Below are 115,343 nucleotides of genomic sequence, written 5' to 3'. Positions count from 1 at the left end.
CTTGCAACAAGAAGCGATACGCAAACTGGGATTCACCGCCCTGCGCGCGATGCGGGTCGCCCAACAGCTTTATGAAGGCATCGACACCGGTTCCGGTGCGGAAGGTCTGATCACCTACATGCGCACCGATTCGGTCACCCTCTCCCAAGATGCCTTGGAAGACATTCGCAATCTGATCAGCAGCCAGTACGGTGCCGACCAAATGCCCGCTGAGCCGCGCTTTTACAAGACCAAATCGAAAAATGCCCAAGAGGCTCATGAAGCGGTACGCCCCACCTCCGCTCAACGTCGTCCTGAAGATCTGAAAAGCCACCTTACCGACGAGCAATTCAAACTCTACAGCTTGATCTGGAAACGCACCGTCGCCTGTCAAATGGTGCAGGCGGTGTTTGACCAAGTGGCCATCGACTATGCTTGCGGCGACGGCAACACCTTCCGTTCCACCGGCTCCACCTTGCGCGAAGCCGGTTTTATGGCCGTCTATCAAGAAGGCATGGACGACAGTAAAAAAGAGGAAGACCGTCGTCTGCCACCGCTGGAAAAGGGTGACAAAGTGGATCTAAACGCCATTCGCCCCGAACAACACTTCACCGAGCCACCCCCACGCTACACTGAAGCCAGCTTGGTCAAAACCTTGGAAGAGTACGACATTGGCCGACCCTCCACCTACGCCAGCATCATCTCGACCCTGCAAGACCGTGGTTATGTGGAGCTGGAATCACGTCGCTTCACCCCTACCGATGTCGGTAAAGTAGTGAACACCTTTCTCTGCACTCATTTCACTCAGTATGTGGATTACGACTTCACCGCCAAACTGGAAGACGAGCTGGATGCCGTCGCCCGAGGTGAAAAAGAGTGGGTTCCACTACTACAAGAATTTTGGACCCCTTTCACCGCGCTGATCGCCGACAAAGAAGCCAACGTCAGCCGTGACGAAGCGGTACAAGCACGGGAGCTGGGAACCGACCCAAAAAGCGGCAAACCAATCTCGGTACGCATCGGCCGTTTTGGTCCTTTTGTGCAGATCGGTACCCGCGACGACGAAGAGAAACCCAAATTTGCCGGTCTGCGTCCTGGGCAGAAGATGGACAAAATCACCCTCGAAGAGGCCTTGATTCTGTTTCAGCTGCCGCGCAATTTGGGTGAGTCTGCTGAAGGTGAGAAGATCAGCACCAACATCGGTCGTTTTGGCCCCTACGTCAAATACGACAGCAAATACGTCTCGATCAAAGAGGACGATCCCCACACCATCACCCTAGAACGAGCACTGGAACTGGTGGCTGAGAAAAAATTGGCCGATGCCAACCGCATCATCAAAATCTTTGAGGACAGCGAAATTCAGGTGTTGAACGGTCGCTACGGCCCTTACATCACCGACGGCAATAAAAACGCCAAAATCCCCAAGGATATGGAACCCAAAGAGCTGGAGTTGGAGTTGTGTGAAAAGCTGATTGCCGAAGCGCCAGAGAAAAAACGCCGAGGCAAAAAGAAAGCAGCCGCGAAGAAAAAAGCGACCGCTAAAAAAACCGCTGCAAAAAAAACCAGCGCAAAAAAGACCGCCTCAAAAAAGACCGCCAGCAGTAAGAAAAAGGCCAGCAGCAAAAAGAAAGCCGTCGCCAAGAAAAAAACCAGTGCCAAAAAAGCCACTGCAAAAAAGAGTGCAGTGAAAAAGAAAGTGGCCAGTAAAAAAGCCGCCAGTGACAAAGAGTAAACCGCAACAACTCGATCAAGCCGCCAAGATCATTCAACGCGGCGGCCTGATCGCCTACCCCACCGAAGCGGTCTTTGGTCTGGGCTGTGATCCCAACAACCCACACGCCGTCGAACGCCTCCTCAAACTAAAACAGCGCAGCCCTGACAAAGGGCTGATTCTGATTGCCGCTGACTTTTCTCAACTGCACACCTACTTACAACCTTTGAGCAGAGAGGTCGCAAAACGCATTCATGCCCAGTGGCCAGGCCCATACACATGGTTGTTGCCCGCCGCTGCTGATACCCCCAGATGGCTCACCGGCCAGCACGACACCTTAGCGGTACGAGTCAGCGCCCATCCACCGGTGGTAGCCCTATGCAAGCAGGTCGGCGCACTTGTCTCCAGTAGCGCCAATCCCAGTGGCGCACCCGCCGCTCGCAGCGCCAACGAAGTTGCGGCCTATTTTAATCAACAATTGGATTTTATTTGGGATGCCCCACTGGGTAACGCCAAACAACCCAGCCGCATTCGGGATGCCCTCAGCGGCCGCGTGTTGCGCTCCTAAGAAAACCGTTAGATCACTTCACTCTGTTCCTGAATCTGTGGCCGAGGTTTGCCCACATAATACCCTTGCGCGTAATCCACATGAAACAAATGCAGTAGGCGAATGGTCTCTTCGCTGTCAACAAATTCCGCCACGGTTTTTTTACCAAACCCTCGCGCCACATCAGAGAGCGCTTTAACAAAAATTTGATTGTCTCTTTTTTCCGGAAGATCACGAATAAACGAGCCGTCAATTTTAACGTAATCCACCGGCAACTCTTTTAAATAGGTAAACGAGGCGAAACCCACCCCAAAATCATCCAGTGCAAATTGACAGCCCAGTTTTTTCAGCGCCCCCATCAACACCCGCGCCGACGCCATATCCGCTACCGCCTCTGTTTCGGTAATTTCGAAAATCAACCGCTTCGGATCCGCTCCCGAATCAAAAATCTGTTTTTTAATAAACGCCAGCAGCCCCGAATCTTCAAATGCTCGCCCTGAAAGGTTAATCGCTATGGTCACCTCTTCTCCTTCATCCGAAAGGGTCACCTGTTGACGAATGGCGCGCTCTAAAACATAACGATCAATCAATGAGATCAAACCGTTCTGTTCGGCAATGGGGATAAACGAAATCGGTGGAATGATTTCACCCTCATCACCGATCATGCGAATCAAAGCTTCATAATGGGAGATGGTATTGCTCTGAATGTTTAAAATAGGCTGATAATAGAGTACAAAACGTTCGTGTTTAATCGCCATCTCAATGCGTTCTTTCCAGAGAATGCGTTCGTGTAGATGTTCTCTGACCTGTTCATCGGCAGAAAAAATATGCCACGAACCACGCTCCGCCGATTTTGCTTGATACATGGCCAAATCCGCATTGGCCATCAACTCCTCCATGCTGTCGCCGTGCTGCGGAAACAGCGCCACGCCGATGCTGGTACTGATGGAATGCACCTGACCATTAACGCTGTGACGGATTTTTTTCATCTCCGCACGCATCCGCTCCACCACAGTAATGATGCCCGCTTGATCGGTATCTCGGAACACAATACCGAACTCATCTCCACCCAAACGCCCCATAATGCCTTTGCCAATAATATCCACTTCGCGGGTCACTTTAGAAAGTGTCGCCGAAACACTGCGCAACAGTGCATCGCCCGAATGATGGCCACCGGTATCGTTAATGTCTTTAAAATTATCCAAATCCAAATACAGCAACGCGCCGCTTTTTTCTGAGCGTCGTGACCACGCCAGAGCCCCTTCCAACTCATCTTGAAAACGGCGTCGATTAAACAACTCCGTTAATGGATCGTGATCGGCCAACCAAGCGATGCGCGATTCCACTCGTTTGATTTCGGTAATATCCAAGCCGATGGAGAGCATACTTTGGCCAGACTTTTGTTTTTCCAATTTAGAAAAACTCCACAAAATATGGCGAAGTGAACCATTTTCACAGACGATTCGACCTTCACCACGACTTTTATTCAGTTCACCATCAACCAACTTCATCAGCGTCTCTTTCAACGGCGCTCTAAGCTCATCATCATCGTGCAAATCTAAAAAATAACTGCTCTGAATTTTTTCAATATTATAACCACTTAAAGAAGCAGCATAACTGTTACACAAAATCACTTTACCTTTTGAATCTTGGGTTAAAATCAATGCTTCTGCGGTATCCAAAATACCTTTGACAAAATTACGTTCGACAATCAGCTCTTTATTATGCAATTTTAAATTTTGCTCACGCGCTTCCACCTCATTGGTTAAAAACTCCAATTGGTTGGATAAGCTCTGAGAGGTACTGGAAAGATGATCAATCTCGTCACAAAAATAACGATTCTGGATGGATTTCAAATCTTTACACACACGCTGAAACTCCCCTTGCGCCAACAGGGGCAATTTTTCAGAAACAACTTTAATCCGCCGAATGGGTCTCCACAAGACCAATAACAATGCCAGTTCAGATAATAAAAGACCAACAATTCCAGCATGTATGCTCTCTGTTGCCCATCGATTAATCTGGTTAATCTGCTGCGTTACATCGGCAATAATAAGAAAACAGTCGTGATTATGGGAGGCCTGATGATGATGCTGAGCTTGATCTTGGTTCTCCTGTTCAATAGGAATCAAGCTGACTTCATAGGTCTTCTCTTGCCATTCAAAGCGCACACCGTGGTGCAAGCCCTCATAACTTATACCTTGATTCTCCAGCTCTGCCAACAAGGCCAAACTGTGCTCTTTATTGGTCACACCATTGACTTTGATGCCCAATTTATGAAAAATACGCGGTGACTTAGAACGCTGTGTCTGCGCCAAGAACTCTCGGCTCACAATGCCAATATCACTGCTGGTTATTTTACTAAACTGTATGATTACTTCAGTCAAAGAGCGACCTAACAACAACTCGCCAACATGTTCTCCGCTGGAAATCATCGGCACCACAGAGTAATGCACACACTCCATCCCACAGCGAATAAAATCATTCGGTAGCTCACTGTTACGGGTTTTTTCCACCAACGTTAAAATAGCACCCCTCAGTTTTTCATTGTAAATATCCTGACCCCAAGCCGAACTTATTTCACCCGATGTGGAAAAAAACTCCGCTGCCACCAAACCCATATCAAGACTCAAGTAGGACCAATGATTTTCAAAGTTATCTTCAAACTCTTTTTTATTCTCAGTCAATAACTGTAGATTCACACCTGACAACGAAGGCACAAACACACCCAATTGCAACAAGCTGTTTCTGGATTGCTGAATCAAAGTAGAGATTTCATGCCGATGATTTTTATGCGAGTCTTGTCTTTCACGATCAAACAGACTCATCAAGTTTTTATAAGAAATGGCCGAAAAAGCAATGTTAATGACCAATAAGACCAGACTTAATACCAACAACACCTTCCACTTCAAACTAAGAAAGGCAGCCCACTCTCCCTTAAACACGCCTCTCTTAACCACCACAATTGACTCCCTGTTTTACTAGAAAAATGACCTTCCAGCTAAAAGCGATACGAAACGGCCAAAGTATACAAATCCCAAAATTGTTTTGTTGCCAAAGGATCTGGATTTTCGGTTAACGCCAACCAAGAGGTGCCATTGACACGATGGTACTCCGCCTGCAACACCCATTGTGGCGCAACATTCCAACGCAATCCAACGGTGCTGTCTTTACTAAAACGACTGTGTGCCAGCACCGCAGGCAAACCAAAACTCTGCAAGATAGGCGAGCTGCTGGCTAATTTTTCACCCGTTTTATCATCACGACCAAAATATTGCACATCGTAGCGCAACACCCACTCCCATTTTGGGGCAAAACGATATTGTGCTTGCACATAATATGACTCAGAAAACCGCGCCTCATCCGCGATTAAAAACCCCAAGCCTTCGGTCACCGTTTTTTGCTCCGTGTACTCCGCTGTTAAACTCCAAAACTCACTGTTGTATTGCAACGAAAAAATACGTGGCTCAATGCAAATAGAGCCAGAAGGAATTAAATCACCCGCACCCGTTTTAAAATCAATCTGTGCTTTAACCCATGTCAAGCCCACACGCACACGACCCTCTTGCCAATCATAAATTAAACGCCCCAAATATGAAGGTATTTCGGCCTGCAAATGCCCCGCCCAATCTTTATTCAGCATCAACACGCGCTCCAACTCAATCGAGTCCGCACGCGGATAACCCACCCCGACATTCAGCGTATAATCGCCATAGTCTGTACGCTCTTCACCGTAAAGATAAACGGCATCGGTAGAAAGATACATATCACGACTACGGTCCAAATAGGTCGATTGTGGCAACAAGATCGAAGGACGTGTGTGCGCCACATCGCGGGTCTCATTGTAAAACCCCATCGGGTTTTTCACTCGTCCCAAACGCACACCCCACAAGCCATCCATGTCTGAATTAATGCGGTAATCAACAAAACCGTAATCCAGCTGCGGGCTGCCATCACTCAATGCCCCTGCTCGCCGCGACAACAACTGTCCTGAAAACTGCCAATCTGGGGTCGGCTTAAATGAACCGTTAAGACCCATCTCAGTAAATTCAGCACTGAGCTTGTCACTCGGACCAAAAAAGTGATTGGCTGAGGTTTTGATCAACGCTTGATTAAAAAAACCATGCCATTGAAAACGCTTCAACGGTTCCGCCAACAGCGATTGCACCGCAAAAAGTAGGCATAACGCGGCGCTCAAGCGAACCACTGTCTTGCTATTAATTAATGCGTAAGACATGCACCCTCCCATCAACCTTATCCTTACTCAAATAACCAATCGCCCCTGGCGTATTCGCTACTCTCTGCAACATCTCAGCCTCAGATGACAAACGAATCGGAGCTTGCCCCGTGCCAGAAAAGACCAAACGATCCCATGCACGCCGTAATTGGTGTGGAAACACATTGAGGGTGGTTTTACAAAACTGAGCATGCACTGGATTGTCATCAGCCAAAACAAACACCGTGATTTCGTGATTGCTCTCAGGCCAACGCCCCAAACGCATGCCAAAAATAGCGCGCAAAGCACGCTTAGGCAGCGTATCAGCCACCGTTTCATTGACAATCACCTCCTCGGCTTGCAGCACACCACAACCCAGCAAAAATGCCAACAACAGCCCCCCCAGCCTTATCCTCATGACCCGACACTCTCCCAAAAACAACGCCATTGCAGCGTCATTTTTATGACCAAAATTTCACTCACTGGGAATAAAAGCATTCATCATGCCAAAAAAAAACGACCCGAAGGTCGTTTTGTACAACTTACCCTTTGCTTGATCAGAGTCTAAAAAAGGCTCTGAAAAAAATCATAATAAATCACAGACAAAAAGCTTGCCCAAGCCAAAGCAATAACACCCCATGTGATGATCATAGGCATATAAAAGTTAAACCACATAACAACCTCCTGCTGTATAAACAAACAATATTAAATCAATCCGATTAAGCCAATAACCCCATCAGAATTAATGAGAATAACAAATTTTTACTTCTGCGGCCCCTCTTCTTCTAAAGGCGGCTTTTCATTACCTGGAATCCTAGGATCGTCGTCATCCATCAAAATTCGATACGCGGGGCCTTCCAGATCATCAAACTGACCGTCTTTTACCGACCAGATAAAAATCCACACAAACAGCCCTAAAAACAGCAACCCTAAGGGAATCAAAAGATACAAAATGGCCATATTCACTCCAAGTTAAGTCGAAATTGCTTTTACTACACGCAAACGCAGCGCGTTCACCACCACCAATAACGAACTGGCCGACATGCCAATCGCCGCCATCCACGGTGCCACCAAACCCATCGCCGCCAATGGCAAAGCCACCAGGTTATACAACAGTGCCCAAGCCAAATTCTGCCGGATCACATTCAAGGTGCGCCGCGCCATTTTCACCCCTTCAGAAAGGTGCAACAAATTCTCCGACAGCAGCACCATATCGGCACTGGCATGAGCCAACTGCGTACCACCTCCCATCGCCAGAGAGACCTGTGCAGCAGCCAAGACCGGCGCATCATTAACCCCATCACCCACCATCGCCACCACCGCCCCTTGCTGCTGCAAAGCTTGGATGTGCGCCAATTTATCCTCCGGCAATAAACCACCGTGCGCCTCCATCACCCCCAGTTCATCCGCCACCTGACGCACCAATTTTGGCTCATCACCCGACAGCAAACTGACCTGCAGACCCAACTCACGCAGACGCTCAATGCTCTGTTTCGCCTCAGGACGCAGTTGATCTTGCAAAACAAACAACGCCAACAGACGCTCTTCGTTTGCCAGCAACACCGGCGTACCCAACAGGTTTTCTGGCATGGAAAAGTCGTGTTTCAAACCCTGCAAAACAAAACTCGCTCGGCCAATACGATAACGCCGCCCTTCAATCAGACCTTCAATGCCCTCACCAGGCACAGAACGCAGCTGCTGCACCTGCAACGAATGTTCAACAGAATGACACAAAATTTTCGCCAACGGATGTTCTGAACGTGCTTCCAAAGCCGCTGCAAGTTGCAAGCACTCTGTCTTATCCTGCTCGGCAAACAAACGCACCTCGTGCAACTGCAACTCGCCTCGGGTCAAGGTGCCGGTCTTATCAAAGACAATATGAGTCGCCTGCGCCAAGGTCTCCAAAGCATGACCTCGGGTGGTCAGCAAGCCTAATTGCGTTAACCCTCCCGTAGCCGCCGTCAACGCCGCCGGAGTCGCCAACGACAAAGCGCAAGGGCAACTGACCACCAAGACTGAAAAGGTGACCCAAAAAGCATCCGCAGGCGCGTGTTGCCACCACCAAAAAGCCACCATCGAAGCCAGCAACAACAGCACACTGACAAACCAAGCGGCCACTCGATCCGCCAGACGTGCCAACTGCGGTTTTTCTGCCTGAGCTCGATCCAGTAACCGAATCACAGAAGAGAGCATGGTCTCTTCACCGATCTTCTCTACCTGCATCAACAACGGACTTTCAATATTAAGCGTGCCACCGGTGAGTCGATCACCCACCCGACGGTCACGAGGCAAACTCTCACCGCTGAGCAGCGACTCATCGACGCTGCTGATGCCCTCCAACACCCGACCGTCGGCAGGCACCACCTCACCCGGTTTGATGATCACTCGATCATCAACACTCAAATCCACCACCGGAATGAGGCTTTCAACACCAGCAGCATCAAGGCGTACCGCCGTCGCCGGAGTCAAACGCACCAACGCTTCCGTAATGCGCCCCGCCTTGTGACGCGCCAACATCTCCAAAAAACGCCCCGCCAGCAAGAAGAAAGTGAACATCACCACCGAGTCGTAATAAACCTCGCCCTCACCGCTGACCGTGCTCCAGAGGCTGACCAAAAAAGCACCCCCAATGGCCAACGCCACCGGCACATCCATCCCCAACTGCCGCCGCTTCAGGTCTCGCCAAGCACCCGTGAAAAAAGGCAGCGCCGAATAAAACACCACCGGCAGCGTCATCACCAAACTGACCCAGCGCAGAAAATATTTCAGCTCAGCGTCCATGCCGTAATAATCGCCAGAATAAAGACCGACAGCGATCATCATCACCTGCATCATGGAAAAACCGGCCAGCGCCAAACGCCGTAAAAAAATCGAGCGCTCTTTTTTCTGCAACGCCTCTTGTCGCCCAGGATCAAACGGGTGCGCCTGATAACCAATGGCGGCAATGGCATTCAGGACATCACTGAGATGAATTTGACTGTCATCCCAACGCAAACGCGCTCGATGGTTGGAGTAGTTGATCTGAAACGAAATCACCCCAGACAAGCCGCTCACATGACGCTCATTAAGCCAAACACACGCCGCACAGACGATGCCCTCTAAAATCAGCGAGGCCTCTTTGATCTCACCCTCAGCCGAGACAAACGACTGCTGTAATTGAGCGTTATCGTAAATTTCCGTCTGCTGCAACGCACTGGGAATCAACTCCGTTGGAGTCGTACTCTCAGTTCGTTGCAGATAAAAAGACTCCAAGCCACCGGCCACAATGGCGTTAGCCACCGCCTCACAACCTGGGCAACACATAGAACGTGTCTCGCCCATGATTTTTACACCACACTCCAGCCCTTCTGGAACCGGCAAGCCACAGTGAAAACAATCGCTCTCAGAGTGGCTCAAATGAGATTCTGCTTACGCATCGTCAGCCGATTGCAGGCTGGTCATGGCACGAATTTCATGTACTTTATCACCCTGCTTAATATGCACCACCACCCGCCACGTACCTTGATGATCCAATTTAATTGCACCACGATAGATGCCTTTTTCTGTCTCGGGCAGGATGAATTTTTGATCCAAACGCTGATCGGAAGGGCGATAAAAACGCACAATCACTTCAGCTGCGGAAATAGCAACATTGTCTTTGTCGCTGATGCCCACCTGAAAACTGTTGGAGATACCCGCCATCGGCTCAAATAACCAGCCTTTTTTCACCTGCCAGCCCTGTTTTGTTTGCTGTTTATGCTCTTGCATATAGACGTTAAATTGCGACTCTTTCTCATGGAAGTCGTGACTCACCACACCAGGGAAAAAAGAGGTCACCGTATTGCCTTTCGATTCAGGCAGAAGCGCTTTGGCCACCGCACTCTCCAAACCGTGGTGCGCTAAGGTAACAAACACCGCATTCAGCGCCACCACGCCACCAAAAAAAGCAATGATCAACGCCGGCCCCCAGTGGAACCACTGCTTTTCTTGATCCTTACCAAAGGTCGCCAAGTATTTCTCACGCGAAGAGACAATAATGCCTGAACCGTAAGGCAGAGTGACAAACAGCGCCAGATGAATCGAAAAAACATCCCCCTCAGGCCAGTTGAAAATGGCGTAAGGGATGTAAGTCGCAAACACCAATAAAATCAGCAGCAGAGAAACTTGGCTCGCTCGCAGTGCCGTAAAACGGTACAAAATAAAATAAAGTACCCCAATCGCTGACAAACCTGTTGCCAGCGAGCCCACCAAATCATCTACCATGTTCTCACCTATTTACTCGGCCGATAAAACATCGCCGGTCTTATGTTTTGTAACTCGCCGCCCTCGGTTGAGATCAGCTTAAATTGAAAATTTTCTGATGTATTTCCTCGGGGCATCCGAATCCTCACCACAAAGCGCAAACTGCTGTCTGGCTCCAAAACCACCTCTTTCATCCGCCCCATATCCAACTCGGCACCTTCCAGCCCCAAGACCAACAGCTTAAAGTGCTGTTCCTGTGTCGTTTTATTATTGACCTTGACCTCGTAACTGTTCTGAATTCGCCCATCAGACAAGGTCACAAACAGCGGCTGGCGGATCTGACGAATGGCCAAATCCAACAATGCTTGACTGGAAACACTCCAAGACAGTAGGCCAATACAGAGCAGCAAAGCCAAGGCGTAAATAATGCTCTTCGGTTTGAAAAAACGGGTCTTTTTACCCGCTAAATCATTCTCAGAGGTATAACGAATCAAACCTTTGTCCCAACCGGTGGTGGCCATAATGGCATCACACGCATCCACACAAAGCGCACAATGAATGCACTCCGCCTGCGAACCATCACGAATATCAATACCCACCGGACAGACCTGCACACAGTAACCGCAATCAATGCAATCACCCAATTGTTGCTCATGGCGCTCTTGCTGGGTTTTTTTACCACGCCCTAATTTAGCCCGACCTTGTTCACCTTCACCACGATTAAAATCATACGAAACAATCAAGGTATCAGAATCAAACATCGCACTCTGAAAACGCGAATAAGGGCACATATGGAAACAGACGTTTTCACGAGTCAAACCCGCCATCAAATAGGTCATGATGGTTAAAAAAGCGGTGGTGGCGTACATGGCAAAGGATGCCTGAGTACTAAAAAAACGCACCACCATATCAGGGGCATTGCCCCAATAAAGAGTAAAGGTAATTCCCGTAACAAAGGCAATCAACAACCAAATAAGATGCGTCAGACCTTTTTTAGCTATTTTTTCCCCATTCCACGGCTGTTTATCCAACCGCAGACGCGCCGGACGTTCACCCTGAACCCAATGTTCAATACGCATGAAGGTATCGGTCCAAAGGGTTTGCACACAAAAATAACCACAAAACACCCGCCCAGCGACACTGGTAACAAAAAACAACAACAGCGCAGCGATCATTAAAATACCCACCAACCAGAACATATCTTGCGGGTGAACAATCAAATTAAACAGATAAAAACGCCGTCCATCAAGATCAAACAGGACTGCTTGATCGGGGCCAACCGTGCGCATCCAGCGCAACCACGGCAAAGCAAAATAGACTGCGAACGCAATAAAAAGCGCTCCGAATTTTAAATTTCTAAAATGCCCCTTAATAGAGCGCGGATGAATTGGCGCTGCAACCTCAACCTGCCCTGTTTGAGATCCCATGATTATTTCCTCTGACTAAAAACAAAATTGCCGTGAAAAAGCACAGGCTTCAACACGGCAATTTATACAACAATATCACTTACAGCCAAGCTGAGTCCTGACTATTGACCACCACCCAACTGATGCACATAAACGGCTAACAGTTTGATCTGGCTGTCACTCAAACGCTCAGCCCAAGGCGGCATTTGGCGCGTAACACCGTCATTGATCACCGCACGAATCACCGCACGTTTAGCCACACCGTCCGCAGCCCCTGGTACATCGGCAATCGTCCAGATACTGTCAGTCAAATTGGCTGAACCCATTGCCGTCATACCCGTTGCTTCTTTGGTATGACAATAATGACAGCCGCCAGTTTGCCCCTTAAAGATCTCTTCGCCTTGCGCAGCTTTTGCCGTATCCGCATCGGCTTGAGAAAGTGAGTAGACATATTCCACCACTTGATCTAGCTGCTTGGAGCTAAAGGTCTCATTAAACGCAGGCATAAAACCATCACGACCGTGCCGAATGGTCGCCTCAATGGTTTCAATCTTACCGCCCCACAGCCAATCATCATCAGCCAGATTCGGGAACAAGCCAATCACACCCACCCCACCACGACCGTGGCAAGAGGCGCAAATATCCCCAAAAATCCCTTTGGCTGCGGCATGAACAAACGCCAATTTCTTGGGATCATCCAGAATCTCATCGTAGCTGGCATTGGAAAGCTCATCCATATGCTTCTGCATTTTCAGAGACTCTTCACCGGTCTGAAGATCACTCAAAAACAGCGCACGGGTATTCCAATGCGAACTTTCTTGTTTCCCGTTAACGGTATATTCAATCGTTGAAATACCCTTGGTAAAGGTATTTCCCATTGGCCACACCGGATACAAAATCCAGTAACCAAAGCAGATCACAAAAGAGATGTAAAAACTCCACAACCACCACGTTGGAATCGGGTTATCAAATTCTTCGATAGCCCCACTTCCATCCATCTCTACGTCCCACTGATGACCCGTTGTTTGCGGATCATTCTGATTGTTTGTACTCATTTCTGTTCACCCTTATCGGTGCGGGGTGGTCTCAAGTCATCATCGTCATCCAAAAATGGCATATTTTTGTACGACTCCAACCGCTCACCCCGCTTTTTCCCCGTAAAAAGATAAATAATAACGCCGACAAAGCCAACAAAGAGCACAACCAACGCAAACGGCTTGCTGTTCTCCATATGGGTAAACCACTCCAGCCAATCAAACATTATTCTCTACCTCATTCAGATTGAAGATCGGTTAGCGATACTTAATGAAGTGGCCTTCATCAAACTTGCTAAAGTCAACCATGGTACCCAGTACTTGCAGGTAAGCCACCAACGCATCCATCTCTGAAATAGTATCGGCATTGCCGTCATAGTTGTTCTTGTTAGCCTGCGCTTCCAAATTTTTCACTGCATCCGCAATAACCAACGAAGGAGCCACATCCTCACCAAACTTCTCAACATTAGCCTGATATTCAGTTTCGTTGACCGAGTAAGGCACACCCACCGAACGCAGAGCAGACAAGTTATCTGCATAATCCGCGTAGTTCAGTTCGGTTTTTAACAACCAAGGGTAGTTGGGCATAATCGACTCGGGTACCACAGAACGCGGTGCATCCAGATGCGCCACATGCCAAGCGTTGGAGTACTTACCACCAACACGTGCCAGATCCGGCCCACGACGCATCGAACCCCATTGGAACGGATGATCGTATTGCGACTCCGCTGCCAATGAGTAATGGCCGTAACGCAGTGCTTCATCACGGAAGGGACGAATCTGCTGTGAATGGCACAAGTAACAGCCTTCGCGTGTGTAAATATCACGCCCCGCTTGTTCCAAAGGCGTGTAAGGCCGCACCATCTGTTTGCCGTTCTCATCCACCACCTTCTCGATGGTGTCGTTGATGTGAAACAGCGGCACAATCTCAACCAAGCCACCAATGCCAATCGCCACCAAGGTCAAAACCAGAAGGAGGCCTGAGTTTGTTTCAATCGTCTCATGCTTAATCATTGTTCTATATTCTCCTCAGAATTAAGCTTTGGCTGCTTCAGGCATTTTGGAAGGGATGTTGTTCACACCCGCTTGATCAACCTCTTTCGCCATGCGAATGGTTTTGTAGACGTTGTACGCCATAATGATCATACCGGTAACAAAGAACGCCCCACCCAATGCACGGGTTGCCAACGGCAGATGCATGAAACTGACAGACTCAATAAAGGTGTACGCCAAATTACCGTACTCATCGAAGGCACGCAGCATCAGGCCTTGGCCAATACCAGAGACCCACAAGGCGGTGATGTACACCACGGTACCAATGGTGGCCAAGAAGAAATGCACATAGATCAGTTTTTCGCTGTACATCTTCTTCATGCCGTAAAGGCGTGGAATCATATGGTAGAACGAACCAAAGCTGATCATGGCCACCCAACCCAACGCACCGGAATGAACGTGGCTCACGGTCCAATCGGTGTAGTGAGATAACGCATTGACACTTTTCAGCGCCATCATCGGCCCTTCAAAGGTAGACATACCGTAGAACGACAGAGCGGTAATCATAAACATCATAATCGGATCAGAACGCAACTTATCCCACGCACCAGAAAGGGTCATGATGCCATTGATCATGCCGCCCCAAGAAGGGATCAAAAGAATAATAGAGAAGGATGCCGCCAAGGAGGAGGTCCAATCCGGCAGTGATGTCCAATGCAAATGATGACCACCGACCCACATGTACATAAAGCTCAAAGCCCAGAAATGCAACACCGACAAACGATAGGAGTAAACGGGACGACCGGCTTGCTTAGGCACAAAGTAATACATCATGCCTAAGAAAGCCGCTGTCAGGAAGAAGCCCACGGCGTTATGCCCGTACCACCACTGCGTCATGGCGTCTTGCACACCGGCAAACAGACTGTACGATTTGGTCAAGCTGACCGGCATCGCTAAGTTATTGAAGATGTGCAGCAGTGCTGTAGCTAAAATGAAACCCAGATAGAACCAATTGGCCACATAGATGTGCGCCTGAGTTCGATTGCGCAGGGTCATGGTATAAATCCACAGATACGCCACCCAAACCACCGCGATCAACAGATCAATCGGCCATTCAAATTCCGCGTATTCACGAGACTGGGTAATTCCCATTGGGTAGGTCAGTGCGCCCGCCAGAATGGCAATGTTCCAACCAATCAGGGTAAACATGGCCAAACCATTCCCGCCTGCAAGGCGAGTTTGACACGTCCGTTGCACGACATAATACGAAGTCGCGAAAAGAGCGTTACCGCCAAAACCAAAAATCACCAAGGTGGTATGCACAGGGCGCAAACGACCGAACGTAATTTCAGCGGTATCAAAGTTTAAAAAAGGCCAAGCTAATTCGCTGGCAATGTAGACACCCGTTGACATCCCGAGCACGCCCCAAAAGACGGCCATAATCGAGAATTTCTTAATGATGTCGTAGTTGTACTGTTCCGTGGACAGTACCACACCTGTTTGCGCCATATTCCTCTACCTCATCCAATGCCGAAAACCTAATCCGCGAAACAAACGCGGTGGCGGCATAATATAGCAATTGAGCCTAGGATGACAAATCACACGGGTATTTTTTGAGGTTATTTGCGCTAGGACAACGTTTTTTCAGATATTAGGCTAAAAACCAGACAAAACCTGACGATTTTAGTTGGTTTTTAGCCCCATTATTTCCTCCAGATGAATGGGTAGTTCTCTGGAAACGGGCCATCCTGATAGTCAATTTCAGCACTGGGTCGCACCTCCTCACGCCGCAGCAATTGGCGCACCATCTCAGGAATCATCACCATACCGATGTATTTGCCCAAACACTCGTGAGAGCCAAAACCGAAATGAAAATAGTGATACCAGTTGCGCGTGGGCAAAAACTCATCGGGACGCTCAAAAATCAGAGGATCAAACATCGCTGATAACGTGGCCGCTAAGACCACCTTGCCCTTTGGAATGGTGGTCTCGCGCTCTGTACCCCGACCGACGGTGTAATCGCTGGCCGCCTTACGAAACAGAAACGGACCGATGGGCACATAACGCAACGTCTCCCAAACAATCGCATCAAACGCCGCCGGATCGGCTGCCCGAGCTGCCCGTTGCGCCTGTTGCAACACGTCAGGATGTTCATACATATACGCCACAATCTGCGACACCGCCTGTGAAGTCGTCTCAATAGAACCGATCAACAAACCACCGGCATTGATGCCCAAACGGACGATATTAAAATCGTACTCCTTAGGAAACTTCATCCGCAACATGCGCGTCACCATGTCGTCTTGCAGACCTTTTTTGGTCCGCCCCGTCAAGTGCCGCAACAAACGCCCTACCATCAACAGCGGCGCTAAAATCACATTGGTGACTTTTTCAATATTGACAAACAGCGCCCGACGCACCATCAATTTGGCAATGTAAGCACCCAACTCAGCAGACACTTTGTCGTGTTCATCGGTAATGTGCTGGGTTTTTTCCGCTGAATTCAGATTAAAAGGCTGGTTATGAAAGGCATCGTACTGATTCCAATACGACCAGCGAATCAGATCCTCGCGCTTGCTGCCGCGCAAACCAAAATAACGCTGCACCATCACCGCCGGTACTGCCCGCGAGTAACCGTACGCCAGCTCCAGTTTGCCATCCGCTTGATCGAGAATTTCATTGGCAATGTCCGCCACCAGTTGACGAATGTGCGGCAAATCGTCTCGATTCAATAACGACTGCATCAAGGATTTTTCTCGATAATGCAATGCATCATCGTCGTGCGCCATCAAGTAATCCGCCATCTTCGGTTTATAAAGATCAACGGTGAAGACCTTCGGCATTCCCAATACTTCCGTCACATCGTCAAAGCGGCTTAAAACGGTAAACTCGGGCGTATCCAAAATGGGGCGCTCTTCACGCAACTGCTTGAAAAAGGCCAATGGCTCTTCATCAATCCACTGTTTCACCAGCGGGTACTTCTCCGCCTCTGACGCTTGATCGTACAACTGCAAATAATTCGTGCTCATGATAAAGCCCTTACAAAGTTTTTAGGTATTCCACCAAATCCAAACGCTCTTCACCATCCAACTCATCAGTACCGTACTCATGCCCCGCATTGCTGTTACCTTTTTTATCGGTTTCAAACATCAAGGCTCGATCCGCAGAAGGGCGATTAACAAAGCCCACTTTACGCGGATCAAATTCACGGTACACCACGCTAAACCGTGTGGGTCGGATCTCTTCATCCCAATCATCCAACGCCTTAGCAGGCAACAACAGATCATACAAAGTGGGTACCGAGCCATTATGCAGATAAGGTCCCGTCGCCCAGATGCCGTTCAATGGCCGCCCTTTGTAAGCTTTCAGCGAGGCAAAAGGCTCAACCGTAGTATCAGGATTATAATCACCTCGTTTGATCGTGCTCTCCACATTGTTGCTCAACAAAGCGGTGATCAAAGTATAAGCCCACTCGGCAAACCGAGTGGGTGCCCACAGGTCTGGGTCAGGCGTCGCCACCACCCCCGTCGTCGCCAAAGTCAAAATAGAAACCACCGCAGCTTCATCTTGCAAATAGAGTTTGCCCACCGGCGTGGATTGAGTCAGACCACCAACGATGCCACTGCGACCGGTGTAGGTCGCGGCGTTGCTCGCCATTTGCGGATCAGTGCCAATCGTCTCCAGCTTGGTAAAGTTGGCAATCACGCGCCGATCTGGATCAGCACGATCAATCCTTGCGTGACAGCTAAGGCAATACTCATCATACAATTCAGAACCACGCACCGCCCGCTGTTGATCAATCTTGCCCAAAATCTTCTCTGGCCACTGCGGTGACTGCAACTGCGCCAATTGAGACTCGATCAAACGCAAATTGCGTTTATCCAAAGAGGAGCGATAACGGATATGAGAGCGATCTTTACCGTCACCCAAAATCAGCGAAGAGATGGAAAACCCCGGTTTTTTCTGCCAATCCAAGGTACCAAACACCCCTACCACTTCGCCGCTGTTGCGTCCCAATGGCCCCAGAGTGCCGTTATCGCCAATGCCGTTCCACTGTACATAATCGGATTGAGCGATGTCCCATAAAAACGGATAACTGACCGGCGCATTGGCTTTGATAAAGAGCAGATCACGCAGTTTTACAATGTCTGCTCGGCGGATTTTTTTTGCCTGCAACAGAACATCTAACTTAGCCAGCAGATGATCAAACTCACCGTTTTGCACCAAACCGGCATCCAGCTCGCCCAACACCGCTTTCACCTGCTCGTCATCCAGCACCTGTTGCAGGGCAAACGTAATGTCTTTGCGCATCAACACATGCTCCAAGACACGGTTGTAGATGCGCCCAAAGGCATCTAAGCGAGCGTAACCGTATTGGGTCGAACCGGGGTGGTTAATGGTGTTGTAACTGTTGATCCGCGAGATGTAAGTGAGCAGATCCGCTTCCACCTCTGTCGCTGAGCTGTAATCACGCCCCCACTGATGGTGCGGGTCACACCGTTACGCGCCAAAACTTGTCTGACAAAGCGGGCTTTTTTAACCTCATTCTGAGCAGTCACCTGCAGCGATTGAGCTAAATCCAGCATAAACTGGTTCATGTTCGCCATCGACGGCCCACCGTCAATGCGAATCGCTTCACCTTGATAATTAATCTGCGCGGTGTGGCACGCAGCACAGGTAAACCCCAAATACTCCCTGCCTTGATAAACGTCTTTTACAAACCCCACTGGCAACGCATCGGGGTTACTAAAACTCTTTTTCTGCGGTAAATAACGATACCGGTTCATATTGGCCGCATCTCGAAACCAACGCGGCGAATCGTGCTGCTCCAGTGCCATAAAGAAGTCATAGGGAATCATATCAGAGCCTTGCGTGGCGCTGTAAAACCACAGGCTCTGGCTGGCATCCCAACCTTGGGGCAAATACGTAGGAGTGGAGAAACTCTCTTCAAAGACATCTTCGCCCATTGCCAGCGCACCACGCTCAGGATCGTCATCCCAAAAGGCATAACGCTCGCGTATTTCACTGTTGAGGAACAGAAAAACGCTCAGCATGACAGCGACAGAGAGAACCACTTTCAATGATAATTTAAGCCAACTCATAACACTCCCCCAGCACAGGTTGCGAACTCAGAGTATCGGCCACGCTTCACGCATATTCAAGCCAAAAAATCCTAAATCCCCCCTCTCAACTAATCCACCCTAACGCTGATTTAACAACGAGCAATCGGTAGGGGCAGTCCCTTGTGGCTGCCCTCTCTGCTCGTCACAACAAATCCAGCGGATCAATATCCAACGACCAACGCACCTTGCGCCCCAGCCGATTCGCCTCCAACCACGGTCGCAACGCCGCCAACAACGGCTGCACGGTTTTATGCTGATCCGCTTTAATCAACAACTGCGCTCGATAACGCCCCAAACGACGCTCCATCGGCGCAGGCACTGGCCCCAACAACTGCACTTGCTCAAAAGGCCATGTTTGTAACTCATCGACCACCTGCTGCAAAAAGTCCAACGCCTGCGTCTCCGCCACCGCCTCGGCGCGCACAATGGCCAGACGGGCAAAAGGCGGAAAACCCACCAGCTGCCGCTCGGCCAACAAGGTTTTGGCCACCGCCGCATAGCCCTCTTTAATCAATTGCAACAGCAGCGGGTGATCCGGTTGATGGGTTTGGATCAACACCTCACCGGCTTTTTCTCCTCGCCCTGCGCGCCCCGCCACCTGCACCAGCAACTGCGCCAACTGCTCTTGAGCACGAAAATCAGCACTGAACAGCCCCTGATCAATGTCCAACAAACCCACCAAAGTAACGTTGGGGAAATGATGCCCTTTGGCCAGCATCTGGGTACCGATTAAAATATCCGCCTCCCCCTTTTTAACGCTGGCCAGCTTCTGCTCCAACTCGCCCTTGCGACGGGTGCTGTCACGATCAATGCGCACCACATGACGGTTGGGAAACCGCGCCAACAACACCTGTTCAATGCGTTCCGTGCCCTGCCCCAGCGCCACCAATTGATCCTCACCACACTGGCCGCACCGCTGCGGTTTAGGCCGTTCGTAACCGCAATGATGACAGCGCAAGCGACCACTGCGGTGGTGAACCGTGGTGTGGGCATCGCAGCGCGGGCAGTCGGCCATCCAACCACAGGCCTGACAAAACAGCACTGGCGCAAACCCGCGCCGATTCAGAAACAGCAACACCTGCCCCTGATTATCGAGGTGTTTTTCCATCTCATGCAGCATTCCTGCTGCCAATCCTTGCTGCGGTTTTTGTGCGCGCAGATCCAACATGCGAATGCGCGGCGAACGCGCAGCGGCGGCGCGCTGTTTTAAAAACAGATGCCGGTAATGACCCGACAGCGCATTTTTCAAACTCTCCAACGACGGCGTAGCACTGCCCAACAGAATCGGCACCTCGGTCTGTGAAGCCCGCACCACCGCCAGATCCCGAGCGTGATAACGACAGCCCTCTTGCTGTTTAAACGAGCCATCGTGCTCTTCATCGACAATAATCAGGCCGAGATTTTTTAACGGCGCAAACACCGCCGAGCGGGTGCCAATGACAATTTTTGCCTCACCCGTCGCGCTCATCTGCCACGCGCAGAGCCTCTGACCTTCGTTCAGACCCGAATGCATCACTGCAATTGGCACCGCAAAACGGCGCTCAAAACGGCTCACAATCTGCGGGGTCAAGCTGATCTCCGGCAGCAGCAGCAACACCTGCTGAGCCTGCTTTAAAACCGGTTCGATCAATTGCAAGTACACTTCCGTTTTACCGCTGCCAGTAATGCCCTCCAATAAAAAAGGCACAAAATGTCCCAATTTTTCAGCCACCACATCAATGGCGACCTGCTGTTCGGCGTTGGCTTTTTTAGCCTGCTCTTTTCCGGCGTTTTGCGAGACCGTCAAACAGGGCAGCTCCGTTTCCAGCACCAAGCCTTTTTCTCGCAACAACTTCATCGGCGTGCGCCACGACGACATGCGCTGATTCAGCTCCCCCGCCGACAGAGGCTGGCTTTGCAGTGCGGTTACGATCTGCTGCTGTTTTGGGGCGCGTTTTAAATCGGCTTCTTTACCTGTGTTGCTCAAAGACCAAACGGATTCACCACGGCTCTGCAAAGCCTCACCTGAACGCAGCGCCAGCGGCAACATCAACTGCACCACCTCACCAATAGGGTGTTGATAATAACGGCTTGTCCAACGTGCCAAACGCAATAATTCAGCGGATAAAATCGGTTTTATATCCAACTGTTTGTCAGCGACTTTTATTTTATTGGCAGGCAGATCACTCTCAGCAGCAAGCTGAATTAAAACGGCCATTTTTTTACTGCGACCAAAAGAGACCTGGAAACGCTGCCCAGGATGGCAGTTGACAATATCAACATCAGCAGGGGGGTAATAATCAAACAATTTCGACAGCGGTGTCGGCACCGCCAAACGTAAAATACGCAAGACACTCACACCGCCACACAGCGTGTTTCTGCACTCTCTGGATCAATCAACAACTGCAATTCACAGTAGGCGTTTTCGCTCATGGTCGGCTCATCACCGCAACAGCAACCGCTGACAATTTCGCTAAAAAAAGACCCCAACCACCACCAGCAAATGTTCCACCGTCTCGGAGTGACGCAACACGGTCACGGCGATGTTACTGTCGTCCACCAACCCCGCCGATTGAGTGCCGTGCTCCAGTGGCAGAGTACCCGCAGTCAAATTTTTCAATTCGGTTTTCAGCGTATGTTGAAAGGCCTCGGTTTGCCACGCGGCGCGTGACAAAGGCAAACAGATCACGAGGTCAACACTCAATTATTTTCCACAGAAGTTAAACCACTGATCTCCAGCATTTTTGTCTCAATCCAGGCCTCCGCCTCGGCGTTGATCTCATTGGCTGTCTTGCCCTCGGTGCTGATCGGCGCACCGATGCTCACGGTAATTTCTCCCGGCCATTTAATAAAACTGTGTTTCGGCCAAAACTCTCCAGCGTTGTGCGCCACCGGAATCACCGGCACGCCCATCTTTTCTGCCAGCACCGCACCGCCCATTTTATAACGCACCTTCTCCCCGGGCAGCACCCGTGTACCTTCAGGGAAAACCACAATCCAACGACCGCTGTCGAGCCGCTCACGGCCTTGACGAATCATCTGTACAATCGCACGACGACCGGCGCTGCGATCAATGGCAATCGGTTCTAAACTGTCCAACGCCCAACCAAAAAAAGGTATTTTCAGCAACTCTTTTTTTACCACCCAAACCTGCCGTGGCAATAAAATGGGCAGTTTAATCGTCTCCCAAGTGGATTGATGTTTGGCAAAGGCAATGCACGGTTGATCAGGAATGTTTTCCAACCCCTCAACCCGACAGGTCACGCCACAAATCAACTCTAACCAAAAAATATTAAAGCGGTTCCAAAGGGTCGCCCATGCGTAATGCGCCTTCGGCGGCAAAACTCGCCGCGTCATAAACAGGGTCGAATTATGCAGCACCGAAACAACGGCCACCCCCAACCAATAGATCAACGCGCGCAGATATAATCCCGACAACCAAATTTTATTTTCTTTTTTATTCATTAATTTTAAACCTGTTGGAATAAATCCCATAAAAAAATAGGATAACACCTTATATTCGTAGGAGCGGATTCCATACCCGCCCTTGGATAGAATATCGCTACAGGTGAGCAGGGCAGATATTGAATCTGCCCCTACCTCAACACATGATCAACAAATGCACTCAAGTCAGCATAAACAGGCACATCACCCAAACCACTTAAATTATGCTGCGTCCGCTGGCCTTTACCGGTCAACACCAAGATTGGCTTGGCACCCACGGCCAAGGCCGCTTGCAGATCACCCAAAGCGTCTCCCACAAAGGCTACCCCCTTTAGATCCACATCCAGCCGTTTGGCCACATCGTGCAACAAACCGGGTTTGGGTTTACGGCAAGCGCATTGCTCATCCGGTGCATGAGGGCAGAAAAACAGGCCTTCCAACTGTCCCCCCGCCTGTCGCAACAGCCGGTGCAACTTCTGATTCATGGCATAAAACTCATCCAGAGTAAAATAACCCCGCGCCAAACCCGATTGATTCGTCACCACCACCACCCGATAACCCGCTTGGTTCAAGCGAGCAATCGCCTCCAAGCTACCAGCAATGGGCCGCCACTCGTCAACGGATTTAATGTAGTCATCGGAATCGTGATTGATGACCCCATCACGATCCAAAATAACCAGCTTCATCGCCGTCGTCACGACTGCAACCGCGCCAAATTTGCAACACGCAAAAAGAGGCCGCTGACTTGGTTCAGCAGCGCAATGCGATTGGCGCGTACGGTCAGATCTTCATCCATCACCATCACCTGATCAAAAAACAGATCCACCGGCTCTTTCAAAGCCGCCAACGCGGTCAGTGCGGGGGCGTAATCTCGCGCCGCAAACAGCGCCTCAGTCTGCTGCGCCAAACCCGCAACCACCGCAAACAGATCCGCCTCTGCCGCCGCCACAAACAGACTCTGATCCAGCGCCACCGGCTCACCTTCGACCTTTTTCAAGATATTCTGAATGCGTTTATTCGCCGCCGCCAAACTCTCAGCTGCCTCCAACTTTTGGAACAGCGCCACCGCCCGCACCCGCTGATCAAAGTCCAACGGCTGGGTCGGGCGCAAACTCAACACCGCCTCCACCACACTGGCCTCGATACCGGCATCGGCGTAATAAGCTTTCAAACGCTCCAACATGTAGTCCAGCGTCACATCAATAGCCTTATTAGCATCGACCTTGTCAGACAAACCCTCCGCCGCCTGTTGCAACAACGCCCGCAGATCCAGCGGCAGACGACGTTCAATCATGATCCGCAACAGACCCAAGGCCGCGCGCCGCAGGGCAAAAGGATCTTTGGTGCCGGTGGGTTTTTGGCCGATGGCAAAAATCCCCAGCAAGGTATCCACTTTATCCGCAATGGCCAAAGCCTGTCCCACAGCACCGATCGGCAGATCGTCACCGGCATGACGCGGTTGATACTGCTCGCTCATCGCCGCCACCACCGCCGACGCTTCACCGTCGTTGTTGGCGTAATAACCGCCCATCACCCCTTGTAAAGAGGTGAACTCACACACCATATCGCTCATCAAATCACATTTGGCCAGCTCAGCGGCACGGCGCGCGTGCTTCACATCGGCACCGATCTGCTCCGCAACCCACGCGGCCAAATTAGCCACCCGTTCCGATTTATCAAACAAGGTTCCGAGCTGTTTTTGGAACAAGACACTCTTTAAGGAATCTCGCCGTGAGGCCAAGGTCTGCTTGCGATCTTGATCCCAAAAAAACATCGCATCGCTGAAACGTGGCCGAATCACGCGCTCATTGCCCTCGCGTACTTGCGCCGGATCTTTGCTCTCAATGTTGCTGATGGTAATAAAATAGGGCATCAATTTGCCCTCAGCGGAGAGCAGCGGGAAGTATTTTTGGTTGTCCTGCATGGTGGTGATCAACACCTCCTGCGGCACCTGTAAAAACTCGGCTTCAAAACCACCCAGCACCGCCACCGGCCACTCCACCAACGCCGTCACTTCATCCAACAGCGCCGCATCCATCACCGCCACACCGTTCTGTTCTGCGGCAGCGGCCTCCACTTGGCGCACAATCTCAGCTCGACGCTGCGGGTAATCCACCCGCACCTTGCCCTGCTCCTGCAAGGTGCTGACGTAATCCGCCGCCGTGGCGATTTCGATCTCCTGCGGAGCGTGGAAACGATGGCCGCGTGTGCAGCCCACGGTACGCAGACCCAGCACGGTGGTCTCAACCACCTCAGCGCCAAAGCGCAGCAATACCCAATGCACCGGACGGACAAACTCCTCTTCACCCGCGCCCCAACGCATCCGCTTTGGAATCGGCAACGCCGCCAACGCCGTCTCAATCATGGTCGCCAACAGCGCCGTGGTCTGCTGCCCCTGTTGCAGACTGCGAAACACCAGCCACGCGCCCTTTTTAGTTTCCATCTGTTCCAAGTCAGCCACATCAACACCACAAGAGCGGGCAAAACCGCTGGCGGCTTTGCTTGGCTTGCCCTCAGCATCAAAGGCCGCTTGCAGCGCAGGCCCGCGCCGTTCAACGGCTTTGTCTGCCTGTTTTTCTGCCAAACCGGTGACGATCAAGGCCAAACGCCGAGGACTGGCGTAGGCGCTGACCTGCTCAAAGTTAAGCTGATGTGATTTTAAGCTGGCACTAAAACCGTCCCGAAAGGCCTCTGATAATGTTTGCAGGGCTTTGGGTGGCAATTCTTCGGTGCCAATTTCAATCAACAGATCGTGCTGGCTCATGAGGCGGCCTCCGGTGTTTTGTTCAGCAGTGGAAAACCCAACTCTTCACGCGCCGCGTAGTAAGCCTCGGCCACCGCTCGCGAGAGCGCCCGAATGCGCAAAATATAACGCTGGCGTTCGGTAACTGAAATCGCGTGACGCGCATCCAACAGATTAAAATTATGCGAGGCTTGCAGAATCTGCTCATAAGCGGGCAGTGCCAAACCCACCTCGATCAGCCGTTGACTCTCGGTTTCACAGCGATCAAACGCGGCAAACAGCGCCTCCGTATTGGCGTGCTCGAAGTTATAGGTCGATTGCTCCACTTCATTTTGATGAAACACATCACCGTAACTGACCGTGCCATTTGATCCGTTCGACCAAACCAGGTCATAAACACTCTCCACTCCTTGCAGATACATGGCGATGCGCTCCAGCCCGTAAGTGATCTCACCCGTGACCGGACGACACTCCAGACCGCCCACTTGTTGGAAATAGGTAAATTGGCTCACTTCCATGCCGTTGAGCCACACTTCCCAACCCAGACCCCACGCACCCAAAGTAGGCGACTCCCAATTGTCTTCGACAAAACGGATGTCATGCACCAGCGGATCAACCCCCACGGTGCGCAAGGAGTCAAGATACAGCTCTTGAATGTTAATCGGCGAGGGTTTGAGCATCACCTGAAACTGATAGTAATGCTGCAAACGGTTGGGATTTTTGCCGTAACGCCCGTCGGTGGGGCGGCGAGAAGGCTGCACATAGGCCGCTGACCACGGCTCAGGGCCGATGGCACGCAAAAAGGTAGCGGGATGAAATGTCCCTGCCCCCATCTCCATATCGTAGGGTTGCAGCAGCACACAGCCCTGCTTCGCCCAGTAAGTTTGCAGAGCCAAAATCAGCCCCTGAAAAGTAGACACATCGTGCGCAGCGGCATCTGAAGTCACAGCCAAAACCCTTCTTTTGAGTCAAAACAGAAAGGCGGGGAGTATACCTTACGGCTTGGGGATCGGATACTGACGCTGTACAACACCACTCAACGCATGTAATGTCGAATAGTAATTAAGAGTTCATACCTACGTTAGAAGAGTTAACCAAAGAAAGGAAATCAATGGCCAATAGACCCATACACTTCAATAAAAGTTGTTTAAAAACTCTTACAGCAGTAGAAGCTAATTTAGCTAAGTCAAATCAGCACGAATTTCAAGGGGTTGCAGCTCTTCGTGAGCTATTTGGACTAAATACTTATACTTATCCTGCTACATTTTCAATTCGAGGTGATAATCAAAGCTATCAAACAGAGTTAACTTGGTACGACGCACGAGCAAGAAATCCTGAACGTTCTGCAGAATACCGGCTTTATTTTAAATCAAATAAAGTCATGCTTATTGCGAAAGAAGGAGACTCTATCGTAATAGGGAAAGATAAAAACAACAATATTCATTGTGAATTAATTCCAACCGGATCATTAGACCATAGATATTCAAAGTTTTGGACCGATTGCTAGATTACCTCCAAATCCTAACCTCACTTCAGCAAGAGAAACTCTTTACAGATGTTACCAAGTGCTTTAGCAAGTAATGGGGGCACTGCATTCCCAACCTGGGTATACTGAGGCACCTCAAACTGCCTCATCTTTCCTCCTGTTGTCACTTTAGATCTAAATTCAAATTTATCAGGAAATGATTGAAAACGCGCCATCTCTCTTACGGTTAAAGTACGAAGTTGTTTCTCATCATAATGACAGGCATCATCAGGAATTGACAGTGCAGCTGGTGCTGGCAGACAGGACTTTAATGCTCGTTGCGTTTGCTTCTTAGTTTTAATTAACACTAAAAAACTCTCCAACTCTTCTTTTGAAGAAAAAAAACATGGCTCACCACCCGAATCAATAAAACTGTATTTTTTTATAGAATCAAATACTAAATCAGAAATATCGGCAACCAAAGGATCCTTAATAAACAACTTCAGCTCCTTAATCACGCTTTTATCATCCATCTCATTAATAATTTGATACAATCTAAATCGCGCCTTAACCCGTAGACTATTCGACCTTAACTCATGATTAGGGGGAACTCCGCCCTTATGACTGGATAACGTATCTAGAGTTTTAGATAATTTATTAACAACCTTCACATAATGACTTTTTCTTCCAACTAAACCAGCCACCTTAATATCATCAATAGCATCATGCACAGTCGCAGCCTCATTTCCAAAAGGACTTTCTTTTAATATATTAAAAGGAAACTCATCAAAAATAGGATGCCCTTTATTTAGGTCATAGTAAAAATTAGAGTCATACTCACAATTACCCTTACCCTGAACTTCAGCTAAAAAATCAAGAGACCTGGAAAAAACTTTTCGCCCTGTTTCACCCAGCCTTCCACTTGACATTATTTTTTTGACCAAAGACACCTCAAAACACAACATAATAAATCGAGGTCTATTTTGTGCTGCCCCAACAAACTTAGCATTTATATGCAAACAGACTGGAACATAACCACAGCCCTTTAAAGCAAAGGATTTTGCCATCTCAAACCAAGCGTAATACAACTTACCCTCGGACTTAAATGCTCTCAATATGCCCGTTACATTTTCAAGCAACACCATTTTTGGCTTAATCTTACTGCAAAAGTCAGCAAAAGCCCAAGGGAGTTGATTTTTATCAGAATCACGATTACGCAAACCCGCCATACTAAAACTTTGACAAGGTGGCCCACCCGACACAAGGTCAACCTGACCATCACCAAATGAGTTGGAAATTTCTTTTCTAAGTTTGTTAGATCGAGCTATAAACCCATTTAAATCCCTTATATCTCCTATCAACATCCCACCCTTTAAATCCTTGAAATTCGCGGGCTTAGGAATGTCAGAAAAAACTTCTCTTTTTGGCAACTGAGAAGAAATACGGTAGTCCTCTCTCAACCGACGAGGATCATGCTTCTTGAATCTAGATTTAATCCAAAAACAATGGGATATATCTTTACTATTCAAATTTTCATTTAATAGATTATAAGCAAATGTTTCAGCCGCCATCGCCGAGACCTCATTGGCAAGCACTAATTTAAACCCAGAGGATTTCATGCCTATACTCAACCCACCACAGCCTGCAAACAATTCAATATATTTCATGCAATGACCAGCAACAGTGAAAAAAATTATGATATACAAATAAGCTTATAATGTCCAGGCCATTACAATAAAATAATTCAAGAGAACAACAACCATGTGGCTTGGATTCAAAAAGAGATAACCCAAAGCCTACCCGAAAGGCTTTCACCTCATGACTGCCGAGGTGCTGCAATACCTACCTGAAATCAAACCACTCTCTATCGGCCTGCTGAACCTGTTTATCAAACACACTTCCGCCTCACTGAGCATCAATGAAAACGCTGATCCTACGGTCAGAATGGATTTCGAGAACTATTTTCAACAAGCTGTGCCAGAAAATGAAACCTATTATCAGCACCTTGACGAAGGTAGTGATGATCTGCCTGCTCATATTAAAAGCAGCATTTTAGGCTCTAGCGTAAACATCCCCGTCTCAAAGGGGGCTTTGAACCTGGGCATCTGGCAAGGTATCTATCTTGGCGAACATCGCAATTACGGTGGCCATCGAACACTGGTGATCACACTACAAGGATCGTAGGGGAAAATCTTGTGTTTGCCCTTATTTTACGAGAATGCAGAACACACAAACATCAGCCAACCATTGCCAATGGTACTAAAAAACAGTACCATATAAAAATGAAACGCAAACACCAAAAAACCCTTCAACTGATCTTTTCCCGCCCTGTAAGCGGAAATATCAAATGGCACGATATTGAAGCACTGTTTGTCGAACTGGGCGCAGAAATCAGTGAACGCGAAGGTTCGCGTATTGGTGTGCGCCTATTCAATGATCGACGTGTATTTCACCGGCCACACCCAACACGGACAAAGGCGCTGTTGCCAGTATTCGGCAATGGCTAAAAGAGAATGAGGTAACACCATGATGAATGTAATGGAAATTGATGGTTTTCGCGCCATTATTAAATACGATCCTGAAATCGAACTGTTTCGAGGTGAGTTTATCGCCCTTAACGGCGGAGCAGATTTTTACGCCGAAGATATTAAAAGCCTCAAAAAAGAAGGCGCTCTCTCATTAAAAACCTTTCTCGATATGTGCAAAGAAGACGGCGTTGAACCCAGAAAAATCTACTCTGGAAAATTCAATGTGCGTGTACCCTCGACCCTTCATGAAGAGATCGCCAATGTCGCCGCTGCCAATGGCAAGAGCTTAAACCAATGGCTTATTGAAACACTTGACCACGCAACACACGCCGATCCAAAGTAAAACAAACCTCACCCCAAAGCCAAACGTTTTTCCAGCCGCTTAAAATCCAGCAAACAGCAGCGCCCCGAAGGGTTACGCGCTTCACAGGCACACAAGCCCGCTTTGGTCTGAGCCATCACAAACTGTTTTATCTTCGCCGCGCCCCCCTCTTGCAAAGCACTTTGATACTCAGTGGCCGTAATATCAAAACAGTAGCAGAGCCGCTTTTGCTCCGAACCTGTAAACGCCCGCAAATGAGATGTTGGAAAAAAGAGTTGCGCCGAAAAATAAGCCAAAGAACAGCTCGACTCAGCACAGAAAAAATAGTCCGAATCCGACAAGTCACGGTTATCTGGCGCAACCAACTGATGCAACAACGTCTGTTTTGAAACCGACAAGCCTGTTTGTCCACACTCAGGGCAATTCTGACGTACTGTTTTTGATTTTGAGCCACAACAGGACATTATGGCTCCTCCAAAGAGTTGAGAATGGGGCAGTGATCCTCAACCTCTTCTCCACACTGCTCGGTCAATCGCTGCAACACCGCTTGAATGCGGCGTAGTTTTGCAATTTGCGCGGCGATTTTGTCTGCTTTGCGTTGAGCAATCTCCTTGACCTGAGCACACTCACCTTGACCTGAGCGCAAAGCCAGCAGCTCCTTGATCTCCTGCAAGGTGAACCCCAAGCGTTTTGGCTTGCACAATAAAACGCAGCCGTTGCAGATCATCAGGAGAATAATCTCGATAACCTGCTTTGCTGCGCGCGGGTGGGTTCAACAGTTGACGCTGTTCGTAATAACGAATCGTCTCAACGCTTACTTGGGTCTGTTTTGCTAAAGCACCGATTTTCATGGCGCTTACTTTAAACCCTAAAGTAAACTTTAGGGTCAAATGGTTTTTAGTAACGTCCTAACATCACTGCATTAAAAATCAATCATGACCTTCACCATCCTCCTCACTTCGCCACCCTAAAACCTGATCCTCCACCACAGAGCGATTGCCACTGGCATCCACCGCCGAAACCCGCAGCATCATGCCTGCTGCCTCCACCTCCAGCAGCCCCTCTTCAAACTCCACTTCACTCTCATCGTCTTCGTACTCAAATTCAATCAATTGGCCATTGCTGACCATAATCGGCTTTTCATAACCCACAACCCACAGCTCAGCTTTCAGCACTGGATTCAGATCCACCAAATCTGAAGCATTAAACTGGACTCGAAACCGCTGTTTTTCATCGTCCTTCTCATCTTCATCGTGCTCATCCTCATGATTCTCACCTTCGTCTTCATCCTCGTCGTCATCAACAAAACGAACCCGTACCAAAGCCGCACTTAATAACGGCGGCGTTCTATCCACCACCGTTAAGAGCATCGAATCACGACCCAAATTATCAGCACAATCCAATGCCGTCGCCGTTAACCTGTGCTGACCCAGAGCGTACTGACCCAGTGGCGTTACCAAACTCACCTCACAACAACCATCCGTGGCACTGGCTTGACTGGCCAGATCAAACGCCGCTCCCGCAGGGCTGTTCGCCTCCAAAACCTGATCCAGACCGGCACTGACCACCGGAGCCACACTGTCCTGTACCGTTATCAAAGTCTGCTCGCTGGCGGTCAAGCCCTGACCGTCATCCACCAGCAAAGTCACCTCCGTTACCCCCAACGAAAAAATCGCGGTTGGTGATACACCCACCGCCTGACCGTCTAACCACGTCCAAAAATAAGCCAAAGAATCACCATCAGGATCACTGGAATTGCCGCCCTGCAACGTCACATCCGCACTGGAAGCCGCCGAACACTCCAATGGAGCCACCCCATCAGCCACCGCAATCGGTGGACTATTAAAAACCGCTGACAGACTATTCATCACCACCGTTCCAGCAACCCAGTGCGCCGCATCCACATAAAGTTGCTGCACATAGGCGTTGAGATGAGGAATATCGCCCGTGCATTCGGCGTAATTACCACTGTGATTAAACGCAACAATATGACCGCGCCCCAACTCACGCACCGCCACCGCAGCATCGCTCTGAATCCTCATTAATACCGTTGATGGGTTGGTTTCAAAAAGGTGCAGCGGCCCGACATTAAACCCACCAGAAAAAGAAAAAGACTGCGGAACATTCGCCAAAATAGGGTGTATCTCAGCGGACTCAAGACGATAATAAGGTCTCTCTTGATAACATTCACCCGTAATGCGATCAAACAAAATAAGATCGCGCATCAACTGTATCCCGCCAAAATAATATTCATACGCATTCCAAGCCGAATGAATATAACCGCCGCCATAACGCACATAATCCACCAGCGCCTGCTGTCCAGAGAGCGGCATATCTCGCCCGTGTGAGGTGCCATTCAAGTGAATAACGACATTAAAATCATCCAGTAATGGGTTCGCGCCATTAAATTCGCTTTCACTGTTCTCACTCAAAAACACCTCAAAACCAGCATTCAACAGAGCCGTTTGCAACGCTTGCGTTCCCACACTGGGATCATCCCAAAGAATTAACACACGGTTTGCTGAAAAAGAAGTACCTGAAAAAGCCAGTAAAAAAAGGGCTCCAATAAAACAAGGAATTAATTTATTGTTTTGCAGAAAAATATTTCTCATCCTAAAACCTCAACCTTTGCATTAACACAGCGGATAATTCCCTAGGAGCAAAAATGAGACCCGAAGTGTAAAATTAAAAAGAATGGGAGTTTTGAGAACTAAAAAACAAAAATAGAATTAAAAATCATCACTCGCCGAAGCAGACTCTTTCTCAACCTAGGGTTACACTCTCAAGCCGATTTTTAAGCCTTACAACAGCACCACAGGATGAAAATAACGCCATGAAAACCCTCGTCCTCGGCGGCACCCGCAGCGGCAAAAGTGCGCTGGCAGAACAGTTGGCCGCCCAAACCCAACAACCCGTCACCTACATCGCCACCGCCACCGTGCAAGACCACGAAATGCAGCAGCGCATCCAGCAGCACCAGCAACGTCGCCCCACTCACTGGCTCCTAATCGAAGCCCCGCTGCACCTCGCCAGCGCCCTGCAACAGGCCGATGCAGAAGGACACACTCTGCTGGTGGATTGCCTCAGTATCTGGATCAGCAATCTGCTCTGTGCCGAAAACCCAACGCAACTGCAAGCAGAAATCGACAACCTGCTCACGTCAGTACCTCAACTGCAAAGCCAACTGATTCTGGTCAGCAACGAAAGCAATATGGGCATCACCCCACTGGGCAAACTGAGCCGAGACTACTGCGATCACATCGGCCTGCTGCATCAACAGCTTGCCACACGCTGCGATTCCGTTATCCTCACCGTCGCCGGTTTACCCCACTACCTCAAAGGAGCCGCCTCTTTATGAACGCCAGTAAACAACTCAGCCAAGTCATCAGCGCGCCAGACTACACCAGCCAACAAGCCGCCTTAGAGCGCCAAGGCCAGCTCACAAAACCCCCGGGCTCCTTGGGCATGTTGGAGAACTTGGCCATTCGACTGGCGGCAATGCAGAACACCTCCAGCCCCGCAGTCGAGCGGATTCAGATCAGCATTTTTGCTGCCGACCACGGCATTGCTGCCCAAGGCACTTCCGCCTTTCCACAAGCGGTGACCGGTGAAATGGTGCGCAACTTTGCCAACGGCGGTGCGGCCATCTGCGTGCTCTCCGAGCAGATCGGAGCCAAACTGGAGGTAATCAACCTCGGCACGGTTAACGACCCCGGCGCTCTGGCTGGCGTGATTCACACGCCCATCGCCGCCAGCAGCAGCGATTTCAGCCAGCACGCGGCCATGACTGAAGAACAACTTGAGCTGGCACTGCAAGCAGGGTTTGCCGCCATCGAACGCGCCAAAGAAGCCAAGGTGCAGCTCTTTATCGGCGGTGAAATGGGCATCGGCAACACCGGCAGCGCCACCGCACTGGCCGCCGCACTGCTAAAACAGAACGCTCAGAGTTTGGTCGGCCCAGGCACCGGTCTGGACAACGCAGGGGTGCAGCACAAAAGTGAACTGATCCAACTCGCCCTAGAAAAACACGCCGCGCAACTCAGCACCCCTCTGGAGATTCTGCGCCATCTGGGCGGCTTTGAAATCGCCGCACTGGTGGCTGCTTATCTGGCCGCCGCTCAACAAAAACTGCCCATCTTAGTAGACGGTTTTATCAGCTCGGTGGCGGCGCTGTTGGCAACTCGAATCAATAACGACCTCCAGCCGTGGTTGATTTTCGCCCATCAATCTGCCGAACCGGGTCACAAAGCCGTGCTGACCGCCCTTGCCGCCAAGCCGCTGCTACAGCTCAATATGCGTCTCGGTGAAGGCAGCGGCGCGGCCAGCGCCGTGCCACTGCTGCAACAGGCGTGCGCTCTACACAACCAGATGGCCACCTTTGCCGAAGCCAGCGTCTCAGGCAAAAACGCATGAAACAAACCGTCACTCTGCTGCGTCACGGCGAGACCGTCGGTGCAGCCCGTTTTCGCGGTCGCATCGACGAACCTCTCAGTGACCTCGGCTGCCAGCAGATGCAGCAGGCCACCACAGAGGGTGCATGGGATCTGATCGTCAGCTCACCCCTCTGCCGCTGTCGTGATTTTGCTCAGCAATTAGCTCAGCAAAAAGATCTGCCATTGCAGATCAATGACGATTGGCAAGAGATGGACTTTGGGCAATGGGAGGGTAAAAGCCCCGCTGATTTGATCCAGAGCGACCCCGAGGCACTGGAACGGTTTTGGAGCGAACCGGATCTGTTCACCCCACCAGAAGCAGAACCTTTAGCGGACTTCTCTCAGCGGGTAAAAAACGGCTGGGCGGCGCTGCCAACAGAATACGAACGGATTTTGGTCGTCACTCACGGCGGCCCGATCAGGCTCTCTCTCTGCGCCGCCAGCGGCACACCGGACAAGCAATTGTTGCAATTTAACGCCCTGCACGCAGGCCTCACGCCCTTTTCGTTGCAACAGAGCGAAGCGGGTCCGATTCTAAAACGCTTAAAATCAGCCTAATGGCACAATGGCACGCCCTACTCATTGCGTTGCAATTTCTCACCCGCCTTCCCGTTCCCTTTCGCATCGACTATCAACCACGTCACATCGGCCATTCACTGCTCTACTACCCCTTGGTCGGGCTGCTGATCGGTGGGCTGCTCTGGCTCAGCGCGCTGCTTTTACAACAGAGTGCCCTCGACAACAGCATCAGTGCTGCCCTGATTTTAAGCCTTTGGGTGCTGCTTACGGGGGGTCTGCATCTTGATGGTTTGGCGGACAGCGCCGATGCTTGGGTTGGTGGTTTGAGAGATCGGCAGCGCACTCTGGAGATTATGAAAGACCCCAGTTGCGGCCCCATCGGCGTACTCAGTCTGCTGCTGGTGCTGCTGCTCAAGTTCGCCGCCCTGCAAAGTGTGCTTGCACAGAATCTTTGGCAAGCTCTACTGCTCGCGCCGCTGCTGGCACGCGCCGCTCTGCCCCTGCTGCTGCTCACCACCCCCTACGTTCGTGAGCAAGGTTTGGGCAGTGCGCTAAAAAGCCATCTGCCACGCCCTGCTCTAATCGTGATGCTGATTTTATTGGGCAGCGCGATGGTGATCTGGGTCAATGGTTGGCTATTACTGAGCTTGATTATGCTGTTTTATCTGCTGCGCCAAGTGATGCTAAAACGCCTCGGTGGCACCACAGGTGACACCGCTGGGGCGATGGTGGAGATTTTAGAGGTTGCGGTACTGCTGACGCTGTTAAGCTGAAATCAGCAAAGAATCAAGAAACACTTACGGCCTCCGCACCGGCTCTGAATCCAGATCCTGCGCCATCCGCACCAAGCCGACAAACTCAGCACGATAACCAAACAGATCCTCACCTCGCGCCCCTTGAGCCAGTTTTAAAATATCAGCATAAGAAAACGCACTGCTGTATTTTCCACCGCGCAATTGATCAGCAAAGGCAGCTACGGCAGCAGAAAAGCGAAAACGATCACTGCTTTTTTCCAACTCTGGAATGATCATTTCACTCAGCAAGGGCTGTTCAATCAGGATGCTTTTAGCACCCTCAGGCTGTTTATAACGCAGACGTAAAAAGGCCAACTCACTCTGTTTTTTTGCTCTGTTATCCGCCTTTTTTGTCGCGTAGCGCAACGGATCCATGCTGCCGCTGTTGCCCACCAAAGTGATTTCATACAGTGCTGTGACCGTATGCCCTGCGCCAATTTCACCCGCATCCACTTTGTCGTTATTAAAATCTTCCCTTTTTAGCAGTCGATTTTCATAACCGATCAGACGATACTCTTGCACCACTTCGGGATTAAACTCCAGCTGAATTTTTACGTCTTTCGCCACGGTCATCAGAGTCGAACTGACCTCATCCACCAGCACTTTACGCGCTTCGTTTAAGGTGTCGATGTAGGCGTAATTGCCGTTACCACGATCCGCCAACTGCTCCATTAAAGCGTCGTTATAATTACCCGTACCCAAACCCAGCGTAGTGAGGGAGATGCCGCTTTGACGTTTACGTTCCACCAGATCCAACAGCGCATTGAAATCCACCGTGCCAACATTAAAATCACCGTCGGTGGCTAAAATAATACGATTAATGCCACCTTCAATAAACGCCTGCTCTGCCATTTCGTAGGCCAATTGAATGCCCGCCCCACCGTTGGTGGAGCCGCCCGCTTGCAGCTGATTCAAGGCGGCACTGATCTCTCCTTGAGCACTGCCCGCCATCGGTGGCAACACCAAACCAGAAGCACCAGCATAAACCACAATGGAAACCCGATCTTTTTCGGTCAATTGACGACTCAGCAGTTTGAGGGAAGATTTAAGCAGCTCCATGCTGTCACGCATAGAACCGGAAACATCCAACAGAAAAACCAAATTAGAAGCAGGCAATTTCTCCACAGACAGATCGTACGCCTTTAAACCAACGTGCAGCAGATGATTGTTTTTATTCCACGGTGACGGCGCTATCTCTGTCGTTACGCTAAAAGGCCGCTGTTTGTCTGTCGGCAGAGGGTAATGATAGGAGAAATAATTAATCAGCTCCTCTGCCCGTACTGCATCTTTCGGCGGTAAACGACCGTGATTTAACATCCGCCGAACATTGCTGTAAGCGCCGCTGTCCACATCAATACTAAAGGTGGAAACCGGCTCAGCACGGCTTAATTTAATCGGGTTACTCTCGACATGAGCGTAATTTTCCCGATTGACCTCAACAGGAGGAACCAACATGGAATACGACTCAGCTTGCATCATAGGCGCACTGAGCATCATCGGCACAGCTCGCATTTTTTTTAGCCACCGAGGCATCGGCCTCGTGCTGCACCCGCTGCGCTGCGTCTTGTTGCGGCGTTGAACATGAAAGCAGCAATAAACCCAATAAAAGCGTCATGGCTGCGGTGATTACATTTTGTTTTATCTGCATATTAAAAACCCGCTCAATGATTATTTAATTCACCTGCAACCAAAACGTCACCGGCCCGTCGTTGCAAAGGCTCACCTGCATATTTGCACCAAATATTCCGCTGGCCAATTTAGTCTGTTTTTTTTCCGCTGCTTGCAGCAGAAAATGGAACAGTTTTTTTCCTACCTGCGGTGGCGCAGCAGCAGCAAAACTGGGGCGGCGGCCTTTATCGGTGTTGGCCGCCAAGGTGAACTGCGGCACCAACAACAGACCGCCCTCAATTTCTTGCAAGGAGAGGTTCATCCGATCCTCTTCGTCAGCAAACAGGCGATAGCTCAACATGCGCTCCAGTAAGCGCGTCGCCTCGGTCTCACCGTCCTCTTTTTCCACCCCGATCAACGCTAAAATACCGTGCTCAATCTGACCAACACACGCCCCATCCACCACCACCTGCGCGTGTGTCACTCGTTGCAACAACGCAATCATTTAAGCCGCCCGGCCATCTGATTGGTGGCGCGCACCAACGCATCCACAATGCCCGTTTCCAGAGCCGAGTGACCCGCATCAGCGATAATGTTCAGCTCCGCCTCTGGCCATGCTTGATGCAGCTCAATGGCCTGATCCACGGGGCAAACCATGTCGTAACGGCCATGCACAATCACCCCAGGAATACCCTTTAATTTAGCGGCGTTCTTCACCAATTGATTGGGCTTTAAATAACAGTCGTTCATAAAATAATCGCACTCAATACGCGCCAAACTGAGCGCCACATACGGATTGGAAAAATGCTGTACCACCGCCGGATTGGGGCGCAAATTGGAGCTGCATCCTTCCCACACCGACCACGCTTTAGCCGCCGCCATGCGCGCCACCTCATCCTTAGAAAAGAGCCGTTTATGGTACGCCGCCAACAGATCGCCACGCTCTTCTACAGGAATAGGCGCGATAAAATCCCGCCAAAACTCAGGAAATACGCGGCTCGCACCCTCTTGGTAAAACCAATGAATGTCTTTTTGGCGACAGAGAAAAATACCGCGCAGAATCAGACCCAGCACCCGCTCAGGATGCGTTTGCGCGTAGGCCAACGCCAAGGTTGACCCCCACGAACCACCAAACACCAGCCACGACTCAATTTTTAAGTGGCGGCGAATCTGTTCGATGTCTCCCACCAAATCCCACGTGGTGTTGGCGTGCAAGCTGGCGTGAGGCGCAGAAAGGCCACAACCGCGCTGATCAAACAAAATAATCCGATAGACATCGGGATCAAAAAAACGCGCATGAAACGCCTCACACCCCGCTCCTGGGCCACCGTGTAGAAACAGCACTGGAATGCCATCAGCACGACCGTACTCACGCAGGTGTAAAATATGATCACCGCCAACGGGCAGTGAATGTTTTACATACTCTTTAATCTCTGCAAACAAACTCAACATAAGGTCTTTCTCTCCTTCAAATAGTCCTACTGATCTTCACCCCAACGTCATGGACAAAGCAAGCTCCCAACCTCACTGAGCATAGACAAAACCCTACCAGCAACAGCACCAAACGAACCATCACCCCAAAGACACCCCAAAATGGATATAAAAAAACAGTATTTGTAGGAAAAATCCTACAAAACAAAACAACGTTCACCACACTAAAAGATCAACAATCTCTGTATCGCCATTTATAGCCGCATGCCACTATAACCACGTTGCTGGGGATCAGCGATAAGGACCCACACTGACAAGGAGTCACGAGTATCAAACCCCTCGGTTAATACTCACAAGGATGTACTAGGAATCCACGGATCTTACTCTTATTCACCTCCTGCCCTATGGCAGTGGCCTCGATCAAGGAATGACTGAGGTCTTTTTTTTGCCTGCTGTTTTTACCGCCACCACTTGCCAGCCTATTGTTGCAACGGTATCGTGCCGGAATGCACAGCCTTCCAAACCACCTCTTTCCCAAAAATGTGTTACGCCCTTTGGGTGAAGCGATTGCCGATTTTGATATGATTCGTGAGGGCGACCGCATTTTACTCGGCCTCTCTGGCGGCAAAGATTCACTCTCCCTGCTGCATCTGCTGCAACGACTGCAACAGCGCGCACCGGTTCGTTTTGAGTTGGCTGCCATCACCATCGACCCACAAACAGCGGACTTTGACCCCAGCCCCCTGATCCCTTATCTCAAAGCACAAAAAATTGATTATCATTATCAACCTTATGCTATCGAAACCTTAGCGCAAAAACATCTGGGCAAATCCTCCTACTGCGCCTTTTGCTCGCGTCTCAAACGGGGTAAAATCTATCAAATCGCACGAGAACAAGGCTACAATGTCATTGCCCTAGGACAACATCTGGATGATCTGGCCGAAAGTTTTTTAATGGCCGCCTTCTTTAATGGCCAACTGCAAACCATGAAAGCCCACTACCGCAACGACGACGGTGACCTGCGCATCATTCGACCGCTGGTCTATTGCCGTGAACAGCAATTGGCAGACTTTGCTCAAGCGGCTAAACTGCCGGTGATTGCCGAAAACTGCCCTGCGTGTTTTTCCAAACCTCAGCAGCGACAACAGATGAAACAGCTGCTGGCCAAACAAGCAGCACAACACCCGACGCTGTTTAAACATCTGCGCCACACTCTGCAACCGTTGATGAACCCCAGCGAGATCTCTTAGATGCACGCCTTTTTACTCAAGATCCTTTTAAAAAGTATCGCCCTGTTGCCGCTGCCCCTCAATCATCTTCTGGGGCGTCTGTTAGGAGAACTGCTTTGGTTGCTGCCCAGCCGCAATAAACGAGTGAGCTTAATCAATATTCGCCTCTGTTATCCCAACAAAGATTTACCGTGGCAGCAAAAATTGGCCAAACAGAGCCTGATTGAATCCAGTAAAATGCTGGCAGAAACCGCCGCGATTTGGAACTGGAGCAGCAAACGGCTGCTAAAACTGATCAAACAGACCTCGGGAGAAGAGCATCTACTCAAGGCTCAAGCCGCCAACAAGGGGTTGATTATTGTCGCGCCCCACATTGGCACTTGGGAGTTGATCGGTGTTTACCTCTGCGCCCAACAACCATTGACCATGATGTTTCGCCCTGCAAAAACCGCCGCCTTAACCCCCATTATGCTGCAAGCACGAGAACGTTTTGGCGGCAAAACGACCCCCACCGACACCAGCGGAGTCAGAACCCTGTTGCGTACCTTGGCTAAGGGTGAGTTCATTAGCCTTTTGCCCGACCAAGAACCCAGCCAAGGCGGGGGTGTTTTCAGCCCCTTTTTTAACATTCCCGCCAGCACCATGACCCTGCTCTCACGGCTGGCGCGGAAAAAAAAGACCCCCACCGTCTTCGTCTTTATGGAGCGCCTGCCCAGAGGGCAAGGCTACCATCTGCACTGGCTGCCCATTGATGAGCGACTCTATGATGCTGACCCTGTTGTCTCCGCCACTGCCGTCAACGCTGCTGTGGAACAATGCATCGCCATCAATCCGAGCCAATACCTCTGGAGCTACAAACGCTTTCGGCAGCGCCCTGAGGGCGAGGCCTCTCTCTACTAACACCCAAACCCCACAAGGTAATTTTGTGTGAACGCCATCATTGACTGGTTCGCCCGCAACACCGTCGCCGCCAATTTACTCATGTTGGTGATTGTGATTGCCGGAGCTTTGAGCCTACCGCAAACCCGCAAAGAGACCATCCCCACCGTCTCTCTGGACATGATCACCATCAACGTCTTCTACCCAGGCGCTTCTGCAGAAGAGGTCGAACGGGGTGTTTGTGTGCGCCTAGAAGAGGCGGTGCATGATCTGGAGGGAATCAAAAAAATGACCTCATCGGCCACCGAAGGGGTCTGCATGGTGCTGCTGGAAATGACGATCAATTACGACATTTCACGCCTGTTAGACGATGTTAAATCCCGTGTGGACAACCTCACCACACTGCCCAAAGAAGCAGAAACGCCCTCCATCCGTGAGATTGCGATCAAAAACCGCGCTCTGAGTGTGGCGGTCTCTGGAGCAACGGACGAGGCAAGCCTAAAACGCCTCGGCCAACGGATACGAGATCAACTGGCGGATCTGCCCAGCGTCACCCAAGTGGAACTCTCTGGGGTACGCGACTATGAAATCAGCATCGAAGTCAGTGAAGCGGCGCTGCAACAATACGGCCTCAGCCTCGACGAAATCGCCAACGCCATCCGCCAACGTTCACTGAGTCTGCCTGCGGGCAGCCTGAAAACCACCAGCGGTGAACGTCTGTTGCGCATCAAAGGCCAGCTCTACAACGGTGAACAGTTCGGCCAACTGGTGATCCGCAGCCACGCCGACGGCAGCCGCCTACTGCTGGGTGACGTGGCTGAGGTGCGTGACGGCTTTGAAGAAGACGCCAAACGCTCGTTTTTCAACGGTCAAAACAGCGTCCTATTGCAAGTCTATCGCGTCGGCAATCAGAGCATTTTGCAGATATCCAAAGAGGTTCACGACTTCGTCGAACAAACCACGCTGCCCGAAGGCATGACATTGACCATCTGGCGCGACAGTTCGGAGTACTTTAAAGGCCGAATGAATTTGCTGCTGCGCAACGCCGTCACAGGCCTGACCTTGGTCTTTTTTATTCTGGTGCTGTTTCTGCGTTTTCGCCTCGCCTTCTGGGTCAGTTTGGGTATTCCCATCTCTTTTATGGGCGCGTTTATGTTTCTGCCGGGGCTGGATGCTTCCATCAATATGATCTCCATGTTCGCCTTTATTTTGGTGCTGGGGATCGTGGTGGACGACGCCATCGTGGTGGGCGAACACATCCACATTCGGCAAAAAGAACTGGGAGACAATCTGCAAGGGGCGATTCAGGGCGCACAAGAGGTGGCCAAGCCGGTGATCTTTGCCGTGCTCACCAGCGTGGTGGCCTTTATGCCGATGCTGACGCTGCCAGGTGCCAACGGCAAACTGTGGGGGATCATTCCAACCATAGTCATTTTAACTCTGCTGTTCTCGCTGCTGGAGTCTTTGATTATTTTACCCGCTCATCTGGGCAAGATGAAAATGCAGCAGCCACCGCCAAAACAGGGCGGCGGCATCGGTGCGATGCTGGCGCGGCTGCAACGGCGTTTTTCTCAAGGTTTGGAAGGTTTAATCCGCCGCTTTTATCAACCCCTGCTGGAAGCGGCACTCAAATGGCGCTACCTGACTGTGGCAATTTTTATCAGCGGTCTGATGCTGATCGGCTCCGTGGTCGCCGGAGGTTATCTAAAGCTGGTGTTTTTCCCTGCCATCGAAGGCAACTACGCCATCGCCAGCCTGACCCTGCCGCAAGGCAGCACCTTGGAACAGACCGAAACCGCCCTCAATCGCATTGAAAAAGCCGCCTTAACACTGCAAACAGAGCTGCGTGATCCCAATGGCAACCAGACCATCGTCCATATTCTCACCAGCCTCGGTGAGCAGCCAATGACCGAACGCAGCGCGCGCATGGATCAGCGCGGCACCCATCTTGGCGAAGTCGCACTGGAACTGTCCCCTTCCGAAAACCGCAAACTGAGCACCGAGGAGATCGGCAAACGCTGGCGCACCTTGGCCGGTAAGATTGCCGATGCCAGCAAACTCAACTTCAGCGCCTCCATGCGCCACTCCGGCAAGGCGGTGGATGTGGAGCTGAGCGGCCCTGACCTCACCATTCTAAAACAGCTCAGTCAACAGGTTCGTCTTAAGCTGACCCACTATCCGGGGGTAGAGGAGATTGAAGACTCCTTTAAAACCGGCAAACAGGAGATCCAACTGCAACTGCGTCCCGGAGCCGAGCAGCTTGGCCTCACCCTGCAAGATCTGGCACGACAGGTTCGGCAAGGGTTTTACGGCGAAGAGGTGCAACGCATTCAACGAGGACGTGATGAAGTTCGGGTGATGCTGCGTTACCCCCTCGAACAGCGCCGCTCCATCAGCGATTTGGAAGCGATGCAGATCCGCCTCAAAGACGGTCGTGAACTGCCTTTTGTGGTGGTGGCCAGCGCCCAACTGCGCCAAGGGCCGCAGGAGATTCAGCGCCGTGATCGTCGCCGAATCGTTAACGTCACCGCTGATGTGGACAGTGAAACCGGCGACAGCAGCGCCATTCTCAAGGAATTAAAAGAGAGTGTGCTGCCCGAACTGCTGCAAAACCACCCCGAGGTGCGTTTTTCTCTGGAAGGCCAAGCCCGCGAGCAGCGCGAAACAATGGCGACCTTAGGGCGCGGTTTTCTGCTGGCGCTGCTGGCCATTTATGCGCTGATGGCAATTCCGTTTCGCTCCTACGCGCAACCGCTGATTATTATGTCGGCGATTCCTTTTGGGCTGGTGGGTGCGGTGGTGGGGCACCTGCTGCTGGGCAAAGCCCTGAGCGTTTTATCCTTGACCGGCATGGTCGCCGTAGCGGGGGTGGTGGTGAACGACAATCTGGTGCTGGTGGATCACATCAACCGCGCCCGTGAACGGGGGGAAGAGCTGTTTGCAGCGGTGCGAAATGCCGGTGTGGCACGTTTTCGCCCCATTATTCTCACTTCACTGACTACTTTTGCCGGTCTCACTCCCTTGATGTTGGAGCGCAGCGTGCAGGCGCAATTTTTGATCCCGATGGCGATTTCACTGGCCTTCGGGGTGCTGTTTGCCACCGTCATCAGCCTGCTGCTGGTACCGGCCAGTTATTATTTGATTGAGGATTTTAAACGGCTGTTTGCGGCTAAAAATCTCAATGATTCAGCGAAATAATTTAGCCTCATGCGGTAGGGGTAGAAAAATTTCTACCCCACAAAAAAAGCCCCATAAAGGGGCTTTTTTCAACAGCAATCAAAAACGCAGCTTAAGCAGCCAGCGCCTTGATATGACCGTTCAAACGGCTCTTATGACGAGCTGCCTTGTTTTTGTGAATCAAACCTTTGCCCACCAAACCGTCAATGACGGGAACCGCAGCCACATAAGCCGCAGCTGCTTCTTCTTTGTTACCCGACTCGATAGCCTGTACCACTTTTTTCATGTAGGTACGCATCTTCGAGCGCAGGCTGGTGTTATGCCGACGGTGCTTTTCCGCCTGACGGGCGCGTTTTTTTGCTTGCGCTGAATTAGCCACTATCGCATCTCCAAAATTTGTGTGAATAAGTGAATATTTTCGAACGCGCGATTATCCAAAAATCTTTGCAGTTTGTCAACAAAAGTCGAACATCTGCTGCTAAACTGCCCGTTTCATCCTCCACAATCTGAACATCGCCCCTTCGAGAGCCCTTCAGTGAGCACACCTTCCAATAAAAAACCCAGCTTGATGCGCTCTGGGCTGATCGTCAGTGTAATGACCCTGTTATCGCGCATCCTCGGTTTTGCCCGCGATGTGGTCTTTGCCCAGACCTTTGGGGCTGGTGGCACCACCGATGCCTTTTTTGTCGCCTTTAAGATCCCCAACTTTCTGCGCCGCCTGTTTGCCGAAGGCGCGTTTTCACAAGCCTTTGTGCCGGTTTTTACCGAATACAAAGAACAACGCACGCCAGAAGAGCTGAAACAGCTGGCCGATCATGTGGCCGGAACCCTTGCCACCCTGCTGCTCGTCATCAGCGTCATCGGCGTACTGGGCGCACCGCTGCTGATTCTGCTCTTCGCTCCCGGTTTCAGTGACGATCCCAGCCGCTCGGCACTGGCCAGCGAGATGCTGGCCATCACCTTCCCTTACATCTTCTTTATCTCCTTAACCGCGCTGTCAGGCGGTATTCTCAACAGTTTTAACCGCTTTGCTGTGCCTGCCATCACCCCCATTCTGCTGAATTTTTGCATGATCGCTGCGGCCATCTGGCTCTCGCCCCATTTTGAACAGCCGGTGGTGGCGCTGGCGTGGGGGGTCTTTTTGCTGGTCTGGCACAACTGCTGTTCCAACTGCCCTTTTTGGCTCGCCTCGGTCTGCTGCCACGGCCTCGCTGGGGCTGGCACAATTCCGGTGTGCAGCGCATTTTGAAATTGATGTTACCGGCCATTTTTGGCTCCTCGGTGGCGCAGATCAATCTGCTGCTGGACACGGTGATCGCCTCCTTTTTGGTTGCAGGCAGCATCAGTTGGCTCTACTACGCCGACCGCTTGGTGGAGTTTCCCTTGGGCATTTTTGGCATCGCCATCGCCACCGTTATTTTGCCCAATTTGTCTGCCAAACACGCGCAAAATTCCAACCAAGGCTTCAGCGAGATGCTCGACTGGGCGTTGCGATTGGTGATCGTGGTGGCAGTACCAGCCACCTTGGGGCTGCTGCTGCTGGCCGGGCCGATTTTGGCCAGCCTGTTCCAATACGGAGCTTTTGAGCTGCACGACACCCAGATGGCACGTTACAGCTTGATCGCCTACAGCCTAGGACTGCCTGCGTTTATCTTGATCAAGGTGCTCGCCCCCGGATTTTATGCCCGCCAAGACACTAAGACTCCGGTTAAAATCGGCATTATCGCCCTGATTACCAATATGATCTTTAACCTCGTGCTGGTCATTCCCATGGTCTACTGGGACTTTATCGCCCCGCACATGGGTTTGGCGCTGGCCACCGGCCTCTCGGCGTGGCTGCAAGCGTGGATGCTCTACCGTCGTCTGCGCCAACAGAAGGTCTACCGCCCCAACGACCAGTGGTGGAAACTGCTGCTGCAAGTGACTGCGGCGGGTCTGGCCATGGCGCTGAGTTTGCTCTTTTTCACTCCCGATCTGGCGCAGTGGGGTACGTTTTCTGTCTGGCAACGCATTGGCAACCTGTTGCTGCTGATCAGTGGCGGGGCGCTGGTCTACCTGCTCACTTTAGGACTGCTGGGGATGCGACCGGCGATGCTCAAACATCAGCATTAAGTCAGGCTGTTTTTCTTGTATAATCGTGCCTTTTTCTACTCTGGGAGCGTGTTCTGTTGCAATTGATTCGAGGTGCTTACAACCTCACGTCCGCTCACCACGGCTGCGTGGCCACCATTGGCAACTTCGATGGCCTGCATCGCGGTCATCAGCAGGTGCTGTCAGGGCTAAAACAGCAGAGCCAAAAACTGGGTCTGCCCAGCTGTTTGATCAGTTTTGAACCGCTGCCTCGGGAGTACTTTGCTCCCGACAACGCCCCCGCACGCCTGCTCACCTTGGCAGAAAAAATTGAACGCCTGCAACAGCTCAGCCTCGACCGCCTGCTGTTGCTGCCTTTCAATCAAAGCCTTTGCCAACAGAGCGCCGAAGCGTTTATTCAGCAGACTTTGGTCACGGGACTTGGGGTGCGTTATTTGGTCGTCGGCGATGATTTTCAATTTGGCTGTGATCGTAAAGGCAACTTTGAGCTGCTGCAAAACGCAGGCAGGCAGTTCGACTTCGAAGTGCAGGCCACCGAAACCTTTCAGCTGCACGGCCAGCGCGTCAGCAGCACCCAGATTCGTCAACAACTGGCAGCAGGAAAGCTGGAACAGGCCGCGCAACAGCTCGGCCACCCGTTTCAGATTTCTGGACGAGTAGCGCACGGTTTCGCCCGTGGCCGCACCATCGGCTTTCCTACCGCCAACATCAGCCTCAAACGTCAGCAACCGCCGTTAAAAGGGGTCTTTGTGGTCAGTGCCACGCTGCCCGATGGTCAGGTTCAACCGGCCATTGCCAATATCGGCAACCGCCCCACCGTCGGCGGTACTAAACCTCTGCTGGAAGTGCATCTGTTTGACTTTGGCGCTGATCTTTACGGCCAACGCTTAACCATTCGTTTTTTGCACAAACTGCGCGACGAACAGAAATTTGACTCTTTTGATTTGCTAAAAAAGCAAATCGAACACGATGCCAATGATGCCCGTGCTTTTTTTCAGCAGTCCGCTGCGATTCAACTTTAATCCGCCCCGCTTGGAGCTTTTTCTGTGACCGACTACAAACAGACCCTCAACCTTCCAAAAACCGCTTTCCCAATGAAAGCCAACTTGGCCAATCGTGAACCCAACACACTGAAAAAATGGCAACAAATGGGCTTGTATGAACAGATTCGCCAAATCAGCGCGGGGCGCAAAAAATTCATTCTGCACGACGGCCCACCCTACGCCAACGGCGACATTCACATCGGCCATGCGGTCAATAAAGTGCTCAAAGACATCATCATCAAAAGCAAACAGTTGGCGGGATTTGATGCCCCCTACGTGCCGGGTTGGGACTGCCACGGTCTGCCCATTGAGTTAATGGTGGAGAAAAAGGTCGGCAAAGTAGGTAAAAAAGTCGATGCCGCCACCTTTCGTGCAAAGTGCCGCGACTACGCCAGCAAACAGGTGGAAAAACAGAAAACCGACTTTGTCCGTCTCGGAATTTTTGCCGAATGGCAAAACCCCTATCTGACGATGGATTATGGTTTTGAAGCCAACATCATCCGCACCTTGGGCAAAATCATCAACAACGGCCATCTGCACAAAGGCGCAAAACCGGTACATTGGTGTCTCGATTGCGGTTCAGCACTGGCAGAGGCGGAAGTGGAGCATCAAGATAAAACGTCCTCTGCCATTGATGTCGCTTTTGCCGCCATCGACAGCCGTGCCATCGCACAAGCTTGTGGCGGCGACAGCGATAAAAACATCTCACTGGTCATCTGGACCACCACCCCGTGGACGCTGCCCGCCAATAAAGCCGTCTCGCTGCACCCCGACTTAACCTATCAACTGGTAGAGACAAACAAAGGCTGCCTGCTGCTGGCCGAGGCGCTGCTGGAGTCGACACTGGAACGCTACGGAATCAAGGAGCATCACATCCTTGGCCAGTGCCAGGGCGCGGCACTGGAACATCAGCAACTGCAACACCCCTTTTACAGCGAACAGGTGCCGGTGATTCTCGGCGATCACGTCACCGTCGAAGCCGGTACAGGCGCGGTGCATACCGCACCTGGTCACGGCCAAGACGATTTTATCGTCGGGCAAAAATACGGCTTAGAAACCTACAATCCCGTCGGAGCCAACGGGGTTTTTCTGCCCGACACCGCCCTGTTTGCCGGTCAGCACATCAATAAAGCCAATGCCGCTATTTTAGAGCTGTTGGAGCAAAACGGCGTGCTGCTCTGCCATAAAACCATCCAACACAGCTACCCCCACTGCTGGCGACACAAAACGCCGATCATCTTCCGCGCCACGCCGCAGTGGTTTATCAGCATGGAGCAAGAACAGCTGCGCAAAACGGCTCTGGAAACGATCAAAACCGTGCAGTGGCTGCCCGAATGGGGACAAGCACGAATCGAAAAAATGATCGAGAGTCGTCCCGATTGGTGCGTCTCTCGCCAACGCACTTGGGGCGTTCCAATCCCCTTACTGGTAAATAAAATCAGCTCTGAATTGCACCCCGACAACCTTGAGATCATCGAAAAAGTGGCTAAAAAGGTCGAACAAGATGGCATTCAAGCCTGGTCTGACCTGAGCTTAGAAGAGCTGATCGGCGATCAAGCAGACGACTACCTCAAAGTCAGCGACACGCTGGATGTCTGGTTTGACTCTGGGGTCAGTCACGCCTGTGTACTTGATCAACGCGAGCAACTCGGCTTCCCTGCCGATCTCTATTTAGAAGGCTCTGATCAACATCGTGGCTGGTTCCAATCTTCCTTGCTCAGCGCCATCGCTTCTCGTGGTGAAGCGCCGTATAAAAGCGTGCTGACCCACGGTTTCACCGTCGATGCACATGGCCGCAAGATGTCCAAGTCCGAAGGCAATGTGGTGCCACCGCAAAAAATCTTCAACAGCTTAGGCGCGGATATTTTGCGCCTCTGGGTGGCTTCCACCGACTACCGTAACGAAATGACCGTCTCTGATGAGATTCTCAAACGCACCGCCGATTCCTACCGCCGTATTCGTAACACGGCGCGCTTTTTATTGGCCAATCTGCACGGCTTTGACCCCAAAACCGATCTGGTTGCCGAAGAGCAGATGTTGTCTTTGGATCGTTGGGCGGTCAGTCAAGCCGCACGCCTACAAGTCGAGATTGAACAGGCCTACACCGACTACAATTTCCATCTGATCTACCAAAAACTGCACAACTTCTGCGCGCTGGACTTGGGTGGTTTTTATCTCGACATCATCAAGGATCGTCAATACACCACACAGGCAAACAGCTTAGCGCGGCGCTCGGCACAGACGGCGTTATTCCACATCGTCGAAGCCATGAGCCGCTGGCTGGCACCGATTTTAAGCTACACCGCTGAGGAGATCTGGGCGCAAATTCCAGGCGAACGCAGCGAGTCGGTTTTTTTAGAGACCCACTACGATGCGCTCTTCTCACTGGGTGAAAGCGATCTGCTCAGCCACCAGCAGTGGCAACAGGTGATTGATGTGCGTCTGGCGGTGAGTAAAAATTTGGAGCAACTGCGCCGCAGCGGTGAGATCGGCTCCTCACTGGATGCCCAGATCACCCTCTACTGCGACGACGAATTAAAAGTCGTACTGAACAAGCTGCAAGACGAACTGCGTTTTGTTTTGATCACCTCGTATGCCCAAGTTTTGTCCAGCGCTGAACGCCCCAACGAAGCCGAAAACTGCGAACAAACCGGTTTATGGATCGTCAGCCACGCCAGCAAAGAGACAAAATGTAGTCGCTGTTGGCATCACCGTCAGGATGTGGGACAAGACGAAACTCACCCCGAACTCTGTGGCCGCTGCGTGGAAAACGTTGATGGCGCTGGCGAACCGCGAGCCTTTGCCTAAACCATGAAAATCTCAACTCTGCTGCGCTGGTTCAGCCTGACTCTGCTGCTGATTTTACTCGATCAAGTCACTAAAATTTGGGCCGACAGCGCATTGCAACTCTATCGCCCCGTTGAAATAACGCCTTTTTTCAACCTGATGCTGGCCTACAACCCAGGTGCGGCGTTTAGCTTTTTGAGCGACGCGGGTGGCTGGCAACGCTGGTTTTTCAGTTTGCTCAGCATGGTGGTCAGCGTTGTATTGATCGTTTGGCTGACCCGCCTGAAAGAAAACGAAAAATGGATGGCAGCCTCTTTGAGTTTGATCTTGGCCGGAGCCATCGGCAATCTGATCGACCGCCTTGCCTACGGTCATGTGATCGATTTTCTCGATCTGTATTATAAAAGCCATCATTGGCCTGCCTTCAATATTGCTGATTCGGTCATCTGCATCGGCGCGGTTATTATGATTGCCTTAACCTTACGCGAAGGCAAAGACGAGAAAAAAAATGAGTCTGAATAAAATCAAATTTGGCGATCACGTCAGCCTGCACTACCGCCTGACTCTGTTTGATGGCACGGTGGCCGACAGCACCTTTGAAGAGGAGCCGATCCACTGCCACGCTGGTGACGAGAGCCTACCCGACTGCCTGCAACAACTGTTGATTGGCATGTACCAAGGCGAGGAACAAAACACCCTGTTGGACCCACTCAGCGGCTGGGGTGAACCGGATGAAGAAAAAATTCAAAACCTACCCTTGAGCGACTTTCCTGCCGAACTGCAACCAGAAGTCGGCCAAGTGCTGGCCTTTAACCTGCCCAACGGCGAAGAGCTGGCCGGTACCATTTTAGACGTTGATCAAAAACAGCAGCAAGTACGCATTGACTTTAACCACCCCCTTGCCGGTCGCCAAGTGCAGGTTGAGATCAAAATTATGCAGCACAGCCCTTGCAACTCAACCACGGAGTGTCACCACTGATGGAAATTTTACTCGCCAACCCACGGGGCTTTTGCGCCGGAGTGGATCGTGCCATTGAAATTGTTGAACGCGCTTTGGAGCTGTTTGGCGCGCCGATTTATGTGCGCCACGAGGTGGTTCACAATCGTTTTGTGGTCAATAACCTGCGTGAAAAAGGCGCTATTTTTGTCGATCATTTGAGCGAAATCCCTGATGACGCTACGGTCATCTTCAGTGCTCACGGGGTCTCTAAAACAGTGGAGGAAAATGCCAAACAGCGCGGTCTGAAAATTTTTGATGCCACCTGCCCACTGGTAACCAAAGTGCATTTGGAAGTGGCGCGCTACGCCAAAAACCATACGGAAGTGATTTTGATCGGCCATGCCGGTCACCCCGAAGTGGAAGGCACCATGGGACGCTTTGACAGCTCACTGGGCAGCAAAATTCATCTGGTGGAGACCGTTGAAGACGCTAAAAACCTACAGGTAGAGCACCCCGAAAAGCTGGCTTACGTTTCACAAACCACCCTCTCAGTGGACGACACCCACGCCATTATCCAGCAGCTCAGCGAACGCTTTCCTGCGATCACCGCACCACGGCGCAACGACATCTGCTACGCCACCCAAAACCGCCAAGATGCGGTCAAAACCTTAGCCAAAGAGAGCGATCTGGTCTTGGTGGTGGGGTCAGCCAACAGCTCCAACTCCAATCGACTGCGAGAAATTGCTGAAAAAAGCGGCATTCCAGCCTATTTGATTGACGGTCCTGATGACATTCGAGAAAGCTGGTTGGAAGGCAAAAAAGAAGTGGGGTTAACAGCCGGAGCCTCAGCTCCAGAGGTGTTGGTGCAGGCGGTGATCAACCGTCTGAAATCAATGGGCGCTAACGCCAAAGAGTTAGAGGGTCTAAACGAAGACGTCTCTTTCTCGCTGCCCAAAGCGCTGCGCTGACGTTACCAGCACGCGGCAGGCGCTTGTAGACCAGCGGAGTTTAAGCTGATGGTTGGGCAATCTGCATCACCCGCTTGCACACCCCCAGCGACGGGAACGGCTTGCAGAGCAAACGCATCACCATCAGCCGCTGTCACTGCCAACGTGTAATAACGCTCTTTACTCAAAAAAGGTGCGCTGCTTGCCGGATAGAGCAGCGCATACGTAGCCGCATAGGTGTTGTTTTGGATGTAATAACGCTCCTGCTGATCCGCCATCCCCAGTAGAGCCGCCGTCGCATCACTGCGCCGCGCATCATTCAAATAGCTCGAAAACTGCGGTACCGCAACCACCGCTAAAATACCGATAATCGCCACCACAATCATCAATTCAATCAGGGTAAAACCGGTTACCGCTTTATTGCTTTTATTCACAAATATTGCCTTCTATAAATTAAGAGTGGTTAGTTTTCATACCAGTAGGTTTTTTTCGCCTGATTGGAACCGGCACTGAAAAACTCATTGCCAATAATGCCCGTTGTGCCTTGGTCGGTAATCAATAAACCCGGTGCAGGCGGAATACCGCTGCGCAACAGACCTTTACGCCGATCCTCCAACGTCAAATCACCCGATAAATTTTGATCAATGGTGGGAGTACCATTGGCAATATCGAGAAAATAAGCGTAGCCCTGACCTTGGCTGGGCGAACACGCACTGCGCTCGCTGCCGATGCAATGGGCGCGTAGGTGGTGACCACCGCTTGACCCTCAACAATCAAGGGCGCTGCCAAACCTTTCTCCCCCACATACGCACCGTTACTCTCTTGCAGACGAATATACCACCCTTGTGCTGCGTTCATGGCAGGCCGTTGCCGTACTGCGTTGCGTCGCCGTTCCTTGACCAATTAAATTGGCGGTGGTGTCTATAATTTGAGTCGCTGGGGTTGCTGGATTTGCCCCACCTTCCGTTACTGCAAGGTAACTGGCAGGAGGAGAGTAGACGTATTTATCTTTAATCATATAAATACGATCTTGAATAATATTATTCAGTGGGTGCGCTCGATAACCAGAAGCGGTCAAAATCGCTAAATAGGGTGACTGCCCAGGAGAAGCGATCAAGGAAATATCTGGTGGGTAATAAAAACGCCGATTATCCACATCCGCTGCGCCTCCCAATTTAGCAATCACGCCACCGGTCATTAAATCAGCAGCAGAAGTATTATTAGGATTCAGGTCAAAACGCCACAACTGGGCACGGGTGTCTCCCACATAAAGACGATCTGTCAGGCCATCACCGTCTAAATCAATCGCATTGACTTTAGAGGGTATGCTGTTGGTCATATCGGTCAAACTCAAGTCTGCCCCCGAGCCACTGGGACCGGCCCACCAAATTCGCTGGCCTGTCTCTGCATTTACGATGTAAATTGCTCTGCCCTGAAGATCTGATGCAGGCAGCAGATTACTGTCTTGCGCTGGATCATACCCCCCAGCAAAAATAAGTACCTTGGTGGCCACACCGTTGTATTTAATGGTTTTAATTACTGGGTCAGACCACGTTTGGCCTAATTCAGCAAACACACCCGTCCCGCCTTTAATCGTCCACTTCAAGACGGGTGAGCTAGGATTGGTTACATCTAGAGCATAATAATTACGTCCTCCACGTCGCATCCCAAAATAAAGATAGGCTTTATCCGTAAGATTAACCACACCATCTCCACCGTCATCAACCCAGGTTTGTACTGAACCATCCAAACCATAAATACGATTACTGGCCGCGTTGTTAATATAAAGCGTCCGCAAATTGGGCAACAATTCTTGTGGCATAAAACCAAATATTTCAGCGCCGTTTGACTCATCCACCACATGCAAATAACCGCTGTTGGTGGTAAAAAAGAGCGCCGTTTGAGTTGGGTAAGTAATCACTGCTGGCTGTGAGTGCAGTGGGTCACTGATTTGCAAACGAGGCCCCGGTGCAGTCAATGTATTAAATTCATTTTTGATGTCCACCCCACGCGCCCACTGCAATAACTCCGCAGGCGTTGGATTTGCATCTGTAGCCAACATATTGAGATAAGGTAACAAACGAACTTGATTGCTTTCATTTAAAAAATGCTCGCCGGTAATGGCAGCCAAGCTGACGTTACTGGCGGCTGCCACACCCGAATAGGTGTACATTTTTCTCGGCAACGTGAGACGACTACTAGAACCGCCTTTCACCACATCCTTACCATCCACAACAGTGGACCAATAACTCTGTGCTGTATCCAACAACTCACCACCAATAGGATCAATGGCAGCGACGTTATTCCCATCCACAATCTTTGGATCACCGGTCACTGAATCAAACGCAAGACGATATTTTTTCAGATTACCATCCCAGCGAGGGCGCGAACTGGGTTTAAACATTGTCATGTACAATTCATTGCGATGTCTGGCGCGATTGGCAGCATTAATCGGCACTGTGGGTGCGGTAAAAGTACTGCCCGACGCTCGAATGTCGCTGATAATCGCGGCAAAAGCTGCGGTCAAGCCTTGCGTATCATCTGCTGAAAAATAAGCCCCACCGCCCTTTGTCGCCGTGTCTCGCAACAACTGCAATGCATCTTTATCTTGTTGAGACAATAAAGCCGGATCACCAAAGGCAAAACCAATGGTATAGGTTAATACATTCTGGTTGTCGGGCAGCGTTGATTGATCACCAAGATAGAGGTATTGAGCCAACTCATCCAAACAGTTGCCATTGCAAGCAGCTTGCCCTGTCACCGTTGCAAAACCAGGCAACGCTTGAATCGCACTGTCCGCCCCGCCGTCGCTGGTTGGCCGACCATCGGTCAGAAAGATTAAAGAACTTTTTTGACACTCAAATTTAATCGGCGAAACATAACTGTCTGTATTGGCTGTTTCGGTACCTGACAAACGAGACGCAGCCACGCTGGGCAACAACACATCGTTACCACTGACCCGAGCGTTTGAGTTAATGCCATAAACAACGCCCTCTCCCCGAAAATAGCGGGCTGCTTCATACAGTACCTCAGACAGCGGTGTTCCACCGCCCGGCTCCAACACCCCCAATTCGCCAATAAAACCCGCTCTCGATGCCACAATGTCTTGCATCGCCGAACGCACCATACCCCCTTCGGCACCGTTGCTGTCTGAATCAAAACGCATCAAGCCAATATTGATGTTACTGGCGCTGTTGACCAGATCAAACACCACTCGCTGTACAATACCCAAACGGGTACTGCGACCGGTCAACGGTTTGTTGGCCAAACTGTTCCAATTTAAATAATTACCGCTGTAAAGAGTTTGGTTCTGCCAAATCACTTGGCCACCCACCAATCCCCAAGGACCATTCACACCGTTCTCAGCAAACACATTCGGAGTCGGCGCCGTATTTGACCCATGCACCCCATCATCGCCCTGACACTCCAACTCAAGACCACTCAATGCTGGATCCAAACCCTGCCAAACACGGGTCACAGGATCCCACTCAGCAACAGCACCAAAATAACTGCCCGACTGATCAAAAGAAGACTGAGCGGCCTGACAATGAAAATTAGCCGCTGCAATCACATTGGCATTGGCTGGATCGGTAATCACCGCACCACTGAGAGACCAATAAACACTGCTGCTAACAAAACCACCGGAATAGGTCACGCTGGAGATGTAATCGTAAGAATCCACATCGGCTTTCATGCTGCCAGACGTATCAACAATAAATAGAATATTAGGCTGACCCAGCAAGTTAGCTACATTTCCGGTGCTTAAATTACCGACATAAATCTCAGTATCATCCGCCAGTGGTGCACCTGCAAAGACCCCCAAAAAGAAGCCAAAAATAACTCCCTTGGTCCACATTCGTTGTCTTTGCATGATGTTCTCCACTGCGGTTTTAGCGCTTAACTACCAAAAAATACGGGTTGCTTTTCGACTTTTCAAGTCATATAAAATCGTTCCAGAACGGCCATTTAAACGGCGTGACTCAGCGACACTCAGCAGACGTTCACCACGGTACATTTTGGTCTCTGCGTTGACGCTAAAACTCTTCACTTTGCACCTATCACATTCTCGCCCACTCACCTGACCACGTCCCTCTTTGGTCAGCAGCAACTCAATGGCCATCGCTTCCACCGCGCCTTCTACAGGTACCAGCGTTGCAAACGAAGGTGATAGAAACAACAAACCCAAACAGAGACAAACCCATTGATAGACTTTTTTATACACGGTGAAGCTCCTTTTTAAGCCAACCCAAAAACTACGACCCTGGCGCCAAGGTATAAACGCCTTGCACCTGTCTTGAAACCGCATTAGAGCCGTTATGACGACCCGTGGCTTGGATCTCAAAATGAATGCAATCAAAACGAAAACTGGTACCAGGACAACCACTGCCCGAAGTTCGCCCCTGATAGGTCACCACCGCATCGGCACTGCTGTCGGCACTGCCAGAACTGAAAACACCTATAAATGTCTCTGGCGCTAAGGGGTCAATATTAGCAGAGTTAAAATTCTCTAAAGCCGGAGCAATCGCCGAGGCCGCCGCTTGAAAGGCCTGATTGCGATTCTGCGTATTCGCCGACATTCTCAACTCCAAGGTGGTCATACGCATATTCGAGACCCCCAACAGAGTTAACACCAACAACATCACCAAACCCACCATCAAGGCAGCACCCTGTTGCTGCTGAGGTAAACGCATTTGAAACAGAGCCTGATTCATGGTTATTAATCCGTTGTATCAATTGCCGCGATTGCGAATTTGAATCACGCTGGAGAGCAGCAAACGCCGGAAGTTATCCACGCCAACAAACGCCAAGGTACGCCCACCTAAATTGAAACTGGCATTGGTATTGATGCTTTGCTCCTCTGTTTGACTGCGCAATAAAACCCATACTTTAACCGCAAAAATATTATTCACCGCCAATGGATCGGCCCAATTAATCGCATTGGCATTCACATACTGATTTACTGACTGATCCAAACCGCTGCACGGCGGCGTTTGGCAGGTCGAAATTCCGAATTGCACCTGAAAATCTTCGACCCCAGGCACCACCACCTGGTCGGTCAAACGAGGTCCTGGAGCCAGCGAAATACGATGCAACGACGGCATACCGTCCCCGACCGCATCGGTAAAATTAGCCACATAATAGGCATGGATTTCCAAACGATGATTTTGATCTGGCGCAAAGGTCGGTGTTGGGTCCGCACCGGCGGTAAACAACTGCGAACGCCCTAACGTACTCTGGGCGTAGGTCATACCCACTTGTAAAGCAGCGTCCGCAACCGCCGTGGCATTGGCGTAGCGCACCACCAAAACATCACTGCCCAAACGGTAACTGGCCGGAATACAACTGCCGCCATAAGGATTGGCATCATTAGAGGCCTCCACCTTACGATCCATATTGATGTACCAAAGCGGCTCACAATCTCCGGCTAACGGCACCAACGGCCCACCGTTCGGTGAACTGTCCAACGCCCGCCCCTGCACACCGCTCAACCAACTGTTTTGCCCAATACTGCCCGCCATGCGCAGATCCTGCCCCAGTAGATGCAGCGCATAACGGCCATCATCCAACAGATGCACCTGCGCCTCACTGCTGTGATAGGCAGTTCGGCTATTAAAAAAGACCGCCATCACCCCCACCAACAACACCAAACCGATGGCCATAGAAAGCATCAGCTCAATCAACGAAACGCCTCGCGATTGCTTAGGAGAGCCTAATGGCCTGTTATTGATTTGATAACTCATTATGGAATTTGCATCTGTGAGGTGTAATTCATATTGGTACCCCGCTCACGCCACGTAATGGTCACCGTCAATAAACGGCTGTTGGCCACGGAAGCGGGGGCCGTTGTCAGACCTCCCTCCACTCCAACAGGAAACAGAGCACCTAAAGTAGTGCGCCAGATAAAAACATCGTTCTGCGCCATCTGCGCTGGGGTACACATCACGGCCAATGCAGCACCCTGTTCACAGTTGTTTTGCTGACCCAAACCCGTACCCAAATTATAATCACCGGCCAACAACGCCACCTGATTGGCGCGTACCGCTTCGACAATCTCTTGGCTTTTAAACACCGCCATGGAACGCAACGTGGCACTGTGCCCCGCACGAATACCTTGCGCTTGCAACCCCGCCACCCCCAACAACCCTACCGATAAAATAAACAGCGCAGCCAGCACTTCAATCATGCTGTTGCCTGCATGAGAGGATCGAGATCGAGTGGTTAATGGCAGATGAGTTATGGACATTGGGCAATCACCTGTCGGTTACGGGTTGAACGAATACGCCCACCGGCAGAGAGCTCCACCCCACGCGCATCGCTTAACCCATTCGGCAACGTGGTCAGACCACGGCTGTCACAGATGCGAAACAGGCCCGATTGCATCGCCCCATTGAGTGCCTGAGAAAAACCAGAACTGATAAAAGAGATATTACCTACCACCCCCGCTGTAGGCACAAACCGTACGGTCATCCCCCCCCCAGGAGAACCGTTATGAACCCGCAAAACCGTTTCACCGGCATCGACCACATCATTGCCATTATCATCGGGGAAAATAATCCAACCGTCTTCCCAGCGAATCGTATTAGTGCAACTCTGTCGATCGCTGCTTTGGCACAGGGTAACCCGACTGCCGCGTGTCACAGCCGAACTGCGCGCCATCTGCAGGCTGGCCACCAGCTCATTGGTAAACGACACCATTCGATTCGAGTTGATCAAATCGTTGAAAGCAGGCACACCTAAACCGGCTAAAATACCAATTACGACCACCGTAACCAGTAATTCGATAAGCGTAAATCCCTGTTTTTTGCATTTCATATCAATGTATATATCACACCAATTATTTATAACGGTCAAAATTGGCTCTAAAAGGCTCTGATTATCTGACAAACGGCTGGGCAATTGAGCATTTCAAAAATAGACACGATTCATTAAGAAATAATCACCACATTTAGGTCAGACAACCTTCTTCTTAAGCGTGAGTAGAATAGCGATATACGGCAGCTACACGGTAAAATTCAGCACAAAAAAGCATCTACATTCAATATTCAATCAGATGGGGTGAAAAAAACACCTAATCAACCCGAATCCTACCCTATCCACGCCCTAAAGCGAACCACAATAAGCAGAGCAATAAGATTAGCATCGGCAGCAAAAACAGACTGAAAAGCCACATTGATCTGCTATTAAGACATCATAGGCAAAAAAAATTGAAAGAGAGTAACCGACATCACACATCACCACGGAAGAAGTAATGCAAAAATAGGACTCATAGTCATACGAAAATAGAAAAGGAGGTAAATTAAAAGCATCCCAGCAGTCCCACTGTAGTAATCGGGACGTTGAAAGGAACGGGTCAACCAACAGACTTAACGTCACCAATATTTCCAGAGGTGACTGTGGGTTTTGCTCTTTGAATAGTCAACTATGGTTAACATATTAAAAGCAGCATCTAATTTAAATGGGGCTGCGCCTGTTAGCCCCGTGGGTGTGAGGTGGCAGGCTCCCGCGTAACCATACTGGCTACCACTGCCAATTTACCCCCACCTTGATGGTGAGGTTTAGAACCGTCGGGGACAGGCACACCTTTAGCCATTGCGGGGAGATTTTGCCCTCACACCTTGAGCGGTAAGCCTATCACCTCACAACTCACCCACGCCACGCCTTTGCATTCCACCAGCAATATGGGGCAATTAGCTTACCCTCATAGCACCCAGCAACAGTTTGGAACAGGCAAAAAATCGGTTACGCTTCCAGTACGCTGAACGGCTCACAGCGGTGGTGCCGGTGGCCAGCGAATAGCAAGGAAAACATGCCATGCCCCATGAAGAGAGGGATTACTGCGACTGGGTTACGTTACCCAATCCACATAACCGTTTAAAACGCTGGCCACAGGTGTGCTTTTGGCAAGCCTTTGTCCTGCTTTCCGGTATCGACTGGACAGGGCAATATTATCGTGATGGTCTGGTTATGTTGGATGTACTGGAAGAATATGGACTATTAACCATCAAGCAAAAACGCTGCTTACAGCGGCAGCTCAGGCAAACAGGCGTTAACGACAGCTCTAATGGCATTATCTGGTGGGCAATGGATTTTCTTGTAGAGGTTTATGGTAATCAACCGCCACCGGTAAACCATTTCTGGTGGTATCACCCCGACTACTGGCAGCCACAACCGTGGGATGATTTTAGAACTTCACTCCAGCAGGAAGCAAAACTACCGGTGCAAGATAAAGCAGAATAAAGAGGGTACTCTACATTGCCTTTACATGGAAAAAGACGACAACAAGCAATAACGCCTAACCCATTGAAAATATTGGTGCCGATAGGGTGAATCGAACACCCGACCTACTGATTACGAATCAGTTGCTCTACCAACTGAGCTATATCGGCCTCACGAAAGGAAGGCGCATTATAAAGCAAACTGACCCAAGATAAAGAGAAAACCTGAACAACACGTCAACCCAGTCGATACGGAGCAGGATCAACCGGAGTCGCCTGCCCTGTCAACAGCGCCGCCAACAGCTCCGCAGAGGCCAAGCCCATCACAATACCGTTACGAAAATGACCTGCGCTCACAAACAGACCCGACACATTCGGATGCTCACCAATCAGTGGCACACCCTCAGCGTGAGCCGGACGCAGCCCCGACCAGTGATGCTCCACCTCGTACCGCGCCAACGCTGGAACCAATTCAGTGGCAAACGCCTTAAGCTCTTGCAAGGCCTCATCGGTGGTGGATTTATCAAACCCCACCTCTTCCAATGTACTGCCCACCACCACTCGACCGTCACGCCGAGGAATCAAATAACGCCGCCCCTGCAGCACAATCCGCCTCACCACCTCCGGCTCGGCTTTAAACAAAATCATCTGCCCGCGCACAGGGCGCACCTCAATCGGCGTACCCAGCTGCGCCAACAACTGCGCCGACCACGCCCCGCTCGCCACCACCACGTTGTCAGCCCTCAGCACTTCCTGCCCAGTACGCACACCCTGCACGACACCTTTTTCAACCTCAATGCCGGTAACGGGCTGCTGCTCCAAAAAGGTCACACCCTGCTGCTGCAAAAACGCCCTCAAGGCCTTTAGCAGACGCGGATTACGTACCTGTCCTACCTGAGGCAACCATGCTGCTTCTGCCTCCAGAACCATCAACGCCGGTTCGATGTTCGCTGCCTGTTGCGCCGACAACCACTCCACCGGTGTATCAAAGCGTTTACTCCACGCCAGAATCTCATCACGTTTGCCTGGCTGCAATACCAATAAACCAGAGTGCTGCCACTGCGGATCAATACCCGTAGCCTGATGCAGTTCTTCAATCAATTTCGGATAGCGTTGCTGACTCCAACAGGCCAGTTCATTCACCGCATCGGGATACGACCACGGATAGAGTGGTGAGAGAATACCGCCACCAGCCCACGACGCTTCACGCCCGACAAAACCGCGCTCCACAATCGTGCAGCGCACGCCTTTTTGCAGCAAAGCATAGGCGCTCAACATACCCGTGACACCCGCGCCGATAATGATGCAGTCGTTCATTTTCACCCCCAAAACAAGGCGCAGAAGGCTACCACAGCCACGAAACGAACAACAAGCGGCTCACTTGAGAGAGATCAATAGAAAGTAGAATCTAAAAGGAAAACGGAGAAAATGGAGCGGGTGAAGGGAATCGAACCCTCGTGATCAGCTTGGGAAGCTGAAGTTCTACCATTAAACTACACCCGCTTTGGGAGCACAGAGGATAAATCCCAGCTCCAACAAAAACAAGCCTAAAAATCCACAAACGCCTTCTATTGGGTTAGAATATCTGCCTTTTGGTGGCACTGAAATGATGAACATTAACCTAAACGGTGAAACACACCGTTGTGATGCCCACATCACAGCCGAGCAGTTAATCGAACAGTTGGGGTTTGCAGGCAAACGCCTCGCCATAGAGATCAACGAAGAGATCCTGCCCCGCAGTCAACACGCCAGCCACACCCTGCAAGAGAACGACAACGTCGAAATCGTCCACGCCATCGGCGGCGGTTAATCCCCCACTCACAGACAAGAAGTGACCATGACCTCAAACACAGACAAAGACCAACTGGTTGTTGGCAGCCGCACCTTCCACTCTCGCCTGCTGGTGGGCAGTGGCAAATACAAAGACTTGGAAGAGACCCGTCTCGCCAGCGAAGCCAGCGGTGCTGATGTGGTCACCGTGGCCATTCGCCGCAGCAACATCGGTCAAAACCCCGATGAACCCAATCTGCTTGATGCCATTCCGCCGGAAAAATACACCATTTTACCCAATACAGCGGGCTGTTTTACCTCCAAAGATGCCATTCGCACCTGTCGTTTAGCACGAGAGCTGTTGGACGGTCACGATCTGGTCAAACTGGAGGTACTGGGCGATCAAAAAACCCTCTACCCCGACATCACCGCCACTCTGGAAGCGGCTGAAGTGCTGGTCAAAGACGGTTTTCAAATCATGGTCTACACCAGCGACGACCCCTTGATTGCCAAACGTCTGGAAGAGATCGGCTGTGTGGCGGTAATGCCACTGGCCGCGCCCATCGGTTCCGGCTTGGGGATTCAAAACAAATACAACATCCTCAACATCATCGAAAACGCCACCGTCCCTATCATCATTGATGCCGGTGTCGGCACCGCCTCCGATGCCGCCGTGGCGATGGAGTTGGGCTGTGACGGCGTATTAATGAACAGTGCTATTTCCGCCGCACAAAACCCCATTCTGATGGCTTCAGCAATGAAACACGCCATCATTGCCGGACGTGAAGCCTTTCTCGCCGGACGGATGCCGCGCAAACGCTACGCCTCCGCCTCCTCGCCCATCGACGGCACCTTCTTTTAAGATATGAGCGAAAGCGAACCAAAACAACAGCCTTATCAACGCACCATTCGCAGCTTTGTGCGTCGCCAAGGCCGCCTTACTCACGGCCAAGAACATGCGCTGGCACGCCATTGGCCGACCTTTGGTATTGAATACCAAAAACAACCATTGGATCTCGGAGCGGTGTTTGGCAACGAAAACCCCGTCACGCTGGAAATCGGTTTTGGCAACGGCAATTCACTGGCAGAGATGGCGGCAGCCGCACCTGAACGCAATTTTCTCGGCATCGAGGTTCACACCCCAGGAGTCGGTCATCTGTTGCAACGCATCGGTGAGCTGGGGCTGAGCAACTTGCGTCTGATGCACCACGATGCCGTCGAGGTGCTCAAGGATCAGTTAAAGGATAATTCCTTAGATCGTTTCCAACTTTTTTTCCCCGATCCGTGGCACAAAAAAAAGCACCAGAAACGACGCATTGTGCAGTCTGACTTTATGGGTTTGATCGCCCGTAAATTAAAGCGCGGCGGCAACGTCCACATGGCCACCGATTGGCAGAACTACGCAGAACAGATGTCGGAAGTCTTAGAAGCGCACCCTCTGTTTGAGAACATTGCTAAAGAGGCTTTGTATGTGCCTCGTCCTGAGGAACGACCACTGACCAAATTTGAACAGCGCGGTCAGCGTTTGGGGCATGGTATTTGGGATCTTCTTTATCGACGAATGTAATAAAACCGATAAGAAATAACCGGCTGGATTTTCAACTCTGTAGGGCATAACAACCACAGGGCATTACGCCATTGCTGAAAAACAGGTGCAATGCCCGTTGGTTATTGCACCCTACTTTCAGCCCCTTATTCCTTCCGTATTACATCGGGTTTTTCCTTCGATAGGCCAACAGTAAAAACAGCACCCCAAGCGCAGCGGCAACATGTTTGAGAGAATGGCCACTGATCACACCCAACAGATCAAAGATAGCCTGATCGAAATACTCGCACAATTTGGCCACCACGTACCAGAACAACAGAACCCAATAACCGGCAAGGTAAACCGATTTTTCACAGCACAAAAGCAGCAGCAGAGGAATCAACACCATCGGTAAAAATTGCACCAAAATATAAAGGCGCAAATCCCCTGCGCCGTTCAACTCGGTGATGTGCCAATACACCACAGAGAAGACACCAAACGCCACCAACAAAATTAAACTGGATTTGGAAAATCGAGTCGAAACAAATTCACTCAATACGATGGAAAACAGCGCCATAAAGGCCACGGTCATGGGCAGTCGATCCCACAACAAGGTGCTGTTGTCTGGCCAAAGGTGATAATAACCCGAACCGATAGCAACCCATGCTACTGCGAAGAAAAACAGCACACCGGCTGTTTTCTGTTCATTCATCAGTTGGATTTTTTTAGAGTGTAGAATCTCATAAAGCCCCATGAGACCAACCAACAGAAAAAGAATATTTGAAAATACATTGTAGAAATTTGAAACACCCAAGAAGGTTCTCTGATCAGCAAACAGATGGTAATGAATCTCTTGTGCCATAGGCGGCAAGCTCCAAATGAAGGCGATGGAAGCCATTGAAACCAGTGTGATCACTAATTTTATTTTTAACATAACGTCCTCTGGTAGCTGCATATCGTGTTGCATGATTTTTTTCATAAACTCCATTCAATAAAAATGCGTAAAGCATTCGCCCCAAACAAGCAGTTGAATCAAGCACTCAATTCACGGTACTGTTTACCCATGAAAATTATAGCCGACGAAAACATCCCCTTTGCTCAAGCCGCTTTCTCCACCTTAGGCGAAGTCACCCTGCTGCCTGGACGCAATCTGAGCGCCGCCGACGTGGCCGATGCCGAGCTGCTGCTGGTGCGCTCCGTGAGCCGCGTCACCCCCAGCCTGCTTCGCGGCTCCAAAATCCGTTTTGTGGCCACCGCCACCATCGGCTTTGACCACATTGACCTCGACTACCTCCAGCAACACAACATCGGCTTCGCCCGTGCGCCAGGCAGCAACGCCATCTCCGCCGCCGAATACATCCTCAGCAGCCTGCTGGTTTTAGCCGAGCGCCAACGCTTCCAACTGCGCGACAAAACCGTCGCCATCATCGGCTGTGGCAACGTCGGTTCACGGGTACTGAAACGGCTGCAAGCCTTGGGTGTCACCTGTCTGGTCAACGACCCACCGCGTCAACAACAAGAACCAAACGGCGATTTTGTCAGCCTAGAGGACGCCCTCACAGCCGACATCATTACCCTACACACCCCCTTGAGCAAAGAGGGCGATTTCCCCACTCACCACCTGCTCAACGCCGAACGTTTGGCACACATTCCCTCAGGAACGACCCTCATCAACGCCGCCCGTGGGGCAGTGGTGGACAACAACGCCCTCTTAAAACGAATGCAGCAACAGAACGACTTGCACCTGATTTGGGACTGCTGGGAAGGCGAACCACAAATCAACACCGAGCTGCTCGACTACGTACAGATCGGCACCCCCCACATCGCCGGTTACAGCCTCGATGGCAAAGTGCGCGGCACCGAGATGATCTATCAAGCCGCTTGCCAATTTTTGGGCGTGGCTCCCAACTGGAGCGCCGAAGATGCCTTGCCCAAGCCCATTGTGAATGGATTTACTCTAACCCCCAGCGGCGATTGGCAAGCGGATCTGAGCGCAACGGTTCTCAGCGCCTACGATGTGCGCCGTGACGACGCCAATATGCGCCTGATCAAAGCCCAGAGCCACGACCAACAGCGACTCTTTTTTGACCAACTGCGCAAGCAGTACCCCGAGCGGCGCGAATTTGCTCAATACCAACTGCAACTGCCTGAGGCTCAAGGCGAATTGGCTGGTTTATTAAAGGCATTGGATTTTCGGGTTTAACACCACCTAAATTCTATTTCCCCGCGCAATTCTGTAGGGCGTAATAACCGCAGGGCATTACGCCATTATAAAAAATAAGCTGCAATGCCCACTGCTTATTGCACCCTACTTTCAAACAGTTAAAGCCGTTCATTATTGAGTCATACCGATCCAACAGAAAGCAGGTATAATCCGCCCCTTTTTTGCTTATTGTGTTGGAGTCTGTTGTGATTGAAAAGCTGCGAAATATCGCCATTATTGCCCATGTTGACCATGGAAAAACCACCTTGGTTGACAAACTGCTGGAGCAATCCGGCGTCTTGGGAGATCGCGCAGCGCCTGCTGAACGAGTCATGGACTCCAACGAGTTGGAAAAAGAGCGTGGCATCACCATCCTCGCAAAAAACACCGCGATCAAATGGAACGAGTACCACATCAACATCGTGGACACCCCCGGACATGCTGACTTCGGTGGCGAAGTGGAACGTGTTCTCTCAATGGTGGATTCGGTTCTACTGTTGGTGGATGCCGTTGACGGCCCCATGCCTCAGACCCGTTTCGTAACCCAAAAAGCCTTCGCTATGGGTTTCAAGCCCATCGTCGTCATCAATAAAATTGACCGCGATGGCGCACGGCCTGACTGGGTGTTGGATCAAACCTTTGATCTGTTTGACAACCTCGGTGCAACCGACGAGCAGCTCGACTTCCCCGTAGTCTACGCTTCCGCCATCAACGGCTACGCAGGCTTAGAAAGCGACGTATGCGACGGTGACATGACCCCGCTCTACGAAACCATCGTGAAGCATGTGCAAGCTCCCGATGTGGATCGTGAAGGCCCTTTCAAATGCAGGTTTCTTCGCTGGATTACGACAGCTACGTCGGTCTGATCGGCATTGGCCGTATCAATCGAGGCCGTGTCAAAACCAACACCCCTCTCAAAGTAGTCAACGACAAAGGCGAAGTGCGCACCGGTCGTATCTTGCAAATTTTAGGCTTCAACGGTCTGGAACGGGTCGAAGTCTCCGAAGCCGTTGCCGGTGACATCATCTGCTTTACCGGTATGGATGAGCTGTACATCTCCGACACTCTGTGTGATCCATTGAACATTGAAGGCATGGTACCGCTGAGCGTGGATGAACCCACCATCAGCATGAACTTCCAAGCCAACACCTCACCTTTCTCGGGTCAAGATGGCAAATACGTCACCAGCCGTAACATCTGGGATCGTTTGCAACAAGAGCTGAAATACAACGTTGCCCTGCGCGTTGAGTCTATTCCCAATTCCGAAAGCTACCGCGTCTCTGGTCGTGGTGAGCTGCACCTCAGTATCTTGATCGAAACCATGCGCCGAGAAGGTTTCGAAATGTCCGTTGGTCGTCCTGAAGTGATTTTGAAAGAAGTCGATGGCCAAACCCAAGAACCCTATGAGCAGCTCACCGTGGACATCGAAGAGCAGCATCAAGGTTCTGTTATCGAACAGCTCGGCATCCGTCGTGGTGAGCTAAAAAACATGCAACCCGATGGCAAAGGTCGCATGCGTTTGGATTACATCATCCCCGCTCGTGGCCTGATCGGCTTCCGTACCGAATTTCTCACCATGACCTCCGGTACCGGTCTGCTCTACAGCGTCTTCGATCACTACGGCCCTTATCAGAAAACCAACGTCGGTCAACGCAGCAATGGCGTGTTGATCTCCAACGGTCAAGGCAAAGCAGCGGGTTATGCCATCTTCAATCTGCAAGGCCGTGGCAGCATGTTCATCGGTCACGGTGAAGAGGTTTACGAAGGCATGTTGGTCGGCGTTCACCCTCGCACCAACGATCTGATCATCAACGTGCTTAAAGGCAAGCAGCTCACCAACGTGCGCGCCTCCGGTACCGATGAAAACATCGTCTTAACACCGCCCATCGTCTACACCTTGGAACAAGCCTTGGAATTCATCAACGACGACGAGCTGGTGGAAGTAACGCCAAACTTTATCCGCATTCGTAAAAAATTGCTGTTGGAAAACGACCGCAAACGCGCCGGTCGTGCTAAGAAATAACCTCTGTTCATCCATCCTGTAGGGGCGGAACATCTTCCGCCCCTACGCCCCCACATTTTTGAGCCGATAACAGAGACCCATCACTCTGTCAGGCTCATTTCTATGCCCCACTCCGCAACACCTCAAAACAAGCCACAACTGTTAATTGCCGACGACTCCGCCATGATGCGTTCTGCCCTGTGCAAAATGTTGACGAACGACTACGATCTACTCCAAGCAGAAGACGGTCTAGAAGCGTGGCAGATGCTGCACGACAACCCCATTCAACTGCTGGTTACCGATCTGGAAATGCCCAATCTCAATGGTTACGGCTTGCTAGAGCGGCTGCGCGCATCGCAAGATGTTCAGCTGCGCCAACTGCCTGCGTTGGTGGTCAGCGCCCACATCGACAGCGAAACCGTTCGCCAAGATCTGCTGCAAAGCGGAGCAACGGAAGTCATCAGCAAGCCGTTTAACTCCAACCTGCTGCGTCAATCGGTACAAAAGAGCCTCGAACAAGGCCATCCCGACAGCAACACCGACACAACCTTAGCCGAAGAGAGCGCGGTACTTGACCCCTTAACGGGTCTGGCCAACAGCCACTATTTCTCTCTGCGTGGCGAAAAAGATCTGGCTTTTTCCCAGCGCCACAATAAAGACCTGAGCCTGATTTTAGTCCACATGGATCACTACAAAAGCCTTGAAGAGCAGCACGGCAAAGCCGTTGGTGGTCAGCTGATCAAAAAGCTTGGCCATTTTTTGATTAATGAACTGCGCAAAGAGGACACCGTGGCACGTCTGAGCCATCATGACTTTGGCCTAATTGCCACCATGAGCGATGAGTTTGGCGGTAAAGAGCTGGCCACACGGATCTTAAACAAAGTCCGCAACGCGCACTTTCGCCACCAGCAAAAAGAAGTGCGTTTTAGCATTTCCATCAGCTTAGCTGCCCCTCATATTCACTCCGTAGAACGTTTTTCAGAGATTTTAGAACTGGCTAAAGAGCGCCTTTCCATTGCGATTAAAAACGACGGCAATCAATTGGAACTGGGTGAGCAGCAGATCAAAGAAATCAAAACAGAACCGGAAAAAATCAAAACAGCGCCGTTCATCAACACGGAAACGATGCCCCTTGAAGCGGCATTATGGCTGCTAAAACAGGGGCAACAAGAGACGATTCAACCGCACATAAAAACCTTAACGCAGCAGGTATTACCGCTGTTAAATTATATGGATCAGGTAGAAAAATGGGGCATGGAGAATCAACTGGCGCTGTTGCAGAAGAAATTGAGGCAATAAATATCCTGTATAGTAGCCCCACGCCCAAGCCAAGGATCTCTCATGCTCACCCTGAAAAAAATGCTCCGCCTCTGCAACACCACCCTACTGTTGGCCGCCAGCCTTTGCCTCTCAACCACCGCTGCCGCTGAAACCTTGACCGTCGGCTATTTCCTCGAATGGCCGACCCCAAGCCAATACGCCCAAGCAAAAAAGATTTACGACCAAGAGCTGGGCATTGAACTGAAATGGGTCGCCTTTGATGCCGGTACCGCAATGTCAGCAGCGATGGCTTCCGGTGATGTGCAGATCGCCTTCTCGCAAGGCATTCCGCCTTTTGTCGTCGCCACCTCTGCCGGACAAGATCTACACATTGTGGACATTGCCGTCTCCTATTCCGACAACGAAAACTGTGTGGTGCGTGACACGCTGGAAATCGACCAAGAGAACGCCAAAGAGCTGGAAGGCAAACAGGTGGGGGTTCCCTTCGGCACCGCCGCCCATTACGGTTTCCTCAAACAGATGCAGCACTTTGGTGTTGATACTCGTACGCTGAACATCGTCGATATGTCACCCGCCGACGGGGCCGCCGCCTTTGCCAACGGCAATCTCGATATGGTGTGCGGTTGGGGTGGCGCACTGCAACGGATGAAAGAGCACGGCAACGTGCTGTTAACGGGCGCAGAAAAAGAACAACTGGGCATTCAGGTCTTTGATGCCACAACGGTCTCTGCCGAATGGGCGCAAGAGAACCCCGAACTGCTGGCGCGCTTTCTAAAGGTCAGCGCCGACATGAACGCCCGCTACGTCACCCCAGAGGGGGAAAAAGAGATGTTGCCGATCATCGCCGCAGCCGCAGGCATGGATGAGAAAACCAGCCAACAGACCCTCAGCACCTTTGTTTTTCCCAGCATCAAAGAGCAGTTGAGCGACAAGTGGCTTGGCGGCGGCACACAAACCTTTCTCAAAGCCGTCGGCGATTTTTTTGTCGAACAAAAAACCATCCCCAAGGCGCTCGACAGTTACAAACGTGCCGTTGATTCCAGCTACCTAGAAGCGGCTGCCAAGCTGTAAAGGAGTCCATTTTGACCTCCAAGCAAGGCCTTCAGATCAACAACCTCTCCATGCGCTTTGATCTGCCCAACGGTCAGAGCGTGGCTGCGTTGAAAAACATCAATCTACAACTGCAAGCGGGCGAGCTGCTCTCCATCCTCGGCCCCTCCGGCTGCGGTAAAACCACTCTACTCAACATCATCGCCGGTTTTCTGCGCCAAAGTTCAGGGGAAGTGAACCTAAATGGCCACGCCGTTACCGGCCCGCACGCAGAACGCGGCATGGTGTTCCAACAAGGCGCGCTGTTTGAGTGGATGAACGTGCGCCAAAACATCGGTTTTGGGCCACGCATGGCAGGCAAAGACGACAAACAGACACAACAACGTGTTGATGAGCTGTTGGAGACCGTCGGCCTGCACGGCTTTGGGGACAAAGCGGTCTACGAACTCTCCGGCGGGATGCAACAACGAGTGGCGTTGGCGCGCTGCCTCGCCAATGACCCTGATGTGATTCTAATGGATGAGCCGTTGGGGGCTCTGGATGCCCTAACCCGCGAAAAAATGCAGGAGTTGGTGCTCAAGCTCTGGCGCGAGACCGGCAAAACCATCCTCCTAATCACCCATTCGGTGGAAGAGGCGCTGCTGCTCGGTGAACGTCTGCTGGTGATGGCACCGCGCCCTGGGCGCATTCATAAACAGTATCAACTGCCCTTTGCCAAAATGGCCACAGAAAAAAGCCTGCGCGAAGTCAAAAAAGAGCCGGAGTACCTCAACAAACACGATGAAATTCTCAGCATGATCTGGCAGATGGAAGAAGAGATAATGGCCGGAGGCGCTTAAAACATGATCCTATTACTGATCTACATCAGCCTGTTTACACTGGCCTATTTTGGCCATCAGCTCATTAGCAACGCGCTCACACACCCCACCCAGCGCAACAACAAAACCGTCACCTTTGGCGATGAGAGCGCGGTCACATCCAACCGAGCAGCGTCGCTGCTCTCCGTTGGCAGTCTGTTTCTGATCTGGGCGGCCTTTACCGGCTCCAGCCTCTCACCCCTTCACGTTCCCGCTCCTTTTATCGGTGACACCTCCTTCAGCTACCGCGCCATCAATGCACAGCAGCAGGTGGCCACAGCAACGGTCACGGTTCGAGTCGCCCCCTTTGCTCAGCGGGCAGAAAAACCAAACGTCAGCAACACCGCCAGTGGCTTTGCAAAAGACGACAGCGCTACCAGCAGCGCGTGGCGTAATACGCTGATCCGCGCTCATCGCAACGATCACGGCAGCAAAGAAAAGGGCTATCGAATCACTCACATTGATGGCCAGAAAATTCAACCAGGCAAGGTCGTCAACGTAACCGATGGCATGGTCAGCATGACCCGCAAAGGCAGCCTAAATTTCACCCCCGACAAAGGCTGGCAGATGGAACCGATCTGGTTACCAGCACCAGAGACGGTGTTTAAACGCTTTATTGAAATCGCCAGTGAGGGTTATCAAAACATCAGCCTGTTTGAACACCTTGGCTGGTCGCTTCTGCGGGTTTTAGCCGGTTTTCTGCTCGGCTGTCTGGTGGGGATTCCTCTTGGTTACGCCATGGGGCTAAACAGTTGGTTTCGCGGCTGGTTTGATCCCATTGTGGAGTTCATGCGCCCCGTGCCGCCTCTGGCGTTGATCCCGTTGATCATTATCTGGTTTGGCATTTGGGAGAGCGGCAAAATCAGTCTGCTCTTTTTGGCCGCGCTCTGGATCATGACCCTTGCGGCACGCTCGGGAGTCTCCAGTGTGAACATCGTCAAAATCCACGCCGCCTACTCACTCGGGGCTTCAAAGGTACAAATTCTGCGGCATGTGATCATCCCCAATTCCCTGCCGGAAATCTTTACCGGTGCTCGGGTGGCAATGGGAATCTGCTGGGGAACGGTGGTGGCCGCCGAGCTGGTGGCCGCTGAAAAAGGCGCGGGTAAAATGATCATTGCCGCCTCTAAATTTCAGCAGACCGACGTGGTTATGATGGGGATTATTTTAATCGGCATCATCGGTTACAGCATTGACCTATTAATGCGCAAAGCAGAGAAAATTCTGGTGCCGTGGAGAGGCAAAAGTTAGGGCATTTAGAACACCAACAGCATCAATGGCGCTGAAAAAATCGCCATGCTTCAGCAGCTCCTTCCATGTCTTTATTTTGTTTTCCCAACAGTGCCCTCTGTATCCATTTAGGAACTTCATGCTCTATAGAAGGGATCACATGACCTGCCCCTCTAAGCTCATAAAACCAAACCTCCTCACCCGCTTTGCTCGCTGGATAGAGACGTTTAATAACTCGGCTGCCATCGCGTTTATTCAGATCCAGCAGTGGTACTCTCTCAACTAAATCACGCTTAACTTTGTTCACCGCTTGCGTCGCCTGCGGACACTCGCCTTGCGCTGCCCCGTTGGCAATAAACACCGCCACGGCGGCAAACGCATCAGGCAGCTCTGTGGCCAAACGATAACTCATCAAACCACCATTGGAAGCACCGCTAAGGTAAATTCGCTGAACGTTGATGGACAGGTGATTTTGACTCCAAATCAACAGTTTTTTGATAAAACCGACATCATCCGCATGTGAAGCCACGCCTTTTTTAAGCGCAATGCGACAATCATTCCAGTTGCGTGAACCTCCCCGTGATTTTTGCGTACGCGCATTAACACCGTTGGGCACCATCAAAATGAATTTTTCATCTTCCGCCAACAGCGGCCACTCTTTGCTGCCACCAGAAAAGGGCTAATTATCGTAAAGCAATGATCCTTACCTTTTCCTTGCCAAGCTTATTCCATCAGCCATTTGCAACATGCTTATATCGACTCTAGCGTCATTCTTTATTTTTTTATTTAATCTACGCACAGATTCAACGCTGTTTTCAGAAAAAACACCTCTCAATGAAGCCTCTGGTAAATTAACATCAACAACCGACCCAAAAAGAAGCACATTATCAATCATCATCAACCCACCTTTTTTCAGTAGTTCAAGCGACAACTCATAATATTCATTGTAACTCTCTTTATCTGCATCAATAAATACAAAATCATACGATCCGCTCTGACCATCATCAAGCAATGACCTTAGTGTTTCCGCTGCCGGTGACAACCTCAAATCAATTTTATGATCAACCCCAGCTTCTTGCCAATATTTTTTTGCAATATTCGTCCATGTTTCGCTCGTATCACAGGCGATGGTATAACTGTCACTTGGCATAGCCTGAGAGACACACAACGTGCTGTAACCTGTGTAAACACCAATCTCAATGCTTCTTTTTGCCCCAATAAGCTGTACCAACAGCGCCATAAATTGGCCTTGCTCAGGGGGTATTTGCATAATTGACGCAGCGTCTTTTTCAGTTTCCAAGCGCAAACGCTTGAGAACACCGGACTCTCTTAACGAGTTGTCCAAAACATAATCACAGACACCCTCAATCAAACTTAACTTACCTTTTTTCACACTAATAATTCCAAAAAATTTCTATGAAATTCGATATTCATACATACAAGCCGCTCTGGTTTCACCCATATATTCATGCAATGGTGAATCGAAACCAAATCGATATTGAAAACCAATAGCTTGATAAAAATCACCACTGCCAAAATTATTTGCTTCCACAACAATAGACTCAACAGCATCATTTTTACAGTGAGTTATAAAATCATAAATCAGTTTTTTACCATAACCATTTTTTTGGAAAAGAGGAGAAACAACACATAAGACCACCTCACTTTTATCTCTCCCCATAACGGCCAACCTATTTTTTTCATGCTGATTAATTGCACTAAATAAATTTTCTTTATCCCTTACAGAAAGGCCGTCTATATTTAATATTTTCCACAAAACTGTGGATTCAAAAATCAGGTCTCTATCAGGCTTGGGCTGCTGTTCATTTAAACCAAAAAGAAAACCAACCACACGACCATTAATTTCAAGCACTACTCTAAAATTACTGCCTATTACAGAACCTTGGGTGTACATATTTTTAACACGAGTCGAAAATTCTTGTGGCTGAAATTTAACATCCAAACTCCACACCTCACTCACAAGAGCTTCACATGTTGTATAATCTGTATCCCTATACTCTCGAATCAATATTTTTATATCACTCACAACTTAACCACCCATCTTATCAAAATAAAAATCAAAATCAAAAAAATGATTTTAACTTCTATGCAAAAACAGCACCTATAACACTCAAAAAAGAGTCAACTGTGTTTCCAGTTCAGCTTTTACACAAGCACTGTCCGAACATGCCATTTTATCTTCAATGCTGTTCAACAGAGCAATCATGCGTCTGCCCATCGCATGAGCCAAATTAACCGGCACCGCATTGCCAATCTGTTTGTATTGGCTGCTCACCGATCCCATAAAGCGCCAATCATCTGGAAAAGTTTGAATCCGCGCATACTCTCTCACAGTCAAGGGTCGGGTCTCTTCTGGGTGACAACGCTCGGTCTGTTTTTGCGCGGGGGCGCAGGTCAGGGTCAAACTGGGGCTGTCATAGGAGAGTCGTCGAGCCATGCCTGTTTTGCCACCACCTAAAAAATAGCTCTTTTGCATATACTCTCTCTGCACCTCATCAGGAAGATCAACCCAGCAGCCTCCTGGCGGAACCATATCCAATATCTCTTTTTTTCTTTTAGGGTAAACCTGCCCCTGAGATTCTGGGCAATCGGAATCGTACAGAGCGCCTTTTTTCAACGCATCTCTGAGCGTTAACACCTTAGAATAAGGCTCAGGCCAACTGAATTCAGCGTGTTCAAACAGATCATTGCGAATACAGACTAAAAACAACCGCTCTCTTTTTTGCGGCACTTGATAAAAAAGGGCCTTCAAGACCTTTGGCTCAATCAAGGTGTAACCAATATCTTCAATCACCGCTTTAATCGCTGCCAGAGTTTTACCGCCATCATGGTTTAATAAACCACGAACATTTTCACCCAGAAAAACCTTCGGCCTGACCTCTTTGATTGCTCTGGCAAACTCAAAAAACAACGTCCCTCGCGCATCTTCAAACCCCATCTTATTGCCTGCATAAGAAAAAGCTTGGCAAGGAAAACCACCTGATAAAAAATCCACATCTTTGTAGATGCTAAAATCAATACGGCTAATATCAGCCTCAATTACGTTCCAAGCAGGACGATTTTCTCGCAATGTTTTACACGCATCTCTATCTATCTCATTGAAAGCCACCGCGTTAAACCCAGCACGCTCTAAACCGATGGCCAAGCCACCTGCTCCGGCAAACAACTCAATCGAACGATACGCTCTGATCGGCTTAATCTTTATCTCTTCACTCCATTTTGATTGAAGAAGAGCTTGAATTTGCGGAAATTCAGACAAACTGTTTAAAGCGTATTTTCCATTTTTTAACGGCTTAATCTTGCCCTTTTTTTTCCAGCTCTCGACGGTACGTTTAGAGACAGACATGATATCTGCCAATACTTCTTCTGAAATCATCGCCACTAATGCGCCTCTTCCCAATTCAAACCCACCCCCACATCCACCACCAGCGGCACCGCCAACTCTGCTGCCGCTTCCATCAACTCAATCACCTTCTTCTGCACCACCTCAAGCTCATCATTCAAGACCTCAAACACCAATTCATCATGCACCTGCATGATCATTTTGCTTTTCAGGGCCGAGTTCTGTAACCAGTCGTCCACCGCAATCATCGCCCGCTTGATGATGTCCGCTGCCGTGCCTTGCATCGGCGCATTGATCGCCGTGCGTTCAGCGTACTGGCGACGTTGGCCGTTACGCGCATTGATCTCCGGCAGATAGAGCCGCCGCCCAAAGACCGTCTCCACATAACCGTTTTCGCGGGCAAATTCGCGGATCTGCTCCATATACGCCTTCACCCCAGGGTAACGCGCAAAATAGAGATCCACATATTCCTGCGCCTGACCACGGGGAATACCCAACTGTTTGGCCAAACCAAAAGCCGACATGCCGTAAATCAGACCAAAATTGATCGCCTTGGCTGCACGGCGCTGATCGTTGCTAACAGACTCCCGCGCCACGCCAAAGACCTCAGCGGCAGTCGCTTTATGAATGTCCTCACCGTGCGCAAACGCCGTTAACAACCCCTCATCCCCCGACAGATGCGCCATAATCCGCAACTCCACCTGTGAATAATCGGCAGCCAAAATAGACGAACCTGTCGCAGCCACAAACGCATGGCGAATGCGCCGCCCTTCCTGCGTTCGCACAGGAATGTTCTGTAAATTTGGATCAGAAGAAGAGAGTCTGCCGGTGGCTGTAACCGCCTGATGATAAGAGGTGTGAATGCGACCATCCACCTCACTGACCTGTTCCGGCAACCGATCCAAATAGGTGCTTTTTAATTTATTCAGTGAGCGGTGCTCTAGGATTAATTTTGGCAACGGATAATCCAAAGCCAACTGCTCCAACACATCCTCAGCGGTGGAAGGCTGACCTTTGGGGGTTTTGCGAATCACCGGCAGTTTTAACTGCTCAAAAAAGATTGCCTGAATCTGTTTCGGTGAATTGAGATTAAACTCCTGATCGGCTTCTTTATAGGCTTGCAGCTTTAGCTCTTCCAAGCGTTTTTCCAGCTCCAAACTCTGTTGCCGTAACAGATCCGCGTCGATCATCACTCCGGTTCGCTCAATACGAGAAAGCACACTCAACAGAGGCCGTTCAATCTCTTCATAGAGTTTCTTCTGCTCCGGCAATTCTTGCAGTTGTGGCCACAAAGTCTGATGCAGAGAAAGAGTAATGTCCGCATCTTCTGCCGCATAAGGTCCGGCCACCTCAAGATCAATTTGATCAAAGGTGAGCTGTTTTTTGCCTTTACCTGCCACACTTTCAAAGGAGGTGGTCTCCACGCCGAGGTATTTTTTCGCCAGCGAATCCATATCGTGACGGCTGGCAACGGAGTCCAACACATAAGATTGCAGCATGGTGTCGTGTTCGATGCCGTGCAGCTCAATGCCGTGGTTCAATAAAACACTGCGATCGTATTTAAGGTTTTGACCGACCTTTTTCAGCTCAGGATTTTCCAGCAGCGGCTTGAGCTGCGCCAACACCTCGTCACGATCCAGCTGCTCTGGCGCACCCAAGTAGCGGTGAGCAAAGGGCAAATAAGCCGCTTCACCGCTCTGCACCGCAAAAGAGACCCCCACCACCTCCGCCAGCATGTAATCCAAACTGGTGGTCTCCGTATCAAACGCAAACAGCTCTGCCTTCTGAAGACGCGCCAACCAGTGATCCAACTCGGCTTGTGTGTAAATAATCTGGTACGATTTTTCCGCTGCTGGAACTGAAACCGCTGTTTCACTCTCACCTTCAACCGCACCGCGTTGTAATTCTGCCAACCAGGTTTTAAATTGCAGTCGTTCATACAGCCCCATCAAGTCTTCACGATCCGGCTCCCGCAGCGCCAAATCCTGTGGTGCTTGCGGCAACTCCAAATCCAGTTTGATCGTCGTTAACACCTGCGCCAACGAAAGCAACTCCAAATTATCGCGCAGCCGTTCGCCAATTTTGCCTTTGATTTTATCCGCATTGGCCAGCAGGTTTTCCACGCTGTCGTACGCCGCCAACCACTTCTGTGCCGTCTTTGGGCCACACCCCGGCACCCCAGGAATGTTATCGGCGCTGTCACCCACCAACGCTAAATAGTCAATAATCTGATCTGGACGCACGCCGAACTTTTCCACCACGCCCTCTGGGTCTAAAACCGTGTCGGTCATGGTGTTGATCAGAGTGATTTTGTCGTCCACCAACTGCGCCATATCTTTGTCGCCAGTGGAGATCAATACCGACATCCCTTCTGCCGCCGCCTGTTTGGCCAAAGTGCCGATCACATCGTCTGCCTCCACGCCCGACTCCATCAGCAGTGGCAGCCCCAGCGCCCGCACCGCCTGATGAAGCGGTTTGATCTGCATCTGTAACTCGTCTGGCATCGGGGGCCGATGAGATTTGTACTCGGCATAAAGATCGTCCCGAAAGGTTTTGCCCTTAGCATCAAACACCACTGCCAGATGCGACGGTTGATACTCTTCCAATAGTTTTTTCAGCATGTTCAGCACACCATAAACCGCGCCCGTGGGTTCGCCCAGTTCGTTACGCAAGTCAGCACGCGACATGGCAAAAAAAGCACGGTAAAGATAGGACGAACCGTCCACCAAAATGAGGGGGCTGTTTTGCGCCATGGTCTGGCTCCAAGGGTCAAGAAAGAGGGGCGGAGAGTGTAACAAAAACGCCCTGTGTTAGAGGATCATTCACTGGCCACGTTTGCCAAATCGTAGACCACAATTTTGCGAATCAAGGGCCGAATCACATCGTGTACCGTCGAGGTATGCAGAGGGTGTTTTAAATAGTCATCCAGCGCCGCCCGATGTTGAAACGTCAAAGAGATGGCCAGATCAAAAGAATCATCCACAATGGCGCGTTCACTCGGCTCAGCACGGCTGATACTCACCTGCTGCACACTGGGAATGCGAGCAAAGGAGCGTGATGCAGTGCGGATCGCCGTGATCGCATCGGCATCATTCGGGGTTTTTAACCAGAGAAAGACCAAATGGGTCAGCTCTGAGGCCATGCTATTAAACGGTAAGGTGAGAAGAGAGCACAACAGAACTCTGATTATTTGCTTCATATTCAATCGGCCTCATAAACATTGACTTGATAACGGGACAATTAGACCATAAAACAGAGAGTAGATCTTTTATTAAAAAGGAATTAAAACCATGTCAAAACTGACTCATTTTAACAACGACGGCCAAGCTCACATGGTCAATGTCGGTGAAAAAAGCATCACCCATCGCATCGCCGTTGCCGGTGGCGAGATTCAGATGCAAGCAGAAACCCTAAATCTGATCCTTTCCGGCAGTCATAAAAAAGGCGATGTGCTGGGCATCGCACGCATCGCAGGCATTATGGCCTCGAAAAAGACCTCCGAGCTGATTCCCCTCTGCCACCCCATCAGCCTGACCCGCGTTGAGGTGGATTTTCTGCCCGACACCGAACGCAACACCCTATCCTGTGCGGCACGCACTGAGGTTTTAGAGCGGACTGGGGTGGAAATGGAGGCTTTGATCGCGGTGCAAGTTGCCTTGGCCACCATCTACGATATGTGCAAAGCGGTGGATCGTGGCATGGTGATCGGTCAGATTCGTCTGCTGGAGAAACGCGGCGGGAAGTCGGGGGATTATTTGGCGGATCAAAGCAAAGGAACGACGAACACGACATAAAACAGATTCAATTTATGCTTATCACCAAGGACGGTAATAACTTGCTTAAACTCGATCTAAATAGGATTTAATCCGCTGCGAGATAGACTCAATAACTGGCAAAGCAACAGAATTACCAAACTGTCGGTAAGCTGCTGTTTTTGCAACGACAATTTGGTATTCTTCTGGAAAACCCTGAAGCCTAGCGCACTCCCTTGGAGTCAACATGCGCGGATTTTTACCTGCTTGTGGAATCAGACACTCTTTGCCGTCTTTTCCATAACGCGCCACAATCGTATTTGCCGGTTTATCCACATCCGCACAAAATGCAGTAAACCCTGTGCCTCTGGCTAAATTATTCGCTGTACGCCTTTGATGCCCTGCCCATAATTTATCTGAAATGGTAAATTTCTCATCTACGTGTGAGTCAAGAATGGATTTCAGTGGTAATGGCTCAGCCTCATTCTCTGGAAAACCAAAAGCCTCGCTACTGTCACGCAAACAGACCATATAACACCGCACCCTTTTTTGCGGAACATACGACGCTGCATTAATAATTTTATACGAAAATGAATACCCCAACGCCTCAATGGTTTTTTTAATCACATTAAAAGTATTGCCCTTATCGTGATTAATAATGTTTTTTACATTCTCTAAAAACACCACTTTGGGGCGTTTTTCTGCAATAATTCGAGCAACATCAAAAAACAGTGTCCCCTGAGTTTCACAGGCAAAACCATGAGCCGTATCCCGTGAATTTCTCGCTGACACACCCGCCAGACTGAAGGGCTGACAAGGAAACCCCGCGCACAGAACATCATGATCAGGAATATCCTCAGCGGCTATGTTGGTAATATCACCCTCCGGCAGATCCCCAAAGTTAGCCAAATAGGTCTTCCGAGCGTCTTTGTCCCACTCACTGGAAAAAACACAGCGCCCACCGGCTTTTTGCAGCGCCAAGCGAAAACCGCCAATACCAGCAAACAGATCAATGAAATCAAAAGAGGTCTCTTTCTGTTTGATAAAAGGCGGCTCTGACCACAAATCAGAAAAATTTAACTGCTCAGCAACGGAACTCATCACAGAAAAACCATTGTCAAATTAACTCTCAGAGCGAGCATTCAAATACGCCCGCTCCGATAAATCACTCCACGCCACCGCCTGCGTCCGAAAGGCTTGATACGCTTCATAAACCTTTTTCGACAGCGGATCTTTATCCGCAATCTCCGCCACCACCTGCTCCGAAAGCTGACGCAGTTGACTCAATACCTCTTTCGGGAAACGGCGCAGTTGAACATTATGCTCGTTCAATAAGGTCTGCAAAGCAGCGTTGTTGCGCGCGCTGTATTCCGCCAACATGTCTTGATTCGCCACTCGGGCGGCGTTTTTGACAATCTGTTGCAGATCTTCTGGCAAAGCCTCAAGCGCCTTTTGATTCACAAAACACTCCAGCGTGGTGCCTGGCTCATGCCAACCGGGAGAGTAGTAATATTTAGCCGCCTTATAAAACCCAAAGGCCAGATCGTTGTACGGCCCGACCCACTCCGTCGCGTCAATGGTACCGCGCTCCAAAGAGGTAAACAGCTCACCACCTGGCAGACCTACGGGCGTGCCACCGGCACGACGCAACACCTCTCCACCCAAACCGGGGATGCGCATCTTCAAGCCCTTCAGATCCGCCAAACTGTTGATCTCTTTGTTAAACCAACCGCCCATCTGCACCCCCGTATTGCCCGCTGCCATCGGCACCAGACCAAAGGGTTTATAGACCTCTTGCCACAGCGCCATGCCACCGCCGTGATAGAGCCATGCGTTCATCTCTTGCGCCGTCAAACCAAACGGCACGGCGGAGAAAAACTGCGCCGCCTCCGATTTACCCTTCCAATAATAAGAGGCACCGTGACCCAATTGCGCCCCGCCGTTGCTGACAAAATCAAAGATCTCAAAGGGCGGCACCAGCTCCTTGGCACCGTACACTTTGACCTTGATCCGACCACCGGACATATCGGTGATCAGCTTGGCAAGAAAATTAGCTCCTGTACCCAGACCCGGAAAGTTCTTTGGCCAAGTAGTAACCATCTTCCAGTGAATCGTCTCAGCGGGCTTCATAACCGTCGCAGAATTGCTCTGTGGTGACTCACCGCAAGCACTCAAAGCCGTAGCGGCCAAAGCACCGGCACCGACTCCGATAAAATCACGTCGTTTCATTACTCACTCCTCAACAGCAAAATCGTCATTCCCGTGCAAACGGGAATCCATACTCAAAAGACAAACACCCTACGAATCTTCATCTACACAACACATTTTTAGCAATAACAGTTGATCTACAAATACTCCAGCTTGGCGTAAGACAACACCAACCACTTGCTGCCCGCTGTGGCAAAGTTAACCTGCACTCGCGCATGATCGCCCTGTCCTTCAGTGTCGGTGACAACCCCCTCACCAAACTTGCTGTGCCGTACTCGTTTACCCACCCCTTGGCCTCTGCCTCGGGGCGTGGGTGCAGCGGCTTGACTTGAAGCCGCGCTCCGATAAACCGGACGACGCACATTCAAGCGCGGTCGCAACTCTTGCAGACATTCGGCAGGCAGCTCCTCTAAAAAGCGCGACGGCTGCGGATACAACTCACGACCGTAAAGACGACGATTTTCAGCGTGGCAAAGATAAAGCTGCTGTCGTGCGCGGGTGATGCCCACATAACAGAGGCGGCGCTCCTCCTCCAACTGTTTTGGCTCTTCCAAGCTGCGCTGATGGGGAAACAGACCCTCCTCAATACCCACCATAAAGACCACCGGAAACTCCAACCCCTTAGCCGAATGCAGGGTCATCAATTGCAGACAATCCTCCCACTCACCGCCTTGAGTCTCACCGGCTTCCAAAGCGGCGTGTGCCAAAAAGGCATCCAGTGGCGACATCTCTGCATGGGCATCGCCCTGAAAAGAACCTGCCGCTCCGACTAATTCTTGTAAATTCTCCACTCGCGCGCGGCCTTTGTCGCTGCGATCTTTTTCGAAGTGAATTTTCAGGCCGCTGCCTTCCACCACCTGTTCCACCTGTGCGCCCAGATCCAAGCCGTTGCAGCGCGTATTGATCTGCTCCATCACCGTTAGGAAACCGGCCAAGGCACTGGCGGCTCGACCTCTCAAGCTCTTGGCAGCCAACAACTGCTCCGTGGCTTCCCACAAGGAGACCGGCCCCTGCTGCGCCTGCAGCCGAATCTGCTCCACGGTGCGAATCCCGATGCCACGGGGCGGATGGTTTACCGCACGTTCAAAAGAGATGTCATCGTGCGGGTTATTCAACAGACGCAAATAAGCCAAGCTGTCTTTGATCTCAGCGCGTTCAAAAAAGCGCAGACCGCCGTAAACACGATAAGGGATGGCCGCCGAAATCAACGCCTCCTCAAAGACCCTCGATTGTGCATTGGAGCGGTACAACACCGCCATCTCATCGCGCCGCCCGCCATTATCTACCCAATTTTGCACCTGCTGACAAACAAAACGCGCTTCGTCCCGTTCATCGTAAGCGGTGTAAAGGGTCAACGGTTCGCCTTCGTCTCCCGCCGTCCAGAGTTCTTTGCCGAGCCGGTTGTCGTTGTTGCTGATCAAGGCGTTGGCCGCTTTCAGAATCACCGCCGTGGAGCGGTAATTCTGTTCCAGTCGGATCACCTCTGAGCCTTTAAGATCTTGCTCAAAATTGAGCAGATTGGCGACTTTAGCGCCACGCCAACCGTAAATGGATTGATCGTCATCGCCGACGGCAAACAGCGTACCGTGCTCCCCAGTCAGCAGTTGCAACCAAGCGTATTGCAGCTCGTTGCTGTCTTGAAATTCATCCACCAACAGGTGACTGAAGCGGTTTTGATAATGTCCACGCAGGCTGTCGTTGTCACGCAGCAGCTCCACCACCCGCAGCAGCAGTTCGGCAAAATCCACCTGCCCACCGCGCTGGCAAGCGGCTTCATAAGCCAGATAAATACGAATCCAACCTTGATCAATGGGGTTGCCGTGCGCCTCCAAATGCGCGGCTCGCCGCCCCTCTTCTTTGCGCGCATTGATAAACCAGACCGCCTGTTTCGGTGGCCAGCGTTTGTCATCCAAGCCCAGCTCTTTGACGATGCGTTTTGCCAAGCGCAGTTGATCGTCGCTGTCGATGATCTGAAAGTTCTGCGGCAGCCCCGCCTCTTGCCAATGCAGGCGCAACAGGCGATGCGCCAAACCGTGAAACGTTCCCACCCAGAGGCCACTGACGGGCATCTGCAACAGCTCGCCGAGACGCGAGCGCATCTCGGCTGCGGCTTTGTTGGTAAAGGTCACAGCCAATAAACTGTAAGGCGAAAGGTGATGTTGTTGACACAACCACGCCATGCGATGAGTCAAAACGCGGGTTTTACCGCTGCCCGCTCCGGCCAACACCAGCAAATGCTGATCGGCAGCGGCACTCACCGCACGCCGTTGCGCGTCGTTTAAACGGTCTAATAAAGTTGAGGTTTCCATGACGAAGCAGTGTAACAAAAGCGGCTGCCAAGAGCCTGTTCGGCAACAAAACTGTGATCCAACGGCACAGATTTCCGTGCAAAAAAGGCATACACTGGACTCCTCACTGCAACCTTATGTTGGCAATCATGGCAACAGAACAGAGCAACACCAGACACAAAACTCAACAACACTCTTTACAGCTCTGCCAACAAGGACAACGTGCTGCCCTGCACAATCGCCCAAAAGAGGCACATACCCATTACCAAAATGCCCTAGAACTGGAACAAGAACGTCACCTTAGAGACGGTGATAAAGCGGAAATATTGCTGAATTTAGGCCGAATTTTAGAAAAAATCTCCACCCTCTATCGCCAACAAAAACAGTCCAGCCGTGCTCTACATTACTGCAAAATCGCTCTGCAAATCCGTCGCCGCCTGCACCAGAAACAAGATAACGACAAAAACAAACATCGACTGGCACTGAATTTAATTACATTTGCCAATCTACAGCTCACCCAAAAACGCGATAAAACCGCTGTCATTGCCTACCAAGAGGCTCTCAGCTTGTTGGATTATCTTGAAAAAAGAATGGGTAATATAAAAAAAATAAAACAACTTCAACAACTTACCTTAAAAAAGGTACATCAATTGACATCCTAACAAAAGCCTACTTTAGCCCTGCGACAAAGACCCTGTTGGTTTTAACCTATTTGCTGTGCAAGAATAAACTCTCTACTATCAAGCCCCAGTTACTCTTGCTCTATGAACGTACTGTCCATCATGAAAATACCAAGAATTTTATTTTTACTGCTGTTACTCGTCAATATCAGTGCCGTTGCATCTCCTAGCCCCAAAGCACAACGACTGTTACAGATGATCGATTACGTTGCTATCGACTATCCGGAAGCGATTCACAATGGAATAATTGTAAATCGTAGCGAATACAAGGAGATGTTGGAATTTTCGGATACCGTTGTTGTTTTGGCAGAGCTACTCCCTGTTGGTCGCCGCCAAAGTGAAATCGTTTCTCTCGCCTTAAACCTGCGTCAACGTATCAAAGAGAAACAAAACAGCACAATCATAAGCAATCTAATCGGCAAGCTGCGCTTTGAATTGATCAATCAGTTTAATGTCATCGTCGTACCCAACTCACAATTGGATATGGAGCAAGCCGAGCACATTTTCATTCAAGAATGTGCCCAGTGTCATGGCAAACAAGGAGACGGTAACGGCCCTCTAGCAGCCACACTCTCCCCGCCTCCCATCAATTTTTTGCACCGAGAGCGTTATCTGGAACGCACCCTATATGGCCTCTACAGCACCATCACCATGGGTGTTGATCACAGTGCCATGCAGGCCTATCCACAGCTCAGTAACCTTGAACGCTGGAGTCTGGCCTTTTATGTCGGGCAAATGGGAGCCAGCGAAACAGAATATCAACAAGGGCAGAAGCTCTGGCGAACCCTCGGCGCACAACATCCGCTATCAAATCCCCAAACTCTCGCCACTCTGACCCCGAATCAAGTCACAGAAAAATACGGCGACCAGAGCCTTTCTCTGCTGGCTTTTCTACGCTCAAACCCAAGAGTGCTGTTTTTTAGCGACTCCGACTCACCGCTAAACAAAGCACGCCACATACTGCAAAACAGCCTGCATGCCTACCAGCACGGTGATAAACAAGAAGCCTACCAACTGGCAGTAGATGCTTACCTGCAAGGTTTTGAGCCAGTGGAAGACAACTTAAGAGCCATCGACCCACGCCTGCTACGCGATATTGAAGTCAATATGATCTATTATCGTAAATCAATTCGCAGCGGCAAACATTTATCACAGCTCCAACAGCAAGTTGAAACACTTGATAATCAATTACAAAAAACCGAACAGAGACTCTCCACGACTCTGATTGATGCTACAACGGCCTATAAAAATGCCTTACTGCTGCTGTTAGAAGAAGCCTTTGAAGCCCTGTTAATTATTCTGATTGTCACCATGCTGCTGTTAAAAACCACCACATCTGGTGTTTATCACCGGCTTTATCTCAGTCTGGTCAGTGCTTTGATACTCAGCATTATGACTTGGTTTTTTGCCAAAGAGTTAAACCTTTCCCTCGGTTCTGGTAATGAGACCAAAGAATTCTTCACCGCCCTTCTAGCCACCATCTTACTGATTTATAATGCCTTAACCCTTAACAACGAAACACATCAGAAACACCCACAGGAGAAAAATGGCGAAAAAAAACTCAGTGATAAAGTCTTATCAAGCATGTTTATCTTGGTCTTTGTGGTGGCTTACCGAGATATTTTTGAACTGCTATTGGCCTATCCCAGCCTTTGGAACCAAACCAACCTTGAGGGTCAAAGTCTAATCCTGCTGGGCTTTATCAGCGCTTTAATTGTCTTCACCATCATACTCTGGCTGCTACAGCGACTCTGTTACAACATCACCTCCCTCTCCGCCCTGCGAGCAGGTACGCTCTGCATGTTAATGGTCAGCACGATTTTTATCGGCAAAGGCATTTCTGCTCTGCAAAAAAGTGGCAATTTACCACTAACTCCTATTGATCTACCTACTATTGAACTATTGGGAATCTATCCAAATATGCAAGGTTTATTGCTGCAAGGAGGCCTGCTGCTTTTCACTCTTCTGTTGCTGTTGAAAAATCGAGCCAAGATGAAACAGAGCACACAGCCGACATCAGAGTAAGCAGTCAATATTTAAACCTAACGAAGCACGAGACCTAATCTCAAGCGCTTGATGTTGCAGATAAAAATCCAATTTTTTATCAATACTTGCCAGCCGATCACTCAAAATACGCGCCGATCCAGCTGCACAATCAGGCTTCTCCAGTGCAATGTATTCACCAGAAAAGTCTGTTTCTACAGGAAGTCTCACCACAGCCGTTTGCTGCTCTGTGATCGCAACAACTCGGCTTAACGCCTGAACTTTAACCACTTTATGCGCTGAAACCGGCAAAACCAATGAACGAGAAAATAAAACACTGGACATGGTATTTGACCTTACATGGCTGCTAAACAAACGTTATAACAGGCCAATATAACTAATCTCTCACCTCAGACAAAGCCGAGACCAACAACACACCACCCGCCAAACCCAATGCCCAGCTCACCAAGGGCGCACCGGCTAACATCAACGGCTGATACCCGTCCAGACCAAAAATAACCGCCGCACTCACAAGCAAACCCACCCCAATAATGGCCAAAACGCTGCGCCGATTGGCTTGGCGCATCTCCAAGCGCAAACGCGCCAACTCATCCACCTGCGAGCTGGCTTTAAGGCGATCTTCGTGCGCGTGTTGCAATAATTCATAGAGCAAACCCGGCAATTTTGGCAGCGCCTCACCCCAGATGGGCAGCTCCTGCTTAATCGAGTTAAATACCGCTCTCGGCCCCACTTGCTCGCTCATCCAGCGTTCCAAAAAGGGTTTGGCGGTCTGCCACAAATCCAAATCAGGGTAGAGCTGTCGCCCCAAACCTTCGATGTTCAGCAAGGTCTTTTCCAGCAGCACCAACTGCGGCTGCACGGTCATATCAAAGCGGCGCGCGGTCTGGAACAGACGCACCAGCAACTGCCCAAAAGAGATCTCTTTCAGGGGGCGTTCAAAAATCGGCTCACAAACGGTGCGAATCGCCGCCTCAAACTCATCCACCCGCGTCCCCACCGGCACCCAACCCGAATCCACATGCAGCTGCGCCACCCGTTTGTAATCACGATGAAAAAAGGCCAATAAATTCTCAGCCAAATAACGCTGATCGTCCGGTGAAAGACTGCCCACAATGCCAAAATCCACTGCAATGTATTTCGGATCTTGTGGGTCATCACAATTAACAAACACATTGCCTGGATGCATGTCTGCATGGAAAAAATTATCCCGAAACACCTGTGTAAAAAAGGTCTCCACACCCCGTTCCGCCAAGATTTTAAAATCAATCTGACGCGCTTGCAGAGTTTTGAGATCACTCACCGGCACCCCGTAGATCCGCTCCATCACCATGACGTTTTTGTGCGTCATCGGCCAGATGATTTCAGGAATGTAGAGAATGTCAGAGTTGATGAAATTCTGCCGCAACTGATTGGCGTTACCCGCTTCACGCACCAGATCCAGCTCATCCAAAATGGTCTTTTCGTATTCGGCGACGATCTCACGAGGGCGCAGACGCGGCCCTTCAGACCAAAAACGCTCCGCCAAACCGGCCACAATGTAGAGCAGCGCCACATCTCGTTTGATCACCTGCAAAATATCGGGGCGCAATACTTTAACCACCACTTCACGACCGTCTTTCAAGGTTGCCGCATGTACCTGAGCAATGGAAGCCGAGGCCAGCGGAATTTTTTCAAACTCCGAAAAAGCCTGCTCAACCGACTCACCCAACGCCGCCTCAATCAGCTCTTGCGCCTGCTGGGCATCAAATGGTGGCACCCGATCCTGTAACTTTTCCAACTCATCGGCAATGTCATCGTCCAACACGTCGCGACGGGTAGAGAGCAGTTGGCCAAATTTAATAAAAATCGGTCCCAGCTCTTCCAACGCTTTTCGAATCCGAACCCCACGCGGCGCAGAACGCTGTTCGGTTTTAAACCAGTGCCAAGGCGAGAGCAGCAACAGAAAACGAACCGGACGAAACAGGTGAGTCGCAAACACAATCTCATCCAAGCCGTGGCGTAACAAAACTCGATTGATATGAAACAAACGTAAAATTTGTGTCGGACCGATCACTCGATAGACTCCTTAACAGACAAATTCAGCAGACGTTCGACCCGTGCCTGTAGACGATCCGTATCACTGCGTAACGCTTCGATTTGCGCTAAAAAATCTTCAACGCAATAAGACGTAGGCAGCGCCTCCGCCTCCTCTTGCAAGTAATCTGCAATGTCTTGCTGCACAGAATGACCACTGCGCGCGCCCCAGTCTTTCAGCTGTTTGACACCGCGCTCCAGTTGATAGGTAACAAAATCACCAAACAAAAACGAGACGTGTTCAGGCCAATCAATATCCAACTGCTCAAACAGACGATTGAATTTTTTACCCAACGTCACATCACCCTGAATAGAAACCTCACCACGAAACAGAGCGCGACCCGGCTGGCTTTTTAACGACAACAAAGAGAAAGGCGTACCTGAAATCAAGGTATCAGACAACCCTTGAAAGGATTTCAACAACTGCATACCCGAAGCCTGAGGGGCAAAATGCAGACGCAGATCAAGACCGTCGATCTGCACCGTAATAACCTTGCCTTGCATCGCCCGCAGACGAGGAGCCACCCCTTCATCCAACTCCAACAGAGCATTAAACGCAGTTTCAATTAGATCAATCAACGGATCCGGCAGGATCAAAACTTATAACCTCGATGCAGCGCCACAATGCCACCGCTAAGGTTAAAGTATTCACAGCGTTCAAAACCAGCACTGGCCATCATGCCTTTTAATGTGTCTTGATCAGGGTGCATACGAATGGATTCAGCCAAATAACGGTAACTTTCTGCGTCATTGGCCACCACTTTACCCATCAACGGCAGCAGTTTAAAAGAGTAAAAATCATAGATAGGCGCAAGAGCCGGAGCCGTCGGTTTAGAAAACTCCAGCACCAGCAGACGCCCACCAGGTTTCAAAACCCGCAACATGGAACGCAACGCTTTGTCTTTGTCCGTGACGTTACGCAAACCAAAAGCGATGGTGATGCAGTTGAAATAGTTGTCTGGAAAAGGCAAACATTCCGCATTGGCTTGCACCACCCGCGTATTGTTGATCTTGCCCGCTTCAATCAGACGATCTCGCCCCTCCAGCAGCATCGAGGCGTTGATATCCGACAAAATCACCTCGCCACTCGGGCCAACTCGATCCGCCAACTTAGCCGCCAAATCACCGGTACCACCAGCCAAATCCAACACCCGATGCCCCGCTCTGACCCCCGATTGACCGATGGCAAAACGTTTCCAGACTCGATGCACACCCATCGACATCAGATCGTTCATGACATCGTATTTACTCGCCACCGAGTGAAATACCTCCGCCACTTTGCCCGCTTTCTCTTCGGCGGCCACCTTCTGGTAACCAAAATGCGTCTGCTTTTTCATAATCTACTCGGCTTACACAGTAACACTCGACCCTTAAACAGAGCCTTCATTCATATCGCGTTTTTTGCCATCGGCAGCCAAACGTTGCAGGTAATCTTCCCAGTTGGCATCGGCATTTTCCCCCAAACGATGCAAATATTCCCAAGAGAAAATCCCCGTCTCGTGGTTGTCATCAAAGCGGAACAACAGCGCGTAATTGCCCACCGGCTCAATGCCCTTAATCATCACATCTTGTTTGCCGTATTGCAGCACCCCTTGACCAGGACCGTGCCCCTGTACTTCAGCCGAAGGGGAAAACACACGCAAATACTCTGCACTCAAACTGCATGAATAACCGTCATCAAAGGTTAAATCCAACATGCGAGAGGTGCTGTGGTAGGTAATATCAGTAGGTTTAGGCATAACAATAACTCCAAAAAGTAAAACTCGCTATAGGATGTAGCGGCTCAAATCTTCGTCCTGCACCAAGTTACCCAAGTGCTGATCGACGTAGGCCACATCCACCTTAATTGATTCTCCCGAGGGCAGATCTGCCGCTGCAAAGGAGGCTTCTTCCAGCAATCGCTCCATCACCGTATGCAGGCGACGGGCACCGATGTTTTCTGTGCGCTCGTTTACTTGCCACGCCGCTTCAGCAATGCGTTGAATGCCTTCTGTGGTAAAACTCAACGGCACGCCTTCGGTCTCCATCAACGCGCTGTATTGTTCGGTCAAGGAGGCATCGGGTTCGGTCAGAATGCGAACAAAGTCGTCGCTGTTGAGCGCCTGCAATTCCACTCGAATCGGCAGACGACCCTGCAATTCAGGAATCAGATCCGAAGGTTTGGCCAGATGAAACGCGCCCGAAGCGATAAACAAGATGTGGTCGGTTTTCACCATGCCAAACTTGGTCGAGACCGTACAGCCCTCCACCAACGGCAGCAGATCCCGCTGCACCCCTTCACGAGAAACATCGCCGCCACTCTGCTCGCCACGACGAGTGACTTTATCAATCTCATCCAGAAAAACGATGCCGTTCTGCTCCACGTTGTCCAACGCCTTGAGCTTGATCTCCTCTTCATTGACCAGTTTGCCCGCTTCCTCATCGGTGAGCAGCTTGAACGCTTCGGCCACGTTTAATTTGCGGCTTTTGCTCTGCTGATTGCCCATGTTCTGAAATAGACCCTGCAACTGCTGGGTCATCTCTTCCATGCCGGGAGGAGCCATAATCTCCACCCCCATGCTGGGTGCGAGCAGATCAATCTCAATCTCACGCTCATCTAATTTATGTTCACGCAACATCTTGCGAAATTTCTGCCGTGTGCCGTTTTCGCTGGAACGCTCTTTATTACCAAACTCATCGTGTGAAGGTGGCAACAAAGCATCAAGAATGCGCTCTTCCGCTGCCTCTTCGGCGCGAAACTGAACCTTTTCCATCTCCTGCTCACGGGTCACTTTAATCGCCACATCCATCAGATCGCGCACAATCGACTCAACATCACGCCCGACATAGCCCACTTCGGTGAACTTAGTCGCTTCCACTTTGATAAACGGCGCATTGGCCAGTTTTGCCAGCCGACGAGCGATTTCGGTCTTACCCACCCCCGTCGGACCGATCATCAAAATATTTTTCGGCGTAATTTCATTGCGCAGGCTGATGTCCACCTGCTGGCGACGCCAGCGATTACGCAGGGCAATAGCCACCGCGCGTTTGGCGGCGTTTTGGCCAATGATGTGTTTGTCCAACTCTTGAACAATCTCTCTCGGAGTCATCTGTGACATAGCTTTAACACACTTCCTAGGGGGTAAAATGCAATTCAAACAAACTGAATGTCTAAAAGGTAAGAGACCTTACTCGGTCTCCAGCACCTCAATGGTCAAGTTGTGATTGGTGTAGATGCAGATATCCGCCGCAATATTGAGGCTCTTTTCAACAATCTGGCGCGCACTCAATTCGCTGTTTTCCAACAACGCCTGCGCTGCCGCTTGGGCAAACGGGCCACCAGAACCGATGGCAATCAGACCGTGTTCCGGATCAATCACATCACCGTTGCCCGAAATCACCAAAGAACTCTCCGCATCCGCCACCGCCAACAAGGCTTCCAAACGACGCAACATACGGTCGGTGCGCCAATCTTTGGCCATTTCCACCGCTGCGCGGGTCAAGTTGCCCGAGTACATCTCCAACTTGGCTTCAAAACGCTCAAACAAAGTAAACGCATCGGCAGTGCCACCGGCAAAACCGGCAATCACGCGATCATTATAAAGACGGCGCACTTTACGCGCGTTGCCTTTCATAACCGTGTTTCCTAAGGTCACTTGACCATCGCCGCCAATAACGACTTGATTTCCCCGTCGCACGGAGATAATCGTGGTTCCACGATACTGCTGCAAGATGTCTCTCCCGTTAATCGAATGGCGGCAATTCTACACCAAAGAGGCTCGAAACAACCGCCCCCTTTTTTGCTTTTCCTAATCACCCCCCCCACAGCACAAGCCAAAACTTAACAAGAACGGCAAGTCTGACAAATTACCCATAAGAAACCGATAAAAAATTCTCCGCATTCCTTGAGTTAAAAACGGATTATGTTGTGCTATTCAGGAAACTGGTACAATTCATGGAACCTAAGTAAGTTACGTTTTTACGCTAAACCCAAGGCACCTCAATCGACTATGAAGCTCTGTATTCCAAACCAAGAAAAAACCGAATTTTCTGCATTCTGCGGCTCGCCGCGTCTGGTGAAACGGTGGTTAGTGGAACAACAAGAGAACACGGTGCAAAAATCGATACGTGAATTTTTTACTACTCTAAAGCAGATGAACCGAGAGATCATTGCCCCTCGCCAACGGCTGGAATACCTAGAATCCTTTCGCCCCATGGCGCGCGTCATCAACAATCACTTGCAGAAACGTTACCTCTCTTTGAGCCTGCCACTGCCGGAACGATCCCGTAAAATCTTTGATCTCAACTTGGCACTGCTACAAGAGATGGCTTACGGCTACAAAATCGTAGTTAATGACGGCACCCAAGAGCGCTCTCAACTGCACAATCGCTACATCACTCTCGGTCTGCAACGCGCCATGAACTACCTCTCTAGCGTCATGTTGCGTTGCGCTCAGGTCTACACCCTGATCCCCGAAAGCCTGTGGTACGACCTGCATCAGCTCTACCATTATGCCGAAGAGAAACAACTGCACGAGTTGCCCATCAAAGACAGCGAGCTGCAACGACGTGACAAACTCAGCATCAGCCAGATCTACAAACGCGCTTTGATGCTCGCCTTAGCACACCCTGAAACCCTGCATCGAGGTGAAGCGGAACGCATTTACACCGACCTAGAAGAGTGGACTGAACTTTGTAATTTGCAACTCAGCCAAAATACAGCGCCTCTGGGACGGCTGTTTGGGGTCAATTTGGACAGTGACAAACCGCCTGTCAGCCTCGATTATTTGCGCCCCACCTTTGGCGCAAAAATTCGCTGGCTGGATGTGCGCAAACTGCTGGCCAAACTCAGCACCCACATGAACGAAGATGAAGACGTCAACTCTCCTCTGATGGAAGGTGATGGCCTCTCTCCCAACGCTCAAAAACGCCTGTGGGTTAATTGGGGCATGAGCATCGAACGCGCTCACAGTCGTATTCCGAAAAAAACCTCAGCCATCGTCGAGATCGGCCTGAAAGCGATTCACGACAGCATACTGGCTGAAGTTGCTGCCACCAGCACACCGGCGGCAAACAAACCAAAAGCAGCCCCCAATGCCTTCAACCCAGACATGATGCACCTGCAAATTATTCCCATCGAAGAACGACGCAACGCCGGTAGCAGTGGTTTTATCAACCACCCTGGCTCTAGAGGCAGCCAAATCGCCTCTGACTCATGGGAAAACATCGCCAGTGGAAACGTCTTTAACAACCACTACGAACAAGAAAAAGAAAAACAGACAGAAAAAAAACAAAACAACAAACCACAGGCAAAAAAAGACGATCAACAATGGAGCCTACTCAATACCAGCCCAGGTGGTTTTGGCCTACTTCGACGGGGTGCCAGCCAATCCAAAGCTCACGTTGGTGAAATTCTCGGCCTAAGAGAAAATGATCGCAATGGCAACGCCTCTTGGAGAATTGGCGTCATTCGCTGGATGCGTTTTCTGGAAAAGCAGACCTTTGAGATCGGCGTACAAGCGCTTTCATCCCGTGCTTTTGCAGTCAATGTGGAAACCAAAAACCCAACCTTCGCCAGCGAACAACAGCAGGAGTGTCTCTTTTTTCCTGAAGACATGTCTCTGGATCAGCCCACCTCTCTGCTGACGCCATCACACATGTATAAAGTGGGAAGTCGTGCCAATATCAAAATCATGAACAAAGATATGCACGTTCAATTCAAAGATATTTTGCGCCATACGGGATTTTTTACTCAATTCCACATCAATACCAGCGACGATGAACACGTAGAGAAAAAAGAGAAAAAACAGGACGGTTATTTTGATTCGGTCTGGGATAACATCTAACCCGACATCTCAATCAAGACTCTGAGCCTTTTTTCCGCGCCCGAGGGTGCGCCCGCTGATACACCTCGTTCAAATGCTGAAACTCAAGATGAGTGTAAATCTGGGTGGTCGCAATGTCCGCATGACCCAACAACTCCTGCACCCCGCGCAGATCACCACTGGATTGCAAAATATGGCTGGCAAACGCATGACGCAACATGTGCGGATGCAATGCGTGGTGCCACTGCAACCGCTCTGACCAATAACGCAACCGCGACTGAATCGCCCTCACGGAAATACGCGTTCCTCGTTGCGAAACAAACAGCGCCGTCTCATCGGCATTGGCCATACTCTCTCGCGCCACAAACCAAGATCGAAGCGCCAACCAGGCTTTTTCACCCACCGGCACAATGCGATCTTTGCTGCCTTTACCCCGCACCCGCACCGAACCATCCGGTTGATCCAAATCAGTGATGTTCAATGAGGTCAATTCCATCAAGCGCAACCCAGAAGAGTAAAACAACTCCATCATGGCTCGATCACGACTGCCCAAACGTCCTGTTAACATCGATTCTAATAACGCCTGCACCTGCGCCACATCAGGAATCACCGGCAAGGTGTATTCACCACTGGGGGCATGTACCATCACCGCCGGATTATGCACCATCAACTCTTCACGCAATAAAAATTTAAACAGCGAACGCAACGCCGATAGACGACGCTCCAGAGAGCGACCACTCAATCCACGTTGATGACTGATACTGATATAACGCTGCACTTCAGCCTGCCCCACGCGTTTCCAACTGGACAAGGAAGCACGCTGACAAAAACGTAAAAAGTCGCTGATATCATGCTGATACGCATTAATGGTGTAGGAAGAATAACGCCGCTCCACAGAAAGCACCTGCAAAAACTGCTGCATATCCTGTTGTAAATCGGAGGGCATATTTATAAAAAACCAGCAACTATTTAAAAAACTGCGCCAAACGACCGGCAAGCAATTGAGAGAAATGATTTAAAAAATCAACCCCCATAGTTGGACTAAAACGATCGGGATCATGGCTTCCGATCATCATCACTCCTAAAATTCGCTCCCCACTGAGCAGAGGCATCAACGCATGAGAGCCTTTTTGCAGCTCACTTTGTAGAGAAAAAAACCGCAGCTGATCGCTCAGCAAGCGCCCACAGACAATACGACCGCTCAACAACAGATCCTCAAACACAGACCAGTTACCAGCCTCAGCGACAAAATAGTGTTGGATTTTTTTTGCCGTGCGTTTGGGCATTTCAACCTGCAGACGAATCACAACCTGATCTGCCAAAAATTGCTGCTTCAGCAGATCTTCAGTTAAGGAAAGCGCAGCAGCAATATTTTTGGCCTTAAACAGCCCCAAAGCCAACTGTTGCAGCGCCTCAGCCAGACGATCATTATTGCCCGCCGCCCGCAGCAGCTCTTGCAGCTTCAATTCCAACTGCTGTGAACGGCTTCGCAACTGCTGTACCTGTCGTTCAATCAATGAAGCGGCTGGGACGCAAGCGTGTTTCAATTCCAACGTCTCTAACGATGCCCCATTACGCTCAAAAAAATCAGGATTCTGAGCAAGATAACGCCTCACTTCCGCCTCACTGGGCAGTTCTGTGGACTGTGCTGGGTTCAACTGGTTTTTCATAACTCAATCTCTCCTTGGTAAACTCGCTCTGCTGGCCCAGTCATATACAGATCATGACCTTCTCCCTGCCACTCAACGGACAAAGTGCCTCCTGGCAATGTGACTTGCACCTTGTCCGCCAATAAACCTTGCCGTTGCCCTACCGCAACCGCCGCGCACGCACCGGTGCCACAGGCCAAGGTCTCCGCCGCACCACGCTCAAAAACCCGCAGCCGAATCGAATCACGATCCAGAATCTGCATAAAACCGACATTTACCCGCTCAGGAAAACGATCATGAACTTCAATCAATGCCCCCAAAGATGAAACCGCAGCCAAATCAACATCCTCTACTTGTAACACCACATGAGGATTACCCATCGAAACCGCCCCAACTTGATATGACCGACCCTCCACTTCCAACAAATAAGAGTGTGCGACTTCATTGGCCAAAAAAGGCAATGCCGAAGGCTCAAAACGAGGCTGTCCCATATTGACCTTCACCTGACCGTCCTCCTGCAGGTACAAAACAATATTGCCACCTGCGGTCTCTACTGGGATCACAGCGCTGTTACTCAACCCCTCATCGAGCACAAAACGGGCAAAACAACGCGCACCGTTGCCGCACTGCTGCACTTCACCACCATCGGCATTAAAGATGCGATAACGGAAATCCACGTGTTCACTCTGCGCCCGCTCCACCAGCAAAATCTGATCACAGCCCACGCCAACATGACGATCCGCCAAAAACCTCAACTGCTCAACACCTAAATTCACAGGGGCTTCAAAGGCATTAATCACCACAAAGTCATTACCTAAACCGTGCATTTTTGTAAAATTAAGCAACATGATCTTTTCTCACTCCGGCAATAGGCTTTCGCCCACCATCAACTGTTGCACAGTTTCACGAGCACGCACCAGATGCGCGTGCTCACCGTCCACCATCACCTCAGCGGCACGCGGACGGCTGTTGTAATTGGAACTCATGGTAAAACCGTACGCCCCTGATGAACGGATCGCCAACAGATCCCCCTCTTGCAAACAGAGCTCACGCCCCTTACCCAAAAAGTCACCGGTTTCACAGATCGGCCCGACCACATCGTACACCTCTGTTTTACCGTCACGAGGCAGAACCGGCACAATCTTCTGCCACGCTTGATAGAGTGCCGGACGCAGCAGATCGTTCATCGCTGCATCCACAATGGCAAAGTTATGGCTCTCCGTGGGTTTCAAAAACTCCACCTCGGTCAATAAGATACCCGCATTACCCGCAATGGCACGCCCTGGTTCGATGATAATCTCTTTGTCCAGATCCCCCAACACCGCATTTAAGGCCTCAGCCCACTGCCGTGGTTCTGGTGGTGTCTCATCGTCGTAACAAATACCCAAGCCACCGCCCAGATCCAGATGCTGAAGCTCAATACCCGCCGCTTCGATCTTTTCCACCAACGCCAAAACGCGCTGTAACGCAGCCACAAAGGGAGCGATCTCCGTCAATTGAGAACCGATATGGCAATCAATGCCCACCACCTGCAAATTCGACAGCGAAGCCGCATATTGATACGCCGTCAAAGCCTGATCTACCGCAATGCCAAACTTGTTCTCTTTCAAACCCGTAGAGATGTAGGGGTGTGTTTTTGCGTCCACATCGGGGTTGACCCGCAGCGACACCGCAGCCACGTTGCCCTCCATCATTGCCACTCGATTGATCCGCTTCAGCTCTGGCAACGACTCGACATTAAAACAGCGAATCCCCACTTGCAGTGCGCGCCGAATCTCCGATGAACGTTTACCCACACCGGAAAAGACCACCTTTTTGGGATCACCGCCCGCCGCCAAGACTCGTTCCAGCTCACCCACGGAGACGATGTCAAAACCCGAACCCAAACGCGCCAGCACATTCAGCACCGCCACATTGGAGTTGGCTTTAACGGCATAACAGACCAAATGACGACGTTCAGCCAACGCATCATCAAAGGCACGCCAATGCCGCTCCAAAGTCGCCCGCGAATAGACGTACAACGGTGTACCGTACTCCGCCGCCAACTCTTTTAAATCAACGCTTTCTGCACACAACCGCTTGTTTTTATAATCAAAAAAATCCATCCTACTTCCTATTATTGTCTTGAGCCACAGATTCCTGCGCCTGCACAGGCTCAGCGGCGGGTTCCGTTGGCAAATAAAGTGGCCCTTTCAAACCACAGCCGCTCAACATGCTCAACAGCGCCAAACCGGCCACTACCGCAAAAAAAAGCCATCGAGACCAACAAAAATACATGCCATTCACTCACTTAATTCAATTTTTCACAGTATAACGGCTGACTATCTTCGAGAAAATCAAAGCGCTAAAATAATCAACCCCAAGGCATAAACTCACAGGCAGAAGACACAATGCAGCAAACAAGCAATATCCTAGAGTGCGTCGAATTACAGACCGCCGAACAGGTCAAAAACAGCGTTATTTGGCTGCACGGCTTGGGAGCCGATGGCCATGACTTTGAGGCCATCGTGCCAGAACTGCACCTGCCCACGGAGTTGGGTGGGGTGCGGTTTATCTTCCCACACGCTCCGATTCGTCCCATTACCATCAATGGCCAACAAACCATGCGCGCTTGGTACGATCTCACCTCATTGGACTTTGAGCACCCACAAGACCGCGCAGGCATTTTGCACTCCTGCGCTCAAGTCGAACAGCTGATCCAACGAGAAAACCAGCGCGGCATCGCTCATGCACAGATCATTCTGGCCGGATTCTCTCAAGGTGGAGCCATTGCCCTGCACTGCGGTTTACACACCTCACAACCACTGGCCGGTCTGATGATCCTCTCTTCCTATCTGCCTCTGCCAAAAGATCTAAAACACCCCCACAAAAATCAGCCTATTTTTATCGCCCACGGCCAGCAGGATTCCGTCATTCCCATTCATGTTGCCCAAACCTCCTACCAAACGTTACAACAGCAGCAGATCCCCTTTCAATGGTCAGAATATCCGATGGCACACAGCCTTTGTGCCGATGAAATCGACCAAATAAGAACATGGTTAATAACAACATTAAAATGAGCGCATCATATTATGAAACTCGACAAACAACATGGCACATCAGTGCAAAGTAGCCTCGGTTTAGAGCCCTCTCAACCGCTTTGGCAGCGCGCCCCAAAACGAGATGAAAACGGCGTTTCTCTGTTTGATTTTATCCTACACATTCCCAAACTCAACAAAAAGCCCTTAGAGCAACAACAAGAAACAGTGCTCCAGATCGAAAAAATTTTCGACCTCTATCAAGACAAAATTGTCTTTGCCGACCTTAATTTAAAAATCAACGTGCTTTGGGTCAGCATAAAACCCATTCCTGGACTATCTTATGAAATAGCCGCAGCGATAAAAGCACGTGTCCCTGAAGTCCTCATAGTCGCCAATCAATACGAGGCAAATCGAAAAAGATAAGGATCTTCCTCGATTTTCTAACAAAACTGAGACTATAATAGAATAAAAATTCTTTAATAAGCGATACGATACTATTTTTTAACGGAAAGGAGTCACGATGGGAACCACCATCAACGAGACAATGTTTGAAGAGCTGTGCGACATCATGGAAGAAGAGATGCCTTCTCTGCTACAGACATTTCAAGACACAATCCCCGAGCTGATTGAACAAACCGGCACCGCCATCGCCCAACACGACAGCGATGCCTTAGCCAAAACCGCTCACCGCATCAAAGGCAGCAGCGGAAATTTGGGTGCAGAACGTCTAATGGCCGTCGCCTTTGAACTGGAACAGAAAGGCCGTGCTGGTGACGCAGAACATGCCGAGCTATTACAACAACAGCTGGTCAATGAATACAGTCAGGTAAAAAACGCGCTGCAAAACCTAAGTCGCAAATACCTGAACTGAGCACTGCATTTTAGCCTACTTGCAACAAATCAAGCAGACGCTGACGACCGCGCACCACCGCCTGTTTGACCTGTTTTGGTGCAGTACCACCGATGTGATCCCGACTGGCCACCGAACCTTCCAGCGTCAACACTTCAAACACATCCTTACTGATGCTGTCTGAAAAAACCTGCAACTCTGCCAAGCTCATCTCGCTCAAATCACGCTCCTCTTGCACCCCAAACTGCACCGCCTTACCCACCACCTCATGAGCATCACGGAACGGCAAACCTTTACAAACCAAATAATCAGCCAGATCCGTAGCCGTGGAAAACCCTTGTTTGGCAGCGGCGTACATCACCTCTTGTTTGGCTGTCACCGCTGGCATCATATCGGCAAAGGCGCGTAAGCAGCCCAGCAAGGTATCAATAGTATCAAACAGCGGCTCTTTGTCTTCTTGATTGTCTTTGTTGTAGGCCAAAGGCTGTGATTTCATCAGGGTCAACATACTGATCAAATTGCCATTCACTCGACCGGTTTTACCGCGCACCAGCTCAGGTACATCGGGGTTTTTTTTCTGCGGCATAATGGAAGAACCGGTGCAAAACCGATCGGGCAGATCAATAAAATCAAACTGCGCCGACGCCCACAGCACCAGCTCCTCAGAGAAACGCGACAGATGGGTCATGATCAAAGCACCAGCCGCGCAAAACTCGATGGCAAAATCACGATCACTAACCGAATCCAACGAATTCTCCGTTGGCGCATCAAACCCCAACAGTTCAGCGGTGTAAAAACGGTCAATGGGATAACTGGTACCGGCCAAAGCTGCTGCCCCCAGAGGCAAGACATTAAATCGCTTACGACAATCCAACAAACGATCCGCATCGCGCATCAACATCTCAAACCACGCCAACAAATGATGGCCAAAGGTGACCGGTTGAGCCGTTTGCAGGTGGGTAAAGCCCGGCATAATCACCTCGGCGTTGTTCTCAGCTTGATCCAGCAAAGCCTCCATCAGACGTTGCAACTGCGCCAAAATAGGCTCCATCTCATCGCGCAGATAGAGACGAATGTCCGTCGCCACTTGATCGTTGCGCGAGCGCCCCGTATGCAGTTTTTTGCCTGCCAGACCAATTTTGTCGGTCAAACGCGCTTCAATGTTCATGTGAACGTCTTCTAACGCCACCGACCACTCTAACCGTCCCGCTTCAATATCCGCTTCAACCTCATTTAGGCCGGTTAAAATCGAGGTCAACTCCTCGTCATTTAACACCCCCACCTTAGTCAACATCTTGGCGTGTGCTCGTGAACCTTCGATGTCTTGACGATACATACGCTTATCGAAATGTATCGAAGCAGTAAATTCCTGAACAAAGGCATCGGTGGCCTCACTAAAACGTCCACTCAGAAGTTTGCTTCTGCTGTTTTCCTGACTCATATTTGCCTCTCACTGTTAATTATTCCCAAGTATAGCAAGCACATTGACCGTTAATAACAGCAAAATGGCCGTTAAGCGGTGAAACAACTCAAATAATCAACCACTTGCAGTTTTTTATAATAATCACGAGTATGATCAATTTATCCGACAAAAGGCTTTCGGAACCCTATTCACTTATACAATAATGACAGTTTTTCCTTAATTTATGGCACAAATCACCCATAAAGATCCGCCTCTATCAACGCAATTGAGCGGTCTTTTTCTACCCGATTTTTGTGAAAAAGGGAATTTAATTATAATCATTTTGGTCGCCGAACTATTGGCGATGGTTCTCGCCATTGCTCAACCGGGCAGCTTTATGGATCGCCTCAGTTATTTGGCGCTGGTTTCCCTGTTTATTCAGTGGATCGCCCTGAGCAGCATATCCATCATGTGCTCACTGCAAAAATTTTTACGCCGTTTGAACAACGTGCAAGCCGCTCTAATCAGTTTTGGCCTCATTCAAGCCCTAACGATCCTCTTTACCCTGCTCTCTTACGCCATCACCCTGTTCACCGGCATCGCCGCCAGTTTGCAAAAAGATTGGTTGCTCGATTCACTGCTGAGCAACTTGCTCATCAGCCTGATCATCACCGCCATTGCCCTGCGTTACCTCTACATTCAACACCAATCAAAACTGCACATTGAAGCCGAAGCTCGCTCACGCATTCGAGCACTGCAAGCGCGCATTCGCCCCCATTTTCTCTTTAACAGCATGAACATCATTGCCAGTCTGACCCGCTCCGACCCTATTTTGGCCGAACAAGCGGTGGAAGACCTCTCCGAGCTGTTTCGCGCCAGCCTCTCTAGCAGTGAAAGCCTTAACTTAGAAGACGAACTTGAGCTGGCACGCAGTTATTTACGCATCGAATCTCTGCGTTTGGGCAGCCGTCTGCGTGTCATCTGGGACATTGATGAAGCCGCTTACGCCATCAATCTACCCGCCTTAAGCATTCAACCTCTGGTGGAAAATGCGGTCTACCACGGCATTGAACAACTGCCCAAAGGCGGCACCATTCGCATTACCGCCAAAAAACGCCAACAGTGCATCAGAATCGAAATCAGCAACCCCGTACCTACTGACGGTAAAAAAGCACAATCGGGCAATCAAATTGCCCAAGACAACGTTCGCCAGCGTTTTGCGCTCGCCTTTGCCAACCGTGGCAAGATGAGCGTACAGCTGAAAAACAACCATTACCGCGTTACTTTGGAAGCCCCTTTGGGAGAGAGAGTAAAACTATGAACGTACTGATCGTTGACGATGAACCCCTAGCCCGCTCACGTCTACAACGCTTACTGGAAGACTTTTCCGACTACACCGTGGTTGGCGAGGCCGATAACGGCCACAGCGCACTGACTCTGGCGGATCGCCTACAGCCCGACGTGATCCTAATGGACATCAGAATGCCGGGCATGGACGGTCTAGAAGCCGCTCAACATTTGACCACCCTAGAACAACCTCCTGCGATCATCTTCACCACCGCCTACAGCGACCACGCACTGGATGCCTTTCAGACCCATGCGCTGGGTTATCTGATGAAACCGATCCGCAAAGAACGCCTCGAACGAGCCTTGCACAAAGCGGTTAAACCCAATCGCGCTCAACTCAGCGCCGCAGTACAAGAAGAGCGACAGACTGCCCGCAGCCACATCTGTGTTCGCCAACGGGGCAACCTTAACCTGATCCCCGTGCCGCAGATTCTCTACTTTTTAGCCGAACACAAATACGTCACCATTCACCACAAAGAGGGCGAAGATCTGATCGAAGATTCACTCAAGCTGCTGCAAGAGGAATTTAACGACGGTTTTACCCGCATTCATCGCAACGCCTTGGTGGCCAACAGCCACATCTCCGGCATTGTGAAAAACAACGAAGGCGGTTATTTAATCTGTTTTCGCAATTCAGAACAGCGTCTGGACATCAGCCGTCGTCACCTGCCTGCGGTGAGAAAAAAACTCAAAGCGATGCAGTTGAGTTGAAATTAAGGCGTTTGGGAAAAACTAAACGTCTTTGCTCGTAAAACAGAGCGCGCTTGATCAATACTCTGATCCAAATAAGCGCCAAACAACTCTGGGGTAGAGATACCAATCAGGCGCTCGCTTAACTCCTCTCCTTGCGAATCCAAAAACAGCACCGTGGGTGTCACCGTCACCCCGTAACGACGCGCCACAGCGGCAGGACTAAGCAACGCACCATCAAATCCACGCACATCCTCCCCATCCAGCTCCAACTTACGGATAATCACTCGATCTCGATCCACTTGACGCAACAACAGCGGCTCTAAAAAATCCTCTTCAAGCAGTTCACAGTAATGACACTCCTCCGCTGAAAAACTGATCAACAAAGGCAAGCCTCGCTGCTGAGACAACTTAGCCTCTTGGCGCAAGTCACTCACCACTTGCACCTCTGCGGCCAGCAAAACAGAAGGAAACAGAACAACAGAAAAACAAAACAACAGCCACTTTAACATCACAAACGCTCTTTTTTATCCTGAAAAACAAGACATCGAATCCATTTTCTGTTAAAAACGGATTGAAAAATTTCCCTAATATTAGCCTTAAACAAAGCTGCAAGCACCTCTTATGACTCAAACCATTCGCATCGCCACCCGCAAAAGCCCTCTCGCCCTCTGGCAAGCCCACGAAGTTGCCCGCCGTCTGCAGGCACTCAACCCCGACTTGAACATCGAGTTGGTCAAAATGGTCACCCAAGGAGATAAAATTCTCGACAGCCCACTGGCCAAAATCGGCGGCAAAGGCTTGTTTGTCAAAGAGTTAGAGGAAGGTATGTTGGCCGGTGAAGCCGACATTGCCGTCCACTCGATGAAAGACGTGCCTGCCGAACTGCCTGAAGGCTTTCAGTTGGCGGTGATTATGCAACGGGAAGACCCCCGTGATGCCTTTGTCTCCAACCGCTACACCTCCCTTGACGAACTGCCCAGCGATGCCCGTGTGGGTACTTGCTCCCTGCGTCGTCAAACCCAATTGAAAGAGCGTTTCCCCGACTTCAAACTGCTTGATCTGCGTGGCAACGTCAACAGCCGTTTAGCGAAGCTGGACAACGACGACTACGACGCCATCATTCTCGCCGCCGCCGGTCTGATTCGTCTGGAGATGCCCGAGCGCATCAAAACCTTTATCGAACCGGAACAGAGTCTGCCCGCCGTGGGTCAAGGTGCCGTTGGCATTGAATGTCGCCTCAACGACCCTCGTATCGAAACCTTATTGGCTCCGCTTAATGACCCTGATACAGTTCTGCGCGTCACAGCAGAACGCGCCATGAACCGTCGCCTACAGGGTGGCTGCCAAGTGCCCATCGGCGGTTATGCCATCATTGATGACGAGCAACTGCACCTGCGCGGGTTGGTGGGCAGCCCCGATGGCAAACAGGTGGTGCGCGCTGAAATCCATGGCTCTGCTCAGCAGGCAGAACAGCTCGGCACACAACTGGCCGAGACCCTGCTTGACAGCGGCGCACGCGCCATTCTCAATAACATGGGCATCCATCCCAGTTAATATGGCCAAAGCAAAACCGTTATACGGTTTGGGCATCGTCGTCACCCGCCCCGAACATCAAGCCGAGCCGCTCTGCCAACGCCTTAGTAGCCTAGGGGCAAACGTGATTCGTTGCCCCTTATTACAGATCACAGCCAGCGAATTAAAACCGCCACAACAGCGTGTTTTTGGGCAATTATCCCTTTACGATTTAGCCATCTTCATCAGCCCCAACGCGGTTACGTTTGCTTTAAAACAGCTGCGCGGCGACTGGCCAATAGGGCTAAAAATTGCAGCGGTTGGCCAAGGCAGTGCCAGAACCTTACAACAACACCAATTTAACGTGGATTTTTTCCCTAAAGAACGCTTTAACAGCGAGGCACTGTTGGAACTGCCCTCTATGCAGAACCTACAAAACCAGCGCATTGTGATTTTTCGGGGTCAAGGCGGTCGTGAATACCTTGCCCAACAACTGAAAAAACGCGGTGCCACGGTGGATTACCTTGAGTTTTATCAACGCCGCCCCACCCCCAACAAGTCAGAGGTTTTACTGCCACTCTGGCAACAAAATAAGATTCAGTTGATCATCATTACCAGCAGTAAAAGTCTAAACACGCTTTATGCTATGGTAGGCACCGGCAGCCAAGGAAGAGCTTATTTAGAACAGACCCCTCTGCTATTGATCAGCAAACGGACACAACGATTAGCAGTGGAGTTAGGCTTTAAAAATTGGACTGTGATCAGCCCACAAGCCAGCGATCTTGAAATCAGCAACACCATTATTAAACACGCAGACCGCATGACCTTGGATCAAAACCATGAATGAGACAAACGCTAAGACCTCAACCACAGCTGTGAATAAAAATTCACCACAAGAAACAAAAAAAGCGATTCAAAAACCAAGCAAGATTGTTGATAAAAAACCTGAGAAGCAAGCTTCTAATCTTTCTGCTCTATTCGCTTTTTTATTCGCTCTATCTGCCATTGCACTCTCTACCTATCTTTATCAACAACAGGAAATGATAAAACAGTTGCAGAGTAAACTTCAGCAACAGCTGCTATCCATTCCTCAACAACGCGCCGCAGATCTGGCTAAACTTGGCAGTGACCCACGTATTGAACAATTGCAACAAAATGTGCAACAACTAAATTTAACACAACAAAAAAATATAACTGAATTAAAGAGACAATTGCAAGGGGTGGATAACTCACTGCGCAATCGCATCAACCAAGTCGGCCATAATAGCAGCCAAGCAGCGGTTCTCAGCGAAATTGAATACCTACTTAGAATTTCCCACTATCAAGTTAATTTATTACACAATCGAAATGGCGCAGCCAAAGCACTGTTCACAGCCATGCAACGAGTACAGGCTTTGCCCAAAGAGAATAATGTAAATTTATTATTCAATACTCTAAACCAAACAGTTCAACAGCTAAACCGTGTCAAAACACCTGAGATTGGCAATACGGTTATCAAACTTCATAAACTGGAAAAACGAGTTGAAACCTTATCACCCATCGCAGTTCAGATTAAAAACAAAGGGCAACAAGAAGACAACAAAAACACAGAGACAAATTCAATCTGGAAAACCTTAGAAAAATTTGTCGTCGTGCGTCAAGATGGCCGTGTGATTAAAGATTTTTCTAGCAATAATCAACAACAAACAGATGAAAAACTTATTCTAAAATTGGGAGCCGCTCGCATTGCACTGCTGCGTTATGAAGCTAAGAGTTATAAAAATCATATTGCAGCCAGCTTAGATTTTGTTAAAAACAGTTACAATATCAACACAGAGAGTGGTAGACACTATTTATCTGAGTTAAACAATCTACTCAATGTCAATTTGTCTGTAGAAGAAATAAATCTAAAACCCGCTTTCGATTTGATCCATAACATCAGAAACACCCACTCTAAAAACCCAGCCCAAAAACCTGTTGAGGAGAAACAGTAATGATAACGCTGATCTCAACACTGGTTTTACTCTTTTTAGCTGTGGCTGCTGGTTTAATGATCCAAAAGGATCCAGGCTATCTGCTGATCGGCTATGATAACCTCAGCATAGAGAGCACCTTGGCTGTTTTGCTCGGTGCCATCCTCCTATTTTATGTTTTACTGCATGTTGCGATTCGCTTATTGGAATTTATATTTAAAATTCCAAACAAACTGCACTCTCGCCAAACTGAAAAAGCCCGCCTGCGCGCACATCGAAGCCTGCGCCGTGCCTTTACCGAGATGCTTGAGCAGCACTGGTCACAAGCTGAACAACTCTGCACCCGCTACATAAAACAGAGTGAAGCTCCTCTGATCAACTGCCTACTTGCGGCTCACTGCGCACATCAAATGGGAGAATCCCAACGCCGCGATGATTACATTCAAACGGCCTTGAATGAGCACAGCCACGCAGCAACAGCACTGAATCTCAGTTTAGCCAGCTGGTATTTAAATGATGAACAGACAAAAAATGCTAAAAAAATTCTAGACCAAGTAAAAAAAACCAACCCTCAACACCCACTGTTTAAAAAACTAAACCTACAATATCAACAGCAAAAAAATCAGTGGCAAACGATTTTTAATAGCCTACCTCAGCTGCGTAAAAAAAGTATCCTAACTGAAACAGAATTACTTAATTTGGAACAACAAAGCTGGGGTATTTTACTAAAACAAAGCCCAAACATTGAAGACAATAAAGTTCTCTGGTCAAAACTCTGCAAAGAGAATCAAAAAAACCCATTGATTGTCCACGCGTACAGTCAAAAACTAATACAAGCAGAAGAGATGGAGTTGGCAGAAACAATTTTGCGAGAACAGCTTAATCACAGTTGGGATGAACAGCTGGCAAACGCTTATGGCTTGGCGATAAAAAAGGACACAACCCAGCAGTTAAACTGCGCTGAAATGTGGTTAGTAGAACACCAACAAAGTGCCACACTGTTATTAAGCTTAGCCCGCATTTGCATGGCTCGCCAATTGTGGGGCAAAGCCAAACTTTATCTGGAAACCAGCCTCAGCTTTGAAAAAAGCGCCGAGAGTTATTACCAATACGCAGAACTCCTAACTCAACTGGGTGAAAAAGAGGCCGCATTGGAAAACTACCGTTTGGGTCTGCAACACGCTTTAGAAAAAGCCTAACCCCAACTTGTTAATCAGCGCCTTCTTCAATCTTTTTCAAGGTATCTGCTGCATAATCAAACGAGTCGTAAAACATATTTTCATCAGCAACCCCTTGAGCTCGAAACGCATCCCGCGCACTCTTAACCATAATCGGTGGGCCGCTCATGTAAATATCAAAATCCGCTAAAGTTTGATACTGACGCAACACTTCTTGATGCACAAAACCCAGCGCACCTGACCACTTATCTTCATCACTAGGTTCGGATAAAACAGGTGTGTATTGCACAAAATCATACTCCTGCATCCAGCCTTTCACCATTGCATCCATATACAAATCCCGCCCCGCTCGCACACCACAAAACAGATGCATCGGACGATGATGGTCAGAAGCCAAAGCGTGTTCGATAATGCCTTTCAGTGGCGCAAAACCCGTTCCTCCACCAATCAAAATCATTGGCCGCTCAGACTCTTCACGCAAAAAGAAATCACCGTGCGGCCCTTCCATACGCAGCAAACTCTTCTCTTGCAGTGAATCAAACACTTTATCGGTAAACTCACCGCCCTCAACGTGGCGCACATGCAGCTCCAAATACTCATCATCGTGCGGTGCATTCGCCAATGAAAAGGCACGACGACGACCGTCTTCCAATAAAATATCAATGTACTGACCGGCCAAAAACTGCAAGCGTTCACTCTGTGGCAGTTGCAATTTCAAACGCATAATATCGTGGGTTAACTTCTCTTTATGCGCCAACCGTACCGGCAAGGTTTTTACCCGAATCTCTTCTTGGGCCAGAATTTCATGTACCTCGATCTCAAGGTCGCTGCTTGGATAGGCTTGGCAAAACAACACCTGACCAGCAATCTCTTCTTGGTCGCTAATGCCTCTGGGGCGGTCGCCTCGATAATCAATCGAACCACTGACCACTTTTCCCATGCAAGCACCACAGGCACCGCCTCGGCAACCGTAAGGAAAAGAGAAGCCGTGACGCAAGGCCGCATCTAAAATGGTTTCGTTTTCATCCACATCCAGTTGATGTGCGCTGGGTTGTATTACGATTTTATAAGTCATTTCTGCTCTGCTAAAACTGCTTGAAAAAGGGGATTTTCACCGATTTTTATCGCATAAAAAACCCTGTATAAAATAGGTTATTATCTATTCTGTTTCTACTGCTGAAAAAATATTCAATTCATCCCATATCTCATCGACTCGATCTTTTACCTCATCGCTCATTTTAATCGGCTCTCCCCACTCACGGGTGGTCTCTCCTGGCCATTTATTGGTGGCATCAAGTCCCATCTTTGACCCCAATCCAGAGACCGGCGAAGCAAAATCGAGATAATCAATCGGCGTATTTTCGATCAGCACCGTATCCCGCGAAGGATCCATACGGGTGGTCATCGCCCAGATCACCGACTGCCAGTCCCGCGTATCCACATCGTCATCGACAATAATGACAAATTTAGTGTACATAAACTGGCGTAAATAAGACCAGACCCCCAACATGACCCGCTTGGCATGACCGGCGTACTGTTTTTTAATGCTTACCACCGCCAAGCGGTAAGAACACCCCTCAGGAGGGAGGTAGAAATCAACAATTTCGGGAAACTGTTTTTGCAAAATGGGCACAAACACTTCATTCAGTGCCACGCCCAAAACCGCCGGTTCATCGGGCGGTTTACCCGTATAGGTCGAATGGTAAATCGGTTTTTTACGCTGCGTAATACGCTCCACGGTAAACACAGGGAAGGTTTCAACCTCGTTGTAATAGCCCGTATGATCACCAAACGGCCCCTCTTTTGCTACCTCATCGGGGTAAATCACCCCTTCCAAAACAATCTCTGCCGAGGCAGGCACCGATAGATCAGAACCTTTGCATTTAACCAGTTCGGTTTTTGAACCCCGCAATAAACCCGCAAAAGCGTACTCCGACAAGGTATCAGGGATCGGGGTCACCGCAGCCAAAATCGTCGCTGGATCAGCACCCAAAGCCACCGTAATCGGAAACGGCTCACCCGGGTTGCTCTGTTGCCACTCTTTAAAGTCCAACGCTCCACCACGATGCGCCAACCAGCGCATAATCAGTTTGTTTTTACCCAACAACTGTTGCCGATAAATACCCATATTTTGGCGTTTTTTATTCGGCCCTTGAGTAATCACCAACCCCCAAGTAAGCAAAGGAGCCACATCTTCAGGCCAACAGGTCTGCAGCGGCAATTTATGTAGATCAACCTCATCTCCTGCAAAAATCTGCTGCTGACAGGCGGCTGAACGCACCATTTTCGGTGCCATATCCAAGACTTTTTTGAAAATAGGCAGGGTCTTCCACGCCTCTTTCAGACCTTTGGGTGGATCCGGCTCTTTTAAAAACGCCAGTAATTTCCCCACTTCACGCAAGGCTTCAACGGAATCTTCCCCCATGCCCATTGCCACCCGTTTGGGGGTACCAAACAGATTGGCTAACACGGGAATATCCGAACCCAGCACATTTTCAAACAACAACGCAGGTCCGGCCTGTTTTAAGGTTCGATCGCAAATTTCCGTCATCTCAAGGTTGGGATCAACCTCAAACTGAATCCGTTTTAGCTCGCCTTGTGCTTCAAGTTGAGCAATAAAATCCCGTAAATCTTTGTATTTCATAGTTATAAATCCAGTTTACCAGACCAAATCACCACCCAATTTATTCCGAATCCGCCAGCTAACCCATTTTGCTCCGACAAAAAAGCTCAATAAAATAATCAACAACAACACACCAATCAGAACCATTTGATTGTTTTTTAAACTGGTTAACAATGGGTTTTCTGACGATTCCATTTTCTCATCGGGACTCAAACTCAAAATGGACACCGCTTGGCTCACCTTCTGTTTTAACGCCAATAGCTCTTGAGATACGTTTGTCTCTGAATCATCAGCAACACTCTTAGTACAAACAGAATCTTTATCCTCTAACTCTGTTTTAACAACTGAAGTGTGTGATTCAAGCACAACGTCTTTAGCTCCATTCTGCTTCAATTGCTCTAGTTCACTTTGTATTGAACGCTCTTTTTGCTGACTTTCGGCATACCTTTTCTCTAGCAGTGCTATTTTTTCTTTTAATGTTTTATTCTCCACCTGTAAAGCCTGCTTCTCTATTACCTCTCCCACGCTTTGTTCAGCTTGTAAGAGTTTTAGCTGCACAATGGCCGGTGCTTTTTCAACCAAAAACCGTTTTTTCACCCAACCATTGACCCCTTGATCGGTTTCAACCTCAGCGTACCCACCCTCAATGGCATCAACAAATAACTTACTGCCACTCACCAGAGTCTTGAGCTTCTTTCCCTTATCACCCTTTTCGCTGTAAAGCCCCAAATACAACTTATCGGTAACGTACATCACCTCCTCAGCCAACAAAGAGAGAGAACACATCATTAACAAGATCAAACACAGCAGTCGTTTTTGCACAATAACGTTCCTTACGCTTCTATTTGATCGCTATTTTACACGGGAACTTTATCAACGGGCATAAAAAAAGCGACCCTCAAAGAGGGTCGCCTTTTAATCGCAAGATAGGTATTAAGCGTAGTGCTTAGTAACCAGCGAAGAATTGCAGCATCAGCAAGATATCACTTGTATCGGCTCTGTTAGCCAAAGTAGAAGTGGTTGTGGTTGTGGTGCTGTAGGCATCCCAAGAGATGTTTTGAGAAGGCTTGTAAGTAGCGCCCACTGTGACACGAGTTACGCTACGGTCAGCACCGTTTGCGACAGGTGAACCAGCAACCATGTTGTAATCTTCATCATCCAACTTAGAAAATGCACCGTACACAGCGGTTTTAGCAGTCGGGCTTAGTTTAGCCAAAACACCCAAAGCAGAAGCATCTGTCACAAGTGAACCGTTATAGGCGTTGTGATCAGCAGCGGTGCCTTTGGGGCTGCTACCAACACTGCCGTAAAGACCCAGAGGCATTCCACCAACAGCACCTTGTGCTTGGAAATCAAACACGTTGGTTTCAGCATTAGCTGCGCCATGAGAACCCGTATCAAAGCCACCGGTGTAAATCTGAGCACCTGCGCCCACATCCCAACCAGCAACATCGGTCATGTACGCACCACGAAGATAAATGGCCTGTTTTGAAATCACATCGCCTTCAAAGATAGGGGTATAAACAGAAGCATTCACAAAGAAGTTACTCGCAGAAGCAACAGCAGCAAATCCCAAAGCTTCACCTGCATCACCGTCCAGAGGTGAACCGCCTGCGGTCAACAATTGGTTCGCACTGAAGGCTTTACGGTCTTCAATCGGACGATCCGCACGGAAAGCACCGGTGTTTAACAATTCAAAGCCGTACGCCACACCCAAACCATCAGTGGAGAAAGGAATCACAGAAATCTGCGTACCACCCATTTGAGCCAAGTTAAAGTGAACTTTGGTGGAAAGGAAGTTGCTGCCCTTTCCCAAACCCAACTCCATCAAATAACCGGTGTCGGCATTCAAACGACCACCGATCAACAGAGCCGCTTCATCAGGCCATGCCATTTCACTGGTGTAGCCTGTTGCACCATCATCTTTGGTCCATGAGTTACGGATTTTAGTAATCACAGAGACGTTCAAAGTAGAAGGCAAAGAAAGGCCTTCCGCTTCGATCAGAGGAGCCGCACCCATCATGGTGAACCCACCGGCTTTAAAAGAACGCCCAAATGCGGTTAACGCAGGAAAAGATTGGAAATGGCAGGTGTTGCAAGCCATGCCAGTTTGACGAGCAAAAGCAGGCACTGCGCCTGCTTCACCAGAAATCATCAGACCAGACATGCCGGTCATCAGAGCAGCTGCGGTAACAGCGAGTTTAGAAGCGAATTTCATACAAGATTCTCCCAGTGTCTACGACACCGTATTTTGGGTAGTTGTAAAAAAGTTACATTCAAAACCGAGGAACTCTCCAACTCCGCGATTCATCGAATAACATCCCAAACAAAAGTTGTGGAATGCGTCACAATTTATTCAATTTGGACGACTCTTGCAACACCGGTTATCTCTAAAAAAGCACCGCCTGTCTTTTTTGTTGGGATTTAACAACCAGTGAGTATACATAAAGCAACTTTGTTTCAAAAAAACGACAACAAAGTGTGGTTTACCCTAAAACAGAGCCAAAGGATGGCTCTGTTTCAAAACTGTGAAGAGGGGAAGTTGTATAAATCAAACATCCAAATTACTAACAGAAAGCGCATTACGCTCAATAAACTCTCGGCGGGGTTCCACTTGATCGCCCATCAACGTGGTAAAAATATCATCAGCCGCCACCGCATCTTCAATTTTCACCTGCAACAGTCGCCGCGTTTCCGAATTCATGGTGGTATCCCACAACTGATCCGGATTCATCTCACCCAAACCTTTGTAACGCTGCAAAGACTGCCCACGCTCCGCTTCCTTCATTAACCACTCAATGGCCTGTTGAAAACTAAGGATTAACTGCTTCTTCTCGCCACGCTGCACATAGGCTTCTGATTCAATCAAACCGTGCAATTTAGAACCAAGCAGTGAGAGCGTGTGATACTCGCTGCTGGCAAAAAAATCAGAGCTCAAATATTGGCTGTGCTGATTGCCATAAACATAACGCATCACCTCAACACGAACGCGCTCCGAACCATCTTCACTCTCAAACGAATCTAAACGCACTTGATATTCCGAACCAGGCACCATAGAAACGTTTATCAAGCTTTGTAACTCGCCACACCATGCCCGCATCTTTTCCGTATCACTCAAATCCACTGAACTGATCGCCGGTAATTGAATCAATTGATCCAACAGCAATCGTTCATAACGTCGTGACAGACGTTTCATGATCGTTTTAGCTTGCATGTACTGTTTAGAAAGCTGCTCCAGCACCGTATCTTTAATCGCGGGAGATTCACTGTTAACAAACAATTTCGCATTGCCCAGCGCCTGTTGCAGTAGGTAAGCAGATAATTCGTCATCGTCTTTGATGTAACGCTCTTGCTTGCCCTTTTTCACCTTGTACAACGGCGGCTGAGCAATGTAGATGTGCCCCCGCTCCACCAACTCCAGCATCTGGCGATAGAAAAAGGTCAACAACAACGTTCGGATGTGAGAACCATCCACATCGGCATCAGTCATGATGACGATTTTGTGATAACGCAACTTTTCAGGATTGAATTCTTCTCTGCCAATGCCACAGCCCAAGGCTGTAATCAGAGTTCCCACTTCAGCGGAGGAAAGCATTTTATCAAAACGGGCTTTTTCAACATTGAGAATTTTGCCCTTCAACGGCAAAATCGCCTGAGTCTTACGATCACGCCCTTGCTTGGCCGAACCGCCTGCTGAGTCCCCTTCCACCAAGAAGATCTCTGACAGCGCCGGATCTTTCTCTTGGCAGTCGGCCAACTTGCCTGGCAAACCGGCAATGTCCAAAGCGCCTTTACGGCGGGTCATATCTCGCGCTTTACGCGCCGCTTCTCGGGCACGAGCTGCATCAACGATTTTATCCGTAATCGCTTTGGCTTCCGCCGGAGACTCCAGTAGAAAATCATGGAAGGATTCCGTCACCACTGATTCAACCACCGGTTTCACCTCAGAAGAGACCAATTTATCTTTGGTCTGCGAAGAAAATTTCGGATCAGGCACTTTCACCGACAACACTGCGGTCAAACCTTCACGAGAATCATCACCACTGGTGGTGATTTTTGCCCGTTTCAAAACCCCCTCTTTCTCCATATACTGGCGCAGGCTACGGGTCAACGCGCCTCGAAAGCCCGCCAGATGCGCACCACCGTCCCGCTGTGGAATGTTATTGGTGTAACAAAAAATGTTTTCTTGATAGGTGTCGTTCCACTGCAACGCCACCTCCACCACGATGTCATTTTTCTCTTCGACGAAATGCAGCACCGTCGGATGCAACGCGGTTTTTTTACGATTCAGATGCTTCACGAAGGCTTGAATACCGCCCTTGTATTCAAAGACATCCTTTTTATCGCTGCGGTGATCCAGCAACACAATACGAACACCCGAGTTCAAGAAAGAGAGTTCACGCAGACGTTTGGCTAAAATATCGTAGTGGAATTTAATATTAGTAAACACGTTGGGGTTGGCTTTGAAATGGATTTTACTGCCGGTATTTTCGGTATCACCAATGATTTTAATATCTTCAACGGGCTTGCTGTTTCGATAATCCTGCTGATAGATATGGCCGTCCCGCTGGATGGTTAAAGTCAGCTCACTGGAGAGCGCATTGACCACCGAAACCCCAACACCGTGCAAACCACCAGAAACTTTGTAAGAATTATCATCAAATTTTCCACCCGCATGCAGTACGGTCATAATCACTTCAGCGGCTGAAACTCCCTCTCCTTCGTGAATGCCAACGGGAATACCACGACCGTTATCTGACACCGTAATCGATTCATCAACCCCAATCTCAACCATCACTTCATCGCAATGCCCTGCCAACGCCTCATCAATGGAATTATCCACCACCTCAAAAACCATGTGATGCAGACCGGTACCGTCATCGGTATCACCAATGTACATCCCTGGCCGTTTGCGTACCGCATCCAGACCCTTGAGGACTTTGATATTGGAAGAATCATACGATGTGTCGGTCATAACAGAACCTCGCCAAAAATTTGATCGGGCATTATAGCAGCTATTCCAGCCCGCCTTGTTTCACGTGAAACAATTTGTAAGTGGGGAAACAATCAAAAATAGAATCGTCTATGGAGATATTGGTAACAAACGTTTGCAAGCCAATCTGTTCGATTAAGAAAAACAACCGTGAACGCTTATGTTCATCCAATTCTGAATTCAAGTCATCAATCAACAGTATCGGTTTCGAAGTTGTACTTTCAGTCA

110 protein-coding genes, 2 tRNA genes and 3 pseudogenes (2 of these 115 only partly in view) are annotated in these 115,343 nt (G+C 50.0%); 42 read left to right on the top strand and 73 right to left on the bottom strand.

Annotation, left to right across the window (positions count from 1 at the left end):
* Positions 1-1,711, top strand: the 3' portion of a protein-coding gene (locus Q9O24_05320) for a DNA topoisomerase I (protein MDQ7074569.1). Its footprint begins 803 nt before the window's first position; only the last 1,711 of its 2,514 coding nucleotides appear in the window; its start codon lies off the left edge, out of view; it ends in the stop codon at positions 1,709-1,711.
* Positions 1,698-2,258: an L-threonylcarbamoyladenylate synthase gene (locus tag Q9O24_05315; protein ID MDQ7074568.1), complete on the top strand. Its 561-nt coding sequence runs from the start codon at positions 1,698-1,700 to the stop codon at positions 2,256-2,258. The genes Q9O24_05320 and Q9O24_05315 overlap by 14 nt, the downstream gene beginning before the upstream one ends.
* An 8-nt stretch (positions 2,259-2,266) precedes the next feature.
* Here Q9O24_05315 and Q9O24_05310 read toward each other — a convergent pair whose 3' ends face one another.
* The 21 genes from Q9O24_05310 to glyQ all read right to left on the bottom strand — a co-directional run bounded on the left by Q9O24_05310 (position 2,267) and on the right by glyQ (position 26,343).
* The gene (locus Q9O24_05310; GenBank protein ID MDQ7074567.1) at positions 2,267-5,200 is read right to left on the bottom strand and encodes an EAL domain-containing protein; all 2,934 of its coding nucleotides are present in this window, start codon (positions 5,198-5,200) and stop codon (positions 2,267-2,269) included.
* Between the two features lie 38 nt (positions 5,201-5,238).
* Complete coding sequence (locus Q9O24_05305; protein ID MDQ7074566.1) at positions 5,239-6,474, bottom strand: hypothetical protein; 1,236 nt, start codon at positions 6,472-6,474, stop codon at positions 5,239-5,241.
* Positions 6,455-6,901, bottom strand: coding sequence for a hypothetical protein (locus tag Q9O24_05300; GenBank protein ID MDQ7074565.1), 447 nt, complete (start codon positions 6,899-6,901; stop codon positions 6,455-6,457). Before Q9O24_05300 ends, Q9O24_05305 begins: the two co-directional genes overlap by 20 nt.
* A gap of 314 nt (positions 6,902-7,215) precedes the next feature.
* Entirely contained in the window at positions 7,216-7,413 is a 198-nt protein-coding gene (ccoS, locus tag Q9O24_05295; protein MDQ7074564.1) for a cbb3-type cytochrome oxidase assembly protein CcoS, read from the bottom strand.
* 12 nt (positions 7,414-7,425) lie between these two features.
* On the bottom strand, positions 7,426-9,849 hold the full coding sequence (locus Q9O24_05290) for a heavy metal translocating P-type ATPase (protein MDQ7074563.1): 2,424 nt from the start codon (positions 9,847-9,849) through the stop codon (positions 7,426-7,428).
* Between the two features lie 12 nt (positions 9,850-9,861).
* Entirely contained in the window at positions 9,862-10,695 is an 834-nt protein-coding gene (locus tag Q9O24_05285; protein ID MDQ7074562.1) for a FixH family protein, read from the bottom strand.
* Between the two features lie 8 nt (positions 10,696-10,703).
* Positions 10,704-12,101, bottom strand: a complete 1,398-nt coding sequence (ccoG, locus tag Q9O24_05280; protein ID MDQ7074561.1) for a cytochrome c oxidase accessory protein CcoG — start codon at positions 12,099-12,101, stop codon at positions 10,704-10,706.
* Between the two features lie 101 nt (positions 12,102-12,202).
* Positions 12,203-13,135: a cytochrome-c oxidase, cbb3-type subunit III gene (gene ccoP / locus Q9O24_05275; GenBank protein ID MDQ7074560.1), complete on the bottom strand. Its 933-nt coding sequence runs from the start codon at positions 13,133-13,135 to the stop codon at positions 12,203-12,205.
* Positions 13,132-13,341 carry a CcoQ/FixQ family Cbb3-type cytochrome c oxidase assembly chaperone gene (locus tag Q9O24_05270; protein ID MDQ7074559.1) on the bottom strand — a complete coding sequence of 70 codons (210 nt, stop codon included), beginning with the start codon at positions 13,339-13,341 and terminating at the stop codon, positions 13,132-13,134. The genes ccoP and Q9O24_05270 overlap by 4 nt, the downstream gene beginning before the upstream one ends.
* Positions 13,342-13,372: 31 nt before the next feature.
* A complete protein-coding gene (gene ccoO / locus Q9O24_05265; GenBank protein MDQ7074558.1) occupies positions 13,373-14,125 on the bottom strand; it encodes a cytochrome-c oxidase, cbb3-type subunit II in 753 nt (250 codons plus the stop codon).
* 24 nt (positions 14,126-14,149) lie between these two features.
* Positions 14,150-15,616, bottom strand: coding sequence for a cytochrome-c oxidase, cbb3-type subunit I (ccoN, locus tag Q9O24_05260; GenBank protein MDQ7074557.1), 1,467 nt, complete (start codon positions 15,614-15,616; stop codon positions 14,150-14,152).
* Positions 15,617-15,810: 194 nt separating this feature from the next.
* Positions 15,811-17,136 carry a cytochrome P450 gene (locus Q9O24_05255; protein MDQ7074556.1) on the bottom strand — a complete coding sequence of 442 codons (1,326 nt, stop codon included), beginning with the start codon at positions 17,134-17,136 and terminating at the stop codon, positions 15,811-15,813.
* A 10-nt stretch (positions 17,137-17,146) separates the two neighbouring features.
* Entirely contained in the window at positions 17,147-18,556 is a 1,410-nt protein-coding gene (locus tag Q9O24_05250; GenBank protein ID MDQ7074555.1) for a di-heme-cytochrome C peroxidase, read from the bottom strand.
* Positions 18,463-19,209, bottom strand: coding sequence for a di-heme-cytochrome C peroxidase (locus tag Q9O24_05245; GenBank protein ID MDQ7074554.1), 747 nt, complete (start codon positions 19,207-19,209; stop codon positions 18,463-18,465). The genes Q9O24_05250 and Q9O24_05245 overlap by 94 nt, the downstream gene beginning before the upstream one ends.
* Positions 19,210-19,372: 163 nt before the next feature.
* Positions 19,373-21,568 (bottom strand): primosomal protein N', encoded by a 2,196-nt coding sequence (locus Q9O24_05240; GenBank protein ID MDQ7074553.1) that lies wholly within the window; start codon positions 21,566-21,568, stop codon positions 19,373-19,375.
* On the bottom strand, positions 21,565-21,699 hold the full coding sequence (locus Q9O24_05235; protein MDQ7074552.1) for a hypothetical protein: 135 nt from the start codon (positions 21,697-21,699) through the stop codon (positions 21,565-21,567). Before Q9O24_05235 ends, Q9O24_05240 begins: the two co-directional genes overlap by 4 nt.
* On the bottom strand, positions 21,683-21,913 hold the full coding sequence (locus tag Q9O24_05230) for a hypothetical protein (protein MDQ7074551.1): 231 nt from the start codon (positions 21,911-21,913) through the stop codon (positions 21,683-21,685). The genes Q9O24_05235 and Q9O24_05230 overlap by 17 nt, the downstream gene beginning before the upstream one ends.
* The gene (locus Q9O24_05225) at positions 21,910-22,674 is read right to left on the bottom strand and encodes a lysophospholipid acyltransferase family protein (protein ID MDQ7074550.1); all 765 of its coding nucleotides are present in this window, start codon (positions 22,672-22,674) and stop codon (positions 21,910-21,912) included. Before Q9O24_05225 ends, Q9O24_05230 begins: the two co-directional genes overlap by 4 nt.
* Positions 22,675-22,805: 131 nt before the next feature.
* Positions 22,806-23,339, bottom strand: coding sequence for a D-glycero-beta-D-manno-heptose 1,7-bisphosphate 7-phosphatase (gene gmhB, locus Q9O24_05220; GenBank protein ID MDQ7074549.1), 534 nt, complete (start codon positions 23,337-23,339; stop codon positions 22,806-22,808).
* A gap of 8 nt (positions 23,340-23,347) precedes the next feature.
* Positions 23,348-25,417 carry a glycine--tRNA ligase subunit beta gene (glyS, locus tag Q9O24_05215; protein ID MDQ7074548.1) on the bottom strand — a complete coding sequence of 690 codons (2,070 nt, stop codon included), beginning with the start codon at positions 25,415-25,417 and terminating at the stop codon, positions 23,348-23,350.
* Positions 25,414-26,343: a glycine--tRNA ligase subunit alpha gene (glyQ, locus tag Q9O24_05210; protein MDQ7074547.1), complete on the bottom strand. Its 930-nt coding sequence runs from the start codon at positions 26,341-26,343 to the stop codon at positions 25,414-25,416. The genes glyS and glyQ overlap by 4 nt, the downstream gene beginning before the upstream one ends.
* Before the next feature lie 164 nt (positions 26,344-26,507).
* On the opposite strand from glyQ, the gene Q9O24_05205 reads away from it, so the two are divergent.
* The gene (locus tag Q9O24_05205; GenBank protein ID MDQ7074546.1) at positions 26,508-26,903 is read left to right on the top strand and encodes a type II restriction endonuclease; all 396 of its coding nucleotides are present in this window, start codon (positions 26,508-26,510) and stop codon (positions 26,901-26,903) included.
* A 20-nt stretch (positions 26,904-26,923) separates the two neighbouring features.
* On the opposite strand, the gene Q9O24_05200 is transcribed toward Q9O24_05205, so the two are convergent.
* Positions 26,924-28,528 (bottom strand): DNA cytosine methyltransferase, encoded by a 1,605-nt coding sequence (locus Q9O24_05200; GenBank protein MDQ7074545.1) that lies wholly within the window; start codon positions 28,526-28,528, stop codon positions 26,924-26,926.
* Positions 28,529-28,679: 151 nt separating this feature from the next.
* On the opposite strand from Q9O24_05200, the gene Q9O24_05195 reads away from it, so the two are divergent.
* The 3 genes and pseudogenes from Q9O24_05195 to Q9O24_05185 all read left to right on the top strand — a co-directional run bounded on the left by Q9O24_05195 (position 28,680) and on the right by Q9O24_05185 (position 29,732).
* The gene (locus Q9O24_05195) at positions 28,680-29,045 is read left to right on the top strand and encodes a secondary thiamine-phosphate synthase enzyme YjbQ (protein MDQ7074544.1); all 366 of its coding nucleotides are present in this window, start codon (positions 28,680-28,682) and stop codon (positions 29,043-29,045) included.
* A gap of 98 nt (positions 29,046-29,143) precedes the next feature.
* Positions 29,144-29,391, top strand: a pseudogene (locus Q9O24_05190) (type II toxin-antitoxin system HicA family toxin).
* The gene (locus tag Q9O24_05185; GenBank protein ID MDQ7074543.1) at positions 29,388-29,732 is read left to right on the top strand and encodes a type II toxin-antitoxin system HicB family antitoxin; all 345 of its coding nucleotides are present in this window, start codon (positions 29,388-29,390) and stop codon (positions 29,730-29,732) included. Before Q9O24_05190 ends, Q9O24_05185 begins: the two are co-directional and overlap by 4 nt.
* An 8-nt stretch (positions 29,733-29,740) precedes the next feature.
* Here the strand turns inward: Q9O24_05185 and Q9O24_05180 are convergent, their stop codons facing one another.
* From Q9O24_05180 to Q9O24_05165, 4 genes are all read right to left on the bottom strand, one after another.
* On the bottom strand, positions 29,741-30,175 hold the full coding sequence (locus Q9O24_05180) for a hypothetical protein (GenBank protein ID MDQ7074542.1): 435 nt from the start codon (positions 30,173-30,175) through the stop codon (positions 29,741-29,743).
* Positions 30,175-30,357, bottom strand: a complete 183-nt coding sequence (locus Q9O24_05175) for a hypothetical protein (protein MDQ7074541.1) — start codon at positions 30,355-30,357, stop codon at positions 30,175-30,177. The genes Q9O24_05180 and Q9O24_05175 overlap by 1 nt, the downstream gene beginning before the upstream one ends.
* Complete coding sequence (locus tag Q9O24_05170; GenBank protein MDQ7074540.1) at positions 30,338-30,562, bottom strand: MerR family transcriptional regulator; 225 nt, start codon at positions 30,560-30,562, stop codon at positions 30,338-30,340. The genes Q9O24_05175 and Q9O24_05170 overlap by 20 nt, the downstream gene beginning before the upstream one ends.
* Before the next feature lie 78 nt (positions 30,563-30,640).
* On the bottom strand, positions 30,641-32,224 hold the full coding sequence (locus Q9O24_05165; GenBank protein ID MDQ7074539.1) for a PKD domain-containing protein: 1,584 nt from the start codon (positions 32,222-32,224) through the stop codon (positions 30,641-30,643).
* 320 nt (positions 32,225-32,544) lie between these two features.
* Here Q9O24_05165 and cobU point away from each other — a divergent pair, with 320 nt between their 5' ends.
* The 4 genes from cobU to Q9O24_05145 are packed head-to-tail and all read left to right on the top strand — an operon-like array spanning position 32,545 to position 35,436.
* Entirely contained in the window at positions 32,545-33,069 is a 525-nt protein-coding gene (cobU, locus tag Q9O24_05160; GenBank protein ID MDQ7074538.1) for a bifunctional adenosylcobinamide kinase/adenosylcobinamide-phosphate guanylyltransferase, read from the top strand.
* A complete protein-coding gene (cobT, locus tag Q9O24_05155; protein MDQ7074537.1) occupies positions 33,066-34,124 on the top strand; it encodes a nicotinate-nucleotide--dimethylbenzimidazole phosphoribosyltransferase in 1,059 nt (352 codons plus the stop codon). Before cobU ends, cobT begins: the two co-directional genes overlap by 4 nt.
* Complete coding sequence (gene cobC, locus Q9O24_05150) at positions 34,121-34,702, top strand: alpha-ribazole phosphatase family protein (protein MDQ7074536.1); 582 nt, start codon at positions 34,121-34,123, stop codon at positions 34,700-34,702. The genes cobT and cobC overlap by 4 nt, the downstream gene beginning before the upstream one ends.
* Positions 34,702-35,436 carry an adenosylcobinamide-GDP ribazoletransferase gene (locus Q9O24_05145; protein ID MDQ7074535.1) on the top strand — a complete coding sequence of 245 codons (735 nt, stop codon included), beginning with the start codon at positions 34,702-34,704 and terminating at the stop codon, positions 35,434-35,436. Before cobC ends, Q9O24_05145 begins: the two co-directional genes overlap by 1 nt.
* A 24-nt stretch (positions 35,437-35,460) precedes the next feature.
* On the opposite strand, the gene Q9O24_05140 is transcribed toward Q9O24_05145, so the two are convergent.
* From Q9O24_05140 to pip, 4 genes are read right to left on the bottom strand one after another with little or no spacing between them, the layout of a single operon-like run.
* Positions 35,461-36,969: a VWA domain-containing protein gene (locus tag Q9O24_05140; GenBank protein MDQ7074534.1), complete on the bottom strand. Its 1,509-nt coding sequence runs from the start codon at positions 36,967-36,969 to the stop codon at positions 35,461-35,463.
* The gene (locus tag Q9O24_05135; GenBank protein MDQ7074533.1) at positions 36,923-37,105 is read right to left on the bottom strand and encodes a hypothetical protein; all 183 of its coding nucleotides are present in this window, start codon (positions 37,103-37,105) and stop codon (positions 36,923-36,925) included. Before Q9O24_05135 ends, Q9O24_05140 begins: the two co-directional genes overlap by 47 nt.
* 24 nt (positions 37,106-37,129) lie before the next feature.
* The gene (dtd, locus tag Q9O24_05130; GenBank protein ID MDQ7074532.1) at positions 37,130-37,570 is read right to left on the bottom strand and encodes a D-aminoacyl-tRNA deacylase; all 441 of its coding nucleotides are present in this window, start codon (positions 37,568-37,570) and stop codon (positions 37,130-37,132) included.
* The gene (gene pip / locus Q9O24_05125) at positions 37,567-38,517 is read right to left on the bottom strand and encodes a prolyl aminopeptidase (protein ID MDQ7074531.1); all 951 of its coding nucleotides are present in this window, start codon (positions 38,515-38,517) and stop codon (positions 37,567-37,569) included. The genes dtd and pip overlap by 4 nt, the downstream gene beginning before the upstream one ends.
* Positions 38,518-39,002: 485 nt before the next feature.
* On the opposite strand from pip, the gene Q9O24_05120 reads away from it, so the two are divergent.
* The 3 genes from Q9O24_05120 to Q9O24_05110 are packed head-to-tail and all read left to right on the top strand — an operon-like array spanning position 39,003 to position 43,802.
* Positions 39,003-39,746 carry an ATP-binding protein gene (locus tag Q9O24_05120; GenBank protein MDQ7074530.1) on the top strand — a complete coding sequence of 248 codons (744 nt, stop codon included), beginning with the start codon at positions 39,003-39,005 and terminating at the stop codon, positions 39,744-39,746.
* Positions 39,747-40,625, top strand: a complete 879-nt coding sequence (locus tag Q9O24_05115; protein ID MDQ7074529.1) for a lysophospholipid acyltransferase family protein — start codon at positions 39,747-39,749, stop codon at positions 40,623-40,625.
* Positions 40,626-40,652: 27 nt separating this feature from the next.
* Positions 40,653-43,802 (top strand): efflux RND transporter permease subunit, encoded by a 3,150-nt coding sequence (locus Q9O24_05110; GenBank protein MDQ7074528.1) that lies wholly within the window; start codon positions 40,653-40,655, stop codon positions 43,800-43,802.
* A gap of 91 nt (positions 43,803-43,893) precedes the next feature.
* On the opposite strand, the gene rpsT is transcribed toward Q9O24_05110, so the two are convergent.
* Entirely contained in the window at positions 43,894-44,160 is a 267-nt protein-coding gene (gene rpsT / locus Q9O24_05105) for a 30S ribosomal protein S20 (protein MDQ7074527.1), read from the bottom strand.
* 189 nt (positions 44,161-44,349) lie between these two features.
* On the opposite strand from rpsT, the pseudogene murJ reads away from it, so the two are divergent.
* From murJ to ispH, 6 genes and pseudogenes are all read left to right on the top strand, one after another.
* Positions 44,350-45,893 (top strand): annotated as a pseudogene (gene murJ / locus Q9O24_05100) (murein biosynthesis integral membrane protein MurJ).
* 56 nt (positions 45,894-45,949) lie between these two features.
* Positions 45,950-46,894, top strand: a complete 945-nt coding sequence (gene ribF / locus Q9O24_05095) for a bifunctional riboflavin kinase/FAD synthetase (GenBank protein ID MDQ7074526.1) — start codon at positions 45,950-45,952, stop codon at positions 46,892-46,894.
* Positions 46,895-46,918: 24 nt separating this feature from the next.
* The gene (gene ileS, locus Q9O24_05090) at positions 46,919-49,723 is read left to right on the top strand and encodes an isoleucine--tRNA ligase (GenBank protein ID MDQ7074525.1); all 2,805 of its coding nucleotides are present in this window, start codon (positions 46,919-46,921) and stop codon (positions 49,721-49,723) included.
* A gap of 3 nt (positions 49,724-49,726) precedes the next feature.
* The gene (gene lspA, locus Q9O24_05085; protein ID MDQ7074524.1) at positions 49,727-50,224 is read left to right on the top strand and encodes a signal peptidase II; all 498 of its coding nucleotides are present in this window, start codon (positions 49,727-49,729) and stop codon (positions 50,222-50,224) included.
* Entirely contained in the window at positions 50,211-50,681 is a 471-nt protein-coding gene (locus Q9O24_05080) for an FKBP-type peptidyl-prolyl cis-trans isomerase (GenBank protein MDQ7074523.1), read from the top strand. Before lspA ends, Q9O24_05080 begins: the two co-directional genes overlap by 14 nt.
* Positions 50,681-51,610 (top strand): 4-hydroxy-3-methylbut-2-enyl diphosphate reductase, encoded by a 930-nt coding sequence (gene ispH, locus Q9O24_05075; protein MDQ7074522.1) that lies wholly within the window; start codon positions 50,681-50,683, stop codon positions 51,608-51,610. The genes Q9O24_05080 and ispH overlap by 1 nt, the downstream gene beginning before the upstream one ends.
* Before the next feature lie 2 nt (positions 51,611-51,612).
* Here ispH and Q9O24_05070 read toward each other — a convergent pair whose 3' ends face one another.
* The 9 genes from Q9O24_05070 to Q9O24_05030 are packed head-to-tail and all read right to left on the bottom strand — an operon-like array spanning position 51,613 to position 58,402.
* On the bottom strand, positions 51,613-52,023 hold the full coding sequence (locus Q9O24_05070; protein MDQ7074521.1) for a type IV pilin protein: 411 nt from the start codon (positions 52,021-52,023) through the stop codon (positions 51,613-51,615).
* Between the two features lie 29 nt (positions 52,024-52,052).
* Positions 52,053-52,205, bottom strand: a complete 153-nt coding sequence (locus Q9O24_05065) for a hypothetical protein (GenBank protein MDQ7074520.1) — start codon at positions 52,203-52,205, stop codon at positions 52,053-52,055.
* A 2-nt stretch (positions 52,206-52,207) separates the two neighbouring features.
* On the bottom strand, positions 52,208-52,447 hold the full coding sequence (locus Q9O24_05060) for a hypothetical protein (protein MDQ7074519.1): 240 nt from the start codon (positions 52,445-52,447) through the stop codon (positions 52,208-52,210).
* Positions 52,404-55,460 (bottom strand): PilC/PilY family type IV pilus protein, encoded by a 3,057-nt coding sequence (locus tag Q9O24_05055; protein ID MDQ7074518.1) that lies wholly within the window; start codon positions 55,458-55,460, stop codon positions 52,404-52,406. The genes Q9O24_05060 and Q9O24_05055 overlap by 44 nt, the downstream gene beginning before the upstream one ends.
* A gap of 30 nt (positions 55,461-55,490) precedes the next feature.
* Entirely contained in the window at positions 55,491-55,811 is a 321-nt protein-coding gene (locus Q9O24_05050; GenBank protein MDQ7074517.1) for a hypothetical protein, read from the bottom strand.
* A gap of 31 nt (positions 55,812-55,842) precedes the next feature.
* The gene (locus Q9O24_05045) at positions 55,843-56,301 is read right to left on the bottom strand and encodes a PilX N-terminal domain-containing pilus assembly protein (protein MDQ7074516.1); all 459 of its coding nucleotides are present in this window, start codon (positions 56,299-56,301) and stop codon (positions 55,843-55,845) included.
* 18 nt (positions 56,302-56,319) lie between these two features.
* Entirely contained in the window at positions 56,320-57,330 is a 1,011-nt protein-coding gene (locus Q9O24_05040) for a PilW family protein (GenBank protein ID MDQ7074515.1), read from the bottom strand.
* A complete protein-coding gene (gene pilV, locus Q9O24_05035) occupies positions 57,330-57,833 on the bottom strand; it encodes a type IV pilus modification protein PilV (GenBank protein ID MDQ7074514.1) in 504 nt (167 codons plus the stop codon). Before pilV ends, Q9O24_05040 begins: the two co-directional genes overlap by 1 nt.
* Positions 57,824-58,402, bottom strand: a complete 579-nt coding sequence (locus Q9O24_05030; GenBank protein ID MDQ7074513.1) for a GspH/FimT family pseudopilin — start codon at positions 58,400-58,402, stop codon at positions 57,824-57,826. Before Q9O24_05030 ends, pilV begins: the two co-directional genes overlap by 10 nt.
* Before the next feature lie 999 nt (positions 58,403-59,401).
* Here Q9O24_05030 and Q9O24_05025 point away from each other — a divergent pair.
* Complete coding sequence (locus Q9O24_05025; GenBank protein MDQ7074512.1) at positions 59,402-59,827, top strand: hypothetical protein; 426 nt, start codon at positions 59,402-59,404, stop codon at positions 59,825-59,827.
* A gap of 73 nt (positions 59,828-59,900) precedes the next feature.
* On the opposite strand, the gene Q9O24_05020 is transcribed toward Q9O24_05025, so the two are convergent.
* The 3 genes from Q9O24_05020 to Q9O24_05010 all read right to left on the bottom strand — a co-directional run bounded on the left by Q9O24_05020 (position 59,901) and on the right by Q9O24_05010 (position 61,308).
* Positions 59,901-59,976, bottom strand: a tRNA-Thr gene (locus Q9O24_05020).
* Between the two features lie 66 nt (positions 59,977-60,042).
* Positions 60,043-61,122, bottom strand: a complete 1,080-nt coding sequence (thiO, locus tag Q9O24_05015; protein ID MDQ7074511.1) for a glycine oxidase ThiO — start codon at positions 61,120-61,122, stop codon at positions 60,043-60,045.
* A gap of 112 nt (positions 61,123-61,234) precedes the next feature.
* Positions 61,235-61,308, bottom strand: a tRNA-Gly gene (locus Q9O24_05010).
* Between the two features lie 106 nt (positions 61,309-61,414).
* Between Q9O24_05010 and thiS the strand changes: the two genes are divergently transcribed.
* The 3 genes from thiS to trmB are packed head-to-tail and all read left to right on the top strand — an operon-like array spanning position 61,415 to position 63,142.
* The gene (gene thiS, locus Q9O24_05005; GenBank protein ID MDQ7074510.1) at positions 61,415-61,615 is read left to right on the top strand and encodes a sulfur carrier protein ThiS; all 201 of its coding nucleotides are present in this window, start codon (positions 61,415-61,417) and stop codon (positions 61,613-61,615) included.
* A 27-nt stretch (positions 61,616-61,642) separates the two neighbouring features.
* A complete protein-coding gene (locus Q9O24_05000; protein ID MDQ7074509.1) occupies positions 61,643-62,437 on the top strand; it encodes a thiazole synthase in 795 nt (264 codons plus the stop codon).
* A gap of 3 nt (positions 62,438-62,440) precedes the next feature.
* The gene (trmB, locus tag Q9O24_04995; protein MDQ7074508.1) at positions 62,441-63,142 is read left to right on the top strand and encodes a tRNA (guanosine(46)-N7)-methyltransferase TrmB; all 702 of its coding nucleotides are present in this window, start codon (positions 62,441-62,443) and stop codon (positions 63,140-63,142) included.
* A 139-nt stretch (positions 63,143-63,281) separates the two neighbouring features.
* Here trmB and Q9O24_04990 read toward each other — a convergent pair whose 3' ends face one another.
* Entirely contained in the window at positions 63,282-64,079 is a 798-nt protein-coding gene (locus tag Q9O24_04990; protein MDQ7074507.1) for a ceramidase domain-containing protein, read from the bottom strand.
* Positions 64,080-64,163: 84 nt separating this feature from the next.
* Here Q9O24_04990 and pdxB point away from each other — a divergent pair, with 84 nt between their 5' ends.
* The 6 genes and pseudogenes from pdxB to Q9O24_04960 all read left to right on the top strand — a co-directional run bounded on the left by pdxB (position 64,164) and on the right by Q9O24_04960 (position 71,744).
* Complete coding sequence (gene pdxB / locus Q9O24_04985) at positions 64,164-65,303, top strand: 4-phosphoerythronate dehydrogenase PdxB (protein ID MDQ7074506.1); 1,140 nt, start codon at positions 64,164-64,166, stop codon at positions 65,301-65,303.
* Between the two features lie 206 nt (positions 65,304-65,509).
* Positions 65,510-67,326 (top strand): annotated as a pseudogene (typA, locus tag Q9O24_04980) (translational GTPase TypA).
* A gap of 102 nt (positions 67,327-67,428) precedes the next feature.
* On the top strand, positions 67,429-68,604 hold the full coding sequence (locus tag Q9O24_04975; GenBank protein ID MDQ7074505.1) for a diguanylate cyclase: 1,176 nt from the start codon (positions 67,429-67,431) through the stop codon (positions 68,602-68,604).
* 42 nt (positions 68,605-68,646) lie between these two features.
* The gene (locus Q9O24_04970) at positions 68,647-69,657 is read left to right on the top strand and encodes an ABC transporter substrate-binding protein (GenBank protein MDQ7074504.1); all 1,011 of its coding nucleotides are present in this window, start codon (positions 68,647-68,649) and stop codon (positions 69,655-69,657) included.
* A gap of 50 nt (positions 69,658-69,707) precedes the next feature.
* Complete coding sequence (locus Q9O24_04965) at positions 69,708-70,475, top strand: ABC transporter ATP-binding protein (protein ID MDQ7074503.1); 768 nt, start codon at positions 69,708-69,710, stop codon at positions 70,473-70,475.
* A 3-nt stretch (positions 70,476-70,478) separates the two neighbouring features.
* Positions 70,479-71,744: an ABC transporter permease subunit gene (locus Q9O24_04960; GenBank protein ID MDQ7074502.1), complete on the top strand. Its 1,266-nt coding sequence runs from the start codon at positions 70,479-70,481 to the stop codon at positions 71,742-71,744.
* Between the two features lie 22 nt (positions 71,745-71,766).
* On the opposite strand, the gene Q9O24_04955 is transcribed toward Q9O24_04960, so the two are convergent.
* The 6 genes from Q9O24_04955 to Q9O24_04930 form a co-directional block, all read right to left on the bottom strand.
* Complete coding sequence (locus tag Q9O24_04955) at positions 71,767-72,369, bottom strand: PHB depolymerase family esterase (GenBank protein MDQ7074501.1); 603 nt, start codon at positions 72,367-72,369, stop codon at positions 71,767-71,769.
* A 57-nt stretch (positions 72,370-72,426) separates the two neighbouring features.
* A complete protein-coding gene (locus tag Q9O24_04950; GenBank protein MDQ7074500.1) occupies positions 72,427-73,116 on the bottom strand; it encodes a class I SAM-dependent methyltransferase in 690 nt (229 codons plus the stop codon).
* Positions 73,117-73,137: 21 nt separating this feature from the next.
* Entirely contained in the window at positions 73,138-73,770 is a 633-nt protein-coding gene (locus Q9O24_04945; protein ID MDQ7074499.1) for a GNAT family N-acetyltransferase, read from the bottom strand.
* Between the two features lie 84 nt (positions 73,771-73,854).
* The gene (dcm, locus tag Q9O24_04940; protein MDQ7074498.1) at positions 73,855-75,120 is read right to left on the bottom strand and encodes a DNA (cytosine-5-)-methyltransferase; all 1,266 of its coding nucleotides are present in this window, start codon (positions 75,118-75,120) and stop codon (positions 73,855-73,857) included.
* Between the two features lie 5 nt (positions 75,121-75,125).
* The gene (gene polA / locus Q9O24_04935; protein MDQ7074497.1) at positions 75,126-77,840 is read right to left on the bottom strand and encodes a DNA polymerase I; all 2,715 of its coding nucleotides are present in this window, start codon (positions 77,838-77,840) and stop codon (positions 75,126-75,128) included.
* Positions 77,841-77,905: 65 nt separating this feature from the next.
* Entirely contained in the window at positions 77,906-78,229 is a 324-nt protein-coding gene (locus Q9O24_04930; GenBank protein ID MDQ7074496.1) for a Dabb family protein, read from the bottom strand.
* 148 nt (positions 78,230-78,377) lie between these two features.
* Between Q9O24_04930 and moaC the strand changes: the two genes are divergently transcribed.
* Positions 78,378-78,881 (top strand): cyclic pyranopterin monophosphate synthase MoaC, encoded by a 504-nt coding sequence (moaC, locus tag Q9O24_04925; GenBank protein ID MDQ7074495.1) that lies wholly within the window; start codon positions 78,378-78,380, stop codon positions 78,879-78,881.
* 45 nt (positions 78,882-78,926) lie between these two features.
* On the opposite strand, the gene Q9O24_04920 is transcribed toward moaC, so the two are convergent.
* From Q9O24_04920 to uvrD, 3 genes are all read right to left on the bottom strand, one after another.
* Positions 78,927-79,940, bottom strand: coding sequence for a DNA cytosine methyltransferase (locus Q9O24_04920; GenBank protein ID MDQ7074494.1), 1,014 nt, complete (start codon positions 79,938-79,940; stop codon positions 78,927-78,929).
* 21 nt (positions 79,941-79,961) lie between these two features.
* Entirely contained in the window at positions 79,962-81,068 is a 1,107-nt protein-coding gene (gene dctP / locus Q9O24_04915) for a TRAP transporter substrate-binding protein DctP (GenBank protein ID MDQ7074493.1), read from the bottom strand.
* A gap of 116 nt (positions 81,069-81,184) precedes the next feature.
* Positions 81,185-83,356, bottom strand: a complete 2,172-nt coding sequence (gene uvrD / locus Q9O24_04910; protein MDQ7074492.1) for a DNA helicase II — start codon at positions 83,354-83,356, stop codon at positions 81,185-81,187.
* Positions 83,357-83,484: 128 nt separating this feature from the next.
* Between uvrD and Q9O24_04905 the strand changes: the two genes are divergently transcribed.
* Both Q9O24_04905 and Q9O24_04900 read left to right on the top strand, forming a co-directional pair.
* Positions 83,485-83,997, top strand: a complete 513-nt coding sequence (locus Q9O24_04905) for a hypothetical protein (protein MDQ7074491.1) — start codon at positions 83,485-83,487, stop codon at positions 83,995-83,997.
* A 120-nt stretch (positions 83,998-84,117) separates the two neighbouring features.
* Complete coding sequence (locus Q9O24_04900; GenBank protein ID MDQ7074490.1) at positions 84,118-86,040, top strand: c-type cytochrome; 1,923 nt, start codon at positions 84,118-84,120, stop codon at positions 86,038-86,040.
* Here the strand turns inward: Q9O24_04900 and Q9O24_04895 are convergent.
* From Q9O24_04895 to hslV, 7 genes are all read right to left on the bottom strand, one after another.
* Positions 86,032-86,343, bottom strand: a complete 312-nt coding sequence (locus tag Q9O24_04895; protein MDQ7074489.1) for a hypothetical protein — start codon at positions 86,341-86,343, stop codon at positions 86,032-86,034. The genes Q9O24_04900 and Q9O24_04895 overlap by 9 nt on opposite strands.
* A 52-nt stretch (positions 86,344-86,395) precedes the next feature.
* A complete protein-coding gene (gene ubiB, locus Q9O24_04890) occupies positions 86,396-88,072 on the bottom strand; it encodes a ubiquinone biosynthesis regulatory protein kinase UbiB (protein MDQ7074488.1) in 1,677 nt (558 codons plus the stop codon).
* On the bottom strand, positions 88,069-88,689 hold the full coding sequence (locus tag Q9O24_04885; GenBank protein MDQ7074487.1) for an SCP2 sterol-binding domain-containing protein: 621 nt from the start codon (positions 88,687-88,689) through the stop codon (positions 88,069-88,071). Before Q9O24_04885 ends, ubiB begins: the two co-directional genes overlap by 4 nt.
* Entirely contained in the window at positions 88,686-89,429 is a 744-nt protein-coding gene (gene ubiE / locus Q9O24_04880) for a bifunctional demethylmenaquinone methyltransferase/2-methoxy-6-polyprenyl-1,4-benzoquinol methylase UbiE (protein MDQ7074486.1), read from the bottom strand. The genes Q9O24_04885 and ubiE overlap by 4 nt, the downstream gene beginning before the upstream one ends.
* Positions 89,430-89,462: 33 nt before the next feature.
* Positions 89,463-89,831, bottom strand: coding sequence for a DUF971 domain-containing protein (locus Q9O24_04875; GenBank protein ID MDQ7074485.1), 369 nt, complete (start codon positions 89,829-89,831; stop codon positions 89,463-89,465).
* A gap of 27 nt (positions 89,832-89,858) precedes the next feature.
* Entirely contained in the window at positions 89,859-91,190 is a 1,332-nt protein-coding gene (hslU, locus tag Q9O24_04870; GenBank protein MDQ7074484.1) for an ATP-dependent protease ATPase subunit HslU, read from the bottom strand.
* Between the two features lie 69 nt (positions 91,191-91,259).
* Positions 91,260-91,802 carry an ATP-dependent protease subunit HslV gene (hslV, locus tag Q9O24_04865; GenBank protein ID MDQ7074483.1) on the bottom strand — a complete coding sequence of 181 codons (543 nt, stop codon included), beginning with the start codon at positions 91,800-91,802 and terminating at the stop codon, positions 91,260-91,262.
* A gap of 279 nt (positions 91,803-92,081) precedes the next feature.
* Between hslV and Q9O24_04860 the strand changes: the two genes are divergently transcribed.
* Positions 92,082-93,917 carry a hypothetical protein gene (locus Q9O24_04860; GenBank protein ID MDQ7074482.1) on the top strand — a complete coding sequence of 612 codons (1,836 nt, stop codon included), beginning with the start codon at positions 92,082-92,084 and terminating at the stop codon, positions 93,915-93,917.
* Between the two features lie 13 nt (positions 93,918-93,930).
* Here the strand turns inward: Q9O24_04860 and Q9O24_04855 are convergent, their stop codons facing one another.
* From Q9O24_04855 to Q9O24_04835, 5 genes are read right to left on the bottom strand one after another with little or no spacing between them, the layout of a single operon-like run.
* Positions 93,931-94,842, bottom strand: a complete 912-nt coding sequence (locus tag Q9O24_04855) for a tyrosine recombinase XerC (protein ID MDQ7074481.1) — start codon at positions 94,840-94,842, stop codon at positions 93,931-93,933.
* Between the two features lie 19 nt (positions 94,843-94,861).
* A complete protein-coding gene (locus Q9O24_04850; GenBank protein MDQ7074480.1) occupies positions 94,862-95,566 on the bottom strand; it encodes a DUF484 family protein in 705 nt (234 codons plus the stop codon).
* Positions 95,563-96,393 carry a diaminopimelate epimerase gene (gene dapF, locus Q9O24_04845; protein MDQ7074479.1) on the bottom strand — a complete coding sequence of 277 codons (831 nt, stop codon included), beginning with the start codon at positions 96,391-96,393 and terminating at the stop codon, positions 95,563-95,565. The genes Q9O24_04850 and dapF overlap by 4 nt, the downstream gene beginning before the upstream one ends.
* A gap of 9 nt (positions 96,394-96,402) precedes the next feature.
* Positions 96,403-97,650 (bottom strand): diaminopimelate decarboxylase, encoded by a 1,248-nt coding sequence (gene lysA, locus Q9O24_04840; protein MDQ7074478.1) that lies wholly within the window; start codon positions 97,648-97,650, stop codon positions 96,403-96,405.
* Between the two features lies 1 nt (position 97,651).
* Entirely contained in the window at positions 97,652-97,822 is a 171-nt protein-coding gene (locus Q9O24_04835; GenBank protein MDQ7074477.1) for a lipoprotein, read from the bottom strand.
* 113 nt (positions 97,823-97,935) lie between these two features.
* Between Q9O24_04835 and Q9O24_04830 the strand changes: the two genes are divergently transcribed.
* From Q9O24_04830 to Q9O24_04820, 3 genes are all read left to right on the top strand, one after another.
* Positions 97,936-98,604, top strand: a complete 669-nt coding sequence (locus tag Q9O24_04830) for a dienelactone hydrolase family protein (protein ID MDQ7074476.1) — start codon at positions 97,936-97,938, stop codon at positions 98,602-98,604.
* A 12-nt stretch (positions 98,605-98,616) separates the two neighbouring features.
* On the top strand, positions 98,617-98,988 hold the full coding sequence (locus Q9O24_04825) for a hypothetical protein (GenBank protein ID MDQ7074475.1): 372 nt from the start codon (positions 98,617-98,619) through the stop codon (positions 98,986-98,988).
* 97 nt (positions 98,989-99,085) lie between these two features.
* Positions 99,086-99,436: an Hpt domain-containing protein gene (locus tag Q9O24_04820; protein ID MDQ7074474.1), complete on the top strand. Its 351-nt coding sequence runs from the start codon at positions 99,086-99,088 to the stop codon at positions 99,434-99,436.
* Positions 99,437-99,446: 10 nt separating this feature from the next.
* Here the strand turns inward: Q9O24_04820 and argH are convergent, their stop codons facing one another.
* Positions 99,447-100,856: an argininosuccinate lyase gene (gene argH / locus Q9O24_04815; GenBank protein MDQ7074473.1), complete on the bottom strand. Its 1,410-nt coding sequence runs from the start codon at positions 100,854-100,856 to the stop codon at positions 99,447-99,449.
* Between the two features lie 205 nt (positions 100,857-101,061).
* Between argH and Q9O24_04810 the strand changes: the two genes are divergently transcribed.
* Complete coding sequence (locus Q9O24_04810; protein ID MDQ7074472.1) at positions 101,062-102,138, top strand: histidine kinase; 1,077 nt, start codon at positions 101,062-101,064, stop codon at positions 102,136-102,138.
* Positions 102,135-102,875: a LytTR family DNA-binding domain-containing protein gene (locus Q9O24_04805; GenBank protein ID MDQ7074471.1), complete on the top strand. Its 741-nt coding sequence runs from the start codon at positions 102,135-102,137 to the stop codon at positions 102,873-102,875. The genes Q9O24_04810 and Q9O24_04805 overlap by 4 nt, the downstream gene beginning before the upstream one ends.
* A 2-nt stretch (positions 102,876-102,877) precedes the next feature.
* On the opposite strand, the gene Q9O24_04800 is transcribed toward Q9O24_04805, so the two are convergent.
* Positions 102,878-103,366: a thioredoxin fold domain-containing protein gene (locus Q9O24_04800; protein MDQ7074470.1), complete on the bottom strand. Its 489-nt coding sequence runs from the start codon at positions 103,364-103,366 to the stop codon at positions 102,878-102,880.
* A 112-nt stretch (positions 103,367-103,478) separates the two neighbouring features.
* Between Q9O24_04800 and hemC the strand changes: the two genes are divergently transcribed.
* The 4 genes from hemC to Q9O24_04780 are packed head-to-tail and all read left to right on the top strand — an operon-like array spanning position 103,479 to position 107,520.
* Positions 103,479-104,411 carry a hydroxymethylbilane synthase gene (gene hemC / locus Q9O24_04795; GenBank protein ID MDQ7074469.1) on the top strand — a complete coding sequence of 311 codons (933 nt, stop codon included), beginning with the start codon at positions 103,479-103,481 and terminating at the stop codon, positions 104,409-104,411.
* 1 nt (position 104,412) lies between these two features.
* Positions 104,413-105,216 carry a uroporphyrinogen-III synthase gene (locus Q9O24_04790; protein ID MDQ7074468.1) on the top strand — a complete coding sequence of 268 codons (804 nt, stop codon included), beginning with the start codon at positions 104,413-104,415 and terminating at the stop codon, positions 105,214-105,216.
* Complete coding sequence (locus Q9O24_04785; protein ID MDQ7074467.1) at positions 105,209-106,342, top strand: uroporphyrinogen-III C-methyltransferase; 1,134 nt, start codon at positions 105,209-105,211, stop codon at positions 106,340-106,342. Before Q9O24_04790 ends, Q9O24_04785 begins: the two co-directional genes overlap by 8 nt.
* On the top strand, positions 106,342-107,520 hold the full coding sequence (locus Q9O24_04780) for a heme biosynthesis HemY N-terminal domain-containing protein (GenBank protein MDQ7074466.1): 1,179 nt from the start codon (positions 106,342-106,344) through the stop codon (positions 107,518-107,520). Before Q9O24_04785 ends, Q9O24_04780 begins: the two co-directional genes overlap by 1 nt.
* A gap of 10 nt (positions 107,521-107,530) precedes the next feature.
* On the opposite strand, the gene Q9O24_04775 is transcribed toward Q9O24_04780, so the two are convergent.
* The 6 genes from Q9O24_04775 to recF form a co-directional block, all read right to left on the bottom strand.
* Positions 107,531-108,574 (bottom strand): CDP-6-deoxy-delta-3,4-glucoseen reductase, encoded by a 1,044-nt coding sequence (locus Q9O24_04775; GenBank protein ID MDQ7074465.1) that lies wholly within the window; start codon positions 108,572-108,574, stop codon positions 107,531-107,533.
* A gap of 84 nt (positions 108,575-108,658) precedes the next feature.
* On the bottom strand, positions 108,659-110,143 hold the full coding sequence (gene ubiD / locus Q9O24_04770; protein MDQ7074464.1) for a 4-hydroxy-3-polyprenylbenzoate decarboxylase: 1,485 nt from the start codon (positions 110,141-110,143) through the stop codon (positions 108,659-108,661).
* Positions 110,144-110,158: 15 nt separating this feature from the next.
* Positions 110,159-110,875, bottom strand: coding sequence for a TIGR04211 family SH3 domain-containing protein (locus Q9O24_04765; GenBank protein MDQ7074463.1), 717 nt, complete (start codon positions 110,873-110,875; stop codon positions 110,159-110,161).
* A 193-nt stretch (positions 110,876-111,068) separates the two neighbouring features.
* Positions 111,069-112,340, bottom strand: coding sequence for a hypothetical protein (locus Q9O24_04760; protein ID MDQ7074462.1), 1,272 nt, complete (start codon positions 112,338-112,340; stop codon positions 111,069-111,071).
* Positions 112,341-112,673: 333 nt separating this feature from the next.
* Entirely contained in the window at positions 112,674-115,097 is a 2,424-nt protein-coding gene (gene gyrB, locus Q9O24_04755) for a DNA topoisomerase (ATP-hydrolyzing) subunit B (GenBank protein MDQ7074461.1), read from the bottom strand.
* A gap of 40 nt (positions 115,098-115,137) precedes the next feature.
* On the bottom strand, positions 115,138-115,343 hold the 3' end of the coding sequence (gene recF, locus Q9O24_04750) for a DNA replication/repair protein RecF (protein ID MDQ7074460.1). 871 nt of this gene lie beyond the right edge of the window; 206 of the gene's 1,077 nt are visible here — the last part of the coding sequence; its start codon lies beyond the right edge, outside the window — the gene reads right to left on this strand; its stop codon occupies positions 115,138-115,140.

Source organism: Gammaproteobacteria bacterium (genome assembly GCA_030949385.1).
Taxonomy (GTDB): Bacteria; Pseudomonadota; Gammaproteobacteria; order JAUZRS01; family JAUZRS01; genus JAUZRS01.
Note: the sequence above shows the minus strand (reverse complement) of the source record. Positions and strands in the feature narration are given on the sequence as shown.

Coding starts and splice junctions, on each gene's coding strand:
- Q9O24_05305 (MDQ7074566.1), bottom strand. CDS start 6,474: ATGTCTTACGCATTAATTAATAGCAAGACAGTGGTTCGCTTGAGCGCC.
- Q9O24_05300 (MDQ7074565.1), bottom strand. CDS start 6,901: ATGGCGTTGTTTTTGGGAGAGTGTCGGGTCATGAGGATAAGGCTGGGG.
- ccoS (MDQ7074564.1), bottom strand. CDS start 7,413: ATGGCCATTTTGTATCTTTTGATTCCCTTAGGGTTGCTGTTTTTAGGG.
- Q9O24_05285 (MDQ7074562.1), bottom strand. CDS start 10,695: ATGGTAGATGATTTGGTGGGCTCGCTGGCAACAGGTTTGTCAGCGATT.
- ccoG (MDQ7074561.1), bottom strand. CDS start 12,101: ATGGGATCTCAAACAGGGCAGGTTGAGGTTGCAGCGCCAATTCATCCG.
- ccoP (MDQ7074560.1), bottom strand. CDS start 13,135: ATGAGTACAAACAATCAGAATGATCCGCAAACAACGGGTCATCAGTGG.
- Q9O24_05270 (MDQ7074559.1), bottom strand. CDS start 13,341: ATGTTTGATTGGCTGGAGTGGTTTACCCATATGGAGAACAGCAAGCCG.
- ccoN (MDQ7074557.1), bottom strand. CDS start 15,616: ATGGCGCAAACAGGTGTGGTACTGTCCACGGAACAGTACAACTACGAC.
- Q9O24_05255 (MDQ7074556.1), bottom strand. CDS start 17,136: ATGAGCACGAATTATTTGCAGTTGTACGATCAAGCGTCAGAGGCGGAG.
- Q9O24_05245 (MDQ7074554.1), bottom strand. CDS start 19,209: ATGAGTTGGCTTAAATTATCATTGAAAGTGGTTCTCTCTGTCGCTGTC.
- Q9O24_05225 (MDQ7074550.1), bottom strand. CDS start 22,674: ATGAATAAAAAAGAAAATAAAATTTGGTTGTCGGGATTATATCTGCGC.
- gmhB (MDQ7074549.1), bottom strand. CDS start 23,339: ATGAAGCTGGTTATTTTGGATCGTGATGGGGTCATCAATCACGATTCC.
- glyS (MDQ7074548.1), bottom strand. CDS start 25,417: ATGAGCCAGCACGATCTGTTGATTGAAATTGGCACCGAAGAATTGCCA.
- Q9O24_05205 (MDQ7074546.1), top strand. CDS start 26,508: ATGGCCAATAGACCCATACACTTCAATAAAAGTTGTTTAAAAACTCTT.
- Q9O24_05200 (MDQ7074545.1), bottom strand. CDS start 28,528: ATGAAATATATTGAATTGTTTGCAGGCTGTGGTGGGTTGAGTATAGGC.
- Q9O24_05195 (MDQ7074544.1), top strand. CDS start 28,680: ATGACTGCCGAGGTGCTGCAATACCTACCTGAAATCAAACCACTCTCT.
- Q9O24_05185 (MDQ7074543.1), top strand. CDS start 29,388: ATGATGAATGTAATGGAAATTGATGGTTTTCGCGCCATTATTAAATAC.
- Q9O24_05180 (MDQ7074542.1), bottom strand. CDS start 30,175: ATGTCCTGTTGTGGCTCAAAATCAAAAACAGTACGTCAGAATTGCCCT.
- Q9O24_05170 (MDQ7074540.1), bottom strand. CDS start 30,562: ATGAAAATCGGTGCTTTAGCAAAACAGACCCAAGTAAGCGTTGAGACG.
- cobU (MDQ7074538.1), top strand. CDS start 32,545: ATGAAAACCCTCGTCCTCGGCGGCACCCGCAGCGGCAAAAGTGCGCTG.
- cobT (MDQ7074537.1), top strand. CDS start 33,066: ATGAACGCCAGTAAACAACTCAGCCAAGTCATCAGCGCGCCAGACTAC.
- cobC (MDQ7074536.1), top strand. CDS start 34,121: ATGAAACAAACCGTCACTCTGCTGCGTCACGGCGAGACCGTCGGTGCA.
- Q9O24_05145 (MDQ7074535.1), top strand. CDS start 34,702: ATGGCACAATGGCACGCCCTACTCATTGCGTTGCAATTTCTCACCCGC.
- Q9O24_05140 (MDQ7074534.1), bottom strand. CDS start 36,969: ATGCGAGCTGTGCCGATGATGCTCAGTGCGCCTATGATGCAAGCTGAG.
- Q9O24_05135 (MDQ7074533.1), bottom strand. CDS start 37,105: ATGCAGATAAAACAAAATGTAATCACCGCAGCCATGACGCTTTTATTG.
- dtd (MDQ7074532.1), bottom strand. CDS start 37,570: ATGATTGCGTTGTTGCAACGAGTGACACACGCGCAGGTGGTGGTGGAT.
- pip (MDQ7074531.1), bottom strand. CDS start 38,517: ATGTTGAGTTTGTTTGCAGAGATTAAAGAGTATGTAAAACATTCACTG.
- Q9O24_05120 (MDQ7074530.1), top strand. CDS start 39,003: ATGCACAGCCTTCCAAACCACCTCTTTCCCAAAAATGTGTTACGCCCT.
- Q9O24_05115 (MDQ7074529.1), top strand. CDS start 39,747: ATGCACGCCTTTTTACTCAAGATCCTTTTAAAAAGTATCGCCCTGTTG.
- lspA (MDQ7074524.1), top strand. CDS start 49,727: ATGAAAATCTCAACTCTGCTGCGCTGGTTCAGCCTGACTCTGCTGCTG.
- Q9O24_05080 (MDQ7074523.1), top strand. CDS start 50,211: ATGAGTCTGAATAAAATCAAATTTGGCGATCACGTCAGCCTGCACTAC.
- ispH (MDQ7074522.1), top strand. CDS start 50,681: ATGGAAATTTTACTCGCCAACCCACGGGGCTTTTGCGCCGGAGTGGAT.
- Q9O24_05060 (MDQ7074519.1), bottom strand. CDS start 52,447: ATGAACGCAGCACAAGGGTGGTATATTCGTCTGCAAGAGAGTAACGGT.
- Q9O24_05055 (MDQ7074518.1), bottom strand. CDS start 55,460: ATGCAAAGACAACGAATGTGGACCAAGGGAGTTATTTTTGGCTTCTTT.
- Q9O24_05045 (MDQ7074516.1), bottom strand. CDS start 56,301: ATGAATCAGGCTCTGTTTCAAATGCGTTTACCTCAGCAGCAACAGGGT.
- Q9O24_05040 (MDQ7074515.1), bottom strand. CDS start 57,330: ATGAGTTATCAAATCAATAACAGGCCATTAGGCTCTCCTAAGCAATCG.
- pilV (MDQ7074514.1), bottom strand. CDS start 57,833: ATGTCCATAACTCATCTGCCATTAACCACTCGATCTCGATCCTCTCAT.
- Q9O24_05030 (MDQ7074513.1), bottom strand. CDS start 58,402: ATGAAATGCAAAAAACAGGGATTTACGCTTATCGAATTACTGGTTACG.
- Q9O24_05025 (MDQ7074512.1), top strand. CDS start 59,402: ATGCCCCATGAAGAGAGGGATTACTGCGACTGGGTTACGTTACCCAAT.
- thiO (MDQ7074511.1), bottom strand. CDS start 61,122: ATGAACGACTGCATCATTATCGGCGCGGGTGTCACGGGTATGTTGAGC.
- thiS (MDQ7074510.1), top strand. CDS start 61,415: ATGAACATTAACCTAAACGGTGAAACACACCGTTGTGATGCCCACATC.
- Q9O24_05000 (MDQ7074509.1), top strand. CDS start 61,643: ATGACCTCAAACACAGACAAAGACCAACTGGTTGTTGGCAGCCGCACC.
- trmB (MDQ7074508.1), top strand. CDS start 62,441: ATGAGCGAAAGCGAACCAAAACAACAGCCTTATCAACGCACCATTCGC.
- Q9O24_04990 (MDQ7074507.1), bottom strand. CDS start 64,079: ATGAAAAAAATCATGCAACACGATATGCAGCTACCAGAGGACGTTATG.
- pdxB (MDQ7074506.1), top strand. CDS start 64,164: ATGAAAATTATAGCCGACGAAAACATCCCCTTTGCTCAAGCCGCTTTC.
- Q9O24_04975 (MDQ7074505.1), top strand. CDS start 67,429: ATGCCCCACTCCGCAACACCTCAAAACAAGCCACAACTGTTAATTGCC.
- Q9O24_04970 (MDQ7074504.1), top strand. CDS start 68,647: ATGCTCACCCTGAAAAAAATGCTCCGCCTCTGCAACACCACCCTACTG.
- Q9O24_04965 (MDQ7074503.1), top strand. CDS start 69,708: ATGCGCTTTGATCTGCCCAACGGTCAGAGCGTGGCTGCGTTGAAAAAC.
- Q9O24_04960 (MDQ7074502.1), top strand. CDS start 70,479: ATGATCCTATTACTGATCTACATCAGCCTGTTTACACTGGCCTATTTT.
- dcm (MDQ7074498.1), bottom strand. CDS start 75,120: ATGATTTCAGAAGAAGTATTGGCAGATATCATGTCTGTCTCTAAACGT.
- polA (MDQ7074497.1), bottom strand. CDS start 77,840: ATGGCGCAAAACAGCCCCCTCATTTTGGTGGACGGTTCGTCCTATCTT.
- Q9O24_04930 (MDQ7074496.1), bottom strand. CDS start 78,229: ATGGCCTCAGAGCTGACCCATTTGGTCTTTCTCTGGTTAAAAACCCCG.
- moaC (MDQ7074495.1), top strand. CDS start 78,378: ATGTCAAAACTGACTCATTTTAACAACGACGGCCAAGCTCACATGGTC.
- Q9O24_04920 (MDQ7074494.1), bottom strand. CDS start 79,940: ATGAGTTCCGTTGCTGAGCAGTTAAATTTTTCTGATTTGTGGTCAGAG.
- dctP (MDQ7074493.1), bottom strand. CDS start 81,068: ATGAAACGACGTGATTTTATCGGAGTCGGTGCCGGTGCTTTGGCCGCT.
- uvrD (MDQ7074492.1), bottom strand. CDS start 83,356: ATGGAAACCTCAACTTTATTAGACCGTTTAAACGACGCGCAACGGCGT.
- Q9O24_04905 (MDQ7074491.1), top strand. CDS start 83,485: ATGGCAACAGAACAGAGCAACACCAGACACAAAACTCAACAACACTCT.
- Q9O24_04900 (MDQ7074490.1), top strand. CDS start 84,118: ATGAAAATACCAAGAATTTTATTTTTACTGCTGTTACTCGTCAATATC.
- Q9O24_04895 (MDQ7074489.1), bottom strand. CDS start 86,343: ATGTCCAGTGTTTTATTTTCTCGTTCATTGGTTTTGCCGGTTTCAGCG.
- ubiE (MDQ7074486.1), bottom strand. CDS start 89,429: ATGAAAAAGCAGACGCATTTTGGTTACCAGAAGGTGGCCGCCGAAGAG.
- Q9O24_04875 (MDQ7074485.1), bottom strand. CDS start 89,831: ATGCCTAAACCTACTGATATTACCTACCACAGCACCTCTCGCATGTTG.
- hslU (MDQ7074484.1), bottom strand. CDS start 91,190: ATGTCACAGATGACTCCGAGAGAGATTGTTCAAGAGTTGGACAAACAC.
- Q9O24_04860 (MDQ7074482.1), top strand. CDS start 92,082: ATGAAGCTCTGTATTCCAAACCAAGAAAAAACCGAATTTTCTGCATTC.
- Q9O24_04855 (MDQ7074481.1), bottom strand. CDS start 94,842: ATGCCCTCCGATTTACAACAGGATATGCAGCAGTTTTTGCAGGTGCTT.
- Q9O24_04850 (MDQ7074480.1), bottom strand. CDS start 95,566: ATGAAAAACCAGTTGAACCCAGCACAGTCCACAGAACTGCCCAGTGAG.
- dapF (MDQ7074479.1), bottom strand. CDS start 96,393: ATGTTGCTTAATTTTACAAAAATGCACGGTTTAGGTAATGACTTTGTG.
- lysA (MDQ7074478.1), bottom strand. CDS start 97,650: ATGGATTTTTTTGATTATAAAAACAAGCGGTTGTGTGCAGAAAGCGTT.
- Q9O24_04835 (MDQ7074477.1), bottom strand. CDS start 97,822: ATGTATTTTTGTTGGTCTCGATGGCTTTTTTTTGCGGTAGTGGCCGGT.
- Q9O24_04830 (MDQ7074476.1), top strand. CDS start 97,936: ATGCAGCAAACAAGCAATATCCTAGAGTGCGTCGAATTACAGACCGCC.
- Q9O24_04825 (MDQ7074475.1), top strand. CDS start 98,617: ATGAAACTCGACAAACAACATGGCACATCAGTGCAAAGTAGCCTCGGT.
- Q9O24_04820 (MDQ7074474.1), top strand. CDS start 99,086: ATGGGAACCACCATCAACGAGACAATGTTTGAAGAGCTGTGCGACATC.
- argH (MDQ7074473.1), bottom strand. CDS start 100,856: ATGAGTCAGGAAAACAGCAGAAGCAAACTTCTGAGTGGACGTTTTAGT.
- Q9O24_04810 (MDQ7074472.1), top strand. CDS start 101,062: ATGGCACAAATCACCCATAAAGATCCGCCTCTATCAACGCAATTGAGC.
- Q9O24_04805 (MDQ7074471.1), top strand. CDS start 102,135: ATGAACGTACTGATCGTTGACGATGAACCCCTAGCCCGCTCACGTCTA.
- Q9O24_04800 (MDQ7074470.1), bottom strand. CDS start 103,366: ATGTTAAAGTGGCTGTTGTTTTGTTTTTCTGTTGTTCTGTTTCCTTCT.
- hemC (MDQ7074469.1), top strand. CDS start 103,479: ATGACTCAAACCATTCGCATCGCCACCCGCAAAAGCCCTCTCGCCCTC.
- Q9O24_04790 (MDQ7074468.1), top strand. CDS start 104,413: ATGGCCAAAGCAAAACCGTTATACGGTTTGGGCATCGTCGTCACCCGC.
- Q9O24_04785 (MDQ7074467.1), top strand. CDS start 105,209: ATGAATGAGACAAACGCTAAGACCTCAACCACAGCTGTGAATAAAAAT.
- Q9O24_04780 (MDQ7074466.1), top strand. CDS start 106,342: ATGATAACGCTGATCTCAACACTGGTTTTACTCTTTTTAGCTGTGGCT.
- Q9O24_04775 (MDQ7074465.1), bottom strand. CDS start 108,574: ATGACTTATAAAATCGTAATACAACCCAGCGCACATCAACTGGATGTG.
- ubiD (MDQ7074464.1), bottom strand. CDS start 110,143: ATGAAATACAAAGATTTACGGGATTTTATTGCTCAACTTGAAGCACAA.
- Q9O24_04765 (MDQ7074463.1), bottom strand. CDS start 110,875: ATGTACGTTACCGATAAGTTGTATTTGGGGCTTTACAGCGAAAAGGGT.
- Q9O24_04760 (MDQ7074462.1), bottom strand. CDS start 112,340: ATGAAATTCGCTTCTAAACTCGCTGTTACCGCAGCTGCTCTGATGACC.
- gyrB (MDQ7074461.1), bottom strand. CDS start 115,097: ATGACCGACACATCGTATGATTCTTCCAATATCAAAGTCCTCAAGGGT.